Raw genomic sequence first — 113064 nt, 5'->3', positions numbered from 1 at the left:
GGGTCATCCATCGCGCGTCGATGGTGTAGGGGGCAGTGGAGGACTGGTGGTCGGTCCACGTCACCGGGATCCGGACGCTGCGGAAGCCCTGGGACTTGATGGTGTCGAACAGGGCCTTGGTGACCGGTGGGTTGCCCCAGGACGTCTCGTCGGGGATGGCGTCCAGGGTGTTGCCGAGGTTCCAGCTGGGCTGCATCGCGGCCACCGCGCCCATCGGACTGAGCGCGACGTTCTCCGTCGCCGCGGACGCGCCCTTGTGGGACGGTACGGCGAACGCGGTGGTGCTGGTCAGCCCGATCGCGGCGACCAGCGCCAGCAGCAGACCGAGCACCCGGCGCGGGTCGCCTCTGCGCCGGTCGGAGGGGTGGTGCGTTCCCTTCATCTCTGACCTCTCTCTGTTGGCCGAGCGGGTTCCGCCCGTGGAGGATGGAGCGGTAGGCGGCAAGCGGGGGGTGGGGCGTCTTCGGAAGCCGACGTGGTGCCTCGGCTCGCCGCGCCGGTTCAGAGGCCGAGCGGCTCGTAGTCGAACCAGTCGAAGTGCACGGTGCCGGCCGCCGCGTACAGGCCGATGACCCGTCCGGTGAAGCCGCCTGCCACCTCGGTCGACAGGTAGCGGCCGTCGAGTGCGCCGAGCGGGATGAAGGTGCCGTCCTGCTCCTCGATGCCGAACGTGAGGACGTCGGGGCCGGTGCGGGGGCCGTTCGGAGGGGCGGGGGTGACGTCGAGGCGCAGAACCACGGGCCCGGCGGGCACGGGACGGGATGCCACGACGGTGCGGAAGGGGCCGACGCGGCTCAGGACGCGTACCTGCCCCTCGGCCGCCTCGATCTCGTAGTGGTGCTCCTCGTCCAGACGGACGGCGAGGCCACCGCGCCCTTCGGCGGGGTCGATCCGGGTGCGTACCCGGCAGGACAGGTGCTGCTGACGGCGGCCGGCGAAGACGACGTCCGGCTCGTCCAGCGAGGCGCCGCGGGCCCGCAGGGTCAGCCAGCCGGACCGTTCCTTGGTGGTGCAGTGCTCCGCGGGACGATCGCGCACGGAGATCCACTGCGGCCGCAGCTCGCTGAGGTCGAAGTCGTCCCGGACCTCCTCGGCCGCGCCGGGCACGAGCGGCCATGCCGGCGTGGGCAGAACGGACGGCACCTCGCCGACTACGGGCCAGTCGTCCACCCACGTCACCGGTGCGAGGAACGTCTCGCGTCCCAGCACGTGCCAGCCAGGGGTGCCACCGCGCGGGCGGACCCCCAGCAGCACCAACCACCAGGAGCCGTCGGGTCCTTGGACCAGGTCGGCGTGCCCGGTGTTCTGGATGGGGCGGTGAGTGCCGCGGTGGGTGAGGACCGGATTGTCCGGGCACGGCTCGAACGGGCCGGTGGGCGTACGCCCGCGGGCGATCGAGACGGCGTGACCGCGCTCGGTGCCGCCCTCGGCGATGAGCAGGTACCAGTACGCGCCGATGCGGTACAGATGCGGCGCTTCCGGCGCCTGGGCGCCGGGAGTGCCGGCCCACACCTGGTGCGCGGGTCCGAACGTCTCGCCGGTGTACGGGTCGATACGGACCTGTGCGCCCCCGGCGACCGTGCACCAGCAGGTGCCGTCCTCGTCCCAGGCGAGGTCCGGGTCGATGCCCTTCACCTCGGGCAGTCGGACCGGGTCGGACCAGGGCCCGGCCGGGTCGGTGGCGGTGAACAGCAGGTTGCCCTCGCCCTCGGCCACGTTGGTGACGATCAGCCAGAAACGTCCGTCGTGGTGGCGCAGGGTGGGAGCGTAGATCCCGCCGGAGGACGGCATGGCGGCCGGCAGGCGTAGTTGGGCCGGCCGGTCCAGGGCGTTGCCGATCTGCGTCCAGTGCACCAGGTCGCGGCTGTGGAAGACGGGGATGCCGGGGAAGTACTCGAAGCTGGAGCAGACGAGGTAGTAGTCGTCTCCGACGCGGCAGATGCTGGGGTCCGGGTGGAAGCCGGGGACCACGGGGTTGGTCATGGTGGCGTCCGCCTGCCGCATTTCTGACATGGGGCCAAGTCCCTTTCGTTCAGCGGGTCGTTGTCAGGTGGCACCGGCGGTTCAGGGCGCGTCCGGCACCGTGTGGGTGAGGCGGAGCAGCACGGCGGACGGAGCTGTGGGCAGCGTCAGCGTGAGGTCGGCGGCATCGGGGTTCCAGACGGCTTCGGCCTGGCTCGCGCTGGGGTAGAGGACGTCGACGCGAGCGGCGCAGCCGCGGAGGTGGGGGAGGGGGAGGCTCATGGTGGGCGCGCCTCCGGGGCGGCGCCACACGGTGAGGTAGGTGGTGGCCGGGGTGCGCAGGGCCAGGGCGAGCCACGGGTCGTCCCAGGCCGGCAAGCCGAGCGGCCACGCGGGGACGGCCTGAGGCAGGTCGACACGGAGGGCCTTGTACGCGGCCACCGCCTCGTGGACCAGGGCGCGGGCCTCGGGCCGTAGATCCGGGAGCAGGCCGGACAGGTGGATGCGGCCGAGGAGTGCGCTCACCATGGTGAAGGCGACCTCATCGAGGGAGTCTTCCGGGAGCGGGTAGGCCCAGACGGCGCCCTGCTCGGGGGTGACGGCGGTGGGCGCGGAGGCGGCGATCGGTGCGTACAGCTGGAGGTTCTGCTGGTCGCTGGTGGACTGAAGTTGCAGCCGGGACAGCAGGGCGTAGTCCCAGCGCATGCCTCCGGAGGAGCAGTTCTCCACCACGAGGTGCGGGTAGCGGTCCAGGATGCCGTCGAGCCAGTCCAGTTGGGCGCGGTTGTGGCCGAGCAGTCCGGCGGCCGGGGTCTCGCCGGGGTGGGCGCTGGTGCCGGAGCCGGGGTCGATGTTGTGGTCGAGTTTGAGGTAGCCGACGCCCCACTCGCCGACCAGACGGTCCACGACCTGGTCCAGGTGGGCGCGGGCGGCCGGATGACGCAGGTCCAGGTGGTGGCGGCCGGTCTCCGTGACGCGCACGCCGTCGCGGCGGAAGAACGCCTCGTCCGGCAGGGTCTTGGCCATGGGGCTGCGTACGCCGATCACCTCGGGCTCCAGCCACAGGCCGGGCACCATGCCGCGCTCGCGGATGCGGTCCAGCACCTCGTGGATGCCGCGCTCTCCGGGGAACCGGGAGGCGGCCGGCTCCCAGGCGCCGACGCTGTCCCACCAGCCGCCGTTCTCGTCGTCGTACCAGCCGGCGTCGATGACGAAGTACTCCGCGCCCGCCTCGGCCGCCGCGTCGATCAGCGGCAGCAGTTTCTCCGTGGTGGGGTCGCCCATCAGGCAGTTCATGTAGTCGTTGAAGATGACGGGGAGTCGCCGGTGGTCGGAGTGCGGGCGGCGGGCGGTGCGGCGGTAACGGGTCAGCGCGGCGAACGCGTCGTCCGGGCCGCCGTCGGCGCTGAAGGCGAGGGCGACGGGTACGGTGTGGAACTCGCCGCCGGGCTCCAGAGGATGGCGCCAGCCGTGGTGGGTGTCGGTGGGGCCGAACAGGGCCAGGTAGGCGAGTTGGTCGCGTTCACCGCACTCCCAGTGCCAGCCGCCGCCGTTGTGCTCGATCTGCCACAGCCAGGTGCGTCCCGAGTCACGGTCGGTGAGGCCGCCCATGGGCAATCGGCCGCAACTGGACCACACGCCCCGGCCGGTCTGGGTGAACTCGCCCTTGCCGTTGTCGTAGACGACGACGCGGTCGCTCAGCACCGGCGAGGTCACCCGCATCGGCCGGCGCTGCCAGCGGCATTCGGCGACCCAGTCGTTCTCCGCCCACAGCAGATCCGCGCCCCCGATGGCCTCCGGGCCGTCCGCGAGACACCCCACGACCAGGGACGAGACCGATTCCAGGTGCAGCGCGGCCTCCCCGCCGTTGCGCAGGACCACCTCGCCGCGCAGTACGGGCACCCCGTCCGGCGAGCGGTAGGTGACCTCCGCGACGAGCCCGGTTTGAGGGTCGCGGAGTTCGACGGTCAGCACGTGCCAGTCACCGTCGCGGGACACGCGGTGCGCGTGGTGACGCAGCCGTCCGCCGACGTACGAGTCGATGAGACGCCCGCCCGACCAGGCGCGGCCGTGCCCCGCGGCCGTGACCTCCAGCAGGGGCAGCGGAGGCCAGTTGCGCCGCTCGGGGGGTGTCCCGCCGGGGAGGCCGATGTGGGTGAGGCGGGCGGTGCCGTCCTCGCCGACGTCGATCTCGACCTCCAGGGCCGCGTGGCCCCAACGGAGGGTCTGCGGTGCGCCGGTCATGATGGCCTTTCTGGTCGGGGTCGGAATGCGCGGGGCGGGCCCCAGCGGTGAGGGGGGCTCGGGCGGAGGGTCAGGTGGTACGGAGCACCGCGCAGCCGCCGGGCGGCAGTTCGGACAATGTGCTGCCCGTGAGCAGATCGTGGGCGGGCTCGGGCAGGGGCACGGGTTCGGGGCGGTGGTTGATCAGGACGCGCCAGCGACGGCCGTCCGGGGCGCGTCGGACGACGGCCTCGACCTGAGCGGGCAGGCCCGGCACCTCGGGAGCCACCCCCGCCTCGTCGAGCAGCCGGGCGACCAGGGCGGCGTAGCCGGCGTCGTCCAGGCGGGTCGAGAGGTACCAGGCCTTTCCGCTGCCGAAGCGGTGACGGGTCAGCGCCGGGCTGCCGGTGAGCATGCCCTCGGCGTAGGCGGCGAGCGTTTCGGCACCTTCGGCGCGAAGCGACTCGCTCCAGACGGTGCCGTGCGTTCCGTCCGACAGAGCGATGCGCTCGTCGCGCCGCAGCGGCCGGTACTCCTCGACGCGGATGCCCAGCGCCTCGCGCAGCGGCTCGGCGGGGTAGCCGCCGAGGCGGGCGTGCATGCGGTCGTCGACGTATCCGCTCGCGTGCTGGACGAGGAGAGTCCCGCCGCCGGCGACGTAACGGCGCAGGTTCTCGGCCGCCCCGTCGGACAGGAGGAACAGGGCCGGTGCGATGACGAGCGGGAAGCGGCTCAAGTCGTGCTCGGGGTGCGCGAAGTCGACGGTGACGCCGGCGTCCCACAGTGCCCGGTGCGCCCGGCCGAGTGCCGCGTGGTAGTCAAGGTCCGCCGAGGGCAGGCCGTCCACGCCGAGTGCCCACCAAGCGTCCGCTTCGTGCAGCACCGCCACCGAAGCGGTGACCGTCGATCCCGCCAGCTCCCCGAGCCGGGCGACCGCCTCGCCGACCTGCGCGACCTCACGGAAGACGCGGCTGTCCGGCCCCGCGTGCGGGACCATCGCCGAGTGCCATGTCTCGGCGCCGGCACGGGACTGCCGCCACTGGAAGAACAAGGCCCCCTCCGAACCGCGGGCGATGTGCCCGAGGGTGTGGCGCAGGATGTCCCCGGGCTCCTTGGCCAGGACCCGGTCGCGGTCGTAGACGGTATTGGTGCCCTGTTCCAGCAGCAGCCAGGGGTGGCCGCCGGCCAGGGAGCGGGTGCGGTCGGCGTGGAAGGCGGCGTCGGCGGCGGCGTCCAGACCGGGAGCGCTCGGGTACTGGTCGGACGTGACGACGTCGAGTTCGCGGGCCAGGGCCCACAGGTCGACGTTCTGGTAGGCGGGGAGCATCAGGTTGGTCGTCACCGGCCGGTCGCTGTGCGCGCGGATCGCGTCGCGCTGCTCGCGGTAGGCGGCGATGATCTCGTCGGACCAGAAGCGGCGGAAGTCCAGTGCCTGGCCGGGGTTCTTGTGCCACTGCGTCACGCGCGGCGGCAGCACCTGCTCCCAGGAGGTGTACCGCTGGCTCCAGAACGCCGTTCCCCACGCCTCGTTGAGAGCATCCAGGGAGCCGTGGCGGGCGCGCAGCCACACCCGGAAGGCGGCGGCGGTGTGGTCGCAGTAGCAGAGCGTGCCGTACTCGTTGTGGACGTGCCACAGGGCGACGGCGGGGTGCTCTCCGTAGCGTTCGGCCAGGGCGGAGGCGATGCGGCGGGCCGCGCTGCGGTAGGCGGGCGCGGTGAGGCAGTAGGTGTCGCGGCTGCCGTGGATGAGGCGGGTGCCCTCGGGGGTGACCGGCAGCGCGTCGGGGTGGGCCAGGGTGAACCAGGGCGGCGGGGAGGCCGTAGGGGTGGCGAGGTCGACGGCCACGCCGTTCGCGTGGAGGCGGTTCATGTGGGCGTCGAGCCAGGCGAAGTCGTAGCGGCCCTCGTCCGGTTCCAGCAGGGCCCAGGAGAAGACGCCTACGGTGGCCAGGTTGACCCTGGCCCGGCGCATCAGCGCGTCGTCCTCCTTCCAGACCGGTTCGTCCCACTGCTCGGGGTTGTAGTCACCGCCGAAGGCGAGGCCGCCCAGGCGGTCGGTCAGGCTGCGGGTGGTCATGACTGGTCCTCGGGAAGAAGGGTCTCGGCAACCGCCGGGCGAGCTCTGGCCCTGCTGACGGTGTGAGGGAGCGGCTCCGCTCCAGCAGCGGGGAATGGGCGGGGGGAGCCGCTCCCGGTCACAGGGCGGGGGCGCAGACGGACGGCCGGTTCAGCCCCTGATCGCGCCCGAGAGCACACCGGTGCGGAAAGTGCTTCCGCCGGAACGGGCAGATGATCAGCAGCGGTACGAGTGTCAGGACGACCACCGGCCTCGGCAGGGGCGGCGGGGCCGTCCGTGCGTGCCCGGAGCCGAGGCCGGAGTCGACCCTGCTGTGCCGACAGGGCTTCCGCGGTTCAGGTCGTTGCTCAAGGCGGCGGCCCGTCCCTCTCGATCGTCGAAGCGCTTCACCTGGCCGGGAACGTTAATGACACGCCCCTTGTGAGACAAGAGGGCAGGCGTCAAGAAAATCTCTTTGGCCCAGGCCGTTGACAGCCTGTCGTCGCGATGCGAGCGTCGAAGCGCTTCGATAGCCCGCAACCAGCCTGCCTAGGGGTCTTCCTCGTGGGTTCTTCGTCCCTGCCCGCGGCCCGGCATCCGTTCCGCGCCCCGGCGCCGCCGACCGACAGGCGCGCCGACGACCTGCTCGGGCGGCTCACGCTCGCCGAGCGGATCGCGCTGCCGCGCCGGTACGCGCCGGCCGTCGGGCGCCTCGGCATCGCGTCGCTGCGCGCCGGCACGGAGGCGCTGTACGGCGTTCACCGGCTCGGCGAGGCGAAGGTCTTCCCCCAGGCGGTCCCCGTCGAACTGCGCGCGTTGCACTACCACCGCCCGACGGCGAACGACATCGGCAGCAACGGCCTCCAGGCGGTGAACCTGCTGCGCGACCCGCGCGGGTGCCGCAACGAGGAGGGCTGCTCCGAGGACCCGGTACACACGACACCGCCGGGCAGGGCCTACGGCGCGGTCCCGGCCGACGGCCACCCCACCCACGTGCGCGCGGCCGGGGCGCTCGAGCACTTCCTCGCCTGCAACAACGAGGACCACCGCTGCGTCACCTCCTCCGGCCTGCGCCCGCGCGACCCGGCCGCCTTCCGACCCGCCGTCGCCTCGGGTGCGGCGACCGGCGCGATGGCCGCGTACCCCCTGGCCAACGGCCGCCCCTGTCACGTCAGCCCACTCATCGAGACCGGACTGCGCAGCTGGTTCGCTGTCTGCGCCGTCGAGGCCCCGTCCGACCGGCAGCTATCCCTACGCCCTCCACTGGGCCGACAAACACCTGCCCGCCGTGGTGTGGACGTCCTACGGCGGGCAGGAGACAAGCCGGGCACCGACCGCCGTACTGCCCGACGAGGCCGACCGCGCGGGCCGGCTGCCACAGACCTGGTACCGGGGCGACGACGCGTTCCCGCACCCCCTCGACCACGACGTCAGGCGAGGGCCGGGAGCTGTCTTCCGCCTCGTCCCCGGACAACTCGCTCACGGGGACGTCGTCACCGGGGCCTTCACCCGTGGACCCCGGCGCCGACGACCATCCCACGGGCGGCCGACGACCAGCACCCGGTCTCGCCTGGGCCGAGGGCGTCGAACCGCGCCTGCACTGGTTCGTCGACGGGGCCGAGCACACGGCCTTGATCCCGAGTACCGATGGTCCCCGCGAGACGGCCCGCTTCCGTGCGCACACCATCACCGAGGGGCTCGCGGCGTCCGACCTCCCCTACGAGGATTCACCTTCTGCTCCTCCAACCGCAGTTCAGCCAGCGAACCACCACCGCAGCGCCCGCGCCCGCACTCGACCGGCAGGCCACGGCTCTCACCGTCGAACTCGACGGTGAACCCGGCCTCTCCCGAGGCATTGGACGCGCACAGCCCCCACCGCCTCGCCATCGCCACTGCCACCCGCATCGGAAGGAACGGTATGCCCATGTACCAGCACGTCGAGGCAGGGATCGAGCGCCGAACCCAAGGGGAGGTGCTGCGCGTCGAGCCCTGGGGCCCGCACGCGGTCCGGGTACGCGCGGCGGCCGACAGCATCGACGACGAACGGAGCTGGGCGCTCGACCTGCCGGTGCGGGACGCGGGCGAGGCCGAGGTGCAGGTCCGCGAGGACGGTACGGCCCGCCTGGTCAACGGACGGATCACCGTGGAGGCCGACGCGGACGGGCGACTGCGCTTCCTGCGCACCGGGGAGGTGGACGAGGGCCGCGAGCTGCTGGCCGAGAAGCGGCCCTACCACGGCTACCCAGGCCCCCGCGTCCACACCCCGCGCGGCGACGGCACCTACACCGCCGAGCAGTTCTTCGAGGGCTACGACGGCGAGCGCATCCACGGCCTGGGCCAGCAGCCGCACGGCGGCCTGGACCACAAGGGTCGCGTCATCGACCTCGTCCAGCGCAACACCGTCGTCACGATCCCCTTCCTGCACTCCTCCCGCGGCTACGGACTGCTGTGGAACAGCCCCGCCACGGGCCGCGTCGAACTCGCCGCGGACGCCACCCGCTGGGTCGCCGATCAGACCCGCCAGATCGACTACTGGATCGTCGCGGGCGACAACCCCGCCGAGATCATGTCCGCCTACGCCGACGCCACCGGCCACCCGCCCCTGCTGCCCGACTGGGCGAGTGGCTTCTGGCAGTCCAAGCTGCGCTACCGCACCCAGGACGAACTCCTCGCCGTCGCCCGTGAGCACCACCGCCGTGGCCTGCCGCTGTCGGTCATCGTCTGCGACTTCTTCCACTGGACCCGCATGGGGGACTGGTCGTTCGACCCGGAGGACTGGCCCGACCCCGCCGCCATGACCAAGGAGCTGGACTCCCTCGGCGTACGGCTCGTGGTGTCCGTCTGGCCCACCCTGGAGGACGACAGCGCCAACCTCGATGCCCTGCGCGCCTGCGGGGGCCTGGTCCGGGACAGCCACGGCGGCCTGCTGCGCCACCACTGGCCGGCGCGCGGCGGGGACCAGCGCTACCTGCCGATGGCGTACTACGACGCGACGCACCCCCGTGCCCGGCACCTCCTGTGGGAACAACTCCACGCCAACTACCTGCGGTCAGGCGTCACCGCCTTCTGGCTCGACGCCTGCGAACCCGACCTCCCGCCGAGCATCGCGCCGCGAGCCGTCTACCACGCCGGCCCGGGCCCCCAGGTCGGCAACGCATACGGTGCCGAACACGCCCGCGCCGTCGCCGACGGATTCCGCGCAACCGGCGACGACCGGCCGCTGAGCCTGATCCGCTCGGCCTGGGCCGGCAGCCAGCGCCACGGAGTCGCCCTGTGGTCCGGGGACATCCTGCCCACCTTCGACTCCCTGGCCGCCCAGGTCCGCGCGGGCCTGAACGTCGCCCTGAGCGGCATCCCCTGGTGGCACACCGACATCGGCGGCTTCCTGGGCGGCAACCCCGACGACCCGGCGTACCGGGAACTGCTCATCCGCTGGTTCCAGTACGGCACCTTCAGCCCCGTCATGCGACTGCACGGTGACCGCGAGCCGAACCAGCCCTTCAGCGCGCGGATGAGCGGCGGCCCCAACGAGGTCTGGTCCTACGGCGAGCAGGCCTATCCGATCCTGCGCCACCATCTCCTCCTGCGTGAACGTCTGCGCCCCTACCTGCACGGACTCGCCGAGACCGCGCATCGCACCGGCGCCCCGCCCATGCGCCCGCTGTTCTTCGACTTCCCCGACGACGCGACCGCCTGGGACGTCGACGACCAGTACATGCTCGGCCCCGACCTGCTCGTCGCACCGGTTGTCGAGGCGGGCGCACGCGAGCGCGCCGTCCACCTGCCGCACGGGGCCCGTTGGATCGACACCGCGACCGGGACGGAACACGAGGGCGGCAGGACGCTGACCGTCGCTGCGCCACTGGAACGCATACCCGTCTTCGTCCGTGCGGGGTCCGCTCTCACCGGAACGCAGGTGTACTGATGCGCTTGGTGGTGCCGCAGGCGAACGCGGTCGGGTTCCAGGATTGGTAGAGCCCGGATGGTGACCTGTCGCGTAGGCGTCCGTATGCGCGACAGAGTGCGACGGCATCGGCCTGGTTCGCGGGCTTACTGGGCCAGCGGGTCCCGCGTGGGACGGCTTGGGCGGCAGAGGGCCAGGAAGCAGACCGTCGCGGCCAGCGCGAGGCCGAGCACCGACAGGGCCATGGGCAGGGCCGTGCCCTGGTCGCCGAGACCGGCGAGGGCGGGCGCGAGGGCTCCCATGAGGAACTGTGTGGTGCCCAGGAGTGCTGAGGCGCTGCCCGCCGCGTGCGGGGCGCGCTGAAGGGAAAGGGCGGTGGTGGTGGGCAGGATCATGCCGACCGGGCAGGCCGTGAAGAACAGCGCGGTGGCGATCCAGGGCAGGCCCGCGTGCGTGAGGGTGGCCAGGACGACCAGGGCGGTGCCCGCGGTGGCGAGTACGGCCAGGCCCGCCCCCAGGATGCGATGCGAGGGGAAACGGCCCAGGAGCAGTTTGCCGTTGAGCTGCCCGGTGGCGACCATGCCGACCGAGTTGAGGGCGAAGAGCAGGCTGTAGGTCTGCGAGGAGGCGCCGTAGACCTCTTGCAGGGTGAAGGAGGAGCCGGCGATGTAGGCGAACAGGGCGGCGAAGCCGAGGCCTCCGGTGAGCAGATAGCCCGAGAAACGGCCGTCTTTGACGAGGTCGCCCATAGTGCGCAGGGTGTCGGGGAGCCCGCCGCGCCGGCGCTGCTGGGTCGGCAGGGTCTCGGTCAGCAGGGCCGCGGTGGCGGCGAGGATGACCAGGCCCAGCACGGTGAGGGTGACGAACACGCCGCGCCAGGAGGTCAGGCGCAGCAGTTGGGCGCCGAGCACGGGGGCGAGGATCGGCGCGGTGCCGGAGACGAGCATCAACGAGGACAGCAGGCGGGCGGCGCCGAGTCCGTCGTACAGGTCACGGACGACGGCCCGGGCGATGACGATCCCGGCGGCGCCCGCCAGGCCTTGAATCAGGCGCATGCCGATGAGGACCGTGGGATCGGGGGCGACGGCGCACAGGAGGCTCGCCGCGACGTACACGGTCAGGCCAGTCAGGAGGGGGCGGCGCCTGCCGAGGGTGTCGCTGAGGGGCCCGATGACCAGCTGGCCCAGGGCGATCCCGGTCATGAAGGCGGTGAGGGTGAGCTGGGTGACGGCCTGTGAGGTGTGGAGATCTCCGCTGACCTGAGGGAGGGCGGGGAGGTAGAGGTCGATGGAGAGCGGGCCGAGCGCGGTCAGGGAGCCCAGGATCAGGACGAGGGGCAGACGGCGCGGAGGGCGGTCCGGGGACGGCGCGTGGAGGGTGTCTGCTGTCCCGGCGCTGCTGGTCGGAATGGGGTCGGACATGTCGGTTCCAGGGCTGTCGGGGGGAGCGGTTCGTGCGGACCACTGTGCTGCCGGTTCTGTACGGGCCGGTGCCGCGCGGTCGGCGCGGCACCGGCGCCGGTGGGATGCGTCCTGCCGACCGCGTCAGCGGCCGAGGTGGGCGATGAGCAGGTTGGGGTCCTTGCCGGTCATGTAGGCGGCGCTGGGGACGTACACCTTGCTGCCGTGGACCGCGATGGATGTGGGGGTCTGAAGACCGTCGGCCGGGGTGAGGACGGTGGCGTGGGTGCCGTCGGGGCGGACGAGGTCGACCTGGTTGTCGTCGCGGGCGGCGAGCAGGGTGTCGCCGTGGCCGGTGAAGGCGAAGTCGTCGATGGACGGCATGCCGGTGGCCCGGACCTGGATCTTTCCGGCGGTCCCCTTGGCGGTGACCGGGATACGCAGGACGGTGCCCCGGTCGAGGTTGGTGGCCCAGACGGAACCGTTGTGCAGCTTCAGGCCGTTGGCGCCGGCGAACGTGGTGGGCTCCAGCTGCGTGCCCTTGGCCCAGACGGTGGCCTCTCCGCCGCACGCGGGGAGGCGGTAGATGACGCCGTGCACGGAGTCCGTGACGTAGAGCTTGTCCGTGCGCTGGTCGAGGGCGAGGCCGTTGGGCAACCCGTCGGCGGGCAGGGCGGCGATACGGTGCGGGCGGCCACCGGGACGTACGACCCAGACGCCGGTGAGGTCCGCGGTACCGGTGGCGTAGGTGACGTACAGGGTGCCGTCGTCGGCGCGGGCGATGCCCCCGACGAACGCCTTGCCCAGGTTGGGGGTGTTCGCCTTGGCGGGTGCGGGCAGGGTGGCCAGGACGTGCGGCCGGCTGCCCGGAGTGACGCGGACGATCTGCCGGGCGAAGGAGAAGGTCAGGTACGCGGCCCCGGTGCGATCGACGGTGATGTTCTCGGGCTGCTGCGAGGCCGCCAGCTGGAAGTGGTTGGTGATGTGCGGCGCGGAGAGGGGCTGGGCCGCTGCGCTCGCCGTTGCGGTGGCCGGGGAGGCCAGCAGGACCGCGGTCGCGGCGAGGGTGGTCAGGGAGGTACGGACGCGCATGGGGTGGTTCTCCTGGTGGAGCCTGCTGACGGTCCACTGCCGGCCCGTGGGGGATTGTGGGCCGGCAGTGGGGCTCGATGGGGTGCTACTGGTACGGGTACTGCTACGGGTCAGGGGGCGACGATCTTGATCGTGCTGGCCCAGCCGTAGCCCGCCTCGCGGATCTGCAGGGCCATGTGCACCGGCTGGAAGCCCTCCGGCTCGCGGGCGGATTGCCGTTCACCTCGCCGGCGATCAGGGTCGTGGCGAACGTGGTGTTGAACGCCTTCACGACACGGGTGCCCGGTGCGACGGCCTCGGCGATCCGGCCTTCGCCGGTTGCCTGCCCGCGCGGTTCGTCGACGAGCCGTACGGCCTTGCCGGGGTCCTTGGCGGTGACGGTGACCGTGTGTCGTCCCGTCAGAGCCGGGGTGGCGATACCCCGGGCCGTGTTGCCGGCACCGACGATGGTGATCTCCATGAGAGGGGGTGTCCTTCCGCCTGTACTGCGCTGCGCCCCTGTCCTGTCCTGTGCCTGGTTGCTGTCAGACGTGGACCCGCACCACGTTGAACGGGAGCTTGGGGTCGGCGATCTGGAACTGGAAGTTGACGATCAGCAGGTCGTGGCCGTCGACGGCGGCCGTGGAGGGGCTGTGCATGCCGTGGCCGAGGACCGTGCGCACGACCGTGGCCTTGGTGTAGTCGTGGCTCAGCTTCAGGACGCTGATCTGGCCCTCGGGGTGGTCGAGTTCGGTGACGGCGGTCAGGTTGTTGCCCCTCAGCAGGAGACCGTCGCCGGAGACGCCCTTGGCGCCGCCGAGGTCGATCGGGACGACCTGGTGGGTGCGCACGTCGACGCGGTAGAAGGCGTAGTCGTTGTAGTCGGCGAGCAGGACGTAGCGGCCGTCGCCGGTGACCACGAGGCCGTTGCCGTTGAAACCGTCGTCGTAGACCATCGGGGAGTTGGTGAGGTCCACGCCCACGTGCAGTGGTTGCTGGACCTGCTTGCTCTTCAGTTCGGCGGCGGTGATGTGCCACAGCGCGGGGTGGATGGAGTCGGAGATGTAGGCGTCGCCGTTGGGGGCGAGGGCCACGTCGTTGAGGAAGGTGTCGGTACGGCCGGTGTCGAACACGTGCAGCAGGGCGCGGGTGCGGGTGTCGTAGACGAAGACCTTGCCGGTGGCTCCGCCGGCGACGATGAGCCGTCCCGCGCGGTCGGTCTTCATGCCGGCGACGGAGGTCCGTCCGTCCTTTCCGCCCGGCAGGAACACCTTGGTCGCGCTCTCGTGGACGTCACCGCGGTAGATGGTGCCGTCACTGGTGCTGCCGACGTAGAAGTAGGGCGTGCCCTGCTGGCGTGCGATGCCCTCGGGGTAGGTCTTGGCGCCGGGGATGGAGTAGCTGGCGGGCAGGGGTTCCCGGTGATGCCGGGCGGCGGCGTGGGGCGCATCGCCGCCGGAGGCGGCCAGAGCCGGGGCGGTGCCACCCAGGACGAGGAGGGCGGCCACGGCTACGGCGGCGGAGCCGGGACGGAAGAGGCGGTTGTGGGACATGACGGAGCTCCGGGCGTGAGTAAGTGAGCAGACCAAGGGGGTGATCAACAATGTGGGGCCATGAGCGCAGAGGACGCGGTCCGCGCGGAGCGCCCCGGATCCGCGCGGCGCGGGCGGTACACGCCGGAGGCGCTCAGTTGCCGGCCGGGAAGAGGGACCGGTTGGCGATGTCGATGATGAACGGGCCGACGTGGGCCGGGTACTTGTCGACGATCGCCTTCTTGTACGCGTCGCCGTCGTCGCCGAGCAGCTCGCGGGCGTCGTCGAGGTAGCGGCGGATGCCCTGGTAGACCTCCGGGCCGGTGGGGGCGCCGTGGCCGGCGAGGATCGTGTCGTAGCCGGACTCGGCGGCCAGGGCGTCAACGGCCCGCTGCCAACCGGTGATGTCGTCGTTGCCCAGGTAGAGGTGGACGTCGTTGTACACGAGGTCCTGGGCGATCAGTACGCCCTGCTCGGGCAGCTTGATGAGCAGTTCGTCGGCGGCCTCGCCACCGGAGACGGCCTCGAAGACGAAGGTGACGCCGTCGATGACCTCGGTGCCCGGGATAACGGCCACGGACGGGGTGAACTCGCTGAGGGGGATGACCTGTCCGGTGGGCAGGTGGCTGTCGCCGCGGGCGATGATCTGCTCGCGCACCTGGGCCAGTGCGTGGACGGGGACACCGAAGCGGGCGGCACCGTTGTAGTGGTCCGGATGGGCGTGGGTGACGATGAGGCGGTCGATCGGCTTGCCGAGCCCCTTGGCGTAGGCGATGGCCTCGTCGGCGTAGGCGGGCAGCAGCTGGGCGTCGATCGCGATGACGCGGGCCGGGGTCTCGACCAGCTGGGTGGTGGTGTGGAAGGTGTCCGCCGGGGACATGTAGCTGTGGATGCGCACCGCGCCCTTGTCGAGGACCGTGACCGTGCCGTTCATGAGGGTCTCCTGGAGGTGGAGGCAGCCCTGCGCCGCCTTGACGACCTCCACTTTCGTCGCGAAAGCGCAGGCAGGCGAGATACGCTGAAGACGCGGCATGGTAAATCGAGGACATCTGGAGATCGTGGTGCTTTACGGGGATCCTGTCGGCGCCGACCCTGCTCCGGACGGGGCCATCCTTCGCCTCGACTTCAACCCGCCCGAGGAACGGGTCCCGGGCTTCGAGATCATCGATCTCGCCACCCTGCACGAGCGACGGAAGCGGCGGGGTCGGCGGCCCGACCTCGTCCACCGGGTGGACTTCCACACCCTCACCCTGATCACGGAGGGCAGCGGGGAGCATGCGATCGACTTCGTGACCTACCCCGTCCGTCCCGGCACACTCTTGTGGGTCCGGCCGGGCCAGGTCCAGCGCTTCGTCCGGCCCGGCACCGCGAACGGCACGCATCTGCTGTTCACGCCGGCCTTTCCCCCGCACTCCAGCAGCGCCGACCGGCTGGTGAACGAGTGGTACGGGTCAGCATGTTGGCAGCTCGGCGCGAGCCCCGCGTACGCGGGGCTATCGACCCTGCTGGGCCAGCTGCGGGCCGAGTACGACCGCCCGGAACCCACCGTCTCGGCGGAGATCCTCCAACTCCTGCTGGCCACCGTGCTGTTGCAGATCGACCGCCTGCCCCACTCCGACGGCGGGGAAGACCCGCGTTCCGGCGGCGAGGTGTACGCCCGCTTCCGCGCCGACCTGGAACGCTCCTACGCCACCACGCGCCGCGCCGCCGACTACGCCCACCGCCTCGGCTACACCGTCAAGACCCTCACCCGCGCCTGCACGGCCGCCACCGGGCAGCCCGTCAAACACGTCATCGACGGCCGCGTCGCCCTGGAAGGGCAGCGCCTGCTCGCCCACACCGACGAACCGGTGTCGACCATCGCCCGCCGCCTGGGCTTTCCCGAACCCACCAACTTCGGCAAGTTCTTCACCCGGAACGTCGGTGAAACCCCTGGTGCCTTTAGGCAAACCCACCAGGGGAACCAGTAAGAGCGACTCCGGGAATAAAGGTCAAAAAACGTGAGAGGGCTCCGGACTCCATCGGCGAGCCGGGCGGCCCGGCCTGGCGGCAGACGACGTTCTTCCTCTTCGCGCAGGCTTCGCGCTACGGCCGCGGGCAGGTCCTCGACGTGCGGGTGGAACAGTGTCCTCGCGGACGCCGACCCCGAGGCACGCAACCCTCACCGGTCCACAACGCGTGACGCCGCACCAGGTCTCCGGGACCCCCCTGAGCCACGGCACCCGCAGCGCCGCCCTCGAACCGCTGTCCTGGAACGTGATCCGGCTCGCCTAGGACGAGTTTTGAGCGTCAGCTCCATCCCGCACCCTGCATGGCGATGATCTCTGTGTGGGGCGAGGGGCTCTTTCTGACGACCAGGGGGCTGCGCTGGAGCCGTTGTTGTCGGTCGCGGTTCTGGGGCGGCCGCCGTCAGGCCGGCGAAAGCGCAGGTGCGTGGCGCGTACACGGCGCGGTGGGCGCTCGATGCCGGAGTGCTGGACGCCTGAGTCCGAGCGGGGCCTACGGCACGGTGTAACCGGCGGCGCGGAAGAGTTCGTACCACTCGGCGCGCGTGAGCGGCAGATCCGAGCCCTGTGCCGCGGCGGCCACGCGCTCGGGGGTGGTCGTGCCGAGCACGACTTGCATTCGCGCGGGATGGCGGGTGATCCAGGCGACGGCGATTGCTTCGGCCGGGACGCCGTACTGGTGCGTCAGGCGATCGACCACGACGTTCAGCTCGGGATAGCGGTCCGAGCCGAGGAAGGGACCGTCGAAGAACCCGGCCTGGAAGGGCGACCAGGCCTGGATGGTGATGTCGTGCAGACGGCAGTAGTCGACGATCCCGTCGTCCCGCACGACCGACTGGTCCAGCCCCTGCATATTGGCCGCGATGCCCTGCGCGATCATCGGTGCGTGTGTGATCGACAGCTGGAGCTGGTTCGCGACGATGGGCTGGGTGACGTACCTGCGGAGCAGATCGAGTTGGCGCGGGGTCTGGTTGGACACTCCGAACGCGCGCACCTTGCCGGCCGCCGACAGCTCGTCGAAGGCGCGGGCGACTTCTTCCGGTTCCACGAGCGCATCGGGCCGGTGCAGCAGAAGGATGTCGAGGTTAGTCCGTGCCCAGCGCCGCGAGTGAGCCGTTCACCGACTCGACAATGTGCTCGTACGAGAAGTCGAAGTACGGCCCGTCCGGGACGATGCCCGCCTTCGACTGGATGACGTACTGCTCGCGCTCGGACGACGTCAGCTTCAGCGCCTCGGCGAAACGCCGCTCGCAGCCGTGCAGGCTCGACCCGTATACGTCGGCGTGATCGAGGAACGTGATGCCGCAGTCGCGGGCGGTGCTCACAAGGGTGCGCACCTCGTCGTCGGTCTTGTCCTGGATCCGCATGAGTCCCAGGACGACGTTCGGCACCACCATGTCGGTGCCGGGCAGGGTGAAGGTCTTCACGGATTTCCTCCGGTTCGGATCAGGCGGCCAGACGGGCGCCGGGGATCGGGAGGACGACCGGTGCGAGGGCGATGTCGCATGTGTTTTCCTCCGTCAGCGGGTGCTGATCGACGCCGCGTGGTCACTGTAGAAATCAGCCATCCAGAAGTCCAACAACTGTCAATTGTCGGATTCAGAAGCTGAGATGATGATTTCCTGTCACCGCATCTACGCGGCACTCGCCGTGCTCGGCGGGACTCAGTCCCTTGGCGCTCTACGGCGGGCGCCGCGTCGTTGCTCAACTTCAGTGCTGGCGGGTGTGCCGTGCTCGTGGTGTCCGGGGCGGCCACGACGTACTCGGGGTCGACGTACCGAGCGTGGGGGTGGTGAAGTCGGCATGGTCGGTGATTCGGGTGTTGGTGTCGCCACAGTTCTGGTCGCGGAGGCAGTCCAGCGCCAGGGAAGTGTGAGCCTGGCCCAGCACCGTGGTCACCACGGCGACGACCACTTCGGTGATCCGCGCCGATGGGGTGCGGTTGTCCAGGTTGCCGGTGCCAGGGCGGTGCAGTGGGCGTCGGTCACCGCCCCGTCGGCGAGCAGAGAATCGGTGAACAGCCCGGCCGACCACATGGCGGCCCTGCGGATCAGTGCGGAGCGCACCGGCCTTGGCATGGGCCGGGCCGTACCCCCGGCCCGATGGCCCGCCGCCCTCACGGGAGGTCGCCCGCCGGACCCGTTGCTCTCCTGTGCGGTCTGACACCCCCGAGGCGGCCCACGGCCCAAGGGGACGGGAAGAATGCGCTGCCATGGAGATGGTGCCGCTGGCGGTCGTGATGGCGGCCGCGACGTTCGCCACCGCGGCACTGTCGGCGGTGGCCGGGTTCGGCGGCGGGGTGCTTCTGCTGCCGGTGTTCGTGGCCGTCCTCGGTACCCGGGGCGCGGTCGCGGTCCTGACCGTCGCCCAACTGGTCAGCAACGGCAGCCGCGTGTGGTTCAACCGACGCGAGGTCGATCGGCGCCTGGTCGGCATCTTCGCCGCAGGGGCCATCCCCGCTGCCGCAGCCGGGGCGCTGGTGTTCGCCACCGCACCGTTGCCCGCTCTCACTCGTGCCGTCGGCGTGTTCTTGCTGGTCATGGTCGCCTGGCGGCGCTTCAAACTGCACGCGGCCCGGCTCGACGACCGCGCGTTCTCCGCCGTTGGCGCCGTTTCCGGTTTCGGATCCGCGCTGGTCGGCTCCGTCGGCCCGATGGTCGCCCCGTTCTTCCTCGCCCGCGGCCTGATCCGGGGCGCCTACATCGGCACGGAGGCCGCATCCGCGGTGGTGATGCACCTGACCAAACTCATCGTCTTCGGTGCCGCCGCTGTGTTGACCGCCACCAGCGCCGCCGTCGGCCTGGCCCTCGCCCCGGCCGGCGCGGCCGGGGCCTGGATGGGCAAGAAGATCGTTGACCGGCTGCCCTCCCATGTCTTCGTCCTCGTCGTCGAGGCGGGCCTGATCGCCTCCGGCCTCCTGCTGGCCACCACCGGCGGATGACAGACCACCAGTGACGTCATTTCCCGCGAACATGCATGACGCCACTGACTGCCGACTGCGTCCCGAACCGGTGGGCAAACAGTGCTGCTTGAAGGTACTGGCACGACCTTTGTGGGGGCATCAGCAGTGGCAGTGCACCCGTACCAAGACCGTGGCGGGGGGCAGCTGCGACAGGTAGGTCTCGCTGCCCGGCCATACAGCGGGCCCCGGGGGATCGTGAGGACACATTTTCGGGTCGCAGGACGCGTGAACGGCACTTCCGTTGCTCTCGCGCCACCAGCCGTCCACGGTGAGTACGTCAGTGTCCGGCGGAAGCTTCCAGGAGAGCTCACGGATGTAGTGAGCACGGCTGCGGGAGAAGCCGATAACGGGATGCTCCGTATGGAACGGGGCGCCCGGAAAGCCCAATCCGAGGCTCCAGGGGTGATCGAGGTATGCCTTGATCAGTGGCTGGGCTCGGTAGGCGGCCACCATCCCGTCGTCCCAGGGGCCGCCCGGGAACGCGTCGGGATCATCTCGCCAACGGTCGACGAAGACCTTGAGGGGCAGGGCTGGAGGGTGGACGCCAGACAGACGTTGCCACAGGTCCCAGGACGCGGCCGTCGCTCGTTCGGAAGCGGCTTGCGGCCGTGAGAAGTCGAGCAGGGCACGCGGTCCACCGGCACAGACTCCTGGAGCGCTGGGAGCAGGGGTGCCGTCGTATCGGGGCTCGTCGTGGATCAGCCTGGAATCGTCCTCGTATCCGCGGACGACCGCGAATCCCCGACCGTTGCTGCCACCGAGGATGCGGCGTGAATCCCACATACCGCGGCCCGGGGGGTTGTCACCGTTCTGGTCGAACGGCGCGAGGGCGGTGGTGAGCGCCCCGTCAATATCGTCTGCGACCTCGGGCGGCAGACACACCGTCACGGTCAGGCCGGCCATACGCTCTCCCCGCTCTGTCGACGGACAGCATGATCACACCGAGCGGGAGTTTCTGGCATGCCGATTTAACGGCGAGCAGCTTCCCGTCGTCCCGTCTTCCCGTCTTCCCGTCTGTGCGGAGCCAGACCCGGCTCAGGCGGACCGCCCCGTTGACGTCCGTTGAGGGGCTGCCGACCAGCATCCCCGCACCGCAGAAGCTTGAAGTGGGTGAGCTGTGCCTTCGGTGAGGCATGGTCAACCCCACGACTCGGCGCGGATGTTGCTGGTCAGGAGCCCTGCTGTCCTGTGTTGCGCAACGAGACGGCCGTGGTCAGCCGCGTGGTGTGTAGGGCGGGAAAGCGGTCTGGCGGCCGGTGAACTCCTGGTCCCCGCCGGACCAGCGCCGGCGCAGCAGGTCGGCTGTGCGGCGGGCCCAGCTGGTGAGATGGGGCAAGGCTCGATGAGTCTCGGCGGTGCGGGCCGCGGCCTCCAGCGTCTCGATGAGCTGAGGTCGGCTGGGGTCGCCGGGCGAGCGGGTGTCGAGCAAGGCGAACCGTTGCAGACGGACGATCGCCCAGGAGATGCAGGCTGCGGCCAGGCCGAATCCGTACCGGCGATCGTCCTCGGCCTCGGGCACGCCACGGGCCAGGGCGCGGCGGTAGTGGTCGGCAAGACCGGTGGCGACGGGGTCGCCCACGGACATCCATGCAGGGCCGGGGACATACAGGCAGACGGCGTCGATGAGGGCGTGGGTGTAGCCGGCGTGCTCGAAGTCGATGAGGCGGGCGTCGGTGGGGCCGGACTCGTTGAGGAGGATGTTGTTGGTCTCGGCGTCGCCGTTGGTGAGTGCCAGGAAGGGGCCGGGATCAGTCAACTCGGCGAGTGCGTCGCCGAGTTCGTTCGCAGCTGGTCCAGTGATGGGTGTGCCGAGAGCTGCGGCGTGTCCGTAGGCCTCGTCCCGGAGCCGGGCGAACCGGGTTCCCTGGTCAGCCGCCGGATCGATCGGACCGAGGGCCGTTTGTCGCGCGTAGTAGGTGTCGGCACGGCCGACGGTGGCTGCGCTCAGTTCGCCGCGGGCGCGGGCGAAGGCGGCCAGCCGGTCGACGTGAGCGGCAGCGCCGTCGCGGCGGAGCAGATGGTCCAGCGCGGTGCGGGGTGCGAGGTCTTCCATGACGACGAGCCCGGCCGATAGATCGGCGGCGATGACGCAGGGGGTGAGGGCGAGGCCGAGGTCGCCGGAGAGGAAGCGCAGCGCCGTCAGCTCGGTGCGGCTCTCGGCCGGGGAGGCCCGTGCCCATTTGACAATGACGGTCCGGGGAACGTTCGCGCCGCCGAGCGTCACACGCGCGACAGCCCAGGGCTCCAGGCGCTCCCAGGCGTCGACTTTGACGGGCGCGGCGTAAAGGTCTGTCAGGAGGACTTCGACGGCGGCGTGCCGGGGGGCCGGCGGGGCGGCAGGCATCGGCGCAGCTTACGGCGTAAGCCCGCGCCAGTGCCGTGGCATTTCGGCGTCGAGCCGGTGTGGGGGCGCGGGCGTTGACGCCGGGCTGGGTCAGGCCGCCGCTGACATCACACTCTCAACCGAGGGCGGGGATCACGGTGAGCAGGTCTGTCCAGCCCTGAGCGCCGGGTGGGGACAGTCAACGAACCCGCTGTCGCTGCTGCTCCTCCCGGCATCCGCCCTCTGCTCGACATCGACATCGCGGCGGGCCACCCCGAATTCGGCTCCTGGCAACTGGCCCCGTCCACCGGCGCCGCCCGCCACTTCGCGTCCATGCGCTCAGATGGTCGCGATGGCGGCGAAGGCGTCAGGCCGTGGCCCGGCAATGTCACTACCGACGACGATGTCCTTCGTTGGAGGGGCGGTCCGGAAAGACCGTCCCTGACATGCCAACGGCCAACTACACTCCCGACGATGCCTCTGACCAGGCCAGATAGTGAACCGCTGCTGGAGTACTAGGTGTGTTGGCCACAAGCGTTGAACAGTGGGCGGTGAAGAGGTGGTCGAGGTTGGCGGCGCGTTGTGGGCAGGGGATGTCAGCCGGAGCCGTGTGGTCGCCCACGGCCTCATCTCGGCGGGCGCCGCTTGGTGATTGGTCCATGCTCGCGGGCCGCGACCTGCACGAGGTCGGCTGACGGAGGATCAGGCCTGCGGCATGCCACCTCCGCCGCCAGGCGGGTGAGCCACTCGCGCAGCAGGCGCTGCTCGGCGTCGCTCAGGACGTCGGCGTCGTCGGGGAGGGCGGCGCGCAGCGCGCGGGCCGCTGGGGCGGGGCCGGACTCCGCGGCGGGGACCGTCGGCTCGGCGCGGGTGACTGCGGCGACCATTGACTCGCGAAGGACGGTCAGCAGCGCCGGATTGCGGCGTTCTGCGGGGGTGGAGTGCCAGGTGGTGACCCCGCCTTGGCCGGTGGCCTGGATGATCTGGACGGCCAGTTCCTCGTCGACCCGCAGCCATCCCGCGGCCGCCAGTCGGCGCACCCGGCCGCGGAGGATCTCCAGGCCCGCGCGGTGCGCCGCGTCCGACGCCGAGCCGGTGGCCCTGTTCATCACGGCGAACAGTTCGGGGCGCGAGATCCCGAACTCCACCACCATGTCCCAGCCGCGGCGCAGCTCCTCCACCGGGTCCTGCGGCGCGGGGTCGAGCTGCGCGCGCTTGCTCTCCAGGAACTGCGCATAGCCGTGCTCGGCGACCGCCTCCAGCAGCCCGTCCTTGTCGCCGAAGTGGCGGTAGATGGCCGGCGGCTGCATCCCGGCCGCGGCGGCGACGGCACGGGTGCTCACCGCGTCGGGGCCGCCGCTCTCCAGCAGCTCGATGGCCGCCTCGATGATGCGCCGGCGGGGGCTGTCGGTGGTGTCGCGGAGAGACATGTATCGATGATATCGGAATCGCGCTTCCAGTGTTAGTTTCAGTGTTATCGTTCAATTGATTCCACTGGAAACACCGCTTGGAGAACCCCGTGATCATCGTCACCGGAGCCACTGGAAAACTCGGCCGCCGCACCGTCGAGCGCCTCCTGGAGCGACTCCCCGCCGACCGCGTCGGCGTCAGCGTCCGCGACCCCCGCAAGGCCCAGGACCTCGCCGACCGCGGCGTCCGCGTCCGGCAGGGCAGCTTCGACGACCCCGCCTCACTCGTCCACGCCTTCGAGGGGGCCGAGCAGCTGCTGCTCGTCTCCCTCGACCGCACGGGCGAGGAATGCCTCACCGGCCACCGCGCCGCGATCGGCGCCGCCGTGAAGGCCGGAGTCGGCCGCATCCTGTACACCAGCCAGATGGGTGCCTCCCACGACTCCCGCTTCCAGGCATGCCGTGACCACGCCCAGACCGAGGACCTCCTGCGCGCCACCGGCCTGCCTTGGACCGCACTGCGCAACGGCTTCTACGCCGCCAGCGCCCTGCTGCATCTGCCCTTCCTTGCGGGTCACCCCGAGGAACGACCCGCCCGCGAGCTTGCGGACGGTGCTGGACCCGCCGTCCGCACCGACCAGCCATCCGGCATGCAAGCGCTCGCCCGAGGAGAGTTCGACGGTGACGTCGTCATCGCCGGGCCGCATGCCGACCAGGCTCGTGCCGAACTCGACCCTGGCGCCGTACCCCGCGAGCAGGTCACGCAGGGATTCTTCCAGTCGCCACTGCGGCAGAACCACCGGGCGGGCGAACGGCGTGGTCGGTGTCGGCTCGACACCCTTGGTCATGTCGTGCTCGTGCACGCCGCCGTCGGGGTCTACGTATCGGATCACCAGGCGCGTCCGTCCGGCGGCGAGCAAGCGCCCTGCCACACCGAAGCCGTACAGGAGTTCGAGCGTGCGCGGCTGGACGCCCTTGCCCCGACTCCCGATCTGCGGCCCGGGTTGAGCATCGACGATGCGCACCTTCACCCCTTTGCGGGCCAAGGTGGCACAAGAAGGGCCGACGCGGAACAACATCGCGGAGGTCGCGCTGCGCCTCTTTGTGGAACACGGCTATGACGAAGTGGGCATGCGCGACGTGGCAGAGGAAGCGGACGTCGCCGTGACCACCGTGTTCGCACACTTCGCCTCCAAGGAGGCACTGGTCTTCGACCAGGACGAACACCACGAAGAACGCCTGGTCGACGCCGTGGCGAACCGGAGCTCCGATCAGTCACTGCTCAACGCGCTGCGCGCCGAGGTGCTCAACGCCGCCCGATGGTTCTCCACCCCGAAGTCCATCGCGTTCTGGACCCTCGTCGAAAGCTCGGCCGCGCTGCGCGGCTACGCCTCCCACATGCAGGCGCGCCACGAGCAGGCCCTCGTCTCCGCCATCGCCTCAGACCCGAGGCACCCACGTCCGCCACCGCCTGCCGTGCGCTCGCCCGCTTCACCCTGGACGCCTACTCCCTGGCCCGGGACGCCGAGAACCCGCTGGCCGCAGTGGAGGAAATCTTCGACCTCCTCGAGCCCGCCTTCGCGCCCGCAGCGGACCGACAGTCAGCGAAGCCGCTGAAGTAGCCGCTCTTCCTCACGCCCGGGCTGCAATTGCGATACACGGCCCAGATGGTGAGGGTGACTGAAGAGGCACCCAGGCTCGCGTGGGCTGTTGCCACCGCGATGCCCGATGAGTAATGCCGCGATGCCGGGTCTACAGCACAGTCGAATCAGTCTGGACCGAACCCACAGGGGGTCGAAGTGCCCGCATCAGTGCTCGACATGTCGATGTCAGTCGACGGATATATCGCCGATCCAAACGACTTTCTAGGCGGCGACGATGGCGAACGACTGCACAAGTGGGCCGACCCGGAGGGCGAGTCCGGCCCGCTGTCCGGGCCGGCCGCGCAATTCCAGGACGAATGGAACGCAGCCGGCGCGGTGCTCGCGGGACGACGCACTGCCGAGCTCATGGATCACTGGGGCGGTGATCACGGCGGTCTCCCGATCTTCGTGCCCAGTCACCGCCCGCCCGGCCCCGCCGCGCGTTGGGGGTACCCGTTGGTGACCTATGTGACCGACGGGATCGAAAGCGCGATGGCACAGGCCAAGGCCGCCGCCGGGGACAGGGATGTGCAGGTGCGTGGCGCGTACACGGCGCAACGGGCACTTGAGGCCGGGGTGCTGGATGAGGTGCAGATCCATCAGATCCCGGTGCTGCTCGGCGCTGGCCGTCGCCTGTTCGATGTCTTGCCGGCACAGATCGAGTTGGAGATCCTCCGGGTGATCGACACGCCGGAGGCCACTCACATCCGCTACCGCGTACGTCGTTGAGCCTGTCGACCAGCACCTTCTTGGTTGTGGTGGGTCGAGGTGCGTCGTCGCATCGGGTCACAGACGAGTCCGGACGCCCGAGCCCCTGTCCCGGCCCACCTGACGGCCGCACATCCGCGCGATGGTTAGGCGTGCGGCGTTCACCGGGCACTACCTCATCACGATCCTGCCCGGCAGCGTCGCCCACACCGCGAACGAGCCCTCGCCGCTGGACTTCCTGCCCTTTGCGGCCTGAGCCGGGGAGCACAGATGATCGACCCATGCCCTTGCCCAGGCATCGAGGCATCTTCGGCAACGTCCCTTTGACCGCGCCCTTGTCGTATGGACGGTGCAACGCCACCTCGCCGTCGACGCGGCGGACAACGTGGCCTGCTGATACGGCACCGAGCACGCCACCCATGACATCGACGCTGTCAGAGCTGTTGTCGACGACGAGACCTCATAGGTCAGTGCCTTCCAAGCCGGCACCGAGCCTCTGACCGGGTGGCTGGCCGATCCTCCCGACCCGCGAGTGACGGGGCGCGCTTGTAAGCAGTTCGCCAGGAAGGCATGATGTCGGCGGTTTGTCGGGACAGCCGAAGCTTCCGGGCACTCTCGCGAGCCATGCTGGCATCGTATGAATCATGGCAGCGATAGACGACTCACCCGAACCTGACAGCCCTGTCCGCGGCGCCTATTCGCCCCTGGTCGAGGCAGCGTGGCTGTATCAGGCGGATCAGGTGGGTCCCGAAGACCTGCCGATGACCGCGGCCCAGGCACTCGCGATGGGAATGGACACGCCGACCCTGTGCGAGCTCGCCGGTCTGCCGCGCCATGCGGACCCCCGGGACATCCGTGACGCATTCGGGCAGGCTCTTGAAGAATTGGGGATCGCTCTGCCCGATCGCCACCTGGCCCGGCGATACGCGCTGCACAGGCTGGCCGCGCGATTCACCGCCGGGGAGGTGGAGCTTGCCGAGTTGGCGTCGGACGAGTGGTCGGAGATGGAGGTCGAGACCGCTGAGGAGCAAGCATTTGTGGCGCTCCTTCCGGCGTGCGTGTGTTGCATCGAGTACACGTTGGGGCTCGACGTGGCGGTATGGGAAGCGCAACTGCAGATCGCGGCACGTGCGTTGGTCTCACATCCCGCTGTCGGGCCGCACTTCTGACGAGTGGGATCCGAAGGCGTTTCTGGCGCAACATCTGAGATCGCGGTCGCGCGGAGTCACTGGAGCAGGATCATCCTCCGGAGTAGTTCGCATCCGGCTCGGCCGTACCGGTCTGCATGACCGGCACCATCACCGTCCATAACCGACCACGGCGTCGACCAACAAGAACATGAGGGAGCGTCACTATCGACAAACGTTGCCGCCCATCGACATATGCATGCAATTAATCGGTGTGTAGCGGATCTCGGCATCTGTAACATCGGCGGACGCCGCCGGCGGCCAGGTCACCAGCCCCGGCCGAGCGGCTGCGTCATTCTTCAGGCGAGAGCGCCCACCGGCGTCGACCACATGCCTCGGGGGCACACATGGGCACATTCAAGCGCGTCAACCTATTCTACGGCGTCGACCATGAGCAGGTGTACGCCGCGTTGGAGGAGTTCTGGCACCAGGAGGAGCACACGCTCCATCTGGAAGACGTCCACGACATCAACCTCGATTCCTACGCCCTGCACGAGCGGCGCGGCGACTGGACCGTGCTGGAATGGACCCGGGGCTGGGAGTGGGTCCTGCGCCGAAGCGCCCAGCTTCACGTCTCACGCGTCTACGACTGCCCGGGCCTGCTGGTCTTCATCTACGACGATGACTTCTGGGGCTGCGAACTGTTCCATCACGGCACAACAATCGACCAGTTCCAGCAGGAGACCGGCATCATCGGCTCGTTCTTCGACGATCTTCCGTGCCAGGGGCGCCCCGACCTGCTGCTGGCCCAGTTCCCGGCTCTGAACCTGAACATCGAGCATGCCCGGGGCTATCTGACCCACTACGACATCGACGACCCTGGATACGCGGACATCGACTGGGAGAACGAGCACGACCCTCTCAACAAGCCCGTCCGTCCGGGCGATGCGTATGGCCGCCTCGACGGAGGTGTCTTCTGGGACTTCCAGACCTTCCTCGGCGTCGACCACTCTGCCCCGGTCTGGCGGAGGTTCACCGTCTCGCCCCAGGCCCTCGGGGGAACGGACAAATGATCGGTTCCGCCTGGGATTGAGGGTGGCTACGCGCATCCCCTAGCAGGTGCTGGAGCACGACATGCCGTTCGGTGATCTGGGTGAGCTGTCGATGCCCGTGCCCGTGCCCGTGCCCGTGCTGGATGCGGTCGCGACTCTGGCACCGGTGGACTGCGAGTTCGTGATGACGACCGCGGAACGCGAGGGGGTCACCGCGGACACAGGCCTGTCCGGCTGGCTTGTGAAGTCTCCGATGGCGGCGCAGATCCACGCGCTGACGGTCTGTACGGTCCTCATGCTCCTGGCCCACGGTCGCTACGGCGCGCTGGCGTTCGTCACCGCGTCGGCTGAGGACTACGTCCGACGGGGCTTCCCGCGCCTGTACCCGCCTACATGATCCAGCTCCGGCGCCTGCGCCGTGCCTTCACGAGCGCGGGAGAACGAAGAAGCTGGCAAGTGACCAGCGGGCCGCAACGTCTGCGCTATCAGGCCGACACAACTTCAGTGGCGGCCGAGGAATCCTTCGACCACCGTCGCCAGGGCCTCCGGGCTCTCCTCCGGGGCGAAGTGGCCGACGTCGTCGAAGACCTCGAGTTCCGCGTTCGGATACCACTCCATCCAGGTGGACCGCATGGTCTCGGGGCCCATCGCCGGGTCGTTCGCACCGGCTACGACAAGCGCCGGGGTTGGATTTCCCTCGACCCGCTCGTGGATGTCCGAGCCACGAGTCCAGGATTCGAGGTACGAGCGAAGGGCTGCCGACGAGGAGCGTTCAGAGCCGCTCACTCTGGCATCCAGCCATGCATCGTCGTGCCGGCTACCGGTGGTGACGTCAAAGATCGTCCTGCGGTTGCCGGAATCCTCCACGGCCCCGACGAACAGGTCCCACATCTCCCCTTCCAGTGGGAACCCGGACGCGGGTACCGGCGAGATGCCGACGATCGAGCGGACCCGCGCGGGGGCGTCCAGCAACATCAGCTGGGCAGCCTTGCCGCCCATGGAGTGACCGATGACCGAGAAGGTGTTCCAGCCGAGGCGGTCGGCCACGGCGAGTGCGTCCGCCGCGATCTCCTCCATCGTGTACGTGCCGGGGGTGTCCATCGCCTCGCCGTACCCACGGCAGTCCACGAACGCATAACTGAACGCGCTTCCGTCCAGGTACCGCCGCAGATCGGCGAAACTCGACCTGTCGCTGAGCCAGTGGTGGAGTGCGAGGACCCGCTCCGGACCGCTGCCCTGCACCTCGTACGGAATTACGTGTCCAGCTGCATGACCTGTCACAACGTTGGCTGTCCCTCCTCCGGGTCGGGCCGGAATCCCGCTGGCTTGAGACTTCGCCCCAACGGCGTATGCGTGATGCCGGTCAACCGTCCATGGTGAGGCCGGTGCCGGCCAGGCAGCCGTCGATCAGGTCCGGTTCAGTTCCGGCGAGTAACTCGGCAGGTGGAAGACCGTGAGCCAGTCCGCGTGGTCGGCGATGAACTGCCTCATGGGTTCGACAAGGTGCATGCGTAGGTTGTCCCGCACGAGCACGATCGGGCCGCCGAGCTGGATATGTACTCTGCCCTGCACGTCGCGCAGGTCGCGCCAGCCGATGCCCTTCGGCTCGCCTTTCGGCCCGGGTACTCGCGGATCGAGTGGAACATCCGGGATCGATTCCCGGCTTGTAGCAGGTCACCCCGGTCATGGACACCCGGCCCGAGCCCCGGCCGCGCACCCGGACCACCGGGGTGCAGCCTCTGCGCCCCCAGCTCTTCGCACGCGGCGGCGTCATCGACTGGCCGGCCCCGTCCTTGAAGACGATCCAGCCGTTGCACGCCGCCGCGGTGCTCTTACCAGCGACCAGGTCTCTTTCTTCCAGACCTCGACCGCTTGGTCGTCGCGTTCGATTGCCCGCCGGGCGGGCTGCTGCCAGGACCAGCCGTGCCTCCTCGGCAGTAACCAGGTGCCCTCCACCGTGTAGCTCACGTGGAACAGCCGGCCGATCAGCGTCTTGCTCCGGGCCAGTGTCCACCGCTGGTCGGCCCAGCCGTGGACCAGCGGTTCGCGTTCTAACTCCCGTGCCAGCCTGGCGTTCTGTTTCTCGTTGAGCCTCGGTCGTCCAGACGATCCCTTCGACAGGGCCCCCGCTTCGCCGCGCTCGCGCCACTGGCGGCGCCACCGCTCCACGGACCGCTCGTTGACCCGCAGCGCAGCAGCGATCTCCCTGTTCTTCTGCCCGTCACTGACAGTCCCCCGTGAACTCCGGTGCTGGTCGTCACCGTGATTTTCACGTGCTGTTTGCTGCTGCCAAGACCGATCTCGTGGTATCTCGTGGAGGGCGTGGCTCCGCACGGGGTGGCAACTCTCGATGCTGGGAAGTGCACCTGGGCCATGCGGTGATCGAGCACCGGCACCGAGCTGCGTTCACCGATGAGTGGCCAGCACTGCCGCGAGGCCCGCTCGCAGGTCCTTCACGAAATACTCGGGAACCTCCAGCGACGGGAAGTGTCCCCCGGTTTGGGGCAACGACCACCGGACGATCTGCCGGAACCGCTCCTGTGCCCAGGGGCGCGGACACTTCTCGACGTCGCGGGGATACATGGTGAGTGCCGACGGGACGTCGACCCGAAGTTCGGGGTCGAGCGATCGGTGGCTTTCGTAGTAGATGCGGGCCGCCGATGCGCCGGTGCGCGTCAGCCAATACAGCGTGACGTCGTCGAGAACGCGGTCGCGGGAAATCGTCTCGAAGGGGCTGTCTTCGGTGTCTGACGACTCGGCGAACTTGTCGAGGATCCAGGCGAGAAGCCCGACCGGTGAGTCGACGAGCGAGTAGCCGATGGTCTGTGGTCGCGTCGCCTGCTGTTTCGCGTACGCCGTGCGGTGGTGCCAGAAATCGCGGGTTTCCTCGGTCCACTTGCGCTCGACCGCTGTCAGCACGTCCGTTGTCAACCCGGGCGGTGCCTCCACGGACGTTGTGTGGATGCCGAGTACGTGCGCCGGGAACCTGCCGCCGAGGACCGTGGTGATATTGCCTCCCCAGTCGCCTCCGTGGGCTACGAACCTGCTGTAGCCGAGCCTTCCCATCAGCTTCACCCATGCGGCCGCGATCTTTTCGGTTCCCCATCCGGTGGTGGTCGGCTTGTCGCTGTAACCAAAGCCGGGCAGCGACGGAACCACGACGTGGAAGGCCGGCGCGTCCGCGTCTTTCGGATCCGCCAGCTCGTCCACTACGTCGATGAACCGAGCGATGCTGTCCGGCCAGCCGTGCGTCAGGATCAGGGGAGTGGCGTCTGCGTGCGCGGAGCGACGGTGCAGGAAGTGGATCCCGAGACCATCGATGGTCGTGCGGAACTGGCCGATCTGGTTGAGGCGTGCTTCGAACGATTTCCAGTTGTAGCCGGTGCGCCAGTAGTTCACGACCTCGACGAGGTCGGCGAGCGGAACGCCCTGTTCCCATCGGCGGGGGTCGGGCGCGGAGTGATGGACTGTCTCGGCCTCCGGTAGCCGCGCGGCGGCCAGTCGCGTGCGCAGATCGTCGAGGTCGGCGTCAGGCGCGTGGGCTTCAAAAGCTTGCACGTCGCTGGGTAGGCGGGGCATGAGGCCTCCTGGTCATCGCGGAACCGGCTGCGAACCTTCGCGAACCGTCTAAGACGGTTCTACGCGTCCCCCTGCCTGCGTGTAACCGGCTAAGGTGGTTCCATGCGTGCTGGATTCCCTGACTTCCGCCTTGGGAACGTGCTGGCGACCAGCTTCACGGGGACTCTGTCGGAGCGTCACGGCAACGCGGTGGAGCGAATTCCCGTGCCGCACCGACTCGTTGACTGGCTGGCGGTGAACGGCCTCGCCGTGGACTCCTGCACCACTGCCCAGCTCGACCTCGCTCGGGAACTGAGGGAGTCGATTCACGCCGCCGCGACAGCGACCGCGCTCCAGGTTGCTCTGCCTGCGTCCGCTGTCCAGGTCATCAATGGCTGCAGCGCTCAGGGCCGGGCCGCAGCGATCCTGACGCCCGACGGTGAGCGGCAATGGCGACTCAGCTCGGCTTCCTGCGTGGAAGATGCCCTCAGCGTGATCGCCGCCGACGCGATCAGCATCATCGCGGGCGAACGAGACGGGAGACTGGCCTTGTGCGCATCTCCAACCTGCCGAGCCGCCTTCTTCGACAGCAGCCAAAGTCGCACCCGCAAATGGTGCGACATGAACACGTGCGGGAATCGTCAGAAGAAGGCGCGCTTCAATGCCAATCGGCGCGAAAGCCTGGGATCAACGAAGCCCTGAGAGGGCGTTGATTCCGAGGCCATGGATCGAAGACCGTTCCGAGTGACCTTTCGGATCGGTATGGGGAGCCTGCGATCTCCGGGAAGGCGCCAACGCGATCTTCTACCAGACCGGACGAGCTGTCAGTGGCGCTACCTGCTCCACGATCTCCGCTCTGTGGACGTGGAGATCGCACCAAGCAACATCAACAACGTCCGCCTGAAGCTCGAACGGCCCGCCGGACGGGGGACCCTGACAGAGACCGAGACGGGGCTGTTCACTGTGCCGTGACCGTAACTCTCGGTCGCTGACATCGGGCATCAGCGCGCGCATCGCCCGGCGAGCAAGTCGGGGAGCGACTGGGACTGAAGCTGCAGGGGCGGAGCCATGTCGCCGAAGGACCTGCTGAACGCTTGTGGCGACCGCTCCAGTTCCATGAGCAAGTGTTCCGCTGTGTCGTTGCCGGCGAGGTCGGGTGCCAGGGCGGCGCAGGCCCGAACGCCTGTATGCGGGTCGGCCAGCCAGGGGCGCGTGTCGCCGCCGAGGTGACCGATGGCGATCACCATCGTCGCCAGGTCGTGCGACGAATCGGCGGCCACGGCCATCGATGTCAGCTGTTTCAGCAGCTCTGCACGTTGTGCGGCGGCCGCAGGATGCCGGGCCAGTGCCCCCACCGCGGCGGCCGCACACGTCCTGCGCCTGGTACGTTCCGACGCGAGGTGTGGCAGTGTTCGCCGCAGCAGCTCGGGAACCACGTCGAAGCAGGCGAGCGCCGCTTGATCGAGGACGAGTTCACCCAGCCCTGTGTCGTCCTGCCACATCCGGGCCCGGCTATCCGCGTCAGCGGCCACGTACGCGGCCGTCCAAGCCCGCAGCTCCGGTGTGTGGTTCTGGACCCGAGCACGGATCTCCGTCGCCTGCCCGCCGAGGTCGGCGGCGACGCCGACCACGTAGAGATAGGCGAGCATGGCATCGGGCAGCGAGGGATCGTCGAGTCCCAGCAGCGGGTTGTCCAAGAGCTCGGCGACAAGCATCGCGGTGGGCGCTGTCGCGGGCCATGCCTTGCCCTCGCGGCGCAGCGTCGTCGACCACAGGTGCGCGTACCCGTCGACAGAAGCTCTGGCATCCTCGCCGAGGAGAGCTGCCAGGTGCCGCGGCGTGTCGCCGGCGGGACCCGCTGCATGGAACAAGCCGGACCAGTCCACGTCATCCACAACGGGGATGGTGCCACAGCACCTCGCCGGGCTCAGATTGACCGGATTCGCTCCGTGCCGTGGGACACGATCACCAGGCCTGGCCCACTGAGCTCCTTCAGACTGGCCCTCGTCGGGCGACGGGCAGCGGGCCGCAACACACAGGGACCGACCCTGAGCCGTTGAGGGAGCTGCTCGACATCTCAACTCATCCGCCACACAGGGCCTGTTGGCTCGCCATCGACCTCCCGCACGCGGTGGTCGAATGGCGTAGGGGGAGACGGGCTCAGCGTGTGACCGGGCTCCTGCCGTTCCGGCCCTGCCTTCAGCACGCAACTGACCAGGCTTTATGGGGCTTTCGGCAGCAGGCTGACGACGGCGATGCCCGCGAGCCAGACAAGGAGGAGGGCCACGGCGACTCCGAACAGCAGTAGCCAGCGGTTGAGAACCTGCCGCACCTCCCAGTCGCGGAGCTGCAATTGGCAGTCCGTGCCGGTGATCTCGGCCAGACTGCACGGCGGTTCGGGCTCGGCCACGGCTGCACGGACGGACGTGGCGCGGGCGTCGGCGGCATTCTGCTCGGCCGACGCATCGCCGAGGATCTGCGGGTGTGCCGTCAGCCAAGTTTCGAACACGGCACGCATCGCCTCATGCCCGCGCTCGTTCGGATGCAGGCTGTTGTGCAGCCACTTGCCCGGGTTGAAACGCTGGGTCGAGAGTCCGCTCACGGACCTGACGTCCAGGAAGTTGATGCCGGCCGCTGCCTTCCGCCGGTCGCACAACTGCAGGTGTGCTGCCTTGAGTGCGTCTTCCATGGGCGCGAGATAGAGGATGCCCGCTTCCTCGGCCGCCGATTCCACCGTGTCGTTGAGGGCGACGAGGAACGTGCGGATGAAGTCACGCTCGGCCTTCGTCAGGGCGACGCCGTTGCAGGTGCGGGTGTCGGCGATCGGTTGGGGGTAGGGGACCGCGACGACCGGAACATCGCTGGGCAGATGCCTCCTCAGCAAGCGATACGTCTCCGTCAGGGCACTTCGCACGCTGGGTAGGTTGCCCATGAAAAGGGACTTCCGGTCGTTGCAGTCACCTGGTGCGATGCATGCCGTCCCAACCGAGGAGAAGCCGGCGTCGTTGCCCCCGATGGAAAGGATCACGAGCGCGGGCCGGAACGACGTTCCCAGTGCTTCCAGTTGATCGATCTGGGTGCCAGGCTCGCCCTTCTGCGCTCGGGCGTGACCTTGGTCAGCGGAACCCACCACATTGAAGGTGCGCGCGCCGGAACAGGCGAGGAACACCAGGCCGTCGAACGGCGCGCCTCGGGAGGCCGCCCTCACCGCGTACGCCGATGGCGCCCGACGGCATTCGTCGCCACCGCCGTCGTTGGTGCCGGCGACGTAACTGGCCGCCCCTTCCCCCGACATGTAGGAGTCGCCGAGCGCCACCAGCACGTGCTCTCCGCGCGCGGCAGGAAGTACGTCGGACGCCTGATGCTCCGGAGGGGCCGCGGCCAGCAGGCAGAGCCCCGCGAGGACCAGGGCGACATCGGCGTGGGTGTTGCTGACGATGGCGAGCAACAGCAGCACCACGAAGCCGGCCAGCACCGCTGTCAGGACCCAGTCGGCGTGAACCAGCCACACGACGAACGCCCCGGCCGCGGCCACGACGGCAGCGCCCGCCATCGAGAGACGCCGGGCTGTGCGGCCCGAGCCGGAGGCGCGGAGTACCCGCAGCGAACGCAGGCCCCACGCCGACAGCACATTGAGTCCCAGCGGGAGTGCAACGAAGAACGCCATGCCCAGGGCGGCCAGCAGCGCCATGGACCAGGCGCCCCTGGCCCCGGGCAGGAGGAACGCGCCGACGACCACGATCAGGCCCGCGCCCCCGACCAGTCCCGCGCCCCACGGCAGCAACTTGGTGCCGTACCCGCGCCACCACTCGACCAGCCAGCCCAGTCCGAGGAGCAACACGACCGCCCCGACGAGAGACAGCCCGTCCATCTCCACGGCCGTCAGGGAGAGGACCAGGATCACCGCTCCGGCGGCGCTGAGCCCGATTCCCGCCCAGGTGAGCCACCGCGGGGCGCTGTCTCCCGCCCCGGCCTCGGTGCCCTTCCACAGCTGCCGAACGACGAAGGCGAGGCTGCACAGAGCGAAGAGGAGCAGGGTCCAGGCCAGCGTCGAGGCGGAAACCCCGCGCACCGACTGAGAGGTCAGCACGAGGGTCCCCAGCAGGAACAGCAGCCGAGGCCCCCACCAGATCAGGAGGTCGCGTCGGCCCTGCCGCTTCGCCGGCCCGACATCGTTGTTCGTCATGCCCGACACCCCGTCTCAGCCTTGGTGAACGGCAATGCGGTGCTACGGCCGGATGGAGCACGAGACCGTGATCTCGAATGATGCTCGCCCGCCGCCGAGCACAAGGTAGACGCGCCGCTCGTACCGCGGAACGGCGCACGGAAGCATCCATGCATGACGCCCAGTCAGGCCTCAGGGCAGCCAACACGGCAACAGCGGCGCTAACCGCTTTGATGCCGCATCCGTCAGCTCACCATGCCTCAACGCACAAGATCAACTATCCTGGAGTTCCCCATGCCTTCGAGTCCCGCCGTGCCCGCCGGGTGCTGCTGGAGGCACGCCCAACTTCCCCGGCGGGGTGCCGCGGCAACTGGGCGGCAGTGGGCCGCGTCTGCCGGCCACGCTGTCCGTGCCAGCCCTCCATGTGCCGAACATGAAGCTGAACCTGGAGCGGTCCGACGCGTCCGTCGTCACCGCGGTGACCCGGTCGGCCGGCCTGCTGCGTGAGGGGCGGCGGCTCCTGCTGGCCTCGTCGACCGCACGCGGGCCGGCGACGCCGTGGCCGCGTGGACCGGACGGTCAGCGCTCTCACTGCCTGCACGGACCGGGTGGACGTCGACGCGTTGCTGATCCGGCCCGACGGCCTCGTCGCCTTGGCCTCGCCCGGCGGGCAGGGCCTCGACGCCACCACGCTGGTGCGTGTGCTGGGCACATGGTTCGGCCCACGGGCCTGAGCACCGCATTAACAGTCGTCTCAGGTTCGCTCGGTACGAAGTAGGCATCCCGATGAGCGATGCGACCCGCATGGAGGAGCCTGGTGATGGCAGTCGACGCAGCGCCGTCAGGGAGAGCGCCGCCCGGGCGGTTGAGGTTCGGGGCGGCCGCCATGGCGCTGGCTACGGAGTGTGCCGTCGGCGCCTGCGGGTCGCAAGTCGACAAGAGTGTGGGGCCGCCGCGGTCGGACTGCACAGCGCGCACGCGGGCGCGCCGTTGGAGGGCGGTGGCTCGGACGAGTACCGGTGCCAGGTGATGGATCTGCGCCCGACCTAGACGGCGTTCCTGGCCGGGCTCAATTCGGGCCGGAGAACGATGCCATCGAGCACCACGGCGTCGTGTACGAGGCACCGCCGGGCGGCGTTGCCGCGGTGCTCGTGCGGGACGCGAAGGCCCCTGAGGGAGACGCGGCATGGGCGGACACCTGGGCGCGCCTGATGACGGCGAAAGGGCGATCGGAAGTTCCGTGCGGACGGATGCCGCACGGATACCGCACCACACAAACAGCTGAGGAGAAACAGACATGACGTCCGACGCAAACCCTCTGAAGCGCCTCACGATGGGACGCCGCGGCTTTCTGGCCGGCACGGCGCTGGGCATCGGTGGCGGCTTGTCCACGCATGCCATCGCATCCCGCGCGGGAGCGAACGAGACTTCGGAAATTTCACTGCGGGACCAGGACCTGCCCTTCATCGGTGCGGAAGAGACCTTCTCCACCCATGAGTTGATGGTGCTGAACGACAGGCTGTTCCTCGAGGACACTGGTCTTGCCGAGATCGGCCCGCGCCGCATCGGTGCGATGGACGAGGCGGGGCTCAACGTCCAAATCCTCTCCGCACATACGCCAGGTGTGCAGAATGTGCCAGGCCGGAAGGGCATCGATTTTGCGTATCGTCTCAACAAGATGCTCGTCGATGGACCGATGGCCACCCATCCGGGACGTTTTCAGGCATTTGCAACCTTGCCACTGCACAGTCCGGAGGCCTCGGCAGACGAACTGGAACGCACAGTTCGGGAAGATGGCTTCCTGGGATGCCTGACCAACGGAATCATCGGGAAGAAATTCCTCGACCATCCCGACTTCGAGCCCCTGCTGGCACGCGCCGAAGCCCTTGATGTGCCGATATACAGCCATCCGGGCCTACCGCCTGACGAAGTTTTCCAAATCTACTACAGCAATATGCGGCCGGAATATCAGAAGGAGTTCCAGGATCAGGTTCTCAGCATCTCCGCATACGGATGGCACCAGGAAGTAGTTACCCAGTGCCTCCGAATGATCACCTCAGGGGTGTTCGACAGGCATCCCAAGCTCCAGATCATCATCGGCCATATGGGAGAGGGCCTTCCGTTCTTCTACAAACGCATCGTGGAGAAGATGAGCGAAGTGACCGAGAGTAGCCTGGACAGGCCATTCGAGCAGTATTTCCATGACAACTTCTGGTTCACGACCAGCGCATTCCCCCAGACTGAACTGCTCGATCTCCTGCTGAAGTACATAAGCGTGGATCGAGTAATGTTTGCAACCGACTACCCGTTTGCAAACATGAAAACTCAGACCGACTGGTTCCGGGCGGTCGCTTTGTCGCGCGAAGCCAAGGAGAAAATCGCCTTCCGAAATGCGGAAAAACTGTTCGGAATAAAAGTCTGACACGCGTCCCGACGGGCGGAATGATGCCCGTGAATTGACGCGCCGGGCTGTAAGGCGAGAGTACGGCCAAAGCATGCGATGCGCGGTTGCCGCGCGGGAAGCCGTGCAGCCAGGCCCGGATCGCGTCGTTGAGGGAATCTGTCTGGGTTTGGTCACCTGATTTCGAGGGTGCTCAGCGGCTGTGTGGTGTCTCGGCTGTGCTTGCGCAGGTGGCAGCGCGAAACTCCCAAGATCCCCGACAGAGCCAAGCTCAGAGGGCGAGGATCTGCCAGTCCTGGTTGGCGCCGCCGGTGGTGGGCCACTGGATGACGTTGGCGCCGTCGGCGGTCGAGGCGTTCGCCACGTCGGCGCACCAGCCGTTGCGGACGTTCACGAGCCGGTAGTAGCCGCTGGTCACGGAGGGGACGAGCTGCCACGACTGGTTGTCACCGCCGTCGCCGGTCCACTGGTCGAGGTTCGCGCCCTGGGCGGAGTTGCCGGGGCTGTCGAGGACCTTGCCGCTCTTGGCATTGGCCAGCCGGTAGGACCCGTCGGAGTTGGGCATCAGCTTCCACTGCTGGTTGGGGCCACCGTTCCAGGACGACTGGATGAGAGTGGCGCCGTCGGAGGTGGAGGCACCGCTGACGTCCAGGGCTTTACCGCTGTTGCGGTTGACCAGTTTGTAGGTGCCCAGGTCGGCGCCGAAGGGCCGGTCGTAGATCTCCAGGTTGCGGATGGAGGCGTACACACCGGCGGGCAGCCCGGTGACGGTGACGCGGACGTACCGTGCCTGGGTGCGGAACTGGGCGACCTGGACCTGGCTGGTACTGGTCGTTGCGGTGAGGTCGGCCAACATGGTCCATGCGCTGTTGTCGGTGGAACCCTCGATCTTGTACCGGTAGTTGGTCTGGTCCGACTCCCAGGCGATCCGGGCGCCGGTCAGTGAGCGGGTCGAGCCGAGGTCGACCTTGAGCCAGTGGCCGGTGCTGCCGTCGTTCGCGCACCAGCGGGTGGCGGTGGCCCCGTCGACCGCCTTGGCCGCGGTGTTGCCCTTGGAGGTCTCCTCGCTGTCGGCGGTCGCGGTCCTGCCGGCGGCGGTGTCGGCCGGCTGCACGCTCCGGTCGAGGACGACGCCGATGACGCTGTCCTGGGGGTGGGTGGTGCGGTCGATGCCGTTGACGGTGACCCGGCCGTCCGCGGAGACCGAGAACGACAGGCCGGCACCCGAGCGGACGTCGAAGACCCGGGTGACCTGGGCGTCGCCGACGGATGGGGTGGTGAAGGTGGTGCCGCTGTAGCCGGGCAGCAGGTGGGTGTAGAAGGTGCTGTCCTTGTAGGTGAAGCCGTACTGACCGTCGACCGGGTTCCACGGGCCGCCGCGGGTGCCGTAGACGGACTGGCCGCAGGCGGTCATGAAGGTGCCGATCTGCCGCAGCAGGCTGGCCTGCGCGTCGGGGACGGTGCCGTGCCGGTCAGGGCCGACGTTGACCATCACGGTCATGTTCCGCACCCAGCAGTTGACCAGGATGTTCATCGCGTTGCTGTAGCTCATGACAGGGGTGTTGGAATAGCCCCACGTGCCACCGACGCTGAAGACCTTTTCGACCAGCCGGCCGGTGCGGATCGCCCCGCTCGGGACACCCGGGCCCTCGTCGCTGTCGTAGTCGCCCTTCCAGCCGGAGCGCGAGGTGGCGACGATGTCGGGCTGGTGCTTGCGGACCATGCCCATCAGGCCCAGCGGCTTGCCGCTCGCGTCGGTCTCCCCGTACACGGCGTCCACTTGCCACTGGTTGGCTGTGTCGCGGAACTGGCCGGGCTCCCAGAAGAACGCACCGGCCGCGTCGGTGCCTTGCTCGGCGATCCAGCCGCCGTCCCACCACAGGTCGTCGATCACGCCGTACTGGGTGACCAGTTCCTTGATCGACTGGTACACCTCGGTCTTCATGATCCGCGCGTTCTCCTTGTGTGCCGGATCGGTCGTGTAGTTCCAGGGGTTGGGGGCGCAGTTGGTGCCGTAGACGTCGTAGTAGCCGGGGTAGCGCCAGTTGATCGGCGAGTAGTACAGGCCCACCTTCAGTCCGGCCGTCCGCACCGCCGCCACGTAGTCCCTGACGAAGTCACGGTTCAGCGGTGCCTGCCCGGAACTCCAGGCATGGGGATGGTTCAGCGGCCACAGCGCGAACCCGTCGTGGTGACGCGTAGTCAGCGTCACGTACTTCGCCCCGAAATCCTTCGCCAGCTGCGCCCAGGCCGCCGGGTTGTAGGCATCCGCGGTGAACTGCTGACTCGTCGCGTCAGTGACGTACTTCTGGTAATTCGCCGGAGTGACCGCGGCGTTGTGCATGTACCACTCGCCGTTGGCCGGGCCCGCGTACGGTCCCCAGTGGATGAACATGCCCAGCTTGGCGTCCTGTAGCCACTGGATCTTGGCGTCCGGCTGTTGCTCCAGACCCAGATCGGCCTGCGGGATCCGTAAGGCAGGCAGCGGCAGCGGGTCAGCAGCCGCCGCCGCGTACGCGGGCGTCGCCATCGCAGCGGAGCCGACCGTAGTGGCCACCGTCATGGCCGCCACACCAGCGAGCACCGATCTGCGCGAGATGGAATCCGGCACTGTAAGTCCTTCCTGTTCGTCCTTGAAGAATGGTGTTGGGGTTGTCGACGTCTGCGGCGCGGTGTGTGGGGCCACCCCCCACAGGGGCTCGGTCGCCGGCCGGGCCCGGCTGCTGTCAGCAGGTCAGGACAGGGTCCAGTGCTCGCTGCCGGCACTGGCACTGCCGGCGTTCTCCTGGTCCACCGCTTCCGTTGGAGATGGAGGCACGGGACACGTCCAGCAGCATCGAACTGGCCCTGTTGGTAGGGGTGTAGGTCCCGGCGGACGGGACCTCGCTGTCGACGGACCATGATGATGTTGGCCGTCTGGCTCGCGTACGTCTTGGTGCGGGCGCGGCCAGGTCCTTCCAGGCCGACCACGGTCCGCTGGGGGAGGTTGCGGTGGCGTAGACGTTGTCGTTGAGGGACCAGTCCGTCAGGTGCGACCCCAGCATGTAGTAGGTGCCGCCGACCTTCACCATGGCCGGGGACTCGACGCTGCCGCCGCCCAGGAGCGCGACCGAGCTGTCCACCGAGAAGTAGTCGCAGAGGGTTTGTCGATCCGCAGGCCGCCGTTGTTGCGGTCCCCGGTCAGCAGGTAACCGGTGCCGTCGGTTTCCTGGTTCAGGCCCAGGTCACGGCTGACGTTGCCCAGAGGCCGGAAGCTGCCCCGGTAGTTGTACGGGCCGCAGGGGGTGCTGCTGGTGGCCACGCCGACCTTCGCCTCGAAGTAGTCGTTACCGAAGCCGTACCAGGTGCTCCCCACCGCATCGAGTAGGGCGAGAAGCGTGGCGTGCGCGGTTCGCCACCGGCTGACCGGCCGAGTGTCGCGTGAGGGACGGTGGGACAAGAGTTTCACCACGGGGCACCGCTGTGGCGAACGACGGCTGGAGCCACACAGTGGTTTCTCTGGAGCGTCCATGACATGAGACGGATTAAGGCGCATAGGTCGGGTGCTTGTCCAGATGCCTGACGAATCCCGGCAATGAATAGTCGGAATATGGGCTATTTGACCGACTTGGAGGATGCTAAATATGGGATGTATCGATGGCCCTGCGCGGCACTCTGGGGCACCCGACCGAGAAGGCGCCGTGTGCTCCGCAGGTCAGGGCACCTGACCTTCCTGTTGGGTGGGCGTGAAGGTGCGGGAAGGCAAGGCCACGTCGTTCAGCGGTCATCTGCTGGACTGCCTTGTGACGGTGCCCGATCCGTGCCGGGCCAAGGGCCGCCGCCATCCCCTCTCGTTCATCCTCGCGCTCGCTGCGTGCCCGGTGCCGGCCGGCGCGAAATCGCTGAAGGCGATCGCTGAATGGGCGGCCGGCGCACCGGCCTGAGTGCTCAGCGCGCTCGGCGGTCCGAACCGCGAACCCACCGGCCCCAGCGCTCCGCCAGAAGGCACCGTCCGCCGAGTCCTGCAGCGCACCGACGGCGACGCCCTCGATGCGGCGGTCGGCGCCTGGCTCGCAGCCCTGCGTCCCCGCCGCACGTCCGCCAGCCAGGACACGGACCAGCGGCCCCGCCGCTCACTGGCGGTGGACGGCAAGCCGGTTCGCGGCGCCCGCCGTACCGACGGCGCCCAAGCGCGCCTGCTCGCCGCGATGACCGACACCGGCCTGGTCACCGCCCAACGCGAGGTCGGTTCCAAGACCAACGAGATCAACGAGATCACCGTCTTCAAGACGAAGCCCGCCGAACGCGACCTGGTCGACACCGTGGTCACCTTCGACGCTCTGCACTCCCAGACAGCCGCTCGGCCAGCCAGAAGAGTTGCTTGCCCGGCGGCATCCGGTAGTGGTCGGGAGATCCGTTCAGCCGATGGTGAAGCGCTGGTTCTGGGCGTTTCGGTCGCAGCCGGCAGTGCGGTAGTAGCCGTTGTCCTGCTGGTAGAGGCAGAGGCCTGTGCCGACGCTTTGGAGCATGACGGCGCTGCGGGCGGCGGGCTGGACGGTGCGCCACTTCTGGTAGGAGCCGCCGTTGCAGCGCAGGGGGTAGACGTCACCCCGGTCATTGCTGTCGAGGCAGCGGTCCCAGAAGTTGTTCTTGAGCGTGGTGTTGGTGTTGAGGTGGCCGTTCCACTGCCACAGCAGGCTGCCGCGTCCGGTGTTGCAGCGGTCGCCCTGGAGGCCGGTTTCGGAGGTCTCGCGCAGGCAGTCACCGTAGCGGTAGTTCGCGAAGCGGCTGGTGGTGGTGGCAGCCGAGGCGGGTGTGGGGGTGAGGAGGGGGAGGGCGAGGCCGGCTGCGGCGATGAGGGCGGCGAAGGCTTTCCGGGTCGGGCGGCGCACTGGGGTCTCCTTGCAGTGATCTTTCACAGGTGCCTGAACAGGATGTCCGAACACCACCGCCTACGCCTGGAGCAGGGGGAGAACCCGCGGACGCGCCGCGCCGTTTTCCGTGCTTCTCCGGCAGGTGCACCTACTGCGTTCGGGTCTGGAACTTGAAGGGGACAGGGTGTTCCGGCCCAGCCGCGCGGTTCCCGACAGGTGTCCCACCCGAGCAGGAGGCACGCACCGCGCGCGTTCGAGGGCGGTTGGTGTCTTTTCGGCTTTGCTCGGGCCGGGAGGTGCCGGCGTTGGGGCGAACGGGCATCATCCGGTGAGCATCTGACGGGGGGAGAGAAACGTGCAGGGAGATCCTGGCACACCACGACCCGCCACCAGTGGGGTGCACGTCGCGCCGCTCGTGCTCAAGATCCTCATTACCGTCGTCGTGAGCATGGTCGCGTACGTGCTGACCAACCTGGTGAAGCAGTCCGGCGACGAGTTGTGGAAGATCGCGGTGGCGGTCGTCATCGGTGGGTCCGCGCTCATCGTGCAGTACATGGTCGATTTCGAGCAGCGGCTGGGGATGGTGGAGACCGGTCACATGGAGCGCAGTCGCCGGCTGGAGGAGCACTTCGACCACCTCAGTGACGCAGCCGCCTTGCTGAGCGATCTCGACGATGCGGGGATGAGCACCAGCGACGCCAAACGCCTGATCAAGAATCTGAGGCGGGTCGGTCAGCAGGGGCCGGAGATAGTGAAGGCGTTCGCCCGCTCGGAGGTCGAGAGCCTCGCCTCCGTCGTCACCGACCTGACCGGCATGAGTGCGCACTGGCCACGGGACAACAACGAGTGGCTCATCCGGCTCACGCAGTGCGCCCAGCGGACCATCGACGCCACGAGCAGCTCTGTCGACCAGCGCTTCTGGGGCACGGATTCGGCGGGACCGTATCTGGACGCCCAGATCGAGGCGATGGGGGCTCGCCGGGTCACGATCCGCCGTCTTTTCATGGTCAAGGAATCCGAGGCGAGCGACCCCGTGGTCATGGCCCGGTTCACCCGGCTGTGCCAGGCGCAGCTCAGTGTGGGCATCGTCGTGCGCTATCTCGTCCTCCCGCCCTCTCCGGTGGAGCAGCCGCATCCCAGGCCGGCCTCGCGGGACGTCGTCATCTTCGACACGGATCTGTCTCTGGAGTTCGAGCCGGACCAGCTGGGAGTCAACGTGAAGACCACGCTCGACGCGCAGCGCGAGAGGGTCAACCGCCAGGTCAGATGGTTCAACGCCCTTTGGGCGCGGGCTCAGGAGTTCTCTCCCGATCCTGAGCCCGCGTCATGAGCGGTGCGCTGTGCCGCCGCCAGGGGCCGGTGTCCTCGTGTCCTCGCTCCGTAGCAGCCCGTCTGTGCTGACGTACCGCTGTCGCGGGCTGACGATCCAGCCGTGCTCGTCCATCAGCCGAATCCCGGTCGGCTCAGCCGCAGCCGCATCAGCAGGCGGTCGGCACCCGGGCCGAAGTAGTTCTCGTGCAGGGTGGGTTCGCCGACGAAGCCCAGGTTCTCGTAGAGGAGGATCGCCGTTTTGTTCGCGGGAGCAACGGTGAGGACGACTTCCCGTACCCCGAGGCCGCGGAGCCTGCGCAGTGCTTCTTCCATCAGCAGGCGGCCGAAACCCTGGCCGCGCTCGTCCGGGGTGATCCCCAGGCCGAGGACCCAGCTGCGGCTCAGGTCGGGTGCGGTCCCGCACAGGACGTAACCCATGAGAGCGGTGCCGTCGTCGAGAACCAGCAGGTGGTCGGGGTAGACGTCGAACATCTGGCGGAGCACGAAGTAGGGGTAGGGCTCCTCGGGAAAGGACTCCCGGTCGAGGAGGGACAGCTCTTGGAGATCCTCTTCTCGGACATGGCGTATTCGGAGGCGCCTTGATGTTCGACGGGAGGGCACTGCGGTCATTTCACCCCCTGGTGTGAAAAGTGAGGTGCTGATTGACCACTTGAGAATGAATCGACTCGGGGTTCGATCAGGATGATGGTAAGTTGCCGATGCAACAAGCGACTTCAAGGCCAAGTCTGCTGGTCGATATGCGTATTCTCCGACCAGGATGCGACTGCTCCGCTTGCACTCCGCCCTTTGTTCTCCGGTGCTGTCCCGTGTACGCTGGTGCGATGCATTTTCCAGCCCCGGTCGACGCGCCTGTCCGAAATGATCAGGCACCCTGGAACAAATTCAATAACAAGGCGTATGTCGCGCAGAATTATCTTGATCTTCTGCCCGCGGATGCAGAGATCCTCTCCATCGTGGGTAGGCACTTCAGCCGTCACTTCAAGAACAGGGGTGCGGGTGCGGGACGTCCGGTTCTGGGTATTGACATGGGCGCTGGCGGCAACCTCTATCCGGCGCTGGCGATGCTTCCGTGGTGCAGTGGGATCACGCTTTTTGAGCGAGCTCCGGAGAACATCGAATATTTGCGCAAGCAGTGCGACCAGGTGGATCAGAACTGGGAGGCCTTCTGGAAAGTGCTGTGCCATGAGAAGGGCTACGCCGATCTGGATTCGAAATGGAGGAATAAATTCCGCGATGTGGCCCGCGTAGAGCCGGGGAACCTGTTCAAGATGGGGCGGCGGAACTGGCTGGGGTTTCGGAGATCGGCGGGCAAGTACCAGGTCGGCACGATGTTCTTTGTGGCCGAATCCATCTCCACCTCGCTGGACGAGTTCCAGCAGGCTGTCGACTGCTTCATGAATGTTCTCGCGCCCGGTGCCCCCTTCGCCGCCGCGTTCATGGAGGGTTCACGCGGGTACGACGTGGGGGATGAGCACTTTCCGGCCTGTGATGTCGACAAGGAGCAGGTCGAGAACGCGCTCGCCCCTTATGCGTGTGAGCCGGAGATGGTGCGTCTGAGCGACGCTGACCATCTGGTGCGACCTGGTCACACGGGAATGATCCTCGCATGTGGAGTACGGCGTTCCGGGAAATGAACTTCCCCTTCCGCCCGCCGGTGGCAGAGAACGGGCGGTGTGCGGGACGACCTGGTTGAAGGGCTGGGAATGGAGATCAAGCCGAGAGCTCATCTGCTCCAGATCTGGGAAGCGATCGCACGGCACTCCTTCGACGGCGGGCGTTTCGCCTGGGGTGACTCCGGCGGGCGCAGCAGTGTCGCGGACGCCGAGCGGTTGCTGAGCCTCATGTATCCGGCCACCGAGATCCCCGAGTTCCGTCTGGACGAGCCGGACACCACCCAGAAGGACGTGCAGCGCGCCCTCCGTCTGGCAGGAGGGCGCACCGAGATCCCCGCCGCGCTGATCGCAGCCCTCCGCGAGTTCATGCACAATCACGCGGAGGAGGACGGCACTCCCACTTTCGGCGGCGGCCACTACTTCAGCACCCCCGACCCCGACGCGGAGATCACCGCCCAGCAGCGGGACCTCGGCGTAGTCGACTCCTACTCCATGTCCGTCACCCTCTGCCTCGCCACACTCGGCTTCCTCGACAAGTTCACCGGCCCCACCGTCCGTTCCGACCTGCGTGAAGCAGTCAAGGACCTCAGGGAAGCGACGAGCAGGCGGCTCACCGCGGCGATGGTCGGTCTGCTGCGGTCCTTCACCGTCAGCGTGTTCGACGCCGACACCACCCAGGGACGGCGGCTGAGCCGGACCCTGGGCCGGCGCAGGCTCTCCGAGCGGGCGGTCCTGCGTCAGTTCCAGGAACGCTTCGAGACCCTGCGCGCCACCATCGGCAACCGCATCACGCTCGGCGTGGACGTCGAAGACGGCCTCAAGGACCCCGGGATGATGTTCGAATGCGGCTGGGCCTGGGGCGTGGTGAAGGACGCACCGCCCGTCACCCGCACCGACAAGGACGGCACGGAGCAGCACATCGGCCGCCAGAGCGTCGGCGTGGCGGACCCCATTCCCTATCTGTACTTCACCGTGGTCGCCCTCGACGGCATCCAGGACCTGTCCTCCGACCGCACCCTCACCCTCGGTCTTCTCGACCAGGAGCAGCAGACACTCGCCGAGGCACTGCGGCTGCGCTGGACCGTCACCCGGGAGTACTGGTCCGCCCTCGCCCGGTTCAGCGCCGACCGGTGGCCGCTGGAGGACATCCCCTGGCGCGTCACCCACCAGAAGCTCGAATCCGAGTACTTCTCCCTCTCCGTGGCGTCCCTCGTCGTCCACGACCTGGTGCGCAGCCGGGCCGGTGACGAGGACTTCGCCCGCACCGCCGAGGTCCTGGCCCGACTCGCCGAGCGCGGCCGCATCACCAGCCCGCTCACCCGCGATGACTCCGCTCTGGAACTGCACAGCCCCGGAGTCGTCCTGCCCCTCCAGGGCAGCGAGCAGCTGGGCCCGCCCCTGGAGTGGACGGTCACCGATTTCTCCGCGCACCTGCTCAAACGCACCGTCCAACTCGCAACCTACTCCCGCAGCGCCGCCATCCAGGACGAACTGCTGGCGCTGGCGGAGGAGACCTTCGACCACCTCTGGCAGCGGCGCATCGCCGACGGCGAGGGCACGGACCTGTGGGACGACGCCCAGGCGGTCTTCCCCACCGCACCCAAACGCGAGGGCTCGCCCTCCTGGAGCATGACCGAACGCCTCACCGAATGCATGGTCGCCGCGTACAACTTCTACGACCGCAAGCCCGTCGGCAGCCCTGAACTCGGCTCCTTCGCCACCGCGTTGCTCAGCGAGGCCACCCACCGCTTCGGCCGGGAGCAGATGCGGTCCGCCGTCGTCTCCGACAGCGACCACGCCAAGTCCCTGCGCACCATCGAGATCCGGCTGCGCAGGGCACGTGAACTCGTCGGCGACCAACCCGGCACCGCCGGTGCGCTCGCGCTGTCCGTGCTCGGTGAACTCGACACGCTCGCCCAGGCCCGCAGCGCCGCCGCGGGTGAGGTGTGGCGGTGATCGTCTTCGCCGCCTCCGACAAGGGAGGCACCGGCCGCTCCGTCACCAGCGCGAACCTCGCCTACCAGCGAGCCCTAGCCGGTGACCATGTGGCCTACGTCGACTTCGACTTCGGCTCACCCACCGCACCCGCCGTCTTCGACGTCCCCGACATCCTGCGCGGCACGGGCGAGGGCGGCCTGCACTCCTATCTGGAGGGCACCGCCCCCGAACCGGCCCGGGTCGACGTCTGGCGCCGCACCGAACATCCCGTACTGCGACGCAACACCATCGGAGCCGGACGACTCGTGCTGCTCCCCGGCGACGTCAGCGGCGGCGAGTTCGTCACGGACGAGGACTCCGTCCAGCGCTGCGTCAACCTCTTCCTGCGCCTGCACGGCGAGTTCGACCTGATCCTGGTCGACCTCAGCGCCGGCCGCAGCTACGCCATGGACATGGTCCTGGAAGCCACCGCACGGCCCGAACTGCGCAACGTCCCGCACCGCTGGGTGGTCTTCCACCGCTGGACCCGACAGCACGTCATCGCCGCGGCAGGGCTGGTCTACGCCGCTCGCGGCCTGTTGGAGGGCGGAGCCGAACTCGGCCACGACAAGGACGCACTGCGGGCCGTGATCCGCTTCGTCCGGGCCGCCGTACCCGACCCCGACTCCTCGCTGTGGTCGCACGTCTCGCCCGCCCAGTCCGCCTGGATGCAGATGTACGACGAACGACTGCGCCGACTCGCCTCCGAACTCGGCATCGGAGACACGGTGTTGCTCGGCACCGTGCCGCTGGAGCCGATCCTGCAGTGGCGGGAACAGCTGATCACCGAGGAAGAGGTCGTCGCCACCAAGATCGCCAACAAGGAGACGCTGGACGCGCTGGAAGCGATCGCCGGACGCCTCACCGACGACACCCACTGGGGGAAGCCGTGACCGACGTCTTCCGGGAGACCACGGCACAGAGCCGCACCATCGCGGTACCTCTCTCCCATCTCTCCCTGGAAATCGGCCACTTGTACATGGAGGACCTGGAAGGCGGCCCGGATCGTCTGCGTGAGCTCTTCACGCGGGTACGGCCCTGGGCGGACGCGGCCCGCGCCGACATCGCCGCCCGTACCGGCGCCGCCCGGCCACGCGTCAGCACCTGCTTCCTCGTCGACGACTACTTCAGCCGCTTCTCCACCCCGGCCGAACTCCTCCCACTCGTTCTGGACGCGGCCGAGGGGGCCGGCCTCGTCATCGACTATCTGGCCCGCGAATCCGCCTGCGCGATCGCCGACAAGGTCCCCCTCGCCCAGTCCGTCGCCCACCGCCTCGTCGAATCACCGCCCCCGGGCAGCTACGGCGCCCGCCCGCCGGTCAGTGAGTCCGGCTGGCTCGCCAACGGACAGCGAAGCCCCTCCGGGCGATCCCAGGCCATGCGCAGGACGGCCCCCTGGCAGCCGCCCACCGAGACCGCGGCCCGCCGCCACTCCGTCTTCCTGGACGTCGAACTCTGGGACGACGACAAGGACGGCAACCGCACCTGGTCCTGCCCCCTCCTCGCCGCCGTCTGGCAGCTGGCCCGCCTCGGCCTCCTGCGCAACGAAGGCGAACCGGTCCTGCTCCCGCGCCCCGCGAGCCCTCGCGGCCACCCCCGGAGCTGGGACGAACTGCCGCCGCTGACCCAGCTCAACCCCGCCGCCGCCCCCTTCTGCGCCTACCGCACGTGCTCCGTGCTACCCGCCCGGTTCCTCCCCGTCGAGCACGCGGTGCGGATCATCCTCGACCAGACCGACGTCGACCACGGCGCCGTCGAGCAGATCACCGCCCGCGCACACGCGGACGGCATCACGCCCCCCGACTCGGTGGCCGACCGGGTCTCCTACGTCTTCTGCCCGGAGCCGTCGAGGTGACGGCCCCACCGGCCCCACCGGCCCCACCGGCCACGCCCCCGGCGCTCCCGGTCTTGGCCTGCGGGGAGATCCGCACCTGTGTGCTGCCCTCGCTGAACCCCTTGGACGCCCGTGCCGCCGCCCAGCTGCTGCGGCTGCGCCCGGACGAACGCGTCCTGGTCTCCGAACGCCCCAATCTCTACGTGCGCTCCCCGCAGACCCTCACCGGCGTCGACTGCCGGATGCCCACCTCCAACGGGGCCAAGGTGCGTGTCGTCGGCACCGTCGCCACGCGCGCCGCCCTCACCGAGGGCCGGATCCTGCAGAGCAGCGCCCATGTCCGGGCCCTCGCCCGAGGCCCCGAACGGCGCCGCCCCTGGGGGCACTACCTCATCCATCCCGGAGTGCTCGAACCCCTGGGCCGGCTTCCCGAACACGAGGCGGCCCAAGGCGTCCTCGACGGGGCCGGACACGGCGAACTCGACCTCGGCCTGATCGCGGACGGCACCCTCACCACCCTGCTCCGGCACCCGCTGCTCGACCAGAAGGCCCCCCTGAAGTCCCGCCACACCAGGCTGCGTTGGGCTGCCCGGCAGGCCGAGCCGGGAGAGGGACCGGTGATCGAGGAGTTCACCCTCACCGAGGACGACCTGCGCACGGTCCGGCTGCGGGTACCCGCCGCCACCGACCCGGCCGCCGTCGCCGCCCTGTGCGAGGACCTGGCACTGCACGACTGGCTCCTCACCACCGTCGTGCGCCTCCTCGACGGCAGACTCGGCCCGGCCGAGGGGCCCGACGCGCTCACCGCACTGCGCCCGGCCGTCGAGCACCTGATCCACCTGTGGATGCCCGCGGCCCGCGGCGACCACGCGCTTCGAGGACTGTGGAACGTCCTCGAGCAAAACCCCGGATTCACCCGCCAGTGGGACAACCTCGTCCAGCGGATCCGGGACCGCCTTGCCCTGCTCAACGCCTTGACGAGGCAGCCCATAGGCCCTTAACGACGGGGGAGACGACATGAACGGAGCACCAGCGACCACCACCACACCGGCGAACCCGGCCTTACCGTCCCCCGCCCCGCCGCCCAGGCGGCCCGACAATAGGGGACTGCGGATCCCGCCGGTCCTCATGAAGACCCTGGTGACCTCCGTGGTCTTCGTCATCGCACTGCTCGTCACCAACGCGGTCGACGCGAACCAAGGGGCGGGCGACGTGTGGAACCTGACCGCCTCCATCGTCATCGGCGGCGCGGCCCTCATCGTGCAGTACCTCGTCGACTTCGAGAAACGTCTGGTCGAGATCGAGGGCAGCCAGGCGGACCTGATCCGCGACGTCAAGGACAACCTGATCAGCCATCACGTCGCCCTCACCACCCTGGTCGACGACCGGTTCCGGCAGATCAACGCGGCGACCGAACTGTTCAGCAACGTCGACCGCTCGGTGCTGCGCTCGGACGCGGTCATCAAACTCGCCCGCCGGGCAACGGAGTGCGGCGAGCTCAACAACGAGACCGTGAAGACCTTCGCCAGCGAGGAGATCGAGCGCCTGGCCGGACTGCTGGAGAACCTCAGCAACCGCAGCGCGGACTGCCTGGGAGAGAACCAGGACTGGCTGATCGACCTGACCCGCTGCATCAAGCACAGCCTCGACGCGACCAGCACCTCCGTCGACCGGCACTTCTGGGGCAGCGAGCCCGCCGCCCGCTACCTGGAGGCGCAGAGCGACGCCCTGGCACGAGGTGTGCAGGTCCGCCGGCTGTTCCTCGTCGACGACGAACAGCACATCGACGCGGAAGTGCTGGCACTGTGCGCCAACCAACGGGCTCTTGGGCTCGACTCCCGCGTGGTGGCACTCTCCCAACTGCCGCCCTGGGCGCGGCTCGGCACCCAGAGCGACTTCATCATCTTCGACCGGGAACTGAGTTACGAGATCGACCAGGACACCAAGGACGTCAACGCCAAGACCACACTCAACGCCCGCCCCGCCCACGTCGAACACCGGCTCAGGCAGTTCACCCGCCTGTGGGACGCCACGACGAGCCTGCCGGAGCAGGGCATCCCGCAGCCCGACCCCGCAGGATCGGACTGAAACGCACCCACCGCCGACAGCCACCGGCGGCCTTCAGCGACGCCTGGACTGTCGTGCTAGTGCCGATACTCGGCGGCCGAGGTTCCAAGGACGTTCAGAAGGGCCAGTGCTTCGGCGCTTGGGGATCCTTGAGGGGCGCTGTAGAGCACGAGGTACTGGTCGCGGTCGGTGAGCGCGAGTGAGTCGCAGTCGACGGTTATCTCGCCGACGGCCGGGTGGCGGAAGGTCTTCGTGAGCACCGTTGCGGCCTGCACGTCGTGCCGCTCCCAGAGCCGGGCGAAGTCGGCGCTGGCGTCGCGCAGTTCGTCGACGAGGCCGGTCACCGCGGGATCCGCCGGGTAACGGGCGAGGGCGGAGCGTAGTTCCCGGACCACGTGGTGACGGAACTCGGCGGCGTCGGAGATGCCGTACAGCGGCGCGTCGTCGCGCTGCGGGACTAGGAATGCCCGGCGCGCCAGGTTGCGGTCCTTGGGGTCGAGTGCGGCGAAGTCCTCCATGAGCGCGGCCGCGAGGTCGTTCCAGGCGAGTACCTCGAAGGCGGCGGACATGACGAAGCCGGCCGTCTGCGGCAGCCGCTCGAGCAGCGCGAGGATGCTCGGGCGGACGTCGCGCCGGTGCAGTGCGGTTCGGTTGGGGGCGGTGCCCGCCAGGACGTGGAGGTGATGGGATTCGGCGTCGGTGAGCAGGAGTGCGTCCGCGATGCCGGCGAGGACCTCGCCGGAGGGTCGTGAGGCGGCTCTGCCCTGTTCGAGGCGGATGTAGTACTCCGTGGAGATGTGCGCGAGGACCGCCACCTCCTCGCGCCGAAGGCCCGGTGTCCGCCGCCGCGGGCCTGAGGGGAGACCGACGTCCTGAGGCCGCAGCCGCTCGCGGCGGCTGCGCAGGAAGGTGCCCAGCTCCTGCTTGTCCATACTCCGAGTCTGCACGCTGCGCGGAGCCGGATCCTGGTACGGCTTGTGCCTGTATCGGGGCGGGAAACCGGCACACGCTGCTGACATGACCACCAACACAGACATCACCCCGATCGGCCTGCTGAACGGCAAGGTCGTGTTCATCACCGGCGCCAGCCGTGGTATCGGCGCTGCCGCCGCCCGGCTCTTCGCCGGCGAGGGCGCCAAGGTCGTCCTGGCCGCCCGCGGCACCGACGCCCTCGACCGGATCGTGACCGAGATCCGCGCCGACGGTGGCGTCGCCGACGCGGTCACCCTTGATCTCGCCGACGGCGCGAGCATCCGCTCCGCCATCGGCCGCGTCGAGGAGCTGCACGGCCGGCTCGACGGTGCCTTCAACAACGGCGGGATCCCCCAACAGCAGTTCGGCCCGGTCGACGCCATCAGCGACGAGGACATCGACGAGCAGTTCGCCGTGAATTTCCGCTCGCACTGGACCGCCATGACCGCCGAGGCGGCCCTCATGCGACAGGGCGGCGGCGGGGCCATCGTCAACACCTCCAGCATCGGCAGCCGCCGCGCCAACCCCGCCCTGCCTGCCTACGGGGCCATGAAGCGCGCGCTCAACAGCCTCACCGAGACCGCCGCGGTCAACTGGGCCCCCGCCAACATCCGCGTGAACGGCATCACCCCCGGCGGCACCTCCACCGAGATGATCGACACCTGGGAGGCGGCCACGCCCGGCATCGTCGAGCAGATCACCGCCACGATTCCGCTGGGCCGGATGGCCGAGCCCCGGCAGATCGCCGAGGCCGCCGCCTGGCTGCTGAGCGACCGCTCCTCGTATGTGACCGGCGCGATCCTGCCCGTCGACGGCGGTGCCGGCGCGTGATCCGTTTGCGAGGGTGCCCAACGGCGCCTCGTCCCACCGCAGATCGTGCCTGCGTCGCGCCTCCGGAGAGGAGAGGAACTGGGGCGACGCGCCCCCTGGGTCGCCCGCAGACTGGCTGTTCGACCCTCATTGGCCGCACCGGCAGCAGGTGCGGCGGGTGGTGGGCCAGGGCCACCGACAAGCCGAAGCAACCAGCCCAAGGGCGAGCCGGCGGCCGGTGCGGACTTGGCTGTCGCGGAGTGGGTCGGTGGGGGAGACGTGCAGTCACACCAGTCGGTCGACCAGTCCGTCGACATAGTCCGCGGTGAGCGGCCCGAGGCCGAACAGGACGCGGATGTACATCGGGGCCATCACATGGTCCAGCACGCCGAGCGCGTCGGGTGCGTGTTCGCCGCGCTCGCGGGCGCGATCGAGCATGGACTCCAGTTGGCGGGCGCGTTCGGCGAGGAGGTCGTCGCGTGCCTGGACGCCTTGCTCGCCGTTGCCGGACAGGGCGACGGCCAGGCGCAGCAGGGCCAGGCCGTCAGGTCCGGTGATCTCGCGGGCCACTTGGGCCGCGTACGTGCGCAGGTCGCCGGCCAGGCTCCCGGTGTCGGGCATGGGTGACCTGGCGTTGAGGCGGGTGAGCACCACGTCGGCGAGCAGGGCCTCCAGGTTGCCCCACCGGCGGTAGATGCTGCTGTCGGCCACACCCGCGCGAGCCGCGACGTCGCCGACGGTGAACTTGCCGTAGCCGCGCTCGTTGACCAGGTCGGTGACGGCCTGATGCACCGCCGCGCCGACCCGGGCGCCGCGCCCGCCGGGTCGCCGGGTCCTCTGTCGCTCTTCCATCCCCTCATCTTAACGCAGTTGGGACTTGCGTTAGTGGGTGGAGTCTCCCTATAGTCGCCTAACGCAGTTCATAACTGCGTTAGGGCGCCCGGAGGTCGGCCGTATCGGCTGGGGTGAGGCGCGACGACGAGGGAGAGGAATCCCATGGCTGCATCGCCTGCGGCTGGAGGCGGTCGACCCGATCGGGCCGTGCTGCTCACGGTGACCTGCTTGGGCCAATTCATGGTGCTGCTCGACAACACGATCGTCGGAGCGGCGCTGCCCGACATGCAGCAGCGGCTGCACACGGAGCTGACTGGGTTGCAGTGGATCGTCGACGCGTACGTGCTGCTGGTCGCGATGCTGCTGCTGTCCGGCGGCGTGTTCGCCGACCGGTTCGGCCGCAAGCGGGTGTACCTGGCCGGCGCGGCGGTGTTCACCGCGGCATCGGTGCTGTGCAGCCTCGCGCCCTCGGTCGGCTGGCTGATCGCCGGCCGGATGCTGCAGGGCGTCGGGGCGTCGGCGCTGAGCCCCGCCTCGCTGGCCCTGCTCGCCGCCGCATATCCCGTACCGCGAGAACGCATCAAGGCGATCGGGCTGTGGGCCGGATTCAGCGGCATCGGTCTGGCCGCGGGGCCCGTGGCCGGCGGCGTGCTGACCGATGCCTTCGGCTGGCCCGCCATCTTCCTGGTCAATCTGCCCATCGGCGTGGTCCTGCTGCTGGTCGGCCTGCGCCACCTCGGCGAATCCCGCAATCCGAACGCCCCCGCGATCGACGTCCCGGGCACGGTGCTGTCCTGTCTGGCGGTGGGGGCCCTGACCTACGGGCTGATCGAGGGCGGCGCCCGCGGCTGGACCGCACCGGTGATCCTGGGAAGCTTCGCCGCGGCGGCGATCCTCCTCGCCGCCTTCGTCGCCGTCGAAGCGCGTCGCTCCGCACCGATGCTGCCACTGCGACTGTTCAGGGAGCGGCTGTTCACCGTGTCGAACACCGCCATGATCGTGGTGGGGTTCGCGCTCATGGGCTCGTCGTTCTTCTTCTCCCAGTTCTTCGTGTACGTCCAGGGCAGCTCCATCCTGCGTGCCGGCCTGCAGACCCTTCCCGTTTCCCTCGCCATGGTCATCGTCAGCCCGTTCGCGGGCCGACTCGCCGCCCGGTACGGCTTCCGCGTCGTCGTCACCATCGGCCTGGCCCTGGCCGGCGCAGGGCTGCTGGCGCTGGGCACGGTGCACGCCGACACCGGTTACGGGAACGTGTGGTGGCGGCTGGGAGTCATCGGCGTCGGCTTCGCCCTGACGATGTCCCCCCTGACCGGCGCCGCCATCCAAGCGGTCAGTCCGCAGGAGGGCGGCCTCGCCTCCGGCATCAGCAGCACCACCCGGCAGATCGGCGCGGTGCTGGGCGTGGCGGTGCTCGGCGCCGTCGTCCGCGCCCGGCAAACCGACGGCGCCTCCCTGGAGACCGGACTCGGCAACGCCTTCGTCGTCGCCGGCGCCGTCACCCTGGCCACCGCGGTCTTCACCGGCCTGTGGCTGGCCAGGACCAAGCCCGCGGCAGACTCGACGGTGCCGCACCCTTCCCCCGATCCGGCTGCGCACACCACACCGGACCAGGTGCCGGCGGAGGTGGAACGGGCTACAGGTGCTTGAGGAAGAAGAACAACTCCAGATCCGCCGCCCGCTGCGGATCCGGCTCCCGGACCGAGACTCGTCTTGCCGGGGCCCGGCGCGACCTCCCCGTCGAGCCGCACCCGTTGGAACCCGAACGACGCGAAGACCGCGGGAGCGCCCGTCTGTTTGCTCATCGACTGCGCGGCATGGCAGGAGTTCACCGCGGTCGAGCTTGACGACCGGTTCGACCGCGAGGTGTGGGATGCAGTTGATGATGCGGTGTCCAACGGCGCCGAGGTGTGTCATGCAGTGCGCCAGGTGTGAGCGCGAGCGGATGCCCAGCCTGCGGTAGATGCGGGTGAGATGGGTCTGGATCGTCTCGCGCGCAGCAGCGAGCGCCCTGCACCCTGGTGGGGCCAAGGCCCGGCAAGGGCCTCGACCTCTACGTATGTACCAGTACGAACGCGTGGTGCAGGAACGGCGAATCCGGCCTCGCTGCGCGATCCCGCGTCTCGGATCAGGTCGTCGCCGAGCAGGTCGGCGTGCGGAAGGGCTGGGTTGACGGGGGCTGCCGCCGGCACTTCGTCGAGCTCGCCGCCTCGCCGGAGAAACCACCGTCCTTTGGCGCGACCCGACATCTACGCGTCAATCACGTATTCCAGGATGTGACATCGGGAGAAAACGACCTCTCCGCACACCTGGGTCACGTCCCCGACGGTCGCGGTTGTTCCGGGGGTATCGAGGTCTCGGCTGCCGTCATCCACTGGTCCAGATCGGCCTGGGTGAACTCTGTCCACGGAGGGATCTCGGGGAGTTGGCGGAGGAAGTCGTAGGCCTGGGAGACCTGAGGGCCGTGCAGGACCGGGCAATGGCAGCCGGCGATGACCTCGGCGTTCAGGTGTTGGAAGTAGTCCACGACCGTCCGGAACTTCTGGGTGTCCAGCAGCGCGGCCCAGGGCGAGACCAGCCGTCCGCCGAAGAACTGGCCGTCGCGGAACTCGTCCGCGGACAGCCCCGCTGTGTCAGGCATCGGGGTGGGCACGTTGGTGGCGAAGGTGTCGACGGCCCACAGGACGTTGGTCTTCGCGTCGAAAAGGGCGCGGGTAGTGGGGTTGTCGTACAGGGGCGGTCGTTTGGCGAGCAGGGTGCGGTCGCCCGCGTCGATCGTGTCTCCGTCGGTCATGAAACGGCAGCGGTTGATGGGCGTCTCCCACTCCTCGGCCATGCGGCCGATGGAGAACCATGTCGTCAGCAGCGTCGCGTTCGGGCATTCGGCGAGGACTGCCAGGAGGTTGCCGGCGTGGTCGCGATCGTCATGGGTGAGGAAGATCCACCGTACGTCCAGGGGATCCACGACGGACCAGGCCGCCTCCAGCCACTGGGAGCGCACCGCGGGCGCCCCGGTGTCCACGATGATCGGTTCGGTGCCCCGGATCACCATCGAGTTCATCGGAAAGTGACCGACCGGCGGGGCCTCGAGGGCCCACGGAATGACGAACGTCTCGTCGGCGATCTTGTACGGCTGCAGAAGGTTGAACGTTTCCATGGTTGGCATCGCTGCTCTCCCTTGGACGGAGTCGCCGCAGCACCCATGAATCCAGTGCAACCCTGTGGTGGGGCATCGTCAAACGGGGGACGTTCGTGGGTCCTCACTCCTGTCTGTCAGTGACTGTGTGATTACGAAGGCGATGGTGAGGCCGAGATCGGAGCCGCCGGTCGCCGGTGACGTGCGTGCTGTTGTGCAGGCGGGGTCGGCGAGGGCCTCGATCGTCTCCGCGGCGTGTGCCCGCGGGGCTCCAAGGGCTCATCGGCAGCCGGGACGCCTTTGAATCCTCAGGTCGGTCAGGGTGTGGGAGTCATCGGGTGTGTACGACGAGCAACTGCCTTGCTCGGCGGCGTAGTCAAGGAGTAGCTGGTGCGCCTGCTCGCGATCGCTTCCGGCCAGCGTGAGGGCCGCCAGCAAGACCTGCGGACCCATCACCGCATCCAGGGCAACGCACGCCGACGTGCCCGCGTCGTAGAACGCCTTCAGCCCGTCGGCGAAGTCTTCCTGCCTGTAGGGGCCGCGCTCGGTCAGTCGACTGTCACAGGCGTCAGCTGTGGCCAGAAGGCCGGCGCGGTGGCCATGCGCGAGAGCGATGTGCTCGACGAGGTCACCGAAGGCAGGCTGCCGGCCAGGAACCTGCGGACCGCCAACGCTCTGACGGACCCGACGGTCCTCGAGCCGGTGATCGCCGGTGTGGCCGCGGGCGTAAAGGAGCGGGCACCGTGTCGCCGGTCGGGCGCCTGTCCATGGGGGAGTGGGGCTGCCGCATGGACAGGCGTGACCGTGGGTCTCAGGCCGCTTCGAGGAAGGGGTAGTCGGTGTAGCCCTCGGCGCCCGGCCCGTAGAACAGTTCCGGCCGCGGCTCGTTCTCCGGGTGGCCGCCCCGCCAGCGCTCGACCAGGTCGGGGTTGGCGATGAGGGCCCGGCCCACGACCACGGCGTCGGCGTGGTCGGCCTCGATCTGCTGGAGCGCCTGCTCGCGGGTGGTCTGTCCCCCGAAGGGGCCGTTGTTGACGATCAGCTTGCCGTCGAAGCGCCGCCGCAGCTCCTGTACCAGGTCGCCGCCCGGCTCGGTGTGCAGTATGGAGAGGTAGGCCAGGCCCAGCGGGCGCAGTTGGTCGAGCAGGGTGCCGTAGGTGGCCAGGACGTCGTCCCGGTCGGTCTCGAAGACGTCCCCGAGGACGACCTCCGGCGAGATCCGCAGCCCGACCCGCTCGGCACCGACGGCCTGGGCGACCGCCGTGACGACCTCGACGACGAAGCGGGCGCGGTTGTGCGGCGAGCCGCCGTAGCCATCGGTGCGCTGGTTGGCCGCCGGGGAGAGGAACTGCTGGAGCAGGTAGCCGTTGGCGCCGTGGATTTCCACGCCGTCCGCTCCCGCCTCGATGGCCCGGCGGGCCGCGGTGACGAAGTCCTCCAGGGCTGCACGGATCTCTGCGGTGGTCATCGCTTCCGGTACGGGGTAGGGCTGCTCGCCCTTCTCGGTGAACGTCTTGTTGTCGATGGCGATCGCGCTGGGGGCGAGGATGCGGCGGCCGCCGTTGATGTCGGGGTGGGTGCCGCGGCCGGCATGCATGATCTGCAGGACGATGCGGCCGCCCTCGGCGTGCACCGCCTCGAACACCCGCTGCCAGCCGGCCGCCTGCTCGTCGGTGGCGATGCCCGGCTCACCGACGTACCCCTGCGACGCGTGGTCGGGGTAGGTGCCCTCGGTGATGATCATTCCGACGCTCGCCCGCTGCCGGTAGTACTCGACCATCAGATCTCCGGGGATACCGGAGGAACCGGCCCGGACCCGGGTCAGCGGTGCCATGACGATGCGGTTGGCGAGCTCGATCTTCCCGAGAGAGACGGGGGAGAAGAGGGACGGGGCGGGCGAAGCTTCTGAAATGTTGACAGGCATGGGTTTCTTCTTTCTGCGATACGGAGGGAAGAGGGATGAGGGTCTGCGATGCAGGGGGCCGCGCTGTCCCGGCGGATTGGGGTGTGGGTGGTGTCGGCAGAACGCGCGAGGCTAGCTGAGCGGGACGTCCGCGACCGCCTTGAGGTGGCTGAACGTCTCGAGGGAGTACCGGCCGTGGTAGCGGCCCATGCCGCTTTCGCCGACGCCGCCGAACGGCAGGCTGGTCATGAGCAGTTGCATCACCGGCTGGCCCCAGGCGACGCCGCCGGAGGACGTCTCGTTCACCAGGCGCGCCTTGGTGTCCTCGGAGGAGGTGAAGGCGTAGAGGGCGAGGGGCTTGTCGCGTTCGTTGATGAAGGCGATGGCGGCGTCGAGGTCTTCGACTTCGACGACGGCGAGGATCGGACCGAAGATCTCCTCCTGCATGACCGGCGCTGCGGGGTCGACATCGGTGAGTACGGTCGGTGCGATGAACAGGTCGTCACGGTCGTGCCGGCCTCCCACCGCCGCCCGGCCGGAGGTCAGCAGACGGGTGAGCCGGTCGAAGTGCCGCTCGTTGATGATCCGGCCGAAGTCGGCCGAGGTCTGCGGGCTGGTGCCGAACTGGGCGTCGATAGCCGCGCGCAGGGCGGGGACCAGTGCGGCGGCGGTGGCAGGATCGGCCAGCACGTAGTCGGGGGCTACGCACTGCTGGCCCGCGTTGCCGAACTTGGCGCCGACCAGCCGCTTGGCGGTCTCGTCCAAGTCGGCGTCGGGTGCCACGAAGACCGGTGACTTGCCTCCGAGTTCGAGCGTGACGGGGGTGAGGTTCTTGGCGGCCGCGGCCATGACGATCCGGCCGACGGTGCCGTTGCCGGTGTAGAAGATGTGGTCGAAACGCTGTGCCAGGAGGGCCGTGGTCTCCTCGGCGCCTCCCTCGACCACGGTGAGCACGTCAGGGTCGAAGTACTCGCGCAGGAGGCGTGAGGCGACCGCCGAGGTGTGCACCGAGATCTCGCTCGGCTTGGCCACCACGGTGTTCCCGGCGGCCAGGGCGCCGATGATGGGGTCGATGAGAAGGTGCAGCGGGAAGTTCCACGGAGCGATCACCAGGACGACGCCGAGCGGGTCGTACGTGGTGTAGGCCGTTGTCGTGGGACCGAAGTGGGCCGGGACCTCCACCGGGCGAGGCTGGAGCCAGCTCTCGAGATGGGCCAGCGTCTCGTCGATGTCGGCGACGGTGAAGTCGATCTCCTGCGTCTTCGCCTCGGCGGGGTTCTTCCTCAGGTCCGCCCAGAGCGCCTCGATCAGCTCCTGCTCGTTTTCGACCAGCAGGGCCCGCAGCCGCTGCAGCTGGTTGACGCGCCAGTCCAGTCCGCGGGTGACGCCGGTGTTGAACGTCGCCCGAAGACGGCCGACCACCTCCGCGGCCGTTTCGCTCTGGTGCGTCCTCGACTCGGTCCCCTGTGTTGCGGTCATGGGGTGTGCTCCGTTCCTGATGCAAGCCACGCCCCGGCTGCCTTCCAGCCGGGCACAGTGGCCAGCGTGCTGGACGCTCCGGGATTCACCCAGGTCACGGCTTTGTGTACATCCGCTGTGCCTACCACTGACTGGTGCAGGCTGATGAACGTCCGACCGGGGATACTCGAAGGCATGGACGAATACCGCGAGCCGGTGCACGAGTCGGCCGACGGCGCTCTGGACCCGCGTGCCGAACTCAGCGAGTTCCTGCGCACCCGGCGGGCCCGGCTGAAGCCGGAGGACGTGGGCCTGCCGGACTACGGACGGCACCGGCGGGTGCCGGGGCTGCGCCGCGAGGAGCTGGCGCAGCTGGCCGGGGTGTCGGTGGGGTACTACACGCGCCTGGAGCAGGGAAACGGGCGGTACGTGTCGGCGGAGGTTCTCGACGCCATCGCCCGCGCACTGAGGCTGAGCGACGCCGAGCGCGCCCACCTCACACACCTGGCGAAGCCGAAACAGCACAGGAGGAAGCCGACCGGCCGCACCCAGCAGGTGCGCGGCCACCTGCGGACGCTGCTGGACACCATGGAAGGCGGCCCGGCGATACTCGTGGGCCGGCGGGGGGATCTCCTCGCCTGGAACCGAATGGCCGCGGCGGTCTTCGGCGACTGGGCCGAGCTGCCCGCGCACGAGCGGAACTGGGCGCGGCTGGTGTTCCTCAGGCCCGAGTACCGCGACCTGTTCGTGGACTGGGAGCAGAAAGCGAACGACGTCGTCGCTCAGCTGCGCCTGGACGCCGGCTCCCACCCGGATGACCCCCGGCTGTCCGCGCTGGTGGGCGAACTCTCTGTGAAGAGTGCGGAGTTCCGGCGGCTGTGGGCCACCCACGACATCAAGGACAAGTGCCACGGCATCCAGCGCCTGCACCACCCGCTCGTCGGCGAACTCGAGCTCCGCCTCGAGTCGTTCCATCTGGCCGATGACCACGAACAGACGCTGGCGACGTACCACGCCGAACCCAACTCCCCGTCCGCGCAGGCACTACGACTGCTGGCCAGCTGGGGCACCGACGCGACAAGGACGGGAGCCGGGATGCCGCCGGCACGCACGGCTTGACGAACAGTTGATCATCGGCAGTTGACTGCGAGCCTCGGCCCCGGCACACGCCGCCTCGCCAGCGCCCGTCGCGGTGTCGGCATCCCGCTGGCTGACTACGCCTTTGGCCAGCTGCCCAACGCGAGGTCCGCGACTTGCAGCAACTCCGGGCGGGAACTACCACTCGCGGCCTGGACGGCAATCCCATTGGCGACTGTTCTCAGGTAGAGCGCGAGGAGACGAGGATCTGCCGAAGGCGGAAGGTCACCGGCGTCCACTGCCTGTTGAAACCGGCGCGTCAAGTGGGCTATCCCGTCCTCACGCCATGCGATGAGTGCGTCTCGGACGGGGCGGCTGTCGTCCCCGGTGGCCAACGCACCCTGCACGCCGAGACAGCCCGCGGGCAATCCCGGCATGGTTGCCGCCTCGACCGTCCCGTGGAGCACGGCGGTAGCCACTGCTGCACTTGTGGGCTCTGCCAGAGCTCGGCCGAAGTAGGCGGTCAAGCCCTCGGTGTACCGCTCCAGCGCCTTGTAGAAGAGGTCTTCTTTGCTGCCGAACGCCCTGTACAGGCCGGGGCGGCTGATACCCATCGCATCGGTGAGGTCGTCAAGGCTGGCACCCTCGAAACCCTTTGACCAGAACACCAGGACTGCACGATCGACGGCCTCGTCGATGTCGAACGCGCGAGGCCTGCCAGGAGGGACCGGTGTCGTCGAGGGCATTTCTTCATCCTACGCCTTCGGTACCGATCGGTACGGATGTGCTAGCGTGTTTCGTACCAATCGGTACGCTATACGGAGAGGTGGCATCGTGTCACAGACCGTACTCATCACTGGTGGAACCTCAGGCATCGGCTTGAGCCTCGCGCAATCCTTCGTGGAGCTCGGGGCGTCTGTCGTCGTCTGCGGACGTTCGCAGGCTGCGCTTGACCGATTCGCGCAGGCACACCCGCAGGCGCTGGCCGTGCGGGCAGATGTGACGAACCCAGCCGACCGGGCAGCGTTGCTCCAGGTGATCGCTGATCGCTTCGGGCGTCTGGACGTGCTGGTCAACAACGCCGGTACGTTCGAGGAGCGAGACTATGCGGCCGGCACCGGCAACAACCCCAATGCGACTCTCGATGCCGAGGTGGCGTTGAACCTCACCGCCCCCATCCACCTGACAGGTGAAGTGCTCGAGCGATGGCCGGAGCCCGACTCGATCGTATTCATCACCTCGGGGTTCGCTTTGGTCTCGCCCACTCGCGCGCCTACCCACGGCGCGGTGAAGGCCGGCCTGCACGGCTTTGCGGACGGCTTGCGCCGTCAACTCGCCCCGAAGGGCACCCATGTCCTCGAAGTCCTCCCGCCGTCCACGGACACGCCCATGAACGCCGAAGCCACGGGGAAGAAACTGACGCCCGAGCAGGTGGCGGCGGTCACGATGAAGGCTCTTCGGCGGGGGCGGGACATGGCATTCCCCGGTCAGACGAAAGTCATGCCCGCCATGCTGCGCATCGCGCCGGGCACACTGCGACGCGTCGTCGCCGGGCTCTGAACCCCACAGGAAACCCTTGACGTTGCGGGCCGGTGCGGTCAGGACGTGCCCGATGCGCGTTTTCCGCAGGCCCCGGTAGCGAGTTGGGGCGTCCCAGGATGAGCGGCATGCCGGCGTTCGACGCCGTCGTTGCGGACCAAGCCGAACTCCTGACCCGCCACCTCCTGAACAACTGACCCGCCCGTTCCGGATTGAAAGGATTCTCCACGTCCAAGTTCCCCATCCACTTGGTTCCTTCCCGCAGAGCGCTGACGACCGGGCGCTTCATCGTCGCGGCCACTCACTTGTTCACCCCGCGGCTGGCCGCGCGGTTTTCCCAGCTCACGGCCAGCGGTACCCCTGCGATCCCTTATGCGCGGATGTTCGCGATCCGCAACGCTGCTCTCGGACTTGGGCTGCAACGGATGGACAGTTTCACCCGGCCCCAGCAGCAGCGGTTTCTTGCGGTGAACATCGTCATGGACTCGGTCGATGCCGCCGCTTTCCTGGCAGCGGGCCTGCGGCGCGACGTCAGCCGTACCTCCGTCATGCTGTCCACCGCCGTGGCTCTTTCCGCGGTGGTAGCCGGTACCACGGCTCTCGTCGAGCACAAGCAAGCGGCCGCCCAAGAAACGGAGCCGACAGCGACGGCGCCATCGAACAACGACTGGAAGTGACCGCACCGGCGTGGCACCGCAGCTGATCCACCGCACTGCCTTCATTGGCTGGTTGGTGGGCTCTGTCGAGATCAGCATCGGGCGGATGAGGTTTGCAACCGCCAGGCCGAACAACTCGTCGTCGCCGCGGCAGCCGACATCGCCGCCTTCTACCAGCACACCACCCCTCTCCCCTCGACTACCGCCACCGCGCTCGTCCTCCCGAGGGACGCAGCCTGCGGCGCTGTTCAGGCGGTGTTCTGAAGGCTGCCGATCAGAGGGCTGCCGCAGAAGCCGCCTCTTGCTGTGCCGACTGACGGGAAACATAGATCCGAGCAATGTTGGAAGTCGTCCGCTGCTCCCTCAAGTCTGGACCAGGGTGATGGCGAGTAAGTCTCCTTTGACCAGGGCTCATTGATGAACTATCGCTTCTGCTCTAGACGGGAACGCGAGCAGCCCTTATAAATTCATCCGATGTCACCGGCGGCGCTGGCATGCGAAACGCACCGGGGCGCCGGCGGACCTGACGTCCTTGCATGCGTCCTGCCCCTCCCGTCACGCCTCCCGGATCCAGGAGCCGCACCATGTCCTCTGCGCACCTGAGCAGACGTTCCCTGATCAAAGCTGCCGCGCTCGCCGGAGGCGTCGTGGCCTTCGGACTGCCTCAGGCCCTCTGGGCTGCACCCGCTCAGGCCTACACCGTCCCGTCCAAGATGGACTGGTGGTACCAGGCCCGATTCGGCATGTTCATCCACTTCGGCTCCTACTCCTACCTCGGCCACGGTGAATGGGCCTTCTCCGCGGAGAACTGGTCCAAGTCCGCCTACCAGACGCAGGTGTCGCAAAAGTTCAACCCCACGGCCTTCAACGCGGCGGCCATCGCCCAGTTGGCGGCGGACGCCGGTATGAAGTACCTGGTGATCACGGCCAAGCACCACGAGGGCTTCGCCATGTGGAACTCCGACGTCCCCAGCTTCACCGACACCACCGGCACCAAGCTGTACAACCTGCACGACTACGCCGGCGTCCAGGGAGATCTCCTGGCGGCACTCAAGACCGAGTGCGAGGCGAGAGGCGTGAAGTTCGGGCTCTACTACTCGATCCTGGACTGGAACCATCCCTCCCAGACGATTCGGAGCGGTGGCGTCACCACCATGGCATCCCAGGCCGCCCGCACGAGCTACATCGCCGACATGAAGGCCCAGTTGCAGGAACTGCTGGACCGCTACGACCCGGCGCTCCTGTGGTTCGACGGCGACTGGTTCGGCGAGCCCTCCAGCCCCACGCTCCAGGACTGGTGGCTCAAGTCGGACGGCGTGGACCTCTACAACTGGCTGATCGCCCGCAAGCCCCAACTCGTCGTCAACGAACGGGTCAAGCGGGACCTGGGGCTCGGCGACTACGCGGTCGCGGAGTTCGGTGTCCCCGCCGCACCGTTGGAGCGCCAGTGGGAGCGGTGCGACACCATGAACGGCGCCTGGGGCTACAACGGGGGCCAGGAGAACTCCTACCGACCCGTGAAGGATTTCGTCCAGGAGCTCGTCACCTGCGTCTCGCGGGACGGCAACTTCCTGCTGAACATCGGTCCCAAGGGCGACGGCTCGGTCACCGCCGGGTCCGTGACCGTACTTCAGGGCCTGGCCTCCTGGATGGCGACGTACGGCGACAGCGTGCACGGAGCCACGGCGAGCCCCTACGGCACCGACCCCACCTGGGGCACGGCCACCAAGAAGGACGGCAAGCTGTACGCCCATGTCTTCGCCTGGCCCGCGGGCGGTGTGCTGCAGATCCCGGCGCTCACGAACACGATCAGCCGCGTCTATCTCATGAACAACCCGTCGTCCTCGCTGAGTTACACCGTCAGCGGCGACCAGATCAGTGTCTCCGTACCGTCCGGTGCGCCGGACCCCAACGACTCCGTGGTGTGCGTGGAGGTCAGTGGCGTCCCGACGTCCGTCGGCGCGGGCCGGGTGACGGCGTTCAAGGACGTGGATTACGCCGCGGCGGGCGCGGTGCTGACGCTGGGCAGCTACACCTCCTCCCAGCTGACGGCTGCGGGGGTGGGGCCATCGTCCATCTCCTCGCTGCGGGTGCCCCGGGGCTACCGGGTGACGGGCTACTCCGGCGACAACTTCACCGGCACGTCCTGGAACTTCACCGCCGACACCCCCGACCTGCGCACAACCGGCAACAACGACGCCATCGTCTCGCTCAAGGTGACATTCAATCCGGCCACCTACTTCCGGCTCGTCAACGTCACGGACGGTCTGGCCCTGGACAGCGGTGGCAATGTCGCCAGCGGCTCCAACCTCAAGCAGTGGACCCCGGTCGACAGCACCAACCTCCAGTGGCAGGCCATCGACCTCGGCACCGGCTACTACCGGCTGGTCAACCGCACCAACGGCATGGTCGCCGACGGCTGGGGCTCGACCGACAACGGCTCTCCCGCCCGGCAAGCGGCCTGGAACGGCGGCCCCAACCAGCAGTGGCAGATCACCGACCGCGGCAACGGCCGGTACTCGATCGCCAACCGCAGTACGGGACTTGTGCTCGACGGTGGCGGCCAGGTGGCCTCCGGCTCCGTGACGAAGCAATGGACGTGGACCACCAGCACCAACCTGCTGTGGACGCTTCAGCCCGTGTCCTGATCACCGATGTGGCGGGCCTTCGCGACTGCCCGCTACGGAGGCGTTGGCGGCGGTTCTGAGACAGACGGGCCGCTTGAAGGGAGGCAGTAGCCGGCGCTTGCGCTCGACGGCCGTCGAGGCGGTGCCGGCCTGCGCCCGGTTCCCGGAGCCGCCACGGACAGCTGCCTCGGTCGGCATCGTGCGCCGACGGGCGCGACGGTGCTGGCCCCCGCACCCTCACGGAGCCATCCGCGATGCCCGAGTTGTACCCGTCGGCGGCCGCCGCACAGGCGGCGCAATTTCGTCGGCAACCTTTTCCGGCGGGGCGGCAACTACCGGCTGCACCATCGACTCAACCCCGATCGGACAGGCAATCATGACAACTCGGCAGGTCGCGCGGCAGCGCAGGCGCAGACGCAGACTCGTCCTGGGCGCCGCAGCGGCGCTGACCGTCACGGGCGTACTCGCTTACCTGCTCATGGCGATACTCCCCGGTCACAAGGCCGATGCGGGGCCGTCCGCGGCCACCCCGTTTGTCACCACTCAACCGAAGGCCACTGGCTCCGAGGGCACAACGTCTGGGTCTACGACTCCAAGCCCGTCCGCCAGTGCGAGCACGAGCGCGACCGGCTCCGCCACACCGAAGACGACAGCGACCCCCAAGACGCCAAAGGCGTCGCCGAAACGCACCCAGAAGTCCTCTCGCACATCCACCACGACCCCCTCGGACGGGAGGATTCGTCCCAACACCTCCTACAAAGGCGTCGCGACTGCCTACGAGGCCGGTGTCGGGGACGGGGCGTGTCTGTTCGGTGCGAGCCCGGACATGATGATCGCGGCCATGAACACCACGGACTACGAGACTTCCAGGGCCTGCGGCGCGTATGTCCTCGTCCGCGCGTCCAACGGCAAGTCGATCACGGTACGGATCACCAACGAGTGTCCGCTGCCCTGCGCTCCGGGGCAGATCGATCTGAGCCAACAGGCCTTCGCCAAGCTCGCCGACCTCAAGGTCGGCCGGCTCCCCATCACCTGGAGCCTGGTGAGTCCCGGCTCGATCGGCACGATGTCCATCCGCTACAAGACAGGATCCAGCGCCTACTGGTGTGGCATCCAGGTGATCGGTCACCGCAACCCGGTCGCACGGTTGGAAGTGAGAACCGGAAGCGGCTGGCGGTCCCTGCCCCGCACGAGCTTCAACTACTTCGTCTCCGCCGACGGCAGTGGCTGCGGCAAGGCGATCAGAGTCACGGACATCTACGGGGAACAGCTGACCGTGAGCGGCCTCGCGGTACTGCCGAACGTCGTACAGGCGACGCAAGTGCAGTTCGCCCGGCACTGATTCCGACGTCCGAGTCACCTGTGGCCCGGCCCGCCGACGGTGAGTCGGGCGAGCGGTCCAAGAAATTCGGAGCGGCAAGCAGTCGCCGGGGTGCTCAAAGTGCCGCTTCTCCCAGAGGACGAACTGGCTGCGCGGCGGCGGTTCGGCGACCTACCTTCGGTGTCGGACGTACCAAGCGGTCACCAGCACGATGAGGATGGCAACGACGAAGGCCCACACGGTCGTTGGGGCGTGGTACGAGCGGTAGGAAACCAAAGCAAGCATGTCCAGGCGGATACCCCGGACGCCTGGATTCAGCTGACCGGTGTCGTCCGCCTCGCTGCCGAATGTGTGTCGCGCAGCATCGATCCCCAAGCCTCCCAGAGCGCAGGGGAACTCACCGCATCCAGATGGCGCAGAAGAGCGTGGATCGTCTCTGTCCAGGGCGGAACGGGTCTGCGCAGCCTGTCGCGATCTGTGACCCGCCGATGGGCGTGATCCTGCAACACGTCCGCGAAGCCAGGGCAGCCGGCTGGCTGACCTGGGCCTGGGCGCATGCGGTTTTGGGTGGCCGTGGTCAAGGGGTCCGTGTCTGCGGTTGGCTAGATTGAGCAAGTGTTCGAACGAGTGGGTAGTGAAGAGTCCGCGGCCTTGGAAGTTCTCGCCTATAAGGTCCGCAACGAGCTGGCGGCCGCTGGCCTTCCCGTGCTCGCCCCTGGCCTGGACTCGGTCCTGGCCGGTGGCGTCGAGGTGGACATCGACGACGGTGCCGACGCGGCGGGCGGCGTGTTCGTGGCCTGGCAGGCAAGCCCTCGTCTGCGGGCCTGCGCGCGTCGCGCGTTCGCGCTGAAGCAATTGGACGAACCGGTCCTGCGGCATTCCAGCGCGATCGGAGCGGCGATGAAGCAGGCGATGGCCGCGGTGTTGGCCTCGGCGGGCTTCACTGTTGAGGACGCGCGCGACGAATACCGCCCGCAGCAATTGCGGGTCCTTGCCGGACCGCCGTCCCGGCAGCAGCCGCTCTGGTCGCTTCGCGACGACGAGCTGACTCTGCCCGGCTGGCAGGACCCTCCCGCCGGCGATACCGACTGAGCCCACCGTGGACAGGGCAGTGCATGCGGAGACGACGGCGGCCGAGGAGTCGGCGGTGCGGGGGAGAGGCGCGGGCGAGTTTCCACTCGAAGATCACCAACGGGTTGGGATCTTCGTAGCGGGCGCGTCTTCTCATGTGTGGGCTTCGGGTCCTGGCTCACCCGCCTGACCGGTGAGTCGCATCATCGGTCGGCGCCTTGCGACATGGACTGGCCGACGCCGCATGTCGAATGGAAGGATTGACCGGGACCGTTCATACGGGGAGGGCGTCTCCCGGGAAGCCGTGACACGGGTGAACCTCGCAGCGCATCATCCCGGCTCGCACACAGGGGTCCCCGGCCATGATCTTTTCGGCTTCCTCAGCCGGCACCGTCATGATGGCGACGCCGGCCACGGTGTCGGACGTGACCGGGCACAGGATCGCGATCACCCCGTCAGCACGCAGCGCCACCATGCGCCGTCGGTGTTCGAGTTCGATTGCGTCCGCGCCGTACATGGCCCGCTCCGGCCCCCACTGAAGGATCGCCAGGCTGTAGGGCTTCGCGGTCGCGGCCAGAGCCCGGATTTGTTCGTCGGTCACCGCCGTGCTCATGTTGTCTCCTTATTTCTGGATGCGCTCGGCCAACGAGACGATGATTCCTTCGGGACCGCGGACGTAGGCCATCCGCCACACGCCCTCGTATTCGCCGATGCCTCCCACCAGGCCGTAGCCGTCGAGTGCGGCATGGTCGACCGCGGCTTGGAGGTCGTGCACTTCGAAGGCGATGTTGCGCAGGCCGAGCTCGTTGGCCGGTGCGGCAGGCGAACCAGGCAGGTGCTTCGGCCGTGCGAAGCTCGAGAGTTCCAGTGTCGTACCTCCACCGGGCACCCGCAGCATGACGATCTCGGTGCGGGCGCCGGTCATGCCGATCACCGTGTCCAGGAACTCGCCTTCGACGGCCATTTTCCGATCGGCCTCCAACCCGAGGCTGACGAAGAACGCAGTCACGGCGTCGAGGTCAGCAACGGTGATGCCGACGTGGTCGAAGCGCCTTATCAATGTCATCGGATCCTTTTTGAGGCCTCTTCGAAAGGCGCTGAGGGGTAGCACGCGTGATCGGTGAGGCTTGGCCGACGCCGATCCCGCGCGATGTGTGGCCCGGGTGTGCCGCTTCGACCACGTCGAGGCCGACCTCGGGTTCGTCCGCTAGGAGTCTCCCTGCCTGGGCCCCACCGTGACGCCGGTTCGAGCAGACGCCGGTGAGGACCTGTCACTCGGCCGACCGAAGCAACTCGCTGTGGTCGTCCCCCGTTGCGGCACACCGTAGGCGCCGCCCGTGGATACCAGCCATCCTTTCGAACACCATCGAAACAGGGTGCGTCAATTCAACGGCCCTGTCTCGCTCTCGGTGGTGACGGAGCGTGCGGACTTGGGCGATCCAACGCGTGAGCCTGTCGGCATTGTCGGCGTGCGATGTCAGGAGCGGGCGAAGCCCACGATTCCGGGGGTCAGTTGGGTCGTCCACCGTCCGCCAGTGAGAGCCGTGCACTCGCCCCGCCGACGCGCCCGTACACCGGACAGACCGCAGTGTCCTGCGGAGTGCGTGTCCGCACCACGACCCGCTGGCCTCGTTGACTTCGCCTTCGATGACCAGCGAGGACAGCCCTGAAAATTGCCCCTCCTCGGCCGACGGCGTCGAGGCCCATGCCGAGACGGCGTGCGATGGCGCTGAAGACGAGGATCCTGCGGAGCCGATCCCTAACGGGGGCGCCGGTCGACGCGTTGGGACAGCTCGGTGGTCCAAGTGGTGGCGACGTACCCGCCCGCAATCGCCAAGTTCTTTTGCGCCCGCTCCAGGACCGGTACACCGGGCAATTCGACTCCATGTGCGACCTGCTGAATGAGATGGCGGGCAGCCACGATCGCGTGGAGAGCCGCCTCGATTCTGGCGCCTCCGGGCGCCCCTCCTTCCAGACTTGAGGGCAGTCCAAGCACCTGGTGATCGTGGTCCTCGACGACCCGGCCGATCCGAGCGGTGATCTTGCATTGGTGCCTCCGCAGAGGCCCCGGATAGAAGCGCGTCCCAGTGACGGATGCCGGGATTCGTACGAGCGGGGCGTGCTGCTGGGGGAGCGGTACCACCACCTGCCTGACACCACACTCAGGGGCATCGGACCGCGACCAGGAAACATTCTGCACGCCTGCCACAAGGCAGGCTTCACACCCACGCCCCGCTACGTCCCCGCCGACAACGCCGCCCGGCTCGCCCTGGCACCGGCCGGCCTCGCCACCGCGCTCGTCCTCCGGACAGCCATCGACCCTGCCGTATCCGGAATCCGTACGACGCCCATCCAGGACCGGTCGATCCTGCGCCTGCTGTTCGCCGCGACGCGTCACACCGAGACCGCGAACCCGACCACCACGGCCGTCATCTCAGCCCTGCCGACAGCCACGCGGCCGGGGGAGGGGGGTGCTGCGCACCTCCAGTCGGCCTAGGACAGACCGTCGAGCGGTCGGAGGAAGCGGCGCTCGTACCGCTTGATGCAGCGGGTGTCACGCGCCAGCTGGAACGCTTCCTGGCACTCCGGGTCGGACATGCTGTCGGTGCGGTACTGCTCGTACGTGGCCAGGCTGGGAAAGGAGAAGAGGGCGTAGGCGATGTCGCTGTCGCCTTCGCTCGGCAGGAAGTAGCCGTGATGCGTCCCTCCGAAACGGTTGACGAGCCGGACCCAGCGGCGGCCGTATTCCTCGAAATCCGCAAGCCTGTCGGCGTCGATCTCGTACTTCAGATGAATGGTGATCATGCCTGAATGATGCCGTGTGACGGTTCGGACTTGGTGAGCAGACTGCTTGAGGTGCGTCTTTCGTAGGCCGTGGTAGCGGTCGCGCCCCATGCCGGTGACCGGGACGGCCTGGTGGATGGTTTCCCCGACACCAGCGCGGGCGGCGTATTCGGCGCGCCGCTGCTCGTCGGTCTGCTGGGCTCGGGCGTGGTCGAGGGGGAGCGCGAACGGCCGCCGGATCTCGAGCGGGTGCCCTGGTCACGGGCCGGGGGAGAGGGAGCAGGTCTCGTTGTCGAGAGTCACCGCGATCGCGATGGTGCCGCGCCGGTTGGCGGGGGTTTCACCAGGTGCCGGCGTTCCCACGCGGGTAGGTGGCCTGCCTCTTGTCCCGGTCGATGGTGACGGCGGTGCGGTCGAATCCGGTGACAGCGCGCTTGGGCGAGCTGTTCAGCAGCATGTCGAGGTCACCTGAGTACCGGAGCGAGGCACCGGCGACCGGCAGGTGCCCCGCTCCGGTACTCGGCCCCGAACGACGCGAAGCCCTCACGCACCGGGGTCCCGGATCTGGACTCGGTCCCTGGCACGGAGCTGAGGGCCGCCACCGGAGACAGCCCAAGTGCCCTCCGTGGAGGTCAGGACCGCGCGGAGACCTCGGCGTGAGCAGCGCGCAGCGAAACCTTGTCGATCTTGCCGACCGGGTTCTTCGGGATGGCATCCACCACGAAGAACGCGGTCGGGCGCTTGAAGCCGGTGAGGCTGCGCGCGCAGCGGGACTGCAGTGCCGATGGATCGACGGCCGAACCCGGTCGGGGCTGGACGTAGGCGACGACGACCTCTCCCCATTTCTCGTCGGGGACGCCGATCACGGCGGCCTCGAGCACCGACGGGTCACCGACGAGGACGTCCTCGATCTCCTTGGGGTAGATGTTCTCCCCGCCACGGATGATCATGTCTTTCGAGCGTCCGACCAGGGTCAGGTATCCGTCGGCGTCGAGCCGGCCCACGTCGCCGGTGTGCAGCCAGCGGTCGACGATGACCTTGGCTGTCTCCTCCGGGCGGCCGAGATAGCCCCGCATGACGTTGGGGCCCCGTACGACGACCTCTCCGTCCGCGCCCGGTGGTACCTCGCTGCCGTCGGCGTCGACGATCCGGATCTCCTGGCCGGGGAAGGGCAGTCCCACGGTTCCGGCGCGTCGAGGGCCCGCGACCGGATTGATGGTGGAGCCGCAGGTTCCCTCGGACAGCCCGTACCCCTCGACGAGCGGGAACCCGTAACGGGCCTCGAACCGGGTGAGCAGTTCGGCGGAGGCGGGTGCCGCGCCGCAGACTCCGAAGCGCAGGGACGACGTGTCGGGGCGGACCTGGTCCGGAAGCGCCGCGAGCATGCTGTAGATCGTCGGTACGGCGCTGAAGAACGTGGGGCGCTCGCGCTCGACCACGTCGAAGAACGTCTGGGGATTGAACCGGTCGGCGATGGTGACGCTCGCGCCCGCCAGCAACGGTACGAGGGTGCTGACCACGATGCCGTTGACGTGGAAGAGCGGCAGGATCAGCAGACACCGGTCGGCCGGACCGACTTCCAGCGCCTGACGCCCCATGTCCGCCATGGCGTCGATGTTGGCGTGATCGAGCATCACCCCCTTGGGAACCCCGGTCGTGCCGCTGGTGTAGATGAGCAGGGCCAGCGTGGACGGGTCCGGGAGGGGGGCCTCATCCGGCTCCGCCGCCGCGTCGTCGCGCAGTTCGCCGACGGCGAGAACGGCGGTCCCGTCCGCCACCGCGGCCTCGCCGTCCTCGCTCACCAGAAGACGTGCGCGGGAGTCCTTGAGCTGACGGGCCACTTCGACGTCGGTCATGCTCGGGTTGACCGGCGTGATGGTGGCGCCGAGCCGCCAGGAGGCGAACAGCAGAAGCACGAACTCCACGCGATTGGTGAGCTTGAGAGCCACGACATCGCCGGGGCCGATCCCGAGATCCTGGAGGTGACGGGTCGCCGCCTGGACGCGACGCAGCAACTGGACGTTGGTGAGGGCCTGGCGGCCGTCCGAGACCGCGGCCCCGTCTGGGTCGAGGGACGCGCGGCGGTCGGGCAGAGATGCGAAATTCATGGCGAGGGCGTACCTGTCTGGGTGTGATGCGGTCCGGTCACGGAGCTGACGCTGCGGCTGCCGGCTTCAGCTGGCGGGTGAGGAACTCGATCTGGTCGCGCACCAGTACTTCGAAGGTCTCGCCGGTGTAGAAGTCGAAGTGGCCGGCCTCGTACCTCTTGATCTCTCCCTTGGGTGCGGTGCGCGCGTAGCGGAGGGTCTGGGCGGGAGGCGTGACGGAGTCGGTGTCGCTGACGCAGAAGAGGATCGGCATGGCGATCTTCCTGGCCGCGCGCCCGGGCCGGTAGGTGAGGATGGTCGGGATGACCCGCGCCGCCACCTCGTTGCGGAACGTCGTTCCCGGAGGCTGGAGCGCCTGGTATCCGGGCAGGGCGTCCGGGGCGTTCATGAGGGCCGACGAGCCGGGGGTGGCGGCGATCGGCACCATCACGGGCGGCTTTCCGCGGCCTCTGGCCGCCAGGTCGCGGGCGACCACGGGGAGGACCTTGAGTGAGGCGGCAGGGCCCAGCGCGAGCGCGGAGGCGAGACCGTCGGTGAAGGGGCATTGCGATATTGCCGCGCGCAGTTCGGGGTGGCGGGAGGCGACGGTGATGGCATGGCCGCCGCCGAACGAGCTGCCCCATACGGCGATACGGGTGCGGTCGACGTCCGTGCGGGCCGTGACGTAGGCGATGGCGGCGTCCCAGTCGGCGAGCTGACGCTTGATCGACAGGAGCTGGCGAGGGTGGCCGCCGCTGTCGCCGAAGTGGCGGTAGGTGAAGGCCACCGCGGCGATGCCGGCCTGCGCGAAGCGCTCGGCGAAGGCGTCCAGGCGCATCTCGCGGACGGCGCCGAGGCCGTGCCCGAGGATGACGACGGGCGGAGAGGTGACGCCCGTGGGGAGGTAGAGCCAGCCGGCGCAGGTGCTGTCGCCGGAAGGGAACGTGATGTCGTGACGGGTGAAGGACTGCTGAGTGGTCATCGTCGGTTCACCGCCCGCTCGTCGAGCGACGGCCCGGCACGCTGCCCGAGGCGAGGGCTCGTGCGTAGGTGCCCGGTGTGTAGAGCGGGAGTTCGCCGGTGGCGGCGGTCGTGGCCTGGTAGTCGAGCATCAGCCGCTGGCCTTCCTCCGACATGACCTGGGCGAAGAACTCGGCGCGTTCGACGTGCAGACCGTCCTCCAGTGACATCGAGCCGCCGAAGTACACCGACCTCTTGGCGGCCGCGACCGACCCCTTCGACCGCTTCCCGAAGTGCTCGGCGAGCTCGACCGCCTGCGCGACCACCTTGTCCTGCGCGACGACCTTGTCCACCGCCCCGTTGGCGAGGGCCTCTTCGGGCGTGAACGGCTTGCCTTCGAGGATCGCGGCCAGGGACCGGTGGGTGCCGATCAGGCGGGTCAGCCGCTGGGTGCCGCCGCCGCCCGGGATGATGCCGAGGAGGATCTCCGGCTGGCCGATGAAGAAGCCCCCGTCGGCCATGACCCGCAGATCGCACGCCCAGGCGAACTCCGCGCCGAGGCCGAGGGCGGAACCGTTGAGGGCGGCGACGTAGAGCACACCGCTGGCGTTCATCCGCAGGAAGGTCCTGTGCAGGCGTTCCAGCTGCAGGGCCCCGCGCATCGGGGTTCTGCGCATCACGGACCCGAGGAGGCGGGACCGGTCCACGTGCTTGGCCAGGCGGACGACGGCTGAGGCAGCGAGCCGGCCGACCGTAGGGCTCGCGGCGCCCTCTTCCTGCAGCCACCGGACCGCGGCATGGCTGACGAACCGCTCGGGATGTGCCCCGGTGAAGACGACGGCACGGATGTTCGGATCACGGTCGGCTCGGGCCACCAGCTTCTCCAGCTGCTGGGCGATGTCGAGGCCGAACTCCTGGAGCGGGCCGCCGTCGACCCGCGCGATCAGAACGGCCCCGCGATCTTCGACCGTGAGACGGCCCTTGTCTTTGTACGGCATGAGTTCTGCTCCCGTGCTGAGTTCATGAGGAGGGAAAATGCGTGGAAACGGCCGCGGATGCATGTCGCAGCGATGAGGTCGGGTTCGGCCCGACACGCTGTGCCCGCACGGGCGGCAGGAGACTGGACCAGCGCGTGATGACGTGTCCGAGAGCGGACGCGTGTATCCGAGACGGCAGGTCACACACGATGTGTACTATTGCCGTGAAGAATTACATAACCAAGTTATTTCTGGTATGTCAACGGTGGAGGCGTACGGAACATGGCAGGGCGGGCGAGGCTCGATGACGCACCGGAGCGACTCGTGCAGGCGGCCGTCGGCTTGCTGGCCGAGCAGGGTCCGTCGGCTCTGAAGGTGCGCGCGGTGGCGTCCGCGAGCGGACTGTCGACGATGGTGGTCTACAGCCACTTCGGCGGGATCCCCGAGCTGATGAGGGCTGTCGCCGACCACGGGTTCAAGGAACTCGGCGCGGCGTTCGGCCGGGTGCCGGTGACGGAGGACCCGATCGCGGATCTCTTCGCCATGGCCTTGACCTGCCGTCGGCAGGCCCGGGAGAACCCTCACCTGTATGACCTGATGTTCGGTCTCTCCACTCGGGCGACATACCGGCCGCTGCCGGATACGGACCGTCGCCTGAGCGGGCATTCCCACGCCTTTCGGGAAGCCCACGCTCATGTCACCGCGGCGTGCGAACGGCTCGTGCGCTCCGGCAGGATCGACCGTCAGGAACCCGAGGCCATCGCCGCCCAGCTGTGGAGTTACGTGCACGGTTACATCACCCTTGAACTGGCTGAGCACTTCGTCGAGTTCGACGACGCCGTGGCGCAGGTGCTCGTGCCGATGGGTGTGAACTTCACTGTCGGACTCGGTGACGAGCGCGAACGGGCCGAAGCCTCCCACGAGGCCGGCGCGCGCCTGTACGACTCGATCGTCCAAGGCCGCTGAGAAGCCGGGCGGTTGGGCGCTGCCCGGCTCTAGGACGACCTGGTCTCCGTGGCGGGGGCATCTGCGCCCGGCGTCACCTGGTCCTGCCTCCCCAGTGCCGCGACCTCGCGTTCGAGGGACGGCACCGCCCGGGCCGCGAAGCGCCTCGCCCAGGGCCAGGCCAGCGGTGAATTCAGCGCCGCCTTGGCCCAGTTGGCCACGACGACCGCACGCGGGACATACACGCGGCTGCGTCGGCGCACGAGCCCGTCGACGATCGCGGCCGCCGCCCGGTCGGAGCTCGTGGTGACATTGCCCGGATAGGGGAGTCGCGTGCGCAGGTCCTGGAACGAGGGGAGGTCCGCCTCGGCGCCTCGCACGAGGTCCGTGTCGATCCATGAGGGGTGCACCACGCCGACCGTGACTCCGAGGTGGGCCACCTCCTGTCGGTAGGTCAGAGCGAGCAGCTCGGCCCCGGCCTTGCTCGCGCCGTAGGAGGCCATCGCGGCCAGCGGCATGAACGACAGCGCGGACGCCACGACCAGCACATGGCCACGGCTGCGCTCCAGGTGCGGCGTCGCGTACTTGAGGGTGCGGAACACACCGTTCAGGTTGATGTCCAGCACCCGCTCGAACGACGCCTCGTCCGTCTGCCGCACCGTCCCGTACGCCACGACGCCGGCGTTGGCGACCACGAGGTCGACGCCGCCCATGACGTCGGCGGCCTCGTCGATCGCCGACCGCAGAGCAGCCCCGTCGCGCACATCGGCCTCACGCCAGGCGGCGCCGGGACCCAGCTCGTCGGCGAGGGCGCGCAGCCGGTCGGCTTCGAGGCCGATCACGGTCACCCGGGCCCCTCGGGCGGCGGCCAGGCGGGCCACCTTCTCGCCGATGCCGCGTGCCGCTCCGGTAACAACCAGGTTCTTGCCCAGCAAGTCACGTTTCATGGCGGCAACATAACTTCGTTATTGATGGAGCACAAGAGACCGCGCACCGGTCGTTGTTCCGTTCACCTGCTGGGTCTCACGACTGGACGAACCTATGCTGGCCGTCATGAGACGGACATCCTTTGCGCAGTGGCCCTGCTCGATCGCACGCACCATGGACCTGCTCGGGGACTGGTGGACGCCGCTGGTGCTGCGTGAGGCGTTCTACGGGATCCGGCGGTTCGACGCGTTCCAGGAGTCGCTGGGGATCGCCCGCAACACGCTGACGGACCGGCTGCGCCGGCTGGTGGAGGAGGGGCTGCTGGAGAAGCGGCCCTACCAGACGGAGCCGGTCCGCCATGACTACGTGCTCACCGAGAAGGGGCGCGACTTCTACGGCGTGCTGCTGGTGATGAACCGGTGGGGGGACCGCTGGCTCTCCGGCGAAGCAGGCCCGCCGGTGACGATGCGTCACGACACGTGCGGGCAGGAGACGCATGCCGAGGTGGTGTGCGCCGCCTGCGGTGATCCCATGACCCTGGACAACACCCACCCCCAAATGGGCCCCGGCTACCCACCGCACTTGGCCGAACGCCCGGATGTACGGGCCCGGTTCACGGGCTGACCGGGCAGTGTCCTGCGCGGCAGGTCACCCTTGACAAGTGAGTCTATCTACGCAACTTTACTGGTCAGACGCTCATCCGAGCGCTCTTGGCGACAGAGGGGCTGCGGGTTCATGGAGTGGACGGGCGCACGCTACGCGGACAAACCGACGGTTGAGGTCCACACCTGGATCGCCGCACCACCGGCTCAGGTGTGGAGGCTGGTGTCCGACATCGAACTGATGCCACGCATGAGTTCCGAGTTGCAGTCGGTGGAATGGCTGGACGGCTGCGGGCCCGCTCTGGGAGCCCGGTTCGTCGGCCGGAGCAAGCACGAAGCGTTCGGGGAGTGGGCCACCACGTCCCACATCGTCGAGTGGGAGCCGCCGAAGCGGCTCGCCTGGGCGGTAGAGGATCCGCAGTACCCGTCGGCGATCTGGCGGTTCACGTTGGAGCCACAGGACGGGGGCACGGTGCTGCGGGAATGGATGCAGATGGGGCCGGCCCCCTCGGGGCTCTCCTTCGCCATCGAACGCATGCCGGAGAAGGAGCAGAAGATCGTCTTCGTGCGCATGCGGGAGTTCGAGGCCAACATGACCGTCACCCTCGAAGAGGTCAAGAAGCTGGCCGAGAGCCCCCGGACCTCGGGGGAGGCGAGTCTGTGATGCGTACGTCCACCACGATCGAAGCCTCCGGCGGCGACTGGCGGGAGATCGTCGACTACGTCACCGAGGCGGAGAGGCTCGGTCTCGACATCTGCTGGGTGGCGGAGGCATGGGGCTCCGAGGCGCCCTCTCCGTTGGGCTATCTCGCCGCGAAGACGGAGCGCATGCTTCTCGGATCGGGAATCATCCAGCTCGGCACCCGCACACCGACGGCCATCGCACGCGCCGCGATCACGCTGTCGCAGATCTCCCAGGGGCGCTTCCTCCTCGGCCTTGGCCCCTCCGGACCGCAGGTGATCGAAGGGCTGCACGGCGTGCCATTCGACCGGCCGCTGTCCCGGATGCGCGAGACCGTCGAGATCGTGCGACAGGCCGCCTCGGGGGAGAAGGTCTCCCACTCCGGCCGTGAATTCCAGATCCCGCTGCCCGACGGGGAGGCGAGGCCCATGCGTCTGTCCATGCGCGCTGAGCACGACATCCCCGTCTACCTGGCCACTCTCTCGCCCAAGATGCTGAACCTGACCGGTGAGATCGCCGACGGCTGGCTGGGCACCAGTTTCGTCCCCGAAGGCGCCAAAGAGGCGTACTTCGACCACCTGGACCGGGGCCTTGCCAACGCCGGCCGTACACGCGCCGACCTCGACATCTGCCAGGGCGCCGAGGTCGCCTTCGCGGAGGACGAGGACGACCTGCGCATGATGGTGGCCGGGCGCAAGAAGGAGCTGGCCTTCAGCCTCGGCGGCATGGGCTCGGCGACCACGAACTTCTACAACAACGCCTACAGCCGCCAGGGTTGGGCCGAGGTCGCGGCCGAGGTCCGGACCCGCTGGCAGGCCGGGGACCGGGACGGCGCGGCCGGTCTGATCACCGACGAGATGGTGCTGGCGACGACGCTGATCGGAACCGAGGACATGGTGCGTGAGCGACTGCGTGTGTGGCGCGACGTCGGTGTCGACACCGTCCGCTTCTACCCCGCCGGCGAGACTCTTGACGCCCGGCTCGCCACCCTGGGCCGGGCCATCGACCTGGTCCGCGACCTCGATCGAGAAGAGGTGGCACGCTGACGACAGGCCATGGTGCCCGAGGCGGGCCGCCCTGCCGTGCCCCGGGTCAGGTCAACGGCGGGCGTTGACGCCGTCGGCGGCCAAGCCCGAAGGTACGGGCCACGCTGGCGCGCGGCGGTCCGAGCGGCTCCCACGATCACAGGGCGAACCGGATCCCGACGGCCGTTCCTTGGTGATCGCCGTAGCCCGCGACAGCACGGCCCGGTCGCCGCCTTGGGCCTCGCCACTCTCAGGCTCGGTGCCGCCGAGGCCGGAGTACACGAAGCCGACGGGGCGCCGGCCTGCCGTCGATGACGGCTGAGCGGGCACAGAGCACCACGCCGCGGCACTGGCCGACGTTCCGGAGACCGCCGAGACGGTGGGCCGTACGGCCGCCTCCATCGGTTCCCCGCGCGGCGAGCGGTGGCGGATGCCGCCGCCGGTGACGCTTTCGCGGAGGCGTGCTGCCGCGACCGGCGGCCGTATCTGCCTCCCACCTCGACGGTAGGGCGACGTGTCGAAGTCCTTGCGGCGTGAACCGGAGGTCCGGGGTTCAGGATCCGGTGCCGTAGCGGCTGAGCATGAGGGCGACCGCTTCGTCCACAATCGCGGCGTCGGTCGGGTTGGGCGGGACGAAGTCGGTCCGTACGAGTTGGGGCCACAGGAACTGGCTGCAGATCATGCCGAGGAACTGTTCGGCCACTTCGGATGCCGACAGCGGCTGTCCGTCGGCCGAACGGAAGTCGAGTGTGCCCGCCTGCGCCTCGGCCTCCAGGTAGTCGCGGAGCCGGTCGAAGAACGGGCCACGGTCGATGGCGAAGCCGGTGCCGACGATGTCGGCGAGTTCCGGCATCTGAGGCAGCTCGGTGATGATGAGGCGGCACAGCGCCGCCGTGCCCGGCCGCGCGACCAGGCAGGCGTAGTCGCGGCCGATGTGGTCCAGACCGTACCGGGGGTCGCCGGGCGGCGGCGGCGCGGCGTACTCCACGTCCAGCTGCCACTGTTCGGAGGTGACGGCCGCGAACAGCGCCGCCTTGGTGGGGTACCGCTTGAAGAGGGTGCCGGTGGAGACGCGGGCCTCCTTGGCGATCTGGGCGAGGGAGGTCTTGTCGTATCCCCGGGCGAGGAAGAGGTCGCGGGCGGCGCGGATGATGCGGGCGCGGTTCTCCGCTTTGATCTGCGCGTGATACCCGGCCTGGCTCGCTTCGCCACCGGTTTCCGCTCGTTCCGCCACCGCCATGCCCTCGCCCCTCGCCCGTTTCCCGGCCGCGTCCTCGCTGTCAGAGGACGGTCTGGCCGCCGTCCAGGATAAGGTCCTGGCCCACCGCGAAGGCGGCGGCGTCGGAGGCCAGGTACACGACGGCTTCCGCGACCTCCTCCGGCAGACCCATGCGGCCCAGCGGGATGCCGGCGCTGATCCGCTCCAGGACCGCCGCCTGCACCGCGGGGTCCTCGATCCCGAGCTTGGCGTACAGCGGGGTGTCCACCGGGCCGGGGCTGACCGCGTTGAAGCGGATGCCGTGCGACTTGAGCAGGTCCGCGTTCCACGAGCGCATCAGGGAGCCGACGGCCGCCTTCGTCGCGGCGTAGGCGTTCGAGTTCCCGTATCCGCCGTGCGCGCTGCTGGACGCGTTGAGGATGACCGAGGACGGGTCGGCCAGCACGGGCACCAGGGCCTGGGTGAGGAAGAAGACGCTCTTGACGTTGATGTCGAAGAGCCGGTCGTAGCTGTCCTCCGTGTGGTCCTCGAAGGGCCGCCAGTCCGAGACGCCCGCGTTCAGGAACGCCACGTCCAGTTTCCCGAAGTGCTCACCCACCTGCTTGGCCAGGGTGCGCTGCGCATCGAGATCGCGGGCGTCGGCATGCATGACGGGCACCTTGTCCCCGAGGACCTGCCGGGCCCTGTCGATGCTGGCGGGGGTCACGCCGGTGACCAGTACGTCGGCCCCCTCCGCGAGGAAACGTCGGGCGGTCTCCAGACCGATCCCGCTCGTGCCGCCGGTGATGAGGGCACGCTTGCCCGCAAGACGATTCATGGTGCCTGTTCCTTGCCGAGAAGTAAGGTAAGTCGATGGACTCACCATCGGAAGGTAACTCCCGCACCGTCCTTAAGGCAAGTCGATCCACTTACCATCGATGGTCGGGTCGGCGACTGGCTGGGAGAGCTCCTCGTCGAAGAGCGGCAGGATCGCTACGGTCGGCTCCATCGGCCTCTCGGGCCACAGGCGGACTCCCCGGGCTGTGACCGGGCAAGAGGTATCTGCACCCGGCCGTGTTGCCGGGCGCTCCGGTCCGCAACCGCCACAACACGCCGTTCACGACCTGCCGGTGTTCCCGCCAGGACCGCCCACGACCATCCGTACCCGGCGGAAGCGGAGCTGTCCGCTCCTACGCCGCAGCTGTCACCTCACCCCACGGCCTGGGCCGGGGAGCACGTCAAGCCCTCTTCGCGCCGCTCTGCTCGCGGATGGCGTCGAACATGGCGGTGAGAGCGGGACTCTCGGCAAGGCTGCTCAACAGGGCGTGCAGCGAGTGCCGCTCAGTGGTGCCGAGGTCGGGGAGGATTTCGGTGTCGAGGCCGGCGAGTGTGCGGTTGAGGTCGGCGAGGACCTTGCGCCCGTCGTCGGTGATGTTGACGGCGTAGCGGCGTCGGTCCTGCGGATCGCGTGTCCGCTCGGCGTATCCGGCCCGCTCCAGGTCGTCGAGACTCGTCACCATCGTCGCCGGGTCGATGCGCAGGAACGAGCCGAGCGCCAGCTGCGGCATGGCCCCGTTGTCGGCCAGGGCCTGCAGGACGCTGTAGTGGCGCACGCGCAGGCCGGTGGCGCTGAGGCCGTCCTCGGCGATCCTGAATGCCACCTGTCCGAGTTTGACCAGCAGGCAGATGGTGTGTTCGGCCACCGTCCCCGGTACCAGCGGAGCCTCGGACATCGTTTATCCCGCCTATGGTTAGCCCTGCGTATCGTCTGGGGCCATCGTACGAGAACGCCGGAGGCGGCCGGTCCGGGCGGCGGTCTCGGTGCGCGGAAGAGGGGTTCGCAGGGCAGGGAACGCGGCGGGACCGTCAGCCGACGATGGCCCGGCCGAAGATCTGCCGGGCGATGACCCACTTCTGGATCTCGTTGGTGCCCTCGTATATCTCGCCGATCTTGCTGTCCCGGTAGATCGCCTCGACGGGGCCGGGGCTTCCGTCGGCGCCGAGTTCGCGTGCGAAGCCGAGGCCTCCGAAAGCCTGGACGGCGTCGCGTGCCATGTCCACCGACAGCTTGGTGGCGTAGTACTTCGCCATCGCGGCCTCGGGTTCCGGGGACGGGTTGCCGGCGTCCAGGCGAAGGGCCGCCTTGGTGACGAGGGTGCGGGCGTTGTCGATCTCGGTGGCCCGCTCGGCGAGCAGGAACTGCCAGTGCTGGTTGGCGGCCACCGGCTTGCCGAAGGCGTGGCGCGTCGACAGGTGGGCCACGGTGTGGTCGAAGGCGGCCTGTGCCATGCCGACCCCGGCGGCCGCGATGCCGATCCGGCCGTAGGTGAGGGTGGACAGTGCGTGGCGCAGTCCGTGTCCCTCGGTGCCGCCGAGGAGGTCGTCGTCGGTCAGGTGGACGCCCGAGAAGCGGATGTCCGCGGTGAGCTGGCCGCGGTTGCCCATCTTGCGGTCGGCGAGGCCGACGTGAACGCCCGGAAGCGTTGTGTCGACGATGAACATGCTCAGCCGCTCGCCGGTGCGGGCGAGCACCACCACGAACGCGGCCACGGGCGAGTTGGAGATCCACCGCTTGTGGCCGTTGAGCACCCAGCCGGTCTCGGTGCGTACGGCCTCGGTCCGAACGGCCTGCGGAGACAGGTCGCTGGAGGCGTCCGGCTCGGTGGTGGCGAACGCGCCGACCACGGACCCCTCCGCGACCTTGGGCAGCCAGCGCTGCTGCTGCTCCTCGGTGCCCTGCCGCAGGGCGTTGCCCGCCAGGATGCAGTGCACGTCGAAGACGGCCGCGACGCTGCTGGAGTAGTAGGCCAGTTCCTCGATCGCCGCTGCGGTGGCGGTCGCCGGGTGGGTCAGACCGTCGCCGCCGACCTCGCCGGGGAAGGGGATCCGGAAGACCCCCGCCGATGCGAGCGCGTCGAACACCTGCCGGGGGAAGCCGTCGGTGCGCTCGTCGCCGTTCGCGATCGCCGCGGCGTGCGGAGCCACTTCTTGCTCCGCGATCCGGCGCACGGTGGCGCGTACGGACTGGGTCTCTTTGGGGGCGAGGAGCTCGTGGTAGAGCCGGTCGCTCTGGCGTGCGGGGGTGGAAGTCATGCGCGGACCATATCATTCGTACTGCTTATGATTAGTTCACCAATCTATTTTGGAGGTTCGACCATGACACAGACGCTGGCCGGCAAGACCGTCCTGATGTCGGGAGGCAGCCGCGGCATCGGACTCGCCATCGCCCTGCGCGCGGCCCGCGACGGTGCGAACGTGGTGATGCTCGCCAAGACCGCCGTACCGCACCCGAAGCTCGAAGGCACGGTTCACACCGCGGTCGAGGAGATCGAGCGCGCGGGCGGCAAGGGGCTGGCCGTCGTCGGTGACGTCCGCGACGACGACGACGTACGCACCGCCGTCAACGCCGCGGTCACCGCCTTCGGAGGCGTCGACATCGTGGTGAACAACGCCAGCGCGATCGACCTGTCGTCGACGGAGCAGCTGGAGATGAAGCGGTACGACCTGATGCAGGACATCAACACGCGCGGCACGTTCCTGCTGAGCAAGGCCGCGATCCCGCACCTGCGGGAAGCGGACAACCCGCACATCCTCACCCTCTCGCCGCCGTTGAACCTCGCGCCGCACTGGGTGGGCAGGCATCTCGGCTACACGCTGTCGAAGTACGGGATGAGTCTGTGCACCATCGGGCTCGCCGAGGAGCTCGCCGCCGACGGCATCGCCGCCAACTCGCTGTGGCCGCGAACGCTGATCGACACCGCCGCCGTACGCAACGTGGTCGGCGGCGCCGGACAGGCCCGTAGCCCGCGGATCATGGCTGACGCCGCGTACGCCGTCCTCACGCGTGACGCGCGCAAGTGCACCGGCAGCCTGTTCATCGACGACGAGGTCCTGTCGGATGAGGGCGTCACCGACCTGTCCGTCTACAGCCCGGCCGGCTTCGCGGGCGATCTCGCGCTCGACATCTTCGTCGATCCGGTCTGATCCCGCGCCGCTTCGGGGCGTGGGCGGAACTCCCCCTCTCGGACGGCTCGATCCGCGCCCCGGTGCGCAAGCCGTGCGCGACACCCCGCTCACGGCTGGACTACTCGGTCCGCGCGATCGCAGTGGTGTGGGCGCTGGAGGCGCGGGTCAGGATGGCGACGGCCGAGCCGGGGCGCAGGTTCCGACCGTGCCCGCCGCCCGCGCCGCCGCGCTACTTGTGCGGGCATTGCCTGCGCCTGGGGCGTGACCTGCCTGGCGAGGTGGTGGGTGTGTGACCGCTTCCGGGCCGCGCTCGGCGGGGGCGGGGACGGGCGTTGTTCGATTCTCGGGGCGGCCCGATCCATGTCCGGCGGCCGACGCCCGCAGTCGCCACGGGTGGTCCAGGCCGTCCCGGTGGCGACCGCCGGAACGAAGCCCCGGGCCGGACTGGACCGGGCGAGCGTGAGCGCGCCTGGACGGACCGGCCCCGTCGCGAGCTCCTGGCGCCACCGCGCTCAGTTCACTCCGCCGGCCTCAGGCGAAAGGCGGGGCCGGGGATGCTCTCGATGTCTTCCGGCCGTACGGCGTGGCCCTGGTCGCAGCGGATCTGGGCGTCGACATGCGCGCCGCATCCACGGTGCCGGGACAGCATGGCCGGGCCCTCCGGGTCGGCGCGGTAGCGGTCCCCCCACTGCAGGAGTCCCAGCACGGCCGGGACCAGATCCATACCCTTGGCTGTGATCACGTACTTCGGTCGGCTCCGCGAGCCCGGCTCCTTGTAGGTCTCGGTGGCCAGGATCCCTTCCTCCACGAGCATCTTGAGTCGCGCCGCGAGGAGGTTGCGAGGGCAGCCGAGGACGCGCTCGAACTCGCTGAAACGGGACGAGCCGTACCAGACCTCGCGCAGAATCAGGATCGTCCACTTCTCGCCCACGATCTCAAGGGTTCGGGCGATCGAGCAGTTCGACGTGTCCCGGTCGAGATGGGGAAACGTGCCGGCGTCGTCCCGCAGGGCTTCGGTCGTTGCGTCCATGGGGGTGATTCTAACCTCCTCTGAGTTTACTTTTCCATACTCAGCTAGTACCGTCATGATCGGCACGTCACCCCTGCCGCCGACGAGAAGCAGGCGCACAGGGGACCCGTCCCAAGAATCACACCGACCACCGAGACACCCACGCAGAAAGGCGGCCGCCATGAAGGCATTCGTCGTCGAGAAGTACGGCAAGGACGGCGCCCGCGCCGCCGACGTGCCCAAGCCCACCGTCGGAGCCCGCGACGTTCTGGTCAGAGTGAGCGCCGCCAGCATCAACCCGCTGGACAAGATGGTCCGCAACGGGCAGTTCAAGCAGATCCTGAAGTACAAGCGTCCGTTCGTGCTCGGCCACGACGTGGCCGGCGTCGTGACACAGGTCGGCTCCGCCGTACACGGCTTCAAGGTCGGCGAAGAGGTCTACGCCCGCCCGCGCGACCTGCGGGTCGGGGGCTTCGCGGAGTACATCGCGATCGACGTCGACGATGTCGCGCCCAAGCCCGCCTCCCTCACTCTCCAAGAGGCAGCCGCGGTGCCGCTGGTGGCCCTGACCGCATGGCAGGTCCTCGTCGAGCGCGCGCACGTGAAGCCGGGGCAGAAGGTCCTCGTCCACGCCGGGGCCGGCGGCCTCGGGTCGACGGTCATCCAGCTCGCCAAGCACCTCGGCGCCACGGTGGCGACGACCGCGAACACCAGGTCCGAGGAGCTGGTCAGGAGCCTGGGCGCCGACGTCGTCGTCGACTACACCAAGGAAGACTTCTCCACGGTGCTCTCGGGCTACGACCTGGTGCTGGACTCCCTGGGCGGGGCGAACCTCGAGAAGTCACTGACCGTACTGAAGCCCGGCGGCCTGGCCATCAGTGTCGTCGGCCCGCCCGACGCCGGTTTCGCCAAGCAGCTCGGCGCCCCCGCCGTCCTGGGCCTGGTCATGAACACCCTCAGCCGCAAGATCCGCAAGCAGGCAAAGAAGCTGGGCGTGCGCTACGAGTTCCTCTGGATGCGGGCCAACGGCTCCCAGCTGCGCAAGCTCGGCGCCCTCTACGACAGCGGGAAACTCCGCCCCGTCATCGACAGCACCTTCCCCTTCGACCAGACCCTCGAGGCGATGGCGTACGTCGAGCAGGGCCGCACCAAGGCCGGCAAGGTCGTGGTCTCGATGGCGCCCGACGGCGAGTGAGACCGTGCGGGCCGATCCGGTGGCCGTTCACCCGTGCGGGGTCGGCCGGCTGATCGTCACGCGAAGGCCGGAGGGGGCTGGTAGCCCTCGACTTCCCGGCCCAGGAGCTCGGCGAACTCGATGGTCGTGAGGTCGCCGCCGCTCGGCCCCATCGCCTGCAGCCCGACGGGCAGACCGTCCCGGCCCGTTCGGACGGGGATGGTCGTCGCCGGAGAGCCGGCCGCATTGGCGATGGCGCTCCACTTGACCTGATCCCAGTAGGAACGGGAATGCCCGTCCACCTGGATCCGTCGGCCGAACCTCTCGATCGGCTTGGTGTGATGAGGCGGCGCCGTGGTCGGAGTCACCGGCATGAGCAGGACGTCGAACTCACGGAAGAACTCGGCCCACCGGTGCCGGAGTTCACGGCGTGCGACGTCCGCTTGCAGCCAGCTGTCGTGGGACTGGAAGGTTCCTCTCACCGCGTCCAGTGCCTCTCCACGAGGGTGTTGGACAACGCGCGCGAGGGTCGCGGCGCTGGAGGCCGCTGTCAGTCCGGGCCGGTCGTAGGCGAAGGCGCCGAAGAGCAGGCGCTGGAACAGGGCATGACTGGTCGTCATGTCGACGGGCGGGCTGGTGGGCCGTACTTCGACCTTCGTGCCCGCCACTTTCAGGGCGCTCAAGGCGTCGTCCACCGCGGCAACGACATCGTGGTCTATCGGGCATGACGCGTCCTCGGTCCACACCGCCTCGCGGAAGGCGCCCAGTTCGTTCGCTCGTGGCGGTGCGAGGGTGTGGCTGAAGCCGCCGTCGCGCTCCGGCGGTCCTGCCGTCGCGTGGAGGATGGGGGCCAGGTCGCGTGCGTCGCGCACTTGGGCGTCGGCACAGGCGAGGTCGATCTCCGCCCACCGTCCGAGACCTGGTCCGCCCGGGACGTGTCCGATCCGGGGGATGGACCGCCAGGTCGCCTTGTGTCCGTAGAGACCGTTGAAGTGTGCCGGAGTCCGGGTGGATCCGCCGATCTCAGAGCCGAAGTCGAAAGCCGTGAGTCCGGCGGCTGTGGCCACCGCTCCACCGCCTGTGCCGGCAAGAAGCCCGGCTCAGCGTCATTCACCAGGCGGATCGGTTGCGATCACTGGCTCGACCCGCTTACTCTTACGATCGTAATATAATGGACTGGGGTCGCGTCAGATCACGCCGTCACCGCCCTGGTCATCTCCTCTCCACTTCACCGGGAACCTCCATGGACCTCTCCGCCAGTACCGCCCTCGTCACCGGAGCGAACCGGGGCTTCGGCCGGGCCCTCGCCGCCGCACTGCTCAGCCGTGGCGCCACCGTCTACGCCGGCGCCCGTAACCCCGACCAGGTCGACCTGCCCGGCGCCAAGCCGATCGCGCTCGACATCACCGACCCCGCCTCCGTCGCGGCCGCCGCCGCGGCCACCGGCGATGTGACCATCCTGGTCAACAACGCGGGATCTTCCACCGGCGCCGACTTGCTCACCGCCGACCTGGACGACATCCGCCTGGAGATGAACACCCACTACCTCGGCACCCTGACAGTGGCCCGCGCCTTCGCGCCCCAGATCGCGGCCAACGGGGGCGGGGCCATGCTGAACGTCCTGTCCGGCCTGTCCTGGGTCAGCTTCCCGGAGTTCGGCGCCTACTGCGCCGCCAAATCCGCGGAGTGGTCGCTGACCAACACCCTGCGCGTGCAACTGGCCGACCAGGGCATCCGCGTGGCCGGTCTGCATGTCGGCTACATGGACACCGACATGGTCCGAACCGTCGACGCGGCCAAGTCCGACCCGGCCGACATCGCGCGCATCGCCGTGGACGGCATCGCCGCCGGCGCCTACGAGATCCTCGCGGACAACGCGGCCCGCCAGGCGCAGGCGGCACTGTCCGGGGGCGTCTCGGCGCTCTATCCGCAGCTCCCCTGAGGAGGGCCCGCCCTCGCCGGCCAACCGCCAGGCGCGTCCTTCAAGGGAACGTCCTGGCACAGCATCACAAGCGACCGGTTCGGGAGGCGGTGCCGTCGGGGCTGCGGTCATCACCGGCGGGGCCGGAATCAACGCCGCGCTCGACAACCTAATCGTCACCGTCGCCCTCCCCTCCATCCGCAAAGACCTCGCCGGTGGCCTCGTTCCCAAAAGCGAGGATCTTTTCCGCCCGCCTGACCGGGACGTAGGCCTGCCGGATGTCCGCCACCCACACCACCAACAACCTGAGGAAGCACGCATGCTCGACAGCCTGTGGACCCCGACCGTCGCCGGAAAGATCTCCCTGCCGCACCGTCTGGCGATGTCCCCCCTGACCCGCAGCAGGGCCACCCCGGACGGCGTGCCGACCGAGCTCAACGCCGAGTACTACGCCCAGCGCGCGTCGCACGCCCTCATCATCACCGAGGGCACCCAGCCCTCCGCCGACGGCCAGGGCTACCCGGTGACGCCGGGCATCTACACCGACGAGCACATCGCGGGCTGGCGCAAGGTCACCGACGCCGTACACAAGGCCGACGGGCGTATCGTCATCCAGCTCATGCACGTCGGGCGGATCTCCCACCCCGACAACACCCCCCACCACCGGCAGCCGGTGGCCCCCTCCGCGATCAAGCCGGGGGGCCTCACGTTCACCGGCTCCGGGATGCAGGAAATGCCGGAACCGCGCGCACTGTCCACCGAGGAGGTCACCGCGACGGTCGACGACTTCCGGCGGGCCGCCGCGGCCGCCATCGCGGCCGGTGCCGACGGCGTCGAGATCCACGGCGCCAACGGCTACCTGGTCCATCAGTTCCTCGCCGCCAACACCAACCAGCGCACCGACCGGTACGGCGGCTCCCTCGACAACCGCATCCGCTTCGCCGTGGAGGTCGCCGCCGCCGTGGCCGACGAGATCGGAGCCGGCCGTACCGGCATCCGGCTCTCTCCCGGCAACCCCTTCCAGCTCGGCGACCTCGTGGAGGACGACCCGCACGAGCTCTACCCGCACCTCGTGCGCGCCCTCGCCCCCCTCGACCTCGCCTACCTGCACCTCGCCCACGGCGGCGACGAAGAACTCCTGCACACGCTCCGAAGGCTGTGGCCCAACACGCTGCTCCTCAACCGTGCGGGCACCGACATCGACACCCGCGCCAAGGACATCGAGAACGGCATCGCCGACGTCATCACCGTGGGCTCCATGGCACTCGCCAACCCCGACCTGGTCGAGCGCATCCGTGCGGGCGCGCCCCTGAACACCCCCGACCCGGCCACCTTCTACGGCGGTGGCGCGGCCGGCTACACCGACTACCCCACCTACGCCGCCTGACCGGAGCGCCCGGTGCCCGGGGGAGTCGCCTTCCCCGGGCGCTTCGGCGTGCGCGCGGCGCCGCCAGGCGGTGGGGCACATGCGCTCGCGACGCGAGCGGTGCGCCGTCGATGACGACGAGGTCCCGCCCCGCGGCTTCGCATCAGGACTCGCCGCACCGGGCGGGGACTCGGCCCCGTCTCATGACTGAGGACGAGGTATCCGCATCCAGGCATGAGAACTCGCCGACAAGGTCGTGCTCATCGCCGGCGGCCACCGATGTCCGGCAGCGCCACGGCCTCGGCCCTTCTCTCCCGCGGCGCCCGGGTCGGCATCGTGGATCTGCGTCCGGACATGCCGGAGATCGCAGCAGGCCGCAAAGTCGCCTGTCGATCGTAATATTACATGCGTCAGGCCATGGATTACGATGGGCGCGAGGCAATGGCCCCGCGAAGCTGACGGAGGAGCACTGTGGCGCGCTACACCAAGGAGCACAAGCAGGTGACGCGGCAACGCATCATCGAGCGGGCCGGCCACCGGTTCAAGCAGGACGGCCTCGACGGCTCCGGCATCTCCACGTTGATGTCCGACGCCGGACTCACCAACGGAGCCTTCTACGCCCACTTCGAGTCCAAGGACGATCTCGTCGCCCATGTCGTCGCCGAGCAGTTGCGCGCGCAGGTCAAGCAGTACGACACGCTCCGGCCCGGCCGCGAGGGACTTGAGGATCTCATCCGCGGGTACCTGACGCCCGAGCACCGGGACAACCCCGGTGACGGTTGCCCGTCCGCCGCCTTGCTCGACGAGATCGGCCGCTGCGGTGACGCGACCAAGGACGCCTACACCGACGGCGCCAGGGCCATCGTGGACGAGCTCGCCGCCCGCCTGGCACCCGCGGATCCGCAGTCCGCGCGCGGCAAGGCCATCGGGCTCTACGCCATGGTGGTGGGAACGTTGCAGCTGTCCCGCGCGCTCTCCGACCGGAAGTTCTCCGACGAGGTCCTCGAGCAGGGAATCGAGAACGCCCTCACCTTCGTGCAGCAGCAGTCGGCACCGGCTGGCTGACCGCCTGGCAAGGGCTGGGACGCCGGTGCCACGCACCCGCGATTCCGGCCGTCAGTGTGAGCGGGCGGTCGCCGGGACAGCTGCGATCTCGGTGGTGACACCCATGCGGCGATCCTCCGCTCGTACGGCGGATGACGTTCCGCTCATTCGATACGCCGTAGCGGACTAGCGGACTAGCGGACTAGCGGACTAGCGGACTGGCGCAGACGGGATATCGGCCATGCCGGTCTCCGCACCGCCGGCCGCACGAAAATCGCCTCGGCGCCGTGTGGCTGAGAAGCGTGCAGGTCGGTTACGTCGAGCAGGTGCCGAGAGCCGTGACGCCCGCGGGGCGTCACGGCTCTGAGTCGGCGTCCTCGGTCCGTACGCAGACCGCACCGCGGCCCTACGGCCGGCCGAAGAACTCGAGAGCCGTGGGCACGAACTGCTCGTGGTACTGGAAGATGCCGCCGTGGCCGCCGTCGGGGTAGATCACCAGCTCGGCGTTGGGCAGCCGCCGGGCCAAGTCCTCCGAGTTCGATGTCGGGACCATCCTGTCGTGGTCACCATTGGCGACGAGCACGGGCTGCCGGATGACGGACAGATCCTGCGGCCGCGCCAGCCCCCAGCGGTGGATGGCCTTGAGCTGGGAGAAGTAGGAGGCGGGGCGGATCGCCTTGTCGCGGTCCTCGGTGCGCTCCTTCAGGCGGGCCAGGAACTCCTTGCCGGCCCGAATCCCGTTCGGGGTGCGGGTGAAGAAGAGGAACTGCTTCACGTCCTGAAGGGTGAGCAGCGCCCGGACGGTGTCGAAGTGCGAGATCCGGGTGACGTTCTTGATGCCCTCGCCTCCGGCCGGACCGGTGCCCGCGAGGATCAGCCTGCGGATGAGCTGCGGATCGGTCTGGGCGATCACCTGGGCGATCATGGCGCCCATCGAGAAGCTGAGGACGTCCACCTGCTCGAACCCCAGCGCCCGGATGAAGGTGACGGCATCCTTGGCCATCTCCTCGATGGTCTTCGGCGTCTTGCCGCTGGACGCGCCCACGCCCCTGTTGTCGAACGTGATCACCCGGTGCTTGGCGGCGATTCCATCGACGACCCGGGGGTCCCAGTTGTCCAGGACCGCGGCGAGGTGGGTGATGAAGATGACCGGCATACCGGTCCGGGGGCCGAGGTCGCGGTAGGCGAAGGTCACTCCGTCGGCGGTGACGGTGCGGGTCTGTGCGTTCTTGTACGACGTCACCACGTCGCCTCGCGTTTCGTGTGCGTTCACGGTCGTGCCCTTCGAAGTGTGGTTACCGCCACTGTGGGCCGATTTCTGCTTCCTCGCAGGTGGGCGCGGAGCGGTTCCCGGTCTCCCGGCTGCGACTGCAGTCCGGTGTCGGCGATCAGAGGAACCCCAGGAAGTGGGAAACCCCTTGGATCAGGTCCCTGAACAACCCGCCGACTATTGAAGTATGACCGTACTTTAATCAGGGTGCAAGTGGGGGAGCCGAACTGGATGCGCGGCTGTGGAATCCCGAGTTCCGCCAAGCGTCATGGCGCATGGCGCCACGCACCATCAGGGCAGGAGCGGCTCACCTGCGCTGACGGCCATGAGGGGCTGATCGTGACCGGCGAGTCGTGGACGTCCGGCCGAGGGAGCGGTGCCAGCGACGGTCAGGACATCGATGCCGGCGTGACGACGACGCCTGGCTGTGCCCCGGAATCCCGGACGAGGGCTCAGCCGGAGCCTGCACCGTCTCGACAACGCCCGTCTCAGCCCCGATCCCGGGCCGCCGGCACGGCGCATGTCCACGTGCACTTGTGGCGGATCTGGCGCGGTGCTTCCGGGCCCGCTTCCTCCTCGACTTCGGAGACGTGGGACGGAAAAACGCCGTGGGCCGGCTCAAGCTCCGTGCGCGCGGAGTGGCCGGGACGGCATCACTGCGCGCAACCCGGGGCTCTTGAGGGCAGCGAACTGTGCGTACGGCCGCTGCGTCCGGCCCTGCCCGCCCAGGTCGGCGAGGCCCTCCAGCGTGATGGGGCCGGGAGGCCGTGGCCCGTCCCGGGTGTGGGGGTGCCGGAATTCGGAGCTATTGAATTACGTTCACAATACAATACGTTGGAGGGGCCGATGGAGGGCGCGTTGCCCGCCCGGTACGTAGAGGAGTGTGTGGTGCGATACGGGAGAGAGCACAAGCAGGCCACCCGGCAGAGGATCATCGAGACGGCGGGCCGTCGCTTCAAGGAGGACGGCATCGACGGCTCGGGCATCGCGGCGCTCATGAGGGACGCCGGGCTGACCAACGGCGCCTTCTACACCCACTTCACGTCCAAGGACGACCTGGTGGCCGCCACGATCGCCGACCAGTTGCAGGCCCAGAACGCGACTATCGTCGCGCACGCGGAACCGGGCCGCGCCGGCCTCGAACAGATCGTGCGCTGGTACCTGTCCCCCTGGCACCGTGACAGCCGCGACGTCGGCTGCCCCTCCGCCGCCCTGCTCGACGAGATAGGGCGCTGCACACACCCGACCAAGCAGGCGTACACCGACGGCGTCCTGGCGGTCGCCGACGGCATCGCCTCCCGCCTGGCGCCGGACGACCCGCTCTCGGTCCGCCCCATGGCACTGAGCTCGTACGCCATGATGGCGGGCACGCTCCAGCTCTCACGGGCCCTCGCCGACCCGCAGCTCGCTGATCAAGTCCTCGAACAGGGCATCCACAACGCCCTCGCCCTCCTGGGCATCGAGCACGAGGGGGGCACCAGGACGGCGCACTGACCGGCGTGCGAGCGGACACCGGGGAGCGGGTGATGACACCGCCGGGTGTGCGCCCTCGGTGGTTCGAGATGGAGTTGGCCGCCACCTGGCCGTGGAGGTGAAGTCGAGCATGGCCTGCATCATCGCCAGGGGCACCGGTTCGGCGTCGCTGAGCTGCGGCGCATGCCCACGGCCGGCCATCATGGCCCGAACTGCGGCGAACCCTTCAGCAGACCTCGACTACGGTGTCAGCACGATCCTGCCGAAGACTTCGCCCGCGTCCATTTTCCGGTGCGCCAGCACGGCTGCGTCCAGCGGCAGCACCTCGTGCACCACCGTTTCGATCTCGCCCCGGCTCGCTGCGGCGAACTGCTCGCTCCGCACGGCACGCCGTTCGCCGGCGGTGACGGTGGCTGCGCTGAAAGCGGCGAAGGACATCGACTTCTGGAACGCCGCCATGATCTTCGTGCCGAAGTCCGCCGGTGGCTGGCCTGCGACAGCGCCCACGGCCACCATGCGGCCGTTCGGGTTGAGCCGGTCGAAGAACGACGGCATGTCCTTGCCGGCCACCACGTCGATGATGACGTCATAGCCCGCGGGCGATGGTTCCCCTCCGTCACCGGAGCGGTCCAGCACGTGGGTCGCGCCGAGGCGTCGTAGCCGCTCGCCGCGCTCGGCCGAGGAGGTGGTGACCGCCACTGCGGCGGCGGCGCCACGAGCGGCGAGTTGCACTGTCATGATCCCGATGCTGCCGGCTGCACCACGCACCAGGACCGTCTCCCCGGGAGCGAAGTGGGCGTGGCGGAGCCCGAAGTGGGCCACCACGCCGGAGCTGCCGAGTGTCACCGCATCGACCGCGGACAGGTTCGCGGGCAGGGGAACGACCTCCTCGACCGGCGCGAGGGCGTGTTCGACGTAGCCTCCGCCGGTGCCGGTGAAGGCCCACACCCGCTCGCCGATCCATGACCCGTCGACGCCGTCGCCGACCGCGGTCACGGTGCCCGCCACCTCGCTGCCCGGGATGTGGCCCTCCTCGAAGCCGTAGGCGGCCAGAGCCCCGCTTCTGATCAGGGTGTCTACACCACCGACGCCCACCGCCTCGGTGGCTATCAGTACCTGCCCCGCAGCTGGTGCGGGTACCGGCAGGCCGACAACAGCCAGACCGTCAGGACTTCCGAACGTCTGGATCGAGATCGCCTTCAACGTGGTCTCCAGGTTCTCGGACAGCTCAAGCACGAGGGCTTCTGCGTCTCGGACGGTAACGGACGCCCCCGTCCGCTTAGCTAAAGTGAGAGTGGTGACCGACCGTTTGCCTCACACGTTGCGTTCCGACGCGCTGGACAACCGCGAACGCATCCTCGACGCGGCCCGAGCGCTGTTCTCCACCGATGGCCTGGACGTGCCGATGCGGGAGGTCGCGCGGCGTGCCGGGGTGGGACCTGCCACCTTGTACCGTCGCTTCCCGACCAAGCAGGCGCTGGTCGCCGAGGCCTTCGCGGACCAGCTGAATGCATGTCGCGCCATTGTCGACGAGGGGTGCGCCGATCCTGATCCGTGGCGTGGACTGTGCCTGGTGATCGAGAGGATCTGTGAGCTGCACGCACGCGATCGGGGCTTCACCGAAGCCTTCCTGTCGACCTACCCGGAGATGAAGGATGCCGCCGCGGGCCGTGAGTACACGGTGAAAGCAGTCGCCGAACTGGCTCAGCGAGCCAAGGAGGCGGGGCGCCTGCGGTCCGACTTCGTCCTGGACGACCTGATTCTCATCCTCATGGCCAACAAGGGGATCCACGCCACATCGACGGCCGGCCAGGTCAAGGCATCCCGACGCTTCGCAGGGTTGGCGATCCAGGCGTTGGAAGCCTGTCCTCAGCACGCACCACTACCACCAGCGCCACGGCTGGCATCCGCAGCACCGGACAGCACCTGACCTGCGCTCGACATGACGCTGCACGACAGCCGCGGACGGCTCCACAGCGCATCACAGAAGATGGACGGTCATACGGTGCGGCCTGTGCGTCGAAGGACAGGGCGGAGCGCCTCGATGACGCTCGCGTCGTCGACGGTGGAGGGGATGGGTTCGTCGAGGCCGTCGGCGATGCCGCGCATCGTCTTGCGAAGGATCTTTCCCGATCGGGTCTTGGGCAGGGCGGCCACGACCGCCACGCTCTTGAGCGAGGCGACGGCACCGATGCGGTCGCGTACGAGCTGGACGAGTTCGGCCTCGACCTCGGTCGCCTCGCGGCTGATGCCGGCTTTGAGGACGACGAAACCGCGCGGCACTTGCCCTTTCAGTGCGTCGGCGACCCCGATGACGGCGCATTCCGCGACATCGGGATGAGACGCCAGGGCTTCCTCCATGCTGCCGGTGGACAGCCGGTGTCCGGCGACGTTGATGACGTCGTCGGTACGGCCCATGACGAAGACGTAGCCGTCGTCGTCGATGTGCCCGCTGTCGCCGGTGAGGTAGTAGCCGTCGAAGGCGGAGAGGTAGGAGGCGACGTAGCGTTCGTCGTCGTTCCACAGGGTGGGAAGCGCGCCCGGCGGCAGGGGGAGCTTCACGACGATGGCGCCGTCGACGCCCGGGGGCACCGGATCGCCCGAGGGGTCGAGGACGCGGACGTCCCAACCGGGCAGCGGGCGGGTGGGGGAACCGGGCTTGACGGGCGCGGCCTCGATGCCGACCGGGTTGGCGACGATGGGCCAGCCGGTCTCCGTCTGCCACCAGTGGTCGATCACCGGGATGTCCAGAAGGGCGCTCGCCCAGTGGTACGTCTCGGGGTCGAGGCGCTCGCCCGCGAGGAAGAGGTGGCGCAGGCCGGACAGGTCGTGGTCCGCGGCGAGCAGGCCCTTGGGGTCCTCCTTGCGGATGGCCCGGAAAGCGGTGGGCGCGGTGAACATCGTCTTGACGCGGTACTCGGCGGCGACGCGCCAGAACTGCCCCGCGTCCGGGGTGCCGACCGGCTTGCCCTCGTACAGGATCGTGGTCGCGCCGACCAGCAGCGGGGCATAGACGATGTACGAATGCCCGACGACCCAGCCGACGTCCGAGCCGGTGAACATCGTCTCGCCCGGGCCCACGTCGTACACGGCGCCCATCGACCAGTGCAGGGCGACCGCGTAGCCGCCGCTGTCACGGACAACTCCCTTCGGTTTCCCGGTCGTTCCGGACGTGTAGAGGATGTACAGGGGGGCGTTCGCCGGGACGGGAACGCAGTCGGCCGGTGGTGCCGCGGTGACCAGGTCGGCCCAGTCGACATCGTCGGCCCCCAACTCGGCGCGTTCCTGCGGACGTTGCAGGATCACGCTCTTCTCCGGCTTGTGGACCGCGAGTTCGATGGCCCGGTCGAGCAGCGGCTTGTACGCGATGACCCGCTTGCCCTCGATGCCGCAGGAGGCGGAGACGACCACCTTGGGGGCGGCGTCGTCGATGCGGAGGGCGAGTTCGTGCGGGGCGAACCCGCCGAACACCACCGAGTGCACGGCGCCGATGCGCGCACAGGCCAGCATCGCGATGGCGGCCTCGGGAACCATCGGCATGTAGATCACCACTCGGTCGCCCTGTTCCACCCCGAGTCGCGCGAGGCCTCCGGCGAAGGCCGCCACCTCGTCCCTGAGTTGGGTGTAGGTGTAGGTGCGCCGCGTGCCGGTCACGGGTGAGTCGTGGACGAGTGCGGGTTGTTCGCCGCGGCCCGCGTCGACGTGCCGGTCGAGCGCGTTGAAGCAGACGTTCAGCCGGCCGTCGGGAAACCAGCGGTAGAAGGGTGCGCCGGAGGCGTCCAGGGCGCGTTGCGGAGCGACATCCCAGTCGATGCCTTCCGCCGCCGTCAGCCAGAAGTTCTCCGGGGCTTCGGTGCTGGTGCGGAAGACGTCCTCGTACTTTCCCATTGCGCACTCCTTTGTGGCGTCCAGGGACCGGGGGAGGGGCGGCGTGCAGAACGCTGCCTCCACGCATACCTCAGGTTGGCCGCAATGGCCGAGCAGGATGCCGATGACCAGGATTCCCGGTCACCGGCATCGCGTCACGTCATGGTGGGCGAGCCCTTATCGGCGGGCCCCGGCCTCAGGCTCTGGTCAGGCGCCGAGGTACGTGCGGAGCCACTGCCCCATCCGGTCGATCGCCGCGTTCACCTCGGGCACGCGGCCCGCGCCCAGGACGAACGAGTGCTGACCCTCGGGGAGCCCGTGGGTCTCGGAAGTGACCTTGAAGTCGGCGAGCCGGCACCCGAGTTCGGCACCGTCGTCGGCAAGGGTCTCGTACTCGCCGTAATAGACGAGGGTGGGCGGCAGGCCGGTCAGGTCGGCGTTGGCGATGCTGACCCGGGGGTCGGCGGGCTCGATGGCGGGGTCCTGCACCCAGGCTCCGCGGAAGAGCTCGAGGGTGGCGCGGCTGAGCATCTTGTCGTTCGCCTCGTTGGCGTCCACCGACGGGTTCTGGAGGGTGAGGTCGGTCCAGGGCGAGACGCTGACGATCGCACCGGGGGTGGGCTCGCCCTTGGCCAGCAGACGCAGCGCCAGCATGATCGCGAGCGTGCCGCCGATGGAGTGGCCGGTGCTGCCGATGTTCCGGGGCTCGTAGCCCTGGGAGAGCAGCCACCGGTAAGCCGTCTCGACGTCGTCGAGCTGCGCCGGGTAGGGGTGCTCCGGCGCGAGGCGGAAGTCCACGACCAGGGAGCGCACTCCGGCGGCCTTCGCGATGTGGCCGGCGGCCTTGCGGTCGGAGTGCATGGAGGCTGTGACGGATCCGCCGAAGTGGAGGTGGAGCAGCGCCTTGTCGGGGTCGGCGCCCTCGGGGATGGCCCAGAGAGCGGGTACTCCGTCCGCGTTGACCTCGGCGTAGGTGACGCCTTCCGGTTCGGTCGACGCCTTGTGGTTCGAGTCGACGATGTCGCGGATGACGCTCAGGTCGAGACCCGGTGTCGCGGACTTCGCGCTCACGCCGGCGAGGAACTCCGCGAACTCGTGTGCTTCTTGGCTGACGCCCATGATGGCGCTCCTTCTCAGATGGGTGCCGTGACAGGTGTCCGTGCGGCAGCCGGATCGATGTACCGGTGACGCTACCCTCTGAGTATAGGAAAGTAAACTCAGCTGCGGTGTCAGCTCTGTCGGTGCGCGGAATGAAGCTCCCTTGGTGCACTCGCTTCGTCAGGTGGAGCGGGGCGTGGCTGAAGTCGGGATCGAGATCGAGGGGGTTTCTGTGTCACTGGGCCTGGCGGCGACGGCTGCGGCTTCGGTGATCGGGTGGAAGTCCCCGGGCGGGTGAGGGTGCCGCGGTGCGCTTCGGCAGCGGAGGCGTCGGGCAGGGCCGTGTCGTCGCGTCCAGCCATCACGAGAAGGCCGGTGACCGGAATTCTGTCCAGAGGGGCGAAGGCGGGGTCGGCTCATGCCAGAGCACGGAGGGCTTCAGAGGGGGTCGGCATGGCGAGATCCGCAGCGCATCCGAGTGCCGCAGGCGCGGGTGTACGACGAGGTCGAGCGGTCCGCCGCGGGCGGGCCGGGCCAGTATCTGGGCCACGGCCCGCTCATGTGGCTCTTCCTCGCCGGGTGGGGCCCCGGCGGGAGGAGGAGACGGAAGTGCCCGGCCTGGGCATCCTGCCGTCTCCCCGTCCCGCTACTTGGCCAGCTGTTCGTACAGCCCGGCCAGGTCGCCGGCCAGGCCCGCCTTGACCTGTCGGGAGATGTCGTCGGCGAGCACCTCGTAGGCGCCCGTCTCGATCCCGTCGAGGGCGAGGGCGGCCACGTCGCGAGGGCTGGACTTGGGGCCGTCGACGCCGGCCGCCAGGTCGGTGTCGACGTAACCGACGTGCAGTCCGGTGACGGAGATGCCGCGCGGCTGAAGCTCCAGGCGCAGGGAGTTGGACTGCGACCACAGAGCGGCCTTGGAGGCGCTGTAGGAGCCGCCGAGGGCCAGCCAGGAGAGGACGGAGTGCACATTGAGGATGTGGCCGCCGCCGTTGCGTTCGATGATCGGCACGAAGGCGCGGGTGAGCAGCAGCGGACCGTAGAAGTTGGTCTCGAATTCCCTGCGTACGTCGTCGACGGGGGAGTCGAGGTAGGAGGCGCCGACCGCGGCACCCGCGTTGTTGATCAGCACGGTGACATCCTGCGCCTGCGCGGCGGCGGCTGCGACGGCGGCCGGGTCGGTGACCTCCAGCGCCACCGGGATGGCGTCGGGGTGCGTCACGGCGCGCGGGTCGCGGGCCGTGGCGTAGACCTTGGCGGCACCGCGTGCGTACAGCTCCTCCACCAGCGCCTTGCCGATGCCCCGGCTGCCACCGGTGACGAAGACGTTTGCGTCCTTCAAAGCGGTCATGACTGTCTCCACAGGAATTGAAACCGATTGGTTTACATCACGGTAAACCGATCGGTTTCCAAGCGCAAGCTCGTCGAGGGAGATGGTCGCGTGGGGCTGGGTTCAGGGGGTGGTTCCGCTGGTTTCGATGGTTCCGTATCCGTGGATCCCCGGGATGATGAGCTTTCCGCCTGTCTGTCCGGCCTGGTCGATGTCGGCGTCGTCCAGGGCGAGCTGGAGTTTGAGGTCGAGCTTCCCGACGGTGTCGTAGAGCCACTCCGGAACGGTGTCGGGGGTGAGGTGGAGGCGGAGGACGGGGGGAAGGGGAATCCCTTCGGCGCCGGAGAGCGTGCCCGTCAGGCTCTCGACGTACATGGTGATGCGGTCGCCCTGCAGCGTGGACGTCGAGCCGGGGGCTCCGTCGATGTGCTGGATCTGCGGGCTGACGGGTACGGCCATCTTCAGGTCGCGGATCGTGACGCCCGCCGCGGAGAACTTGAGCACCCGCTTGGGGCCGGCGGCCGTGTCCACGGTCACCACACCGCCGAAGACGACGTCGCGCAGTTCGAGATGGCTCCCCTTCATGTTCCAGGACTCGGCGGCAAAGCGACCGGCGCTCTTGTCCCTGGGTGCCGCGAGATCGCTGATGTCGCAGGTGCGGTCGGTCCCTTGGGGTGACTGCGCGGGGTGCGGCAGGGGTGATGCGGAGGTGGTCCGCTGGCTCGTGGAGGGGGCTGCCGGGGAGGTGGTCCGCCGGCTCGGGGAGGGGGCTGCCGGGAGAGTGGTCGACTGCGTGGCCTTGGGTATTGGCGTCGGCGCGGCCGAGGTCGGCGACGCAGGTGTGGCGGGTGCCGGACTCTGCTGCTCGGTGTCGCCGCCGAAGAGGGGGTCGAGGAGTCCCGCGAGACCGGTGAGGGTAGGGGTGGCGGAGGGGGTGCCCGGTGATGGGGGCGGATCCGGCGTGAGGGGCGTTTCAGCCGTGTGCTCCGTCGGCTTGACGGGCTGTTCGCTCGGAGCGGCACTGGGCGTGGCGGGAGCAGCCGAGGGTGTCGGCGTCACGGTGGGCTTCGACGGGGCGTCGGTGCGGTCGCAGTCGACCCCGCTCTCGGCCGCCTCTTCGGGCACGGATTGCGCGGTGGTGGCGCTCGTGTCGACGGTGGGCGGACGCTGACTCCCCAGGACGAGGGCGGTCGGCAGCGCGGTCAGCGCGAGCGCCTTTCCGAGCGGCAGACGCAGGCGGGTCAGCGCGGAGGCGCGAGGCAGGGCGTGGCGGCCTCGCGGGGACCGGGTGACGTGGGTTTCCGCGGTCTCGCCGTGGAGGTGGGACGACGGTTCAGCCATTCCCCGGCTCTCCCTCCGTGGCGGCGATGTCCTCGGGCAGGTCCGCGTCGACCGGGCCCCACGCCAGGGCGAGGAGCCCGCCGGTGGCCGCGAACAGGGTGCCGAAGAAGAAGCCGCCGAAGTTGGAGACGGGAAGCGACAGTACGCCGAGGAAGATCGCGACGCATCCGGCGAAGAACCTGATGATCGGCTGGAACCAGAGGAGTCCGCCGAGGACGATCAGCGTCAGGCCGATGATCAGCGAGCCCGCGCCGGCCGTCGTGGACATCGCCACGGACAGGGCGCCCAGGGAGAGGTTGAAGTATGGGAAGTAAATGATGGGTGCGGCGGCGAGGAGCACCAGCAGACCCGCCCAGAAGGGGCGGGTGCGCCGCCAGGTCCGAAAGGCTTGGCGAGCACTGGCGAAGCCGCTGTCTCTGTGGGGGTGCGCGGATGCGCCGGCACTCGTCATGGAGAGGCTCCCAGGTCGTGAACGGGTGGGGGAGGGGAAGTGGGAGCGAGGGTCAGAAGCAGTCGTGGCGGCCGGCCGCGATGTTCATGTGCAGGCCCGACAGTTCGAACGTCCCTGCGGTGGTGGCCCAGACCCTCTGGTGGGCGTCGATGATCTCGATCGAGTCCGCCTGCTGGGCGTAGTTGTCGGGATCGACGCGGTCCTTGGGGTTGACGTGGCCCTTCGTGATGGAGCCGGTGGCGACGCCGATGTCGACGTTGTTGAAGGTGCCCTTCTTGGCCTGAAGATCGGTCATGTCGATGAACAGGTCCTTGGCCTTGACCGCGGTCCCGTCCCCGCCGGCCTTGAGGGTCATCGTGTAGGTCCCGAGTACGGGAATGTCCACCGGCACGGACTGGCACATGTTGGTGATCTTCGCGTTGTCGAGGGCCGACACGGAGACGGGTATGTGCTTGCCGTTCTTGGCGACGTCCACCGTGGCGTAGTTGGCGAATCCGCTGCCGCTCAGGGAGCCTGCCGAGACCTTGAAGTCGGAACCGGAGATGCTGAACGAAGCGGCCAGCGCACCCTGGGCCATGGAGACGGCAACCGCCGCGGTGGCGGCCACTGTCGGCACCGCACCCACGGCGAAACGCTTCCAGTGGGTCTTGCCGATTCGCTGGGACATGCGTGGTCCTCCGATATCAAGGCGTACGAGGGTGAGAGGCCGGGTGCGCAACGAGGGCGCGCCGAGGCAGAACTCGATAGCTCCACTATCGAGTGCCTGATAGTGGCACTATCGAGCTCGGTGGGGCAACCCCCGGTAACGCGATACTGGAGGGACAGTTGAGCGTGAGGGAGCGCATGAGGATTTCAGAGCTCAGCCGGCGGTCCGGGGTGCCGGTGGCGACCATCAAGTACTACCGACGGGAGGGGCTTCTCCCGGAGGGACGTGCGCTGAACCCGACCACGGTCGAGTACGACGAGGAGCACATCGAGCGGCTCCGTCTGATCCGTTCCCTCATCCAGCTCGGGGGGCTGTCGGTCGCCCGCACCCGTGAAGTGCTGGAAGCCGTCGACCGTCCACTGGACGCGTTCGAGACCCTGGGCGTCGTTCACCACGCCCTGCCCGTTCCTTCCGCGGAGACGAATGAGGGGAAGGGTGAGGGGCCGGAGGGCGGCGTCGACGAGGCGGCGTCCTGCGGAGCCGCCGCGAGGGTCGAGGCTCTCATCGAGAACATGGGCTGGCAGATCTCCGACGCCTCACCGCACCGCCCGGCACTCGCCCGGAGTCTCGCCGAACTGAGCCGGATCGGAACGGACTTCACGGCCGACGACCTCGCCCCCTACGCACGGCTCGCCACCGCCACCGCGGACCTGGACTTCGCGCAGTTCGAAGGCATCGAGGACCGCATCGCCCTCGCCGAGCGGGCCGTGGTCCTCACCGTGCTGTTCGAGCCGGTCGTCAGGCTGCTGCGGCGCCTGGCCCAGGAGGACGCGAACCATCGCCGCCACGATCGCCGCGCTTGCGGGCGGGAGGAGTAGCCGGGAGCAAGAGAGACTGGGCGCACGCCAGGCGGCGCACCGTGCCACAGAAGGGGGGCACGCCCTCGGCCGGGCGCGCCCCGCTCCACGCCGGCCTCAACACCGGTCCTCGATACGTCAGTTCGTCAGCCCGAGCTGCGTAAGAAGATCGAAGTCGTCGTAGTCCACGCGGTAGTCGTAGTACACGCGGTATTCGCTGACGCGCCCGTCGTGCAGGTGCCGGAACGCCGCCAGCCCGATCTGGAGGGACCGTCCGCTCGCAGGGATCGCGTTGCCGTCGGGCGCGGTGAGGCCCTGGGCGTGGGTGCCGGTCACCTCGACCTCGACGGCGACCTTGTCCTGCGCGGCGACGATCCGGTGCGGCCGGTGCACGAGGTCGGGGAAGGCGGCGAAGTCGGGGAAGGCGGCGAAGTCGGGGAAGGCCGCGAAGTCGGGGAAGGCCGCGAAGAACGAAGACCCGTACGGGCTTGATGCCCCGGCCGGAGCGGGCGGACGCGATCGCTTCGTTGATCTCGTCGGTCCCGGCACGGCGAGCACCGCGGGCAGTGAGCAGCGAGACCAGCCTGTCGGCAGGACCGCGGCCGCACCGCCGCACGACATCGGCTTCGGGAGCATCGACGGGAAGAGGGGCAGGCCGCCTGTTGTGAGGGGCCTTGTGGGCGTTCGTGGCTCGGGGCCGCAACCTGCGTCCGTGCATGACACTTGCATGGGGAAACCGATCAGTTTACGGTGGTGAACCGATCGGTTTCTCGGCGTTCGGACGCCGAGTTCCGGACCCGAGCGACGAGGAGCACGGATGACTGCCGCGCGCGACGCCGAGGGACCACCGCTGAATCCCCGGCTTCCGGCGAAGCTGGCCGCCCACCCGTCGGTGCAGGCGGTACTCGCCCGGCGCGCGGCGGGTGAGGTCGCGAGCCCACCGCCCGTGGTCGACGCGGACTGGCTGCGCGACCTGTGTCTGGCCGCCGGTGCGGACGACGCGGCCGCGGTCAGCCTGGACCATCCCGATCTGGCCGGCGAGCGTGAGTACGTGCAGTCCGCGCTGCCCGGCACCCGCACCCTGATCGCGATGGCGGTGCGGATGAACCGCGACAACTGCCGCTCCCCGGCCCGCAGTGTGGCCAACCAGGAGTTCCACCAGGCCGACGAGCAGGCCAACCACGCCGCCCGCAGCGTCACCCAGGCGCTCCAGGACGCCGGCTACCGCGCACTCAACCCGTCCGTCGGCTTCCCGCAGGAAATGGACCGCTTCCCTCGCGAGCGGATCTGGGTGGTGGCGCACAAGACGGTCGCGGTGGCCGCCGGGCTCGGCGTGATGGGCCTGCACCGCAACGTCATCCACCCGAAGTTCGGCAGCTTCATCCTCCTCGTGACCGTATTGGTGGACGCGGAGGTGAGCGCGTACGGGCAGGCGCTGGACTACAACCCCTGTATCGACTGCAAGTTGTGCGTCGCCGCCTGCCCGGTAGGCGCCATCGCCAAGGACGGCGCCTTCAACGGGCTGGCCTGCACCACGCACAACTACCGAGAGTTCATGAGCGGGTTCACCGACTGGGCGCAGACCGTGGCCGACAGCGAGGACGCCGCCGACTACCGCTCCCGGGTCAGCGACTCCGAGAGTGCCTCCATGTGGCAGAGCCTGAGCTCGCCCCCTGGCTACAAGTCCGGCTACTGCCTTGCCGTCTGCCCCGCCGGTGAGGACGTCCTCGGCCCGTACCTGGACGACCGCAAGTCGTTCATGGACACCGTGCTGCGACCGCTCCAGGAGAAGAAGGAAACGCTCTACGTCCTGCCGGGCTCGCAGGCCCAGGAGTACGCCCGGCGCCGATTCCCCCACAAGCCCGTCAAGGAAGTCACCGGCGGCTGGCAGCCCCCGGCGAAGCGTTCCGCACCCTCCGAACGAGAGACACCTACGTCATGAGCGGCATTCACCCCTTCCGCGTCCTGCGGGCCAAGCCGCTGTGGATGGCCAACGGCATCATCACGGGCGTACTCGCGCTGCTGTTCGCCGTGTTCTACGTCGGCGCCAACATCGATCCGGTCGGTCACATGACCAAGCTGCCCGTCGGCCTGGTCAACGCGGACAAGGGAGCGGGCCAGGTCAACCTGGGGGCTCAGATCACCGCGTCGATCAGGAAGTCCACCGCGAACGGGGACAAGATCGACTGGAAGGTGATGGACGAGCGGGAGCTGAAGGAGGAGCTCGGTGAGGGCAAGCTGTTCGGCGCACTGGTGGTGCCCGCCGACTTCACCTCCTCCGTCACCGCACTGACCGGCACCACGACCACCGGCACCCCGGCCCGCCCGACACTGACGGTGCTCACCAACCAATCCGCCGGCAGTCTCGGCTCCGGCCTGGCCCGGGCGGCGACCAGCCAGGCGGCCGAGAACGCCTCGCGGCAAGTGGGCAAGGAGCTGACCGCCCGGATCGGACCCGCGCAGGCGAAGCTGCCCGCCGCGGCCCGCGTCCTGCTCGCCGATCCGGCTGCCGTCACGGTGAAGGACGGCCATCCGCTCGACTCGCACAGCGGCCTGGGCCTCACGGCGTTCTACTACGCGCTCACCCTCGTGGTCGTCGGCATGCTCTCCGCCAACGTCATCAGCGGCCAGGTCGACCACGCCCTCGGCTACACCCACAACGACATGGGCCCGCGGCGCCTGCACCGTCCGCTGATCCGGGCGACCCGGGTGCAGACCCTCGCCATCAGCAGCACCCTCATGGCCGGACTGTCCCTGGTGATGGGCAGCCTGGTCATGGCGGGAGCGGTCGGCATCATGGGGATGGACGCCTCCCATCTGCCGCTGCTGTGGCTGTACTCGGTGTGCGCCGTCGCGGTCGCCGGGTTCGGCGCGCTCACCCTCCTCGCGGTCTTCGGCACGCCCGGCATGCTGGTGGTCACGCTGGTCTTCATCGGGATGGCGGTGCCGACGGCCGGGGCCACCACCCCCATCGAGGCGCTGCCCGGCTTCTACCGGTTCCTCGCGGAGTTCGAGCCGCTGCGCCAGATCACCGGTGGCGTCCGCTCGATCCTCTACTACGACGCCCAGGGCGACGCGGGTCTGGCCCGGGGCTGGGTCATGATGGCAGCCGCTCTCGTGGCGGCCGCGCTGTTCGGCTTCGGCGTGCTGGGGTGGTACGACCGCAAGGGGCTGCACCGCATCCCGGTGGAGACGACGTCCGCGAAACCGGCGGTCCCGGCATAGCGGGAGCCACCCCCGCATCCCCAGGACGGGGCCATTACTCGGAGTGGCCCCCGTGTGTGCCGCCCCGCCGGGGACGAGGGGCGCGCACACTATCAGGGCTCGGCGACGGCCATTCCCCCGGGCCGTCGCCGAGCCTCTTCGCATACGACACTCGGAAACCGATCGGTTTTCATTTACTTCCCTTTGGGTTAATCTCGCGGTATGACCACTGAAGCGAAACCGAGCCCCAGGGAGCGGCTGCTGGAGGCGGCGGCCACGCTCACGTACCGAGAGGGCGTCAATATCGGCGTCGAGGCGCTGTGCAAGGCGGCCGGAGTGTCGAAGCGCTCCATGTACCAGCTGTTCCACAGCAAGGACGAACTGCTCGCGGCGAGTCTGGAGCGGCGCACCTCCTCCTACGTGGCGACACTCCTGCCCGCGGCGGACGACGGCCGTACCCCCAGGGAGCGGATCCTGCACGTCTTCGAGCAGGTGGAATCGCAGGCGGCCATGCCCGAATTCTACGGCTGCCCCTTCCTCGCCGCGCAGATCGAGCTCAAGGACCAGAGTCACCCCGCGAGCCAGGTCGCCCATCAGGTCAAGGAGAACCTGACCGCCTTCTTCCGTGCCGAGGCCGAGCGGGGTGGAGCGAGCGATCCGGGCCTGCTGGCCCGGCAGCTCAGCCTGGTCTTCGACGGTGCCAGCGCCCGCGCCGGCATCAGGGCGGACACGCTGCCGGGCCTCGTCGGGCCCACGGTGATCACCCTGCTCGACGCGGCGGGCGTGCGCTGAACGGCAGCGCTTCCCGAGCGCTTTCTCCCTGCCCTGCGTTCGGCCGAACTTCTGTGGCCGCAAGTGTGGTGCCGAGCATGCCGCAGGCGCGTCCGCATCCGCTCTCTGCCTGTTACCGCCTCGACTTGCACGAGGAAACCGATCGGTTTACAGTGATGGAAACCGATCGGTTTTTCGATGTCAAGGAGACATGATGACGACAGGACGCCCGGTGGCACTCGTGACGGGTGCGTCATCCGGCATCGGGAAGGAAACCGCGCTCGCGCTGGTCGCAGCGGGTTTCGACGTGATCGGCACCAGCCGGGACACCTCACGCGTCACCCCGCTCGACGGCGTGACGTTCCTCGGCCTCGACGTGGCCAGCGACTCCTCGGTCGCCGCGCTGGTCCAGGAGGTGAGCGACCGGTTCGGACGGATCGACGTCCTGGTCAACAACGCGGGCGTGGGCTCACTGGGTGCCGCGGAGGAAACCTCCGTTGAGCAGGCCCAAGCCGTCTTCGACACCAACGTCTTCGGGGTCATGCGCATGGTGAACGAGGTCCTGCCGCACATGCGCGCTCAGCGACGCGGGCGCATCATCAACATCTCGTCCGTGCTCGGGTTCCTGCCCCAGCCCTACATGGCCGCCTACACCGCCTCCAAGCACGCGATCGAGGGCTACACCGAGTCCCTGGACCATGAGGTCCGTGACCACGGCGTCCGGGCGCTCATCGTCGAACCGGCCTACACCAGGACGGGATTCGAGGCGAACAGCGCGAAGCCCGAGATCCCCCTGCACGCGTACGCGAAGCAGCGCCAGGCCGTCGACCGTGTGATGGCGGATGCGGTCAGAGACGGCGACGCCCCCGCCGTCGTCGCCAAGTCGATCGTCACGGCAGCGACCGATCCGAGGCCCAAGCCGCGCTACACCGCCGGCCCCCTGGCCGCACGCGCACGCGTACTGCGCCGCCTCGCTCCCGCCGGGGTCTTCGACAAGCAGATCCGCAAGATGAACCAGCTCACCGGCTGACGCGCAGGCGCTGTCCAGGCTTTCTGAACAGGCGCCCCACCTCCACCGGACGTGAGGACACTGAGTTCACTGGCCGACGGTGAACTGCGCCTGCCCTTCGGCGAACACGAGCTCGCCCCCATCGCCGGTTACGACGTCGCGGAAGTGTGCTGTGCGCGAAGATCCTGGGCCGACCCGGCACCGCACCTCTTGTTCCCGCGGACATCGAAACCTGGAACATGACCTACGTGGACGCCCACATGTCCGCCTAGCCGCACATCGCGGAGCACCTCAAGACCCTGACCCGGATCATCCGGCCGCGGAGGATACGGCGACAGCACCGACGAGCTGGACACCCTGCTGGGTCGCCTGGCGAAGACGGTGCGGTGGGCCCTGGAGATCACCCGCGCATCCAGAAGTCGGCGGCGGTCTGAGCAGCTGAGCCGTCCAGAGTCGAACAAGGCCGGCCTGCCGGAGATCCTCAGAGCTCAGGGTTCCGGCAGGCCGCGCACCGTCGTTCGGGCGGCGGGGAGGGGCTCCCGGTCGGGCTGGACGCCGCGACCACCCTGCGACCTGCTACCGGTGACGGCGTCCGCGCAGGGCGCAGTCACGTCTCCGCTGTAGGTAGTGTGCGGAAATGACAAGAAGTGAGCGGCTCGCGGAGCAGTTGGATTGGTACTGGCGCACGAACCTGCGGCCTCGGCTGGAGGGGCTCACCGACGAGGAGTACTTCTGGGAGCCGGTGCCCGGCTGCTGGAGCATCCGCCCACGTGGCACGTCGGCCGCACCGATGACGGAAGGTTCGGGGGAGTGGAGGATGGACCTCGCATCCACTGCCCCGGAGCCGACGCCGGTGACCACGATCGCCTGGCGGCTGGCCCACATCATCGTCTCCTGCCTGGGCTATCGAGTGGGGTGGCACTTCGGTGGCCAGGACGTCGAGTCCGAGACGTTCGCCTACGCGGGGACCGCTGACGAGGCGCTGAAACAGCTCGACGAGATGTACGAGAGCTGGAACGCCGGAGTCCGCGGACTCTCAGACGCCGACCTGGACAATCCGCCCGCGGTGGGTCCCGAGCGGCGCCCCATGGAGGGCATGATCCTGCACGTCAACAGGGAGTTGATCCATCACGGCGCGGAGATCTCCCTGCTGCGCGACCTCTATCTCCGGCAGGACGACGTCGTACAGCGCTGAGTCTGCCGCTCGGACAGCCGCCGTGTGCAGGCAGAAGGCCCTGGCATGAGCACTTTGGGCGCCGCCTTGCTGTCAGTCGCCGCAGAGGCCGACAGCAGGGCGGGCGCATCGGGCCGATGAGTTTGACGGTTGCCTGAATGCTTCCGTGTGACAACCCGGCCCTTCGGCGCCGGAGGAAACGCCGGATTCCAGTGTCGTACCAGGTGGCGGACGGGGACGTCCCACCCGGCCACGCGCGTTTCGTCACCGATGTCGACGACTGCGCCCGCGCGGCCGCCGGGGACCGGCCGGTCATGGTGGAGCGCCGGCGGCTGTTCGAGCACCTGGGCGGCGCTCACATCGAACTGGACCTCGTCCGACGCCTCGACGACCGGGACGTCACGCATCTGCGCTACCGGGTGCGGCGATCCGAGGAGGCGGCGGCGTGAAGACGCTCTTCGTCTCCTACCGCGTCAGCGACCTCGCCCGCTCGCCGGCGTTCTACACGGCCCTGGGCTATGCCGAACTGGGCCGGGTCGAACTCGGCGGCGGGGCTCGCCTCGTCCTCCTCACCTTCCCCGGCGAACCGGCGGCCTCGCTGAAACTGGTGCACCGCCCCGACGCCGCACCGGCCGACCCGGACGGCTACCGGATCGAGCTCGTGGAGTGGCCGCCCGGACATCCCGACGGCATCACGGCGGCAGACTTCGCCTGAGGTCGTCAGGGCCTGTTGACGTTTCAGATCGGGCGGCGGATGGCCTGTACGGCGGTGTCGTAGAGGTCGAACATGTCGACCTGTCCGCCCAGGCGTACCCATTCCTCGTTGGCTGCCTGCATGCAGACGATCGCCGCGGCTGCGATCGCGCGGGCTTGCAGGGTGCGGCGGTCGGAGTCGGGCAGTCGCGGCTCGATCAGTGGTGCGAACAGGTCCTGCCAGCGGCCTTGCTTCTCGGCGTGTCCGGCGCGTAGGGAGTCGTTGCCGAACAGCAGGGAGATGAACTCAAGGCGCCCCTCGGCTGTTATGTCGATCTCCTCGAGCACCTGGAACGCCGCGCGCAGCGCCGTCCAGGCGTCCTCGTCGGCCGGCCGCTCGGCGAGGCGCGCGGCGATCAGTTCGCCCTGTTCGTCCAGGCCGCTGAGCGCGAGGTCTTCCTTGTTGCGGAAGTAGTTGAACAGGGTCCGCCGGGAGACGCCCGCTGCGGCGGCGACCTCGTCGAGGGTCGTGTTGCCGAAGCCTTTGGCGGCGAACAGCTCGATGGCGGTCTGGGCGAGCAGCGATCGCACCACGGACCGGGTCTGTTCCCGGATGGGGGCGGGTTTCCGAGTCATGCACCGATGGTACTTCGTCTCACTTAATGCATCTACTTGCACTCAGTGCAAAACAGTGCGTAGGGTGAATGTCATGAGCGACGTCGACTCCGTCCCCGCCGCCCTCATCAACCGCTAAGGAACGCCGTCATGACCCTCACCGACGTCACCACTCAGCCCACCGACGCGGAGCGCTTCCAGCACATCCTCCAGACCCAGCGCGCCGCCTACCTCCGCGACGGAGCGCCCTCCCTGGACGCCCGGCGCAGCGATCTGGCCAGGTTCAAGAAGGCACTGATAGCCCGGCGCGGCGACATCGAGGAGGCGATCAACGCCGACTTCGGACATCGCTCGCGGCACGAGAGCGCGCTGATGGAGGTCGTGGGCGTCGTGCAGGGCATCGACTACCTGCACCGCAACCTTCGCCGGTTCATGCGCCCGACCCACCGCCACATCGAGCTGCTGTTGCGTTTCGGCAGCAACCGCATCGAGTACCAGCCGCTCGGCGTGGTGGGCGTCATCTCGCCGTGGAACTATCCGGTCAATCTGTCGCTGATGCCCGTGGTCACCGCGATCGCGGCCGGCAATCGCGTGATGCTCAAGCCGTCGAAGCTGACGCCGGCCACGAACGCGGTGCTCGCGTCGATGCTGAGCGAACTCTTCCCGCCGGAGCAGGTCACGATGGTCAGCGGTGACGGCTCCGCGTTCTCCTCCCTGCCGTTCGACCATCTCGTCTTCACCGGCAGCACCGAGGTCGGTCGGGCCGTGATGAAGGCGGCCAGTGACCACCTCGTCCCCGTCACGCTGGAGCTCGGAGGTAAGTCCCCGACCATCGTGGCCAAGGGACACGTCCGCGACCAGGTCGTGTCCGACATCGTCTTCGGCAAGCTTCTCAGCGGCGGGCAGACCTGCATCGCCCCCGACTACGCCTTGGTGCACGAATCCGAGATCGACGCCTTCATCGCCGCCTACGACAGGCTGGTGAAGACTGCCTACCCCGACGGCCCCACCGGCGACGACTACACCTCGATCATCGACGACAAGCAGTACGGGATCCTCACCGACCTGATAGACGACGCCCGGGCTCACGGGGCGCGGATCATCGAGGTCGGACACCGGCCGGGCGACGCGGCCCGCCGCCCGCACACCCTCGCACCGACCGTCGTGCTCGGCGTCACCGACGACATGCGCATCGCCCACGAGGAGATCTTCGGCCCCATCCTGCCGGTCTTCGGTTACCGCGACATCGACGACGCCGTCGACTACGTCAACGCACGGCCGCGCCCGCTCGCGCTCTACTACTTCGGCGACAACGGCCCCGAGCGGCGCAAGGTCCTTGACCGCACGACCTCCGGCAACGTCACCGTCAACGGCACGGTCATGCACGTCGCGCAGGACGACCTCCCCTTCGGCGGCGTCGGCGCCAGCGGGATGGGCAAGTACCACGGCATCGAAGGCTTCCGCACCCTCAGCCACCCCAAGGGCATCTACGTACAAGGACGCTGGAACGCCACCCGGCTGCTGCGCGCCCCCTTCAACAAGCGCACCGAAACCCTCCTCAACTTCCTCCTGCGGTGAAGGAAACAGCGCCGGCGCCCGCCGCCCCTCAGCACCTCCACACAAGTGCGGCCGCCCGTGCAGCGGCCAGGGCATGGCCGAGGCGCACACCTCCGCAAGGAGGCCTGCCACAGATGAGCACTCGATGACGGTCGCCGACCGTCGCAAGGATTGAAAGGAGCAGGGGAGGAGGTACCCGCGAGGGCACCGTGTCCCTGACTGCCATGAAGAAGATCGACTACCGCACCCAGACCACATTGATCACCGGGGCGAGTGCCGGACTCGGCGCGGAGTTCGCCCGCCAGTTCGCCGCGCGCGGCTCGGACCTCGTGCTGGTCGCCCGACGCGCGGACCGGCTTCAGGCCCTGGCCGACGAGCTGTCCGCGAAGCACCAGGTCACCGTCACGGTGGTGCCGTTCGACCTCACGGTGGCTGCCGCGGGCGATGCGCTGGCCAGAGAGGTGG

General features: G+C 68.9%; 102 protein-coding genes and 8 pseudogenes (2 of these 110 only partly in view). 53 read left to right on the top strand and 57 right to left on the bottom strand.

What is annotated here, in order from left to right; translation table 11 throughout:
* The 4 genes from EJC51_RS02765 to EJC51_RS02750 form a co-directional block, all read right to left on the bottom strand.
* Positions 1-382, bottom strand: the 5' portion of a protein-coding gene (locus tag EJC51_RS02765) for a cellulase family glycosylhydrolase (RefSeq protein WP_126269520.1). 1373 nt of this gene lie to the left of the window's left edge; only the first 382 of its 1755 coding nucleotides appear in the window; it begins with the start codon at positions 380-382; the stop codon falls past the left edge of the window.
* 119 nt (positions 383-501) lie between these two features.
* Entirely contained in the window at positions 502-2013 is a 1512-nt protein-coding gene (locus EJC51_RS02760) for a glycoside hydrolase family 43 protein (RefSeq protein ID WP_126269519.1), read from the bottom strand.
* Positions 2014-2064: 51 nt separating this feature from the next.
* Complete coding sequence (locus EJC51_RS02755) at positions 2065-4206, bottom strand: alpha-galactosidase (RefSeq protein ID WP_126269518.1); 2142 nt, start codon at positions 4204-4206, stop codon at positions 2065-2067.
* A gap of 70 nt (positions 4207-4276) precedes the next feature.
* On the bottom strand, positions 4277-6262 hold the full coding sequence (locus tag EJC51_RS02750; protein WP_126269517.1) for a beta-galactosidase: 1986 nt from the start codon (positions 6260-6262) through the stop codon (positions 4277-4279).
* Positions 6263-6805: 543 nt separating this feature from the next.
* Between EJC51_RS02750 and EJC51_RS48555 the strand changes: the two genes are divergently transcribed.
* Entirely contained in the window at positions 6806-7876 is a 1071-nt protein-coding gene (locus EJC51_RS48555) for a beta-D-xylosidase (protein ID WP_244362422.1), read from the top strand.
* A 289-nt stretch (positions 7877-8165) separates the two neighbouring features.
* On the top strand, positions 8166-10166 hold the full coding sequence (locus EJC51_RS02740) for a glycoside hydrolase family 31 protein (protein ID WP_244362419.1): 2001 nt from the start codon (positions 8166-8168) through the stop codon (positions 10164-10166).
* 125 nt (positions 10167-10291) lie between these two features.
* Here the strand turns inward: EJC51_RS02740 and EJC51_RS02735 are convergent, their stop codons facing one another.
* The 5 genes from EJC51_RS02735 to EJC51_RS02715 form a co-directional block, all read right to left on the bottom strand.
* Positions 10292-11566 (bottom strand): multidrug effflux MFS transporter, encoded by a 1275-nt coding sequence (locus EJC51_RS02735; protein WP_126269514.1) that lies wholly within the window; start codon positions 11564-11566, stop codon positions 10292-10294.
* Between the two features lie 123 nt (positions 11567-11689).
* On the bottom strand, positions 11690-12637 hold the full coding sequence (locus tag EJC51_RS02730) for an SMP-30/gluconolactonase/LRE family protein (protein ID WP_126269513.1): 948 nt from the start codon (positions 12635-12637) through the stop codon (positions 11690-11692).
* A gap of 103 nt (positions 12638-12740) precedes the next feature.
* Positions 12741-13097 (bottom strand): NAD(P)-binding domain-containing protein, encoded by a 357-nt coding sequence (locus EJC51_RS02725; protein ID WP_244362417.1) that lies wholly within the window; start codon positions 13095-13097, stop codon positions 12741-12743.
* A 64-nt stretch (positions 13098-13161) separates the two neighbouring features.
* A complete protein-coding gene (locus EJC51_RS02720) occupies positions 13162-14169 on the bottom strand; it encodes an SMP-30/gluconolactonase/LRE family protein (protein ID WP_126269512.1) in 1008 nt (335 codons plus the stop codon).
* Positions 14170-14302: 133 nt separating this feature from the next.
* The gene (locus EJC51_RS02715; protein WP_126276767.1) at positions 14303-15082 is read right to left on the bottom strand and encodes an MBL fold metallo-hydrolase; all 780 of its coding nucleotides are present in this window, start codon (positions 15080-15082) and stop codon (positions 14303-14305) included.
* A gap of 97 nt (positions 15083-15179) precedes the next feature.
* On the opposite strand from EJC51_RS02715, the gene EJC51_RS02710 reads away from it, so the two are divergent.
* Positions 15180-16118, top strand: coding sequence for a helix-turn-helix domain-containing protein (locus EJC51_RS02710; RefSeq protein ID WP_126269511.1), 939 nt, complete (start codon positions 15180-15182; stop codon positions 16116-16118).
* Positions 16119-16174: 56 nt separating this feature from the next.
* Positions 16175-16422, top strand: a pseudogene (locus tag EJC51_RS02705) (hypothetical protein); the annotation flags it as partial.
* 225 nt (positions 16423-16647) lie between these two features.
* Here EJC51_RS02705 and EJC51_RS49380 read toward each other — a convergent pair.
* Positions 16648-17581: pseudogene (locus EJC51_RS49380) on the bottom strand (aldo/keto reductase).
* A 785-nt stretch (positions 17582-18366) separates the two neighbouring features.
* Between EJC51_RS49380 and EJC51_RS02695 the strand changes: the two are divergent.
* A complete protein-coding gene (locus tag EJC51_RS02695; RefSeq protein ID WP_126269510.1) occupies positions 18367-19095 on the top strand; it encodes a sulfite exporter TauE/SafE family protein in 729 nt (242 codons plus the stop codon).
* Between the two features lie 120 nt (positions 19096-19215).
* Here the strand turns inward: EJC51_RS02695 and EJC51_RS02690 are convergent, their stop codons facing one another.
* From EJC51_RS02690 to EJC51_RS02680, 3 genes are all read right to left on the bottom strand, one after another.
* A complete protein-coding gene (locus tag EJC51_RS02690) occupies positions 19216-20019 on the bottom strand; it encodes a hypothetical protein (protein WP_126269509.1) in 804 nt (267 codons plus the stop codon).
* A 310-nt stretch (positions 20020-20329) separates the two neighbouring features.
* The gene (locus tag EJC51_RS02685; RefSeq protein WP_126269508.1) at positions 20330-21460 is read right to left on the bottom strand and encodes a phosphotransferase family protein; all 1131 of its coding nucleotides are present in this window, start codon (positions 21458-21460) and stop codon (positions 20330-20332) included.
* Positions 21461-22065: 605 nt separating this feature from the next.
* A complete protein-coding gene (locus EJC51_RS02680; RefSeq protein ID WP_244362414.1) occupies positions 22066-22869 on the bottom strand; it encodes a TetR/AcrR family transcriptional regulator in 804 nt (267 codons plus the stop codon).
* An 89-nt stretch (positions 22870-22958) separates the two neighbouring features.
* Here EJC51_RS02680 and EJC51_RS02675 point away from each other — a divergent pair.
* Positions 22959-23408: pseudogene (locus EJC51_RS02675) on the top strand (NAD(P)H-binding protein); the annotation flags it as partial.
* 72 nt (positions 23409-23480) lie between these two features.
* Here the strand turns inward: EJC51_RS02675 and EJC51_RS48550 are convergent.
* Positions 23481-23927, bottom strand: a pseudogene (locus EJC51_RS48550) (FAD-dependent monooxygenase); the annotation flags it as partial.
* Here EJC51_RS48550 and EJC51_RS02665 point away from each other — a divergent pair.
* The 5 genes from EJC51_RS02665 to EJC51_RS02645 all read left to right on the top strand — a co-directional run bounded on the left by EJC51_RS02665 (position 23866) and on the right by EJC51_RS02645 (position 27775).
* Positions 23866-24465 (top strand): TetR/AcrR family transcriptional regulator, encoded by a 600-nt coding sequence (locus EJC51_RS02665; protein ID WP_341870633.1) that lies wholly within the window; start codon positions 23866-23868, stop codon positions 24463-24465. The pseudogene EJC51_RS48550 and the gene EJC51_RS02665 sit on opposite strands and share 62 nt — an antisense overlap.
* Before the next feature lie 182 nt (positions 24466-24647).
* Entirely contained in the window at positions 24648-25220 is a 573-nt protein-coding gene (locus EJC51_RS02660; RefSeq protein ID WP_126269507.1) for a dihydrofolate reductase family protein, read from the top strand.
* A 623-nt stretch (positions 25221-25843) separates the two neighbouring features.
* Positions 25844-26368, top strand: a complete 525-nt coding sequence (locus EJC51_RS48185) for a hypothetical protein (RefSeq protein WP_208870678.1) — start codon at positions 25844-25846, stop codon at positions 26366-26368.
* Between the two features lie 365 nt (positions 26369-26733).
* Positions 26734-27399 carry a hypothetical protein gene (locus tag EJC51_RS02650; RefSeq protein WP_126269506.1) on the top strand — a complete coding sequence of 222 codons (666 nt, stop codon included), beginning with the start codon at positions 26734-26736 and terminating at the stop codon, positions 27397-27399.
* A 61-nt stretch (positions 27400-27460) separates the two neighbouring features.
* The gene (locus EJC51_RS02645) at positions 27461-27775 is read left to right on the top strand and encodes a hypothetical protein (RefSeq protein ID WP_166682813.1); all 315 of its coding nucleotides are present in this window, start codon (positions 27461-27463) and stop codon (positions 27773-27775) included.
* Between the two features lie 104 nt (positions 27776-27879).
* Here the strand turns inward: EJC51_RS02645 and EJC51_RS02640 are convergent, their stop codons facing one another.
* The 3 genes and pseudogenes from EJC51_RS02640 to EJC51_RS02625 form a co-directional block, all read right to left on the bottom strand.
* Complete coding sequence (locus EJC51_RS02640) at positions 27880-28659, bottom strand: alpha/beta fold hydrolase (RefSeq protein ID WP_244362411.1); 780 nt, start codon at positions 28657-28659, stop codon at positions 27880-27882.
* A gap of 135 nt (positions 28660-28794) precedes the next feature.
* A pseudogene (locus EJC51_RS49515) lies at positions 28795-29688 on the bottom strand (IS630 family transposase); the annotation flags it as partial.
* A gap of 96 nt (positions 29689-29784) precedes the next feature.
* Positions 29785-30957 carry an epoxide hydrolase family protein gene (locus EJC51_RS02625; RefSeq protein WP_126269504.1) on the bottom strand — a complete coding sequence of 391 codons (1173 nt, stop codon included), beginning with the start codon at positions 30955-30957 and terminating at the stop codon, positions 29785-29787.
* 102 nt (positions 30958-31059) lie between these two features.
* Between EJC51_RS02625 and EJC51_RS02620 the strand changes: the two genes are divergently transcribed.
* Positions 31060-31638: a CGNR zinc finger domain-containing protein gene (locus EJC51_RS02620; RefSeq protein WP_126269503.1), complete on the top strand. Its 579-nt coding sequence runs from the start codon at positions 31060-31062 to the stop codon at positions 31636-31638.
* Positions 31639-31937: 299 nt separating this feature from the next.
* Here EJC51_RS02620 and EJC51_RS02615 read toward each other — a convergent pair whose 3' ends face one another.
* Positions 31938-32831: a hypothetical protein gene (locus tag EJC51_RS02615; protein WP_126269502.1), complete on the bottom strand. Its 894-nt coding sequence runs from the start codon at positions 32829-32831 to the stop codon at positions 31938-31940.
* A 326-nt stretch (positions 32832-33157) separates the two neighbouring features.
* The gene (locus tag EJC51_RS02610; protein WP_126269501.1) at positions 33158-35122 is read right to left on the bottom strand and encodes an SGNH/GDSL hydrolase family protein; all 1965 of its coding nucleotides are present in this window, start codon (positions 35120-35122) and stop codon (positions 33158-33160) included.
* Positions 35123-35667: 545 nt separating this feature from the next.
* On the opposite strand from EJC51_RS02610, the gene EJC51_RS47610 reads away from it, so the two are divergent.
* Together EJC51_RS47610 and EJC51_RS02605 are read left to right on the top strand one after the other, a co-directional pair.
* Entirely contained in the window at positions 35668-35835 is a 168-nt protein-coding gene (locus tag EJC51_RS47610; protein WP_166682812.1) for an aromatic-ring hydroxylase C-terminal domain-containing protein, read from the top strand.
* Positions 35836-36398: 563 nt separating this feature from the next.
* Positions 36399-37523: an amidohydrolase family protein gene (locus tag EJC51_RS02605; RefSeq protein ID WP_126269500.1), complete on the top strand. Its 1125-nt coding sequence runs from the start codon at positions 36399-36401 to the stop codon at positions 37521-37523.
* Positions 37524-37773: 250 nt separating this feature from the next.
* Here EJC51_RS02605 and EJC51_RS02600 read toward each other — a convergent pair whose 3' ends face one another.
* The 3 genes from EJC51_RS02600 to EJC51_RS02595 form a co-directional block, all read right to left on the bottom strand.
* Positions 37774-40065, bottom strand: coding sequence for an alpha-L-fucosidase (locus tag EJC51_RS02600; protein ID WP_244362402.1), 2292 nt, complete (start codon positions 40063-40065; stop codon positions 37774-37776).
* A 163-nt stretch (positions 40066-40228) separates the two neighbouring features.
* Positions 40229-40624, bottom strand: a complete 396-nt coding sequence (locus EJC51_RS48180) for a glycoside hydrolase family protein (protein WP_208870677.1) — start codon at positions 40622-40624, stop codon at positions 40229-40231.
* Positions 40567-40857: a glycoside hydrolase family protein gene (locus EJC51_RS02595; protein WP_208870676.1), complete on the bottom strand. Its 291-nt coding sequence runs from the start codon at positions 40855-40857 to the stop codon at positions 40567-40569. Before EJC51_RS02595 ends, EJC51_RS48180 begins: the two co-directional genes overlap by 58 nt.
* 364 nt (positions 40858-41221) lie before the next feature.
* On the opposite strand from EJC51_RS02595, the gene EJC51_RS02590 reads away from it, so the two are divergent.
* Positions 41222-41425 (top strand): transposase family protein, encoded by a 204-nt coding sequence (locus EJC51_RS02590; RefSeq protein ID WP_126269498.1) that lies wholly within the window; start codon positions 41222-41224, stop codon positions 41423-41425.
* Positions 41426-41614: 189 nt separating this feature from the next.
* On the opposite strand, the gene EJC51_RS02585 is transcribed toward EJC51_RS02590, so the two are convergent.
* On the bottom strand, positions 41615-41827 hold the full coding sequence (locus EJC51_RS02585) for a hypothetical protein (RefSeq protein ID WP_126269497.1): 213 nt from the start codon (positions 41825-41827) through the stop codon (positions 41615-41617).
* Positions 41828-41899: 72 nt separating this feature from the next.
* Entirely contained in the window at positions 41900-42373 is a 474-nt protein-coding gene (locus tag EJC51_RS02580; RefSeq protein WP_126269496.1) for an RICIN domain-containing protein, read from the bottom strand.
* Positions 42374-42710: 337 nt separating this feature from the next.
* On the opposite strand from EJC51_RS02580, the gene EJC51_RS02575 reads away from it, so the two are divergent.
* A complete protein-coding gene (locus EJC51_RS02575) occupies positions 42711-43685 on the top strand; it encodes a DUF6879 family protein (RefSeq protein WP_126269495.1) in 975 nt (324 codons plus the stop codon).
* A 113-nt stretch (positions 43686-43798) separates the two neighbouring features.
* On the opposite strand, the gene EJC51_RS02570 is transcribed toward EJC51_RS02575, so the two are convergent.
* Complete coding sequence (locus EJC51_RS02570; RefSeq protein WP_244362399.1) at positions 43799-44296, bottom strand: GNAT family N-acetyltransferase; 498 nt, start codon at positions 44294-44296, stop codon at positions 43799-43801.
* 212 nt (positions 44297-44508) lie between these two features.
* Between EJC51_RS02570 and EJC51_RS02565 the strand changes: the two genes are divergently transcribed.
* The 6 genes from EJC51_RS02565 to EJC51_RS02540 all read left to right on the top strand — a co-directional run bounded on the left by EJC51_RS02565 (position 44509) and on the right by EJC51_RS02540 (position 51199).
* Entirely contained in the window at positions 44509-45321 is an 813-nt protein-coding gene (locus tag EJC51_RS02565; RefSeq protein WP_126269494.1) for an SCO2525 family SAM-dependent methyltransferase, read from the top strand.
* Positions 45322-45390: 69 nt separating this feature from the next.
* The gene (locus EJC51_RS02560; RefSeq protein ID WP_126269493.1) at positions 45391-47256 is read left to right on the top strand and encodes an SCO2524 family protein; all 1866 of its coding nucleotides are present in this window, start codon (positions 45391-45393) and stop codon (positions 47254-47256) included.
* Entirely contained in the window at positions 47253-48170 is a 918-nt protein-coding gene (locus tag EJC51_RS02555) for an SCO2523 family variant P-loop protein (protein ID WP_126269492.1), read from the top strand. The genes EJC51_RS02560 and EJC51_RS02555 overlap by 4 nt, the downstream gene beginning before the upstream one ends.
* Positions 48167-49132: an SCO2522 family protein gene (locus tag EJC51_RS02550; protein ID WP_126269491.1), complete on the top strand. Its 966-nt coding sequence runs from the start codon at positions 48167-48169 to the stop codon at positions 49130-49132. Before EJC51_RS02555 ends, EJC51_RS02550 begins: the two co-directional genes overlap by 4 nt.
* On the top strand, positions 49129-50112 hold the full coding sequence (locus tag EJC51_RS02545; RefSeq protein ID WP_126269490.1) for an SCO2521 family protein: 984 nt from the start codon (positions 49129-49131) through the stop codon (positions 50110-50112). The genes EJC51_RS02550 and EJC51_RS02545 overlap by 4 nt, the downstream gene beginning before the upstream one ends.
* Before the next feature lie 16 nt (positions 50113-50128).
* Positions 50129-51199: a DUF6879 family protein gene (locus EJC51_RS02540; protein ID WP_126269489.1), complete on the top strand. Its 1071-nt coding sequence runs from the start codon at positions 50129-50131 to the stop codon at positions 51197-51199.
* A 56-nt stretch (positions 51200-51255) separates the two neighbouring features.
* On the opposite strand, the gene EJC51_RS02535 is transcribed toward EJC51_RS02540, so the two are convergent.
* Positions 51256-52110 (bottom strand): helix-turn-helix domain-containing protein, encoded by an 855-nt coding sequence (locus tag EJC51_RS02535; RefSeq protein WP_126269488.1) that lies wholly within the window; start codon positions 52108-52110, stop codon positions 51256-51258.
* Positions 52111-52195: 85 nt separating this feature from the next.
* Between EJC51_RS02535 and EJC51_RS02530 the strand changes: the two genes are divergently transcribed.
* A complete protein-coding gene (locus tag EJC51_RS02530; protein ID WP_126269487.1) occupies positions 52196-52981 on the top strand; it encodes an SDR family NAD(P)-dependent oxidoreductase in 786 nt (261 codons plus the stop codon).
* A 264-nt stretch (positions 52982-53245) separates the two neighbouring features.
* On the opposite strand, the gene EJC51_RS02525 is transcribed toward EJC51_RS02530, so the two are convergent.
* On the bottom strand, positions 53246-53812 hold the full coding sequence (locus EJC51_RS02525) for a TetR/AcrR family transcriptional regulator (protein ID WP_126269486.1): 567 nt from the start codon (positions 53810-53812) through the stop codon (positions 53246-53248).
* 144 nt (positions 53813-53956) lie between these two features.
* On the opposite strand from EJC51_RS02525, the gene EJC51_RS02520 reads away from it, so the two are divergent.
* Complete coding sequence (locus tag EJC51_RS02520) at positions 53957-55441, top strand: MFS transporter (RefSeq protein ID WP_126269485.1); 1485 nt, start codon at positions 53957-53959, stop codon at positions 55439-55441.
* A gap of 147 nt (positions 55442-55588) precedes the next feature.
* Entirely contained in the window at positions 55589-55726 is a 138-nt protein-coding gene (locus tag EJC51_RS47605) for a hypothetical protein (protein WP_166682811.1), read from the top strand.
* 379 nt (positions 55727-56105) lie between these two features.
* Here the strand turns inward: EJC51_RS47605 and EJC51_RS02515 are convergent, their stop codons facing one another.
* The 3 genes from EJC51_RS02515 to EJC51_RS02500 form a co-directional block, all read right to left on the bottom strand.
* A complete protein-coding gene (locus EJC51_RS02515; protein ID WP_244362396.1) occupies positions 56106-56957 on the bottom strand; it encodes an MBL fold metallo-hydrolase in 852 nt (283 codons plus the stop codon).
* A 781-nt stretch (positions 56958-57738) separates the two neighbouring features.
* Positions 57739-58851 carry an alkene reductase gene (locus EJC51_RS02505; RefSeq protein WP_126269484.1) on the bottom strand — a complete coding sequence of 371 codons (1113 nt, stop codon included), beginning with the start codon at positions 58849-58851 and terminating at the stop codon, positions 57739-57741.
* A gap of 111 nt (positions 58852-58962) precedes the next feature.
* Positions 58963-60309, bottom strand: coding sequence for an aldehyde dehydrogenase family protein (locus EJC51_RS02500; RefSeq protein ID WP_126269483.1), 1347 nt, complete (start codon positions 60307-60309; stop codon positions 58963-58965).
* Positions 60310-60483: 174 nt separating this feature from the next.
* Here EJC51_RS02500 and EJC51_RS02495 point away from each other — a divergent pair, with 174 nt between their 5' ends.
* Positions 60484-61407, top strand: coding sequence for a helix-turn-helix domain-containing protein (locus EJC51_RS02495; RefSeq protein ID WP_126269482.1), 924 nt, complete (start codon positions 60484-60486; stop codon positions 61405-61407).
* Between the two features lie 95 nt (positions 61408-61502).
* On the opposite strand, the gene EJC51_RS02490 is transcribed toward EJC51_RS02495, so the two are convergent.
* Positions 61503-62111: a TetR/AcrR family transcriptional regulator gene (locus tag EJC51_RS02490; protein ID WP_126269481.1), complete on the bottom strand. Its 609-nt coding sequence runs from the start codon at positions 62109-62111 to the stop codon at positions 61503-61505.
* A gap of 88 nt (positions 62112-62199) precedes the next feature.
* Here EJC51_RS02490 and EJC51_RS02485 point away from each other — a divergent pair, with 88 nt between their 5' ends.
* The 3 genes from EJC51_RS02485 (at position 62200) to EJC51_RS02475 (ending at position 66208) form a co-directional block, all read left to right on the top strand.
* Positions 62200-62925, top strand: coding sequence for an SDR family NAD(P)-dependent oxidoreductase (locus tag EJC51_RS02485; RefSeq protein WP_166682810.1), 726 nt, complete (start codon positions 62200-62202; stop codon positions 62923-62925).
* Positions 62926-63116: 191 nt separating this feature from the next.
* Positions 63117-63581, top strand: coding sequence for a hypothetical protein (locus EJC51_RS02480; RefSeq protein ID WP_207924870.1), 465 nt, complete (start codon positions 63117-63119; stop codon positions 63579-63581).
* A 563-nt stretch (positions 63582-64144) separates the two neighbouring features.
* Positions 64145-66208: an alpha-L-fucosidase gene (locus EJC51_RS02475; RefSeq protein WP_126269479.1), complete on the top strand. Its 2064-nt coding sequence runs from the start codon at positions 64145-64147 to the stop codon at positions 66206-66208.
* 522 nt (positions 66209-66730) lie between these two features.
* Here EJC51_RS02475 and EJC51_RS49375 read toward each other — a convergent pair.
* Entirely contained in the window at positions 66731-66934 is a 204-nt protein-coding gene (locus tag EJC51_RS49375; RefSeq protein ID WP_341870741.1) for a hypothetical protein, read from the bottom strand.
* Here EJC51_RS49375 and EJC51_RS49370 point away from each other — a divergent pair.
* Entirely contained in the window at positions 66924-67529 is a 606-nt protein-coding gene (locus EJC51_RS49370) for an expansin EXLX1 family cellulose-binding protein (protein ID WP_341870724.1), read from the top strand. The two genes, EJC51_RS49375 and EJC51_RS49370, sit on opposite strands and share 11 nt — an antisense overlap.
* Before the next feature lie 594 nt (positions 67530-68123).
* The gene (locus EJC51_RS02465) at positions 68124-68600 is read left to right on the top strand and encodes a hypothetical protein (RefSeq protein ID WP_126269478.1); all 477 of its coding nucleotides are present in this window, start codon (positions 68124-68126) and stop codon (positions 68598-68600) included.
* A gap of 253 nt (positions 68601-68853) precedes the next feature.
* On the opposite strand, the gene EJC51_RS02460 is transcribed toward EJC51_RS02465, so the two are convergent.
* From EJC51_RS02460 to EJC51_RS48540, 3 genes and pseudogenes are all read right to left on the bottom strand, one after another.
* Positions 68854-69192, bottom strand: coding sequence for a YciI family protein (locus EJC51_RS02460; protein WP_126269477.1), 339 nt, complete (start codon positions 69190-69192; stop codon positions 68854-68856).
* A gap of 9 nt (positions 69193-69201) precedes the next feature.
* A complete protein-coding gene (locus EJC51_RS02455) occupies positions 69202-69690 on the bottom strand; it encodes a VOC family protein (protein WP_244362392.1) in 489 nt (162 codons plus the stop codon).
* Between the two features lie 390 nt (positions 69691-70080).
* Positions 70081-70243 (bottom strand): annotated as a pseudogene (locus EJC51_RS48540) (ISL3 family transposase); the annotation flags it as partial.
* A gap of 455 nt (positions 70244-70698) precedes the next feature.
* On the opposite strand from EJC51_RS48540, the gene EJC51_RS02445 reads away from it, so the two are divergent.
* Positions 70699-71076: a LysR substrate-binding domain-containing protein gene (locus EJC51_RS02445; protein WP_165951310.1), complete on the top strand. Its 378-nt coding sequence runs from the start codon at positions 70699-70701 to the stop codon at positions 71074-71076.
* On the opposite strand, the gene EJC51_RS02440 is transcribed toward EJC51_RS02445, so the two are convergent.
* The 4 genes from EJC51_RS02440 to EJC51_RS02425 all read right to left on the bottom strand — a co-directional run bounded on the left by EJC51_RS02440 (position 71073) and on the right by EJC51_RS02425 (position 75408).
* The gene (locus EJC51_RS02440) at positions 71073-71384 is read right to left on the bottom strand and encodes an NIPSNAP family protein (protein ID WP_126269475.1); all 312 of its coding nucleotides are present in this window, start codon (positions 71382-71384) and stop codon (positions 71073-71075) included. The two genes, EJC51_RS02445 and EJC51_RS02440, sit on opposite strands and share 4 nt — an antisense overlap.
* A gap of 611 nt (positions 71385-71995) precedes the next feature.
* Positions 71996-73471: a class I adenylate-forming enzyme family protein gene (locus EJC51_RS02435; RefSeq protein WP_126269474.1), complete on the bottom strand. Its 1476-nt coding sequence runs from the start codon at positions 73469-73471 to the stop codon at positions 71996-71998.
* A gap of 37 nt (positions 73472-73508) precedes the next feature.
* The gene (locus tag EJC51_RS02430; RefSeq protein WP_126269473.1) at positions 73509-74432 is read right to left on the bottom strand and encodes an alpha/beta hydrolase; all 924 of its coding nucleotides are present in this window, start codon (positions 74430-74432) and stop codon (positions 73509-73511) included.
* A gap of 7 nt (positions 74433-74439) precedes the next feature.
* Positions 74440-75408 carry an enoyl-CoA hydratase/isomerase family protein gene (locus EJC51_RS02425; RefSeq protein ID WP_126269472.1) on the bottom strand — a complete coding sequence of 323 codons (969 nt, stop codon included), beginning with the start codon at positions 75406-75408 and terminating at the stop codon, positions 74440-74442.
* A gap of 261 nt (positions 75409-75669) precedes the next feature.
* On the opposite strand from EJC51_RS02425, the gene EJC51_RS02420 reads away from it, so the two are divergent.
* Positions 75670-76353 (top strand): TetR/AcrR family transcriptional regulator, encoded by a 684-nt coding sequence (locus EJC51_RS02420; RefSeq protein ID WP_126269471.1) that lies wholly within the window; start codon positions 75670-75672, stop codon positions 76351-76353.
* Positions 76354-76382: 29 nt separating this feature from the next.
* On the opposite strand, the gene EJC51_RS02415 is transcribed toward EJC51_RS02420, so the two are convergent.
* Positions 76383-77279, bottom strand: coding sequence for a short-chain dehydrogenase/reductase (locus tag EJC51_RS02415; protein WP_126269470.1), 897 nt, complete (start codon positions 77277-77279; stop codon positions 76383-76385).
* Positions 77280-77385: 106 nt separating this feature from the next.
* On the opposite strand from EJC51_RS02415, the gene EJC51_RS02410 reads away from it, so the two are divergent.
* From EJC51_RS02410 to EJC51_RS02400, 3 genes are all read left to right on the top strand, one after another.
* Complete coding sequence (locus EJC51_RS02410; RefSeq protein ID WP_126269469.1) at positions 77386-77883, top strand: winged helix-turn-helix transcriptional regulator; 498 nt, start codon at positions 77386-77388, stop codon at positions 77881-77883.
* Positions 77884-77994: 111 nt separating this feature from the next.
* Positions 77995-78525, top strand: coding sequence for an SRPBCC family protein (locus tag EJC51_RS02405; RefSeq protein ID WP_126269468.1), 531 nt, complete (start codon positions 77995-77997; stop codon positions 78523-78525).
* The gene (locus EJC51_RS02400; protein ID WP_126269467.1) at positions 78525-79589 is read left to right on the top strand and encodes an LLM class flavin-dependent oxidoreductase; all 1065 of its coding nucleotides are present in this window, start codon (positions 78525-78527) and stop codon (positions 79587-79589) included. Before EJC51_RS02405 ends, EJC51_RS02400 begins: the two co-directional genes overlap by 1 nt.
* 532 nt (positions 79590-80121) lie before the next feature.
* On the opposite strand, the gene EJC51_RS02395 is transcribed toward EJC51_RS02400, so the two are convergent.
* From EJC51_RS02395 to EJC51_RS02375, 5 genes and pseudogenes are all read right to left on the bottom strand, one after another.
* Entirely contained in the window at positions 80122-80808 is a 687-nt protein-coding gene (locus EJC51_RS02395) for a TetR/AcrR family transcriptional regulator (protein WP_126269466.1), read from the bottom strand.
* 40 nt (positions 80809-80848) lie between these two features.
* Positions 80849-81604 (bottom strand): SDR family oxidoreductase, encoded by a 756-nt coding sequence (locus EJC51_RS02390; protein WP_126269465.1) that lies wholly within the window; start codon positions 81602-81604, stop codon positions 80849-80851.
* A gap of 220 nt (positions 81605-81824) precedes the next feature.
* Positions 81825-81956: pseudogene (locus EJC51_RS48175) on the bottom strand (IS5/IS1182 family transposase); the annotation flags it as partial.
* A gap of 48 nt (positions 81957-82004) precedes the next feature.
* Positions 82005-82499: a MarR family winged helix-turn-helix transcriptional regulator gene (locus tag EJC51_RS02380; RefSeq protein WP_126269464.1), complete on the bottom strand. Its 495-nt coding sequence runs from the start codon at positions 82497-82499 to the stop codon at positions 82005-82007.
* A 133-nt stretch (positions 82500-82632) separates the two neighbouring features.
* Positions 82633-83859, bottom strand: a complete 1227-nt coding sequence (locus EJC51_RS02375) for an acyl-CoA dehydrogenase family protein (protein ID WP_126269463.1) — start codon at positions 83857-83859, stop codon at positions 82633-82635.
* 63 nt (positions 83860-83922) lie between these two features.
* Here EJC51_RS02375 and EJC51_RS02370 point away from each other — a divergent pair, with 63 nt between their 5' ends.
* A complete protein-coding gene (locus EJC51_RS02370) occupies positions 83923-84750 on the top strand; it encodes an SDR family oxidoreductase (protein ID WP_126269462.1) in 828 nt (275 codons plus the stop codon).
* A gap of 499 nt (positions 84751-85249) precedes the next feature.
* Here EJC51_RS02370 and EJC51_RS02365 read toward each other — a convergent pair whose 3' ends face one another.
* Positions 85250-85762, bottom strand: coding sequence for a winged helix-turn-helix transcriptional regulator (locus EJC51_RS02365; protein ID WP_126269461.1), 513 nt, complete (start codon positions 85760-85762; stop codon positions 85250-85252).
* Positions 85763-85922: 160 nt separating this feature from the next.
* On the opposite strand from EJC51_RS02365, the gene EJC51_RS02360 reads away from it, so the two are divergent.
* On the top strand, positions 85923-86936 hold the full coding sequence (locus EJC51_RS02360) for an NADP-dependent oxidoreductase (RefSeq protein WP_126269460.1): 1014 nt from the start codon (positions 85923-85925) through the stop codon (positions 86934-86936).
* Between the two features lie 56 nt (positions 86937-86992).
* Here the strand turns inward: EJC51_RS02360 and EJC51_RS02355 are convergent, their stop codons facing one another.
* Positions 86993-87982, bottom strand: a complete 990-nt coding sequence (locus EJC51_RS02355; RefSeq protein ID WP_126269459.1) for an amidase family protein — start codon at positions 87980-87982, stop codon at positions 86993-86995.
* A 176-nt stretch (positions 87983-88158) separates the two neighbouring features.
* Here EJC51_RS02355 and EJC51_RS02350 point away from each other — a divergent pair, with 176 nt between their 5' ends.
* The 3 genes from EJC51_RS02350 (at position 88159) to EJC51_RS02340 (ending at position 91267) form a co-directional block, all read left to right on the top strand.
* Entirely contained in the window at positions 88159-88857 is a 699-nt protein-coding gene (locus EJC51_RS02350) for an SDR family oxidoreductase (RefSeq protein WP_126269458.1), read from the top strand.
* A 298-nt stretch (positions 88858-89155) separates the two neighbouring features.
* Positions 89156-90223, top strand: coding sequence for an alkene reductase (locus EJC51_RS02345; protein WP_126269457.1), 1068 nt, complete (start codon positions 89156-89158; stop codon positions 90221-90223).
* 450 nt (positions 90224-90673) lie between these two features.
* The gene (locus tag EJC51_RS02340) at positions 90674-91267 is read left to right on the top strand and encodes a TetR/AcrR family transcriptional regulator (protein ID WP_126269456.1); all 594 of its coding nucleotides are present in this window, start codon (positions 90674-90676) and stop codon (positions 91265-91267) included.
* A 385-nt stretch (positions 91268-91652) separates the two neighbouring features.
* On the opposite strand, the gene EJC51_RS02335 is transcribed toward EJC51_RS02340, so the two are convergent.
* On the bottom strand, positions 91653-92519 hold the full coding sequence (locus tag EJC51_RS02335) for an alpha/beta fold hydrolase (protein ID WP_126269455.1): 867 nt from the start codon (positions 92517-92519) through the stop codon (positions 91653-91655).
* 882 nt (positions 92520-93401) lie between these two features.
* Between EJC51_RS02335 and EJC51_RS02330 the strand changes: the two genes are divergently transcribed.
* On the top strand, positions 93402-94010 hold the full coding sequence (locus tag EJC51_RS02330) for a TetR/AcrR family transcriptional regulator (RefSeq protein WP_126269454.1): 609 nt from the start codon (positions 93402-93404) through the stop codon (positions 94008-94010).
* Positions 94011-94229: 219 nt separating this feature from the next.
* Here the strand turns inward: EJC51_RS02330 and EJC51_RS02320 are convergent, their stop codons facing one another.
* A complete protein-coding gene (locus EJC51_RS02320; protein ID WP_166682995.1) occupies positions 94230-95192 on the bottom strand; it encodes a zinc-binding dehydrogenase in 963 nt (320 codons plus the stop codon).
* 94 nt (positions 95193-95286) lie between these two features.
* Between EJC51_RS02320 and EJC51_RS02315 the strand changes: the two genes are divergently transcribed.
* Positions 95287-95919 carry a TetR/AcrR family transcriptional regulator gene (locus EJC51_RS02315; RefSeq protein ID WP_126269453.1) on the top strand — a complete coding sequence of 211 codons (633 nt, stop codon included), beginning with the start codon at positions 95287-95289 and terminating at the stop codon, positions 95917-95919.
* Positions 95920-95987: 68 nt separating this feature from the next.
* Here the strand turns inward: EJC51_RS02315 and EJC51_RS02310 are convergent, their stop codons facing one another.
* The 6 genes from EJC51_RS02310 to EJC51_RS02285 form a co-directional block, all read right to left on the bottom strand.
* Entirely contained in the window at positions 95988-97877 is a 1890-nt protein-coding gene (locus tag EJC51_RS02310) for a propionyl-CoA synthetase (protein ID WP_126269452.1), read from the bottom strand.
* Positions 97878-98063: 186 nt separating this feature from the next.
* Positions 98064-98975: an alpha/beta hydrolase gene (locus EJC51_RS02305; RefSeq protein WP_126269451.1), complete on the bottom strand. Its 912-nt coding sequence runs from the start codon at positions 98973-98975 to the stop codon at positions 98064-98066.
* 625 nt (positions 98976-99600) lie between these two features.
* Complete coding sequence (locus EJC51_RS02300; protein WP_126269450.1) at positions 99601-100302, bottom strand: SDR family oxidoreductase; 702 nt, start codon at positions 100300-100302, stop codon at positions 99601-99603.
* Positions 100303-100404: 102 nt separating this feature from the next.
* Positions 100405-101622 carry a RodZ family helix-turn-helix domain-containing protein gene (locus tag EJC51_RS02295; protein WP_126269449.1) on the bottom strand — a complete coding sequence of 406 codons (1218 nt, stop codon included), beginning with the start codon at positions 101620-101622 and terminating at the stop codon, positions 100405-100407.
* Positions 101615-102073, bottom strand: a complete 459-nt coding sequence (locus tag EJC51_RS02290) for a DUF6114 domain-containing protein (protein ID WP_126269448.1) — start codon at positions 102071-102073, stop codon at positions 101615-101617. The genes EJC51_RS02295 and EJC51_RS02290 overlap by 8 nt, the downstream gene beginning before the upstream one ends.
* A 52-nt stretch (positions 102074-102125) precedes the next feature.
* Positions 102126-102740 (bottom strand): DUF6230 family protein, encoded by a 615-nt coding sequence (locus EJC51_RS02285; protein ID WP_126269447.1) that lies wholly within the window; start codon positions 102738-102740, stop codon positions 102126-102128.
* 176 nt (positions 102741-102916) lie between these two features.
* On the opposite strand from EJC51_RS02285, the gene EJC51_RS02280 reads away from it, so the two are divergent.
* Complete coding sequence (locus tag EJC51_RS02280; RefSeq protein WP_126269446.1) at positions 102917-103597, top strand: MerR family transcriptional regulator; 681 nt, start codon at positions 102917-102919, stop codon at positions 103595-103597.
* Between the two features lie 117 nt (positions 103598-103714).
* Here EJC51_RS02280 and EJC51_RS02275 read toward each other — a convergent pair whose 3' ends face one another.
* Complete coding sequence (locus EJC51_RS02275; protein WP_166682809.1) at positions 103715-104125, bottom strand: ester cyclase; 411 nt, start codon at positions 104123-104125, stop codon at positions 103715-103717.
* 268 nt (positions 104126-104393) lie between these two features.
* Here EJC51_RS02275 and EJC51_RS02270 point away from each other — a divergent pair, with 268 nt between their 5' ends.
* The 7 genes and pseudogenes from EJC51_RS02270 (at position 104394) to EJC51_RS02235 (ending at position 110449) form a co-directional block, all read left to right on the top strand.
* A complete protein-coding gene (locus EJC51_RS02270) occupies positions 104394-105518 on the top strand; it encodes a 4Fe-4S binding protein (protein WP_208870675.1) in 1125 nt (374 codons plus the stop codon).
* The gene (locus tag EJC51_RS02265) at positions 105515-106801 is read left to right on the top strand and encodes a DUF3533 domain-containing protein (RefSeq protein ID WP_126269444.1); all 1287 of its coding nucleotides are present in this window, start codon (positions 105515-105517) and stop codon (positions 106799-106801) included. The genes EJC51_RS02270 and EJC51_RS02265 overlap by 4 nt, the downstream gene beginning before the upstream one ends.
* Before the next feature lie 201 nt (positions 106802-107002).
* Positions 107003-107572, top strand: a complete 570-nt coding sequence (locus EJC51_RS02260) for a TetR/AcrR family transcriptional regulator (RefSeq protein ID WP_126269443.1) — start codon at positions 107003-107005, stop codon at positions 107570-107572.
* Positions 107573-107765: 193 nt separating this feature from the next.
* Positions 107766-108581 (top strand): oxidoreductase, encoded by an 816-nt coding sequence (locus tag EJC51_RS02255; RefSeq protein WP_165951307.1) that lies wholly within the window; start codon positions 107766-107768, stop codon positions 108579-108581.
* Between the two features lie 616 nt (positions 108582-109197).
* Positions 109198-109755, top strand: coding sequence for a DinB family protein (locus EJC51_RS02245; RefSeq protein WP_126269441.1), 558 nt, complete (start codon positions 109198-109200; stop codon positions 109753-109755).
* Between the two features lie 191 nt (positions 109756-109946).
* Positions 109947-110183, top strand: a pseudogene (locus tag EJC51_RS02240) (dihydrofolate reductase family protein); the annotation flags it as partial.
* Positions 110180-110449, top strand: coding sequence for a hypothetical protein (locus EJC51_RS02235; protein WP_126269440.1), 270 nt, complete (start codon positions 110180-110182; stop codon positions 110447-110449). The pseudogene EJC51_RS02240 and the gene EJC51_RS02235, both read left to right, overlap by 4 nt.
* A gap of 23 nt (positions 110450-110472) precedes the next feature.
* Here EJC51_RS02235 and EJC51_RS02230 read toward each other — a convergent pair whose 3' ends face one another.
* The gene (locus EJC51_RS02230; RefSeq protein ID WP_126269439.1) at positions 110473-111063 is read right to left on the bottom strand and encodes a TetR/AcrR family transcriptional regulator; all 591 of its coding nucleotides are present in this window, start codon (positions 111061-111063) and stop codon (positions 110473-110475) included.
* 129 nt (positions 111064-111192) lie between these two features.
* Here EJC51_RS02230 and EJC51_RS02225 point away from each other — a divergent pair, with 129 nt between their 5' ends.
* Positions 111193-112620 carry a coniferyl aldehyde dehydrogenase gene (locus EJC51_RS02225; protein WP_126269438.1) on the top strand — a complete coding sequence of 476 codons (1428 nt, stop codon included), beginning with the start codon at positions 111193-111195 and terminating at the stop codon, positions 112618-112620.
* A 203-nt stretch (positions 112621-112823) separates the two neighbouring features.
* Positions 112824-113064: the start of an SDR family NAD(P)-dependent oxidoreductase gene (locus EJC51_RS02220; RefSeq protein WP_126269437.1), read on the top strand. The gene runs 566 nt beyond the window's last position; the window shows 241 of its 807 coding nt (coding positions 1-241); its start codon is at positions 112824-112826; its stop codon lies beyond the right edge, outside the window.

This window comes from Streptomyces aquilus, assembly GCF_003955715.1.
Lineage (GTDB): Bacteria > Actinomycetota > Actinomycetes > Streptomycetales > Streptomycetaceae > Streptomyces > Streptomyces aquilus.
This window is presented reverse-complemented; position numbering and strand designations above follow the sequence as displayed.

Coding starts and splice junctions, on each gene's coding strand:
- EJC51_RS02420 (WP_126269471.1), top strand. CDS start 75,670: ATGGCAGGGCGGGCGAGGCTCGATGACGCACCGGAGCGACTCGTGCAG.
- EJC51_RS02345 (WP_126269457.1), top strand. CDS start 89,156: ATGCTCGACAGCCTGTGGACCCCGACCGTCGCCGGAAAGATCTCCCTG.
- EJC51_RS02415 (WP_126269470.1), bottom strand. CDS start 77,279: ATGAAACGTGACTTGCTGGGCAAGAACCTGGTTGTTACCGGAGCGGCA.
- EJC51_RS02440 (WP_126269475.1), bottom strand. CDS start 71,384: ATGATCACCATTCATCTGAAGTACGAGATCGACGCCGACAGGCTTGCG.
- EJC51_RS02370 (WP_126269462.1), top strand. CDS start 83,923: ATGACACAGACGCTGGCCGGCAAGACCGTCCTGATGTCGGGAGGCAGC.
- EJC51_RS02410 (WP_126269469.1), top strand. CDS start 77,386: ATGAGACGGACATCCTTTGCGCAGTGGCCCTGCTCGATCGCACGCACC.
- EJC51_RS02375 (WP_126269463.1), bottom strand. CDS start 83,859: ATGACTTCCACCCCCGCACGCCAGAGCGACCGGCTCTACCACGAGCTC.
- EJC51_RS02500 (WP_126269483.1), bottom strand. CDS start 60,309: ATGACCGCAACACAGGGGACCGAGTCGAGGACGCACCAGAGCGAAACG.
- EJC51_RS02715 (WP_126276767.1), bottom strand. CDS start 15,082: ATGAACGGCACGGTCACGGTCCTCGACAAGGGCGCGGTGCGCATCCAC.
- EJC51_RS02695 (WP_126269510.1), top strand. CDS start 18,367: ATGGAGATGGTGCCGCTGGCGGTCGTGATGGCGGCCGCGACGTTCGCC.
- EJC51_RS02570 (WP_244362399.1), bottom strand. CDS start 44,296: ATGACCGCAGTGCCCTCCCGTCGAACATCAAGGCGCCTCCGAATACGC.
- EJC51_RS02430 (WP_126269473.1), bottom strand. CDS start 74,432: ATGACCACTCAGCAGTCCTTCACCCGTCACGACATCACGTTCCCTTCC.
- EJC51_RS02665 (WP_341870633.1), top strand. CDS start 23,866: ATGCGCACCTTCACCCCTTTGCGGGCCAAGGTGGCACAAGAAGGGCCG.
- EJC51_RS02300 (WP_126269450.1), bottom strand. CDS start 100,302: ATGACCGCTTTGAAGGACGCAAACGTCTTCGTCACCGGTGGCAGCCGG.
- EJC51_RS02390 (WP_126269465.1), bottom strand. CDS start 81,604: ATGAATCGTCTTGCGGGCAAGCGTGCCCTCATCACCGGCGGCACGAGC.
- EJC51_RS02475 (WP_126269479.1), top strand. CDS start 64,145: ATGTCCTCTGCGCACCTGAGCAGACGTTCCCTGATCAAAGCTGCCGCG.
- EJC51_RS02280 (WP_126269446.1), top strand. CDS start 102,917: ATGAGGATTTCAGAGCTCAGCCGGCGGTCCGGGGTGCCGGTGGCGACC.
- EJC51_RS02720 (WP_126269512.1), bottom strand. CDS start 14,169: ATGTCCCACAACCGCCTCTTCCGTCCCGGCTCCGCCGCCGTAGCCGTG.
- EJC51_RS02740 (WP_244362419.1), top strand. CDS start 8,166: ATGTACCAGCACGTCGAGGCAGGGATCGAGCGCCGAACCCAAGGGGAG.
- EJC51_RS02435 (WP_126269474.1), bottom strand. CDS start 73,471: ATGAATTTCGCATCTCTGCCCGACCGCCGCGCGTCCCTCGACCCAGAC.
- EJC51_RS02730 (WP_126269513.1), bottom strand. CDS start 12,637: ATGCGCGTCCGTACCTCCCTGACCACCCTCGCCGCGACCGCGGTCCTG.
- EJC51_RS02425 (WP_126269472.1), bottom strand. CDS start 75,408: ATGCCGTACAAAGACAAGGGCCGTCTCACGGTCGAAGATCGCGGGGCC.
- EJC51_RS02505 (WP_126269484.1), bottom strand. CDS start 58,851: ATGCCTGTCAACATTTCAGAAGCTTCGCCCGCCCCGTCCCTCTTCTCC.
- EJC51_RS02285 (WP_126269447.1), bottom strand. CDS start 102,740: ATGTCCCAGCGAATCGGCAAGACCCACTGGAAGCGTTTCGCCGTGGGT.
- EJC51_RS02565 (WP_126269494.1), top strand. CDS start 44,509: ATGCATTTTCCAGCCCCGGTCGACGCGCCTGTCCGAAATGATCAGGCA.
- EJC51_RS02610 (WP_126269501.1), bottom strand. CDS start 35,122: ATGACGAACAACGATGTCGGGCCGGCGAAGCGGCAGGGCCGACGCGAC.
- EJC51_RS02605 (WP_126269500.1), top strand. CDS start 36,399: ATGACGTCCGACGCAAACCCTCTGAAGCGCCTCACGATGGGACGCCGC.
- EJC51_RS02230 (WP_126269439.1), bottom strand. CDS start 111,063: ATGACTCGGAAACCCGCCCCCATCCGGGAACAGACCCGGTCCGTGGTG.
- EJC51_RS02395 (WP_126269466.1), bottom strand. CDS start 80,808: ATGGCGGTGGCGGAACGAGCGGAAACCGGTGGCGAAGCGAGCCAGGCC.
- EJC51_RS02755 (WP_126269518.1), bottom strand. CDS start 4,206: ATGACCGGCGCACCGCAGACCCTCCGTTGGGGCCACGCGGCCCTGGAG.
- EJC51_RS02560 (WP_126269493.1), top strand. CDS start 45,391: ATGGAGATCAAGCCGAGAGCTCATCTGCTCCAGATCTGGGAAGCGATC.
- EJC51_RS48185 (WP_208870678.1), top strand. CDS start 25,844: ATGGCAGCGATAGACGACTCACCCGAACCTGACAGCCCTGTCCGCGGC.
- EJC51_RS02405 (WP_126269468.1), top strand. CDS start 77,995: ATGGAGTGGACGGGCGCACGCTACGCGGACAAACCGACGGTTGAGGTC.
- EJC51_RS02540 (WP_126269489.1), top strand. CDS start 50,129: ATGAACGGAGCACCAGCGACCACCACCACACCGGCGAACCCGGCCTTA.
- EJC51_RS02365 (WP_126269461.1), bottom strand. CDS start 85,762: ATGGACGCAACGACCGAAGCCCTGCGGGACGACGCCGGCACGTTTCCC.
- EJC51_RS02620 (WP_126269503.1), top strand. CDS start 31,060: ATGCGTGCTGGATTCCCTGACTTCCGCCTTGGGAACGTGCTGGCGACC.
- EJC51_RS02520 (WP_126269485.1), top strand. CDS start 53,957: ATGGCTGCATCGCCTGCGGCTGGAGGCGGTCGACCCGATCGGGCCGTG.
- EJC51_RS02310 (WP_126269452.1), bottom strand. CDS start 97,877: ATGGGAAAGTACGAGGACGTCTTCCGCACCAGCACCGAAGCCCCGGAG.
- EJC51_RS02490 (WP_126269481.1), bottom strand. CDS start 62,111: ATGCCCTCGACGACACCGGTCCCTCCTGGCAGGCCTCGCGCGTTCGAC.
- EJC51_RS02760 (WP_126269519.1), bottom strand. CDS start 2,013: ATGTCAGAAATGCGGCAGGCGGACGCCACCATGACCAACCCCGTGGTC.
- EJC51_RS02290 (WP_126269448.1), bottom strand. CDS start 102,073: ATGACGAGTGCCGGCGCATCCGCGCACCCCCACAGAGACAGCGGCTTC.
- EJC51_RS02255 (WP_165951307.1), top strand. CDS start 107,766: ATGACGACAGGACGCCCGGTGGCACTCGTGACGGGTGCGTCATCCGGC.
- EJC51_RS02600 (WP_244362402.1), bottom strand. CDS start 40,065: ATGACGGTGGCCACTACGGTCGGCTCCGCTGCGATGGCGACGCCCGCG.
- EJC51_RS02380 (WP_126269464.1), bottom strand. CDS start 82,499: ATGTCCGAGGCTCCGCTGGTACCGGGGACGGTGGCCGAACACACCATC.
- EJC51_RS02645 (WP_166682813.1), top strand. CDS start 27,461: ATGCCGTTCGGTGATCTGGGTGAGCTGTCGATGCCCGTGCCCGTGCCC.
- EJC51_RS02680 (WP_244362414.1), bottom strand. CDS start 22,869: ATGTCTCTCCGCGACACCACCGACAGCCCCCGCCGGCGCATCATCGAG.
- EJC51_RS02515 (WP_244362396.1), bottom strand. CDS start 56,957: ATGCCAACCATGGAAACGTTCAACCTTCTGCAGCCGTACAAGATCGCC.
- EJC51_RS02350 (WP_126269458.1), top strand. CDS start 88,159: ATGGACCTCTCCGCCAGTACCGCCCTCGTCACCGGAGCGAACCGGGGC.
- EJC51_RS02495 (WP_126269482.1), top strand. CDS start 60,484: ATGGACGAATACCGCGAGCCGGTGCACGAGTCGGCCGACGGCGCTCTG.
- EJC51_RS02690 (WP_126269509.1), bottom strand. CDS start 20,019: ATGGCCGGCCTGACCGTGACGGTGTGTCTGCCGCCCGAGGTCGCAGAC.
- EJC51_RS02260 (WP_126269443.1), top strand. CDS start 107,003: ATGACCACTGAAGCGAAACCGAGCCCCAGGGAGCGGCTGCTGGAGGCG.
- EJC51_RS02245 (WP_126269441.1), top strand. CDS start 109,198: ATGACAAGAAGTGAGCGGCTCGCGGAGCAGTTGGATTGGTACTGGCGC.
- EJC51_RS02530 (WP_126269487.1), top strand. CDS start 52,196: ATGACCACCAACACAGACATCACCCCGATCGGCCTGCTGAACGGCAAG.
- EJC51_RS02360 (WP_126269460.1), top strand. CDS start 85,923: ATGAAGGCATTCGTCGTCGAGAAGTACGGCAAGGACGGCGCCCGCGCC.
- EJC51_RS02650 (WP_126269506.1), top strand. CDS start 26,734: ATGGGCACATTCAAGCGCGTCAACCTATTCTACGGCGTCGACCATGAG.
- EJC51_RS02460 (WP_126269477.1), bottom strand. CDS start 69,192: ATGAGCACGGCGGTGACCGACGAACAAATCCGGGCTCTGGCCGCGACC.
- EJC51_RS02265 (WP_126269444.1), top strand. CDS start 105,515: ATGAGCGGCATTCACCCCTTCCGCGTCCTGCGGGCCAAGCCGCTGTGG.
- EJC51_RS02400 (WP_126269467.1), top strand. CDS start 78,525: ATGCGTACGTCCACCACGATCGAAGCCTCCGGCGGCGACTGGCGGGAG.
- EJC51_RS02225 (WP_126269438.1), top strand. CDS start 111,193: ATGACCCTCACCGACGTCACCACTCAGCCCACCGACGCGGAGCGCTTC.
- EJC51_RS02525 (WP_126269486.1), bottom strand. CDS start 53,812: ATGGAAGAGCGACAGAGGACCCGGCGACCCGGCGGGCGCGGCGCCCGG.
- EJC51_RS02725 (WP_244362417.1), bottom strand. CDS start 13,097: ATGGAGATCACCATCGTCGGTGCCGGCAACACGGCCCGGGGTATCGCC.
- EJC51_RS02535 (WP_126269488.1), bottom strand. CDS start 52,110: ATGGACAAGCAGGAGCTGGGCACCTTCCTGCGCAGCCGCCGCGAGCGG.
- EJC51_RS02305 (WP_126269451.1), bottom strand. CDS start 98,975: ATGGGCGTCAGCCAAGAAGCACACGAGTTCGCGGAGTTCCTCGCCGGC.
- EJC51_RS02685 (WP_126269508.1), bottom strand. CDS start 21,460: ATGCCTGCCGCCCCGCCGGCCCCCCGGCACGCCGCCGTCGAAGTCCTC.
- EJC51_RS02625 (WP_126269504.1), bottom strand. CDS start 30,957: ATGCCCCGCCTACCCAGCGACGTGCAAGCTTTTGAAGCCCACGCGCCT.
- EJC51_RS02750 (WP_126269517.1), bottom strand. CDS start 6,262: ATGACCACCCGCAGCCTGACCGACCGCCTGGGCGGCCTCGCCTTCGGC.
- EJC51_RS02295 (WP_126269449.1), bottom strand. CDS start 101,622: ATGGCTGAACCGTCGTCCCACCTCCACGGCGAGACCGCGGAAACCCAC.
- EJC51_RS02710 (WP_126269511.1), top strand. CDS start 15,180: ATGGTAAATCGAGGACATCTGGAGATCGTGGTGCTTTACGGGGATCCT.
- EJC51_RS02735 (WP_126269514.1), bottom strand. CDS start 11,566: ATGTCCGACCCCATTCCGACCAGCAGCGCCGGGACAGCAGACACCCTC.
- EJC51_RS02270 (WP_208870675.1), top strand. CDS start 104,394: ATGACTGCCGCGCGCGACGCCGAGGGACCACCGCTGAATCCCCGGCTT.